At 66.5% G+C, this 112293-nt stretch carries 103 protein-coding genes (1 of these 103 only partly in view); 49 read left to right on the forward strand and 54 right to left on the reverse strand.

Annotated elements, in window-relative coordinates; all coding sequences use genetic code 11:
• Window positions 1–81: 81 nt before the first annotated feature.
• Window positions 82–1104 carry a YihY/virulence factor BrkB family protein gene (locus tag LQV39_RS15730; RefSeq protein WP_230027076.1) on the reverse strand — a complete coding sequence of 341 codons (1023 nt, stop codon included), beginning with the start codon at window positions 1102–1104 and terminating at the stop codon, window positions 82–84.
• Window positions 1105–1187: 83 nt separating this feature from the next.
• Complete coding sequence (locus LQV39_RS15735; protein ID WP_307727855.1) at window positions 1188–2219, reverse strand: OmpA family protein; 1032 nt, start codon at window positions 2217–2219, stop codon at window positions 1188–1190.
• A gap of 609 nt (window positions 2220–2828) precedes the next feature.
• Between LQV39_RS15735 and LQV39_RS15740 the strand changes: the two genes are divergently transcribed.
• From LQV39_RS15740 to phbB, 5 genes are all read left to right on the forward strand, one after another.
• A complete protein-coding gene (locus LQV39_RS15740) occupies window positions 2829–3434 on the forward strand; it encodes a winged helix-turn-helix domain-containing protein (RefSeq protein WP_230027078.1) in 606 nt (201 codons plus the stop codon).
• A 193-nt stretch (window positions 3435–3627) separates the two neighbouring features.
• Window positions 3628–4407, forward strand: coding sequence for a glutathione peroxidase (locus LQV39_RS15745; protein ID WP_230027079.1), 780 nt, complete (start codon window positions 3628–3630; stop codon window positions 4405–4407).
• Window positions 4407–5282, forward strand: coding sequence for a zinc-dependent peptidase (locus LQV39_RS15750; protein WP_230027080.1), 876 nt, complete (start codon window positions 4407–4409; stop codon window positions 5280–5282). The genes LQV39_RS15745 and LQV39_RS15750 overlap by 1 nt, the downstream gene beginning before the upstream one ends.
• Window positions 5283–5463: 181 nt before the next feature.
• Window positions 5464–6018, forward strand: coding sequence for a hypothetical protein (locus tag LQV39_RS15755; protein ID WP_230027081.1), 555 nt, complete (start codon window positions 5464–5466; stop codon window positions 6016–6018).
• Between the two features lie 106 nt (window positions 6019–6124).
• On the forward strand, window positions 6125–6883 hold the full coding sequence (gene phbB / locus LQV39_RS15760) for an acetoacetyl-CoA reductase (protein ID WP_230027082.1): 759 nt from the start codon (window positions 6125–6127) through the stop codon (window positions 6881–6883).
• Here phbB and LQV39_RS15765 read toward each other — a convergent pair.
• The 8 genes from LQV39_RS15765 to LQV39_RS15800 all read right to left on the reverse strand — a co-directional run bounded on the left by LQV39_RS15765 (window position 6880) and on the right by LQV39_RS15800 (window position 14288).
• Complete coding sequence (locus tag LQV39_RS15765) at window positions 6880–7269, reverse strand: TraR/DksA C4-type zinc finger protein (protein WP_230027083.1); 390 nt, start codon at window positions 7267–7269, stop codon at window positions 6880–6882. The genes phbB and LQV39_RS15765 overlap by 4 nt on opposite strands.
• A gap of 170 nt (window positions 7270–7439) precedes the next feature.
• Window positions 7440–7958 (reverse strand): hypothetical protein, encoded by a 519-nt coding sequence (locus tag LQV39_RS15770; RefSeq protein ID WP_230027084.1) that lies wholly within the window; start codon window positions 7956–7958, stop codon window positions 7440–7442.
• A 15-nt stretch (window positions 7959–7973) separates the two neighbouring features.
• Window positions 7974–8834 carry a hypothetical protein gene (locus LQV39_RS15775; protein ID WP_230027085.1) on the reverse strand — a complete coding sequence of 287 codons (861 nt, stop codon included), beginning with the start codon at window positions 8832–8834 and terminating at the stop codon, window positions 7974–7976.
• Between the two features lie 47 nt (window positions 8835–8881).
• Window positions 8882–9691 (reverse strand): hydroxypyruvate isomerase, encoded by an 810-nt coding sequence (gene otnI, locus LQV39_RS15780; protein WP_230027086.1) that lies wholly within the window; start codon window positions 9689–9691, stop codon window positions 8882–8884.
• 72 nt (window positions 9692–9763) lie between these two features.
• Window positions 9764–11077: an MFS transporter gene (locus LQV39_RS15785; protein WP_230027087.1), complete on the reverse strand. Its 1314-nt coding sequence runs from the start codon at window positions 11075–11077 to the stop codon at window positions 9764–9766.
• An 18-nt stretch (window positions 11078–11095) separates the two neighbouring features.
• Complete coding sequence (locus LQV39_RS15790; RefSeq protein ID WP_230027088.1) at window positions 11096–11530, reverse strand: MarR family winged helix-turn-helix transcriptional regulator; 435 nt, start codon at window positions 11528–11530, stop codon at window positions 11096–11098.
• A gap of 172 nt (window positions 11531–11702) precedes the next feature.
• Window positions 11703–13181, reverse strand: a complete 1479-nt coding sequence (locus LQV39_RS15795) for a DEAD/DEAH box helicase (RefSeq protein WP_230027089.1) — start codon at window positions 13179–13181, stop codon at window positions 11703–11705.
• 327 nt (window positions 13182–13508) lie between these two features.
• Entirely contained in the window at window positions 13509–14288 is a 780-nt protein-coding gene (locus tag LQV39_RS15800) for an inositol monophosphatase family protein (protein WP_230027278.1), read from the reverse strand.
• Between the two features lie 25 nt (window positions 14289–14313).
• Between LQV39_RS15800 and LQV39_RS15805 the strand changes: the two genes are divergently transcribed.
• From LQV39_RS15805 to LQV39_RS15840, 8 genes are all read left to right on the forward strand, one after another.
• Window positions 14314–14484, forward strand: a complete 171-nt coding sequence (locus LQV39_RS15805; RefSeq protein WP_230027090.1) for a hypothetical protein — start codon at window positions 14314–14316, stop codon at window positions 14482–14484.
• Entirely contained in the window at window positions 14481–15248 is a 768-nt protein-coding gene (locus LQV39_RS15810; RefSeq protein WP_230027091.1) for an RNA methyltransferase, read from the forward strand. Before LQV39_RS15805 ends, LQV39_RS15810 begins: the two co-directional genes overlap by 4 nt.
• 326 nt (window positions 15249–15574) lie before the next feature.
• A complete protein-coding gene (locus LQV39_RS15815) occupies window positions 15575–16096 on the forward strand; it encodes a twin-arginine translocation signal domain-containing protein (protein WP_230027092.1) in 522 nt (173 codons plus the stop codon).
• Entirely contained in the window at window positions 16093–17769 is a 1677-nt protein-coding gene (locus tag LQV39_RS15820) for a GMC family oxidoreductase (protein ID WP_230027093.1), read from the forward strand. The genes LQV39_RS15815 and LQV39_RS15820 overlap by 4 nt, the downstream gene beginning before the upstream one ends.
• Window positions 17770–17785: 16 nt before the next feature.
• The gene (locus tag LQV39_RS15825) at window positions 17786–18700 is read left to right on the forward strand and encodes an alpha/beta fold hydrolase (protein ID WP_230027094.1); all 915 of its coding nucleotides are present in this window, start codon (window positions 17786–17788) and stop codon (window positions 18698–18700) included.
• Between the two features lie 62 nt (window positions 18701–18762).
• Window positions 18763–19551, forward strand: coding sequence for a response regulator (locus LQV39_RS15830; RefSeq protein ID WP_230027095.1), 789 nt, complete (start codon window positions 18763–18765; stop codon window positions 19549–19551).
• Between the two features lie 79 nt (window positions 19552–19630).
• Window positions 19631–20311: a TetR/AcrR family transcriptional regulator gene (locus tag LQV39_RS15835; RefSeq protein WP_230027096.1), complete on the forward strand. Its 681-nt coding sequence runs from the start codon at window positions 19631–19633 to the stop codon at window positions 20309–20311.
• Window positions 20308–20874 carry a TIGR00730 family Rossman fold protein gene (locus LQV39_RS15840; RefSeq protein ID WP_230027097.1) on the forward strand — a complete coding sequence of 189 codons (567 nt, stop codon included), beginning with the start codon at window positions 20308–20310 and terminating at the stop codon, window positions 20872–20874. The genes LQV39_RS15835 and LQV39_RS15840 overlap by 4 nt, the downstream gene beginning before the upstream one ends.
• A gap of 10 nt (window positions 20875–20884) precedes the next feature.
• Here LQV39_RS15840 and LQV39_RS15845 read toward each other — a convergent pair whose 3' ends face one another.
• From LQV39_RS15845 to LQV39_RS15860, 4 genes are read right to left on the reverse strand one after another with little or no spacing between them, the layout of a single operon-like run.
• Window positions 20885–21997 carry a diguanylate cyclase gene (locus tag LQV39_RS15845; protein ID WP_230027098.1) on the reverse strand — a complete coding sequence of 371 codons (1113 nt, stop codon included), beginning with the start codon at window positions 21995–21997 and terminating at the stop codon, window positions 20885–20887.
• Complete coding sequence (locus tag LQV39_RS15850) at window positions 21994–24690, reverse strand: EAL domain-containing protein (RefSeq protein WP_230027099.1); 2697 nt, start codon at window positions 24688–24690, stop codon at window positions 21994–21996. The genes LQV39_RS15845 and LQV39_RS15850 overlap by 4 nt, the downstream gene beginning before the upstream one ends.
• Window positions 24687–25121 carry a phosphate ABC transporter substrate-binding protein gene (locus tag LQV39_RS15855; protein WP_230027100.1) on the reverse strand — a complete coding sequence of 145 codons (435 nt, stop codon included), beginning with the start codon at window positions 25119–25121 and terminating at the stop codon, window positions 24687–24689. The genes LQV39_RS15850 and LQV39_RS15855 overlap by 4 nt, the downstream gene beginning before the upstream one ends.
• Window position 25122: 1 nt before the next feature.
• Window positions 25123–26382, reverse strand: a complete 1260-nt coding sequence (locus tag LQV39_RS15860) for a hypothetical protein (protein ID WP_230027101.1) — start codon at window positions 26380–26382, stop codon at window positions 25123–25125.
• A 195-nt stretch (window positions 26383–26577) separates the two neighbouring features.
• Here LQV39_RS15860 and LQV39_RS15865 point away from each other — a divergent pair, with 195 nt between their 5' ends.
• From LQV39_RS15865 to LQV39_RS15875, 3 genes are all read left to right on the forward strand, one after another.
• Window positions 26578–26955 (forward strand): DUF2946 domain-containing protein, encoded by a 378-nt coding sequence (locus LQV39_RS15865; protein ID WP_230027102.1) that lies wholly within the window; start codon window positions 26578–26580, stop codon window positions 26953–26955.
• Window positions 26956–27069: 114 nt separating this feature from the next.
• Window positions 27070–29355, forward strand: coding sequence for a TonB-dependent receptor (locus tag LQV39_RS15870; RefSeq protein ID WP_374199438.1), 2286 nt, complete (start codon window positions 27070–27072; stop codon window positions 29353–29355).
• Entirely contained in the window at window positions 29343–30683 is a 1341-nt protein-coding gene (locus LQV39_RS15875; protein WP_230027103.1) for a PepSY domain-containing protein, read from the forward strand. Before LQV39_RS15870 ends, LQV39_RS15875 begins: the two co-directional genes overlap by 13 nt.
• Before the next feature lie 6 nt (window positions 30684–30689).
• On the opposite strand, the gene LQV39_RS15880 is transcribed toward LQV39_RS15875, so the two are convergent.
• The 4 genes from LQV39_RS15880 to LQV39_RS15895 form a co-directional block, all read right to left on the reverse strand.
• Window positions 30690–33383, reverse strand: coding sequence for a PAS domain-containing protein (locus LQV39_RS15880; protein WP_230027104.1), 2694 nt, complete (start codon window positions 33381–33383; stop codon window positions 30690–30692).
• Window positions 33384–33640: 257 nt separating this feature from the next.
• Window positions 33641–34150: a M48 family metallopeptidase gene (locus LQV39_RS15885; protein ID WP_230027105.1), complete on the reverse strand. Its 510-nt coding sequence runs from the start codon at window positions 34148–34150 to the stop codon at window positions 33641–33643.
• A 129-nt stretch (window positions 34151–34279) separates the two neighbouring features.
• Complete coding sequence (locus tag LQV39_RS15890) at window positions 34280–34612, reverse strand: KGG domain-containing protein (RefSeq protein WP_230027106.1); 333 nt, start codon at window positions 34610–34612, stop codon at window positions 34280–34282.
• A gap of 144 nt (window positions 34613–34756) precedes the next feature.
• Entirely contained in the window at window positions 34757–35782 is a 1026-nt protein-coding gene (locus LQV39_RS15895; protein ID WP_230027107.1) for an NADP-dependent oxidoreductase, read from the reverse strand.
• 234 nt (window positions 35783–36016) lie between these two features.
• On the opposite strand from LQV39_RS15895, the gene purU reads away from it, so the two are divergent.
• The 3 genes from purU to LQV39_RS15910 are packed head-to-tail and all read left to right on the forward strand — an operon-like array spanning window position 36017 to window position 37917.
• On the forward strand, window positions 36017–36886 hold the full coding sequence (purU, locus tag LQV39_RS15900) for a formyltetrahydrofolate deformylase (protein WP_230027108.1): 870 nt from the start codon (window positions 36017–36019) through the stop codon (window positions 36884–36886).
• Between the two features lie 19 nt (window positions 36887–36905).
• Window positions 36906–37454, forward strand: coding sequence for a YaeQ family protein (locus LQV39_RS15905; RefSeq protein WP_230027109.1), 549 nt, complete (start codon window positions 36906–36908; stop codon window positions 37452–37454).
• Between the two features lie 13 nt (window positions 37455–37467).
• Window positions 37468–37917 (forward strand): copper chaperone PCu(A)C, encoded by a 450-nt coding sequence (locus LQV39_RS15910; protein ID WP_230027110.1) that lies wholly within the window; start codon window positions 37468–37470, stop codon window positions 37915–37917.
• A gap of 50 nt (window positions 37918–37967) precedes the next feature.
• Here LQV39_RS15910 and LQV39_RS15915 read toward each other — a convergent pair whose 3' ends face one another.
• Window positions 37968–38744: a head GIN domain-containing protein gene (locus LQV39_RS15915; protein WP_230027111.1), complete on the reverse strand. Its 777-nt coding sequence runs from the start codon at window positions 38742–38744 to the stop codon at window positions 37968–37970.
• 52 nt (window positions 38745–38796) lie between these two features.
• Window positions 38797–39762: a hypothetical protein gene (locus LQV39_RS15920; RefSeq protein ID WP_230027112.1), complete on the reverse strand. Its 966-nt coding sequence runs from the start codon at window positions 39760–39762 to the stop codon at window positions 38797–38799.
• Between the two features lie 135 nt (window positions 39763–39897).
• Here LQV39_RS15920 and LQV39_RS15925 point away from each other — a divergent pair, with 135 nt between their 5' ends.
• On the forward strand, window positions 39898–40371 hold the full coding sequence (locus LQV39_RS15925; protein WP_230027113.1) for a DMT family transporter: 474 nt from the start codon (window positions 39898–39900) through the stop codon (window positions 40369–40371).
• Window positions 40372–40482: 111 nt separating this feature from the next.
• Window positions 40483–41604, forward strand: a complete 1122-nt coding sequence (locus tag LQV39_RS15930) for a type IV pilus twitching motility protein PilT (RefSeq protein ID WP_230027114.1) — start codon at window positions 40483–40485, stop codon at window positions 41602–41604.
• A gap of 220 nt (window positions 41605–41824) precedes the next feature.
• Here LQV39_RS15930 and LQV39_RS15935 read toward each other — a convergent pair whose 3' ends face one another.
• From LQV39_RS15935 to LQV39_RS15970, 8 genes are all read right to left on the reverse strand, one after another.
• Window positions 41825–42238 carry a hypothetical protein gene (locus LQV39_RS15935; RefSeq protein WP_230027115.1) on the reverse strand — a complete coding sequence of 138 codons (414 nt, stop codon included), beginning with the start codon at window positions 42236–42238 and terminating at the stop codon, window positions 41825–41827.
• 70 nt (window positions 42239–42308) lie between these two features.
• Window positions 42309–43499 carry a C1 family peptidase gene (locus LQV39_RS15940; RefSeq protein WP_230027116.1) on the reverse strand — a complete coding sequence of 397 codons (1191 nt, stop codon included), beginning with the start codon at window positions 43497–43499 and terminating at the stop codon, window positions 42309–42311.
• Window positions 43483–44673 carry a hypothetical protein gene (locus tag LQV39_RS15945; RefSeq protein WP_230027117.1) on the reverse strand — a complete coding sequence of 397 codons (1191 nt, stop codon included), beginning with the start codon at window positions 44671–44673 and terminating at the stop codon, window positions 43483–43485. Before LQV39_RS15945 ends, LQV39_RS15940 begins: the two co-directional genes overlap by 17 nt.
• A 555-nt stretch (window positions 44674–45228) precedes the next feature.
• Window positions 45229–46485 carry a cytochrome c gene (locus LQV39_RS15950; RefSeq protein ID WP_230027118.1) on the reverse strand — a complete coding sequence of 419 codons (1257 nt, stop codon included), beginning with the start codon at window positions 46483–46485 and terminating at the stop codon, window positions 45229–45231.
• Entirely contained in the window at window positions 46482–47225 is a 744-nt protein-coding gene (locus tag LQV39_RS15955) for a c-type cytochrome (protein WP_230027119.1), read from the reverse strand. Before LQV39_RS15955 ends, LQV39_RS15950 begins: the two co-directional genes overlap by 4 nt.
• Before the next feature lie 81 nt (window positions 47226–47306).
• The gene (locus LQV39_RS15960) at window positions 47307–47681 is read right to left on the reverse strand and encodes a cytochrome c family protein (protein ID WP_230027120.1); all 375 of its coding nucleotides are present in this window, start codon (window positions 47679–47681) and stop codon (window positions 47307–47309) included.
• A gap of 27 nt (window positions 47682–47708) precedes the next feature.
• Window positions 47709–48407, reverse strand: a complete 699-nt coding sequence (locus LQV39_RS15965) for a 3'-5' exonuclease (protein WP_230027121.1) — start codon at window positions 48405–48407, stop codon at window positions 47709–47711.
• A gap of 26 nt (window positions 48408–48433) precedes the next feature.
• Complete coding sequence (locus LQV39_RS15970) at window positions 48434–48961, reverse strand: ProQ/FINO family protein (RefSeq protein ID WP_230027122.1); 528 nt, start codon at window positions 48959–48961, stop codon at window positions 48434–48436.
• A 571-nt stretch (window positions 48962–49532) separates the two neighbouring features.
• Between LQV39_RS15970 and rpoD the strand changes: the two genes are divergently transcribed.
• Together rpoD and LQV39_RS15980 are read left to right on the forward strand one after the other, a co-directional pair.
• Window positions 49533–52250, forward strand: coding sequence for an RNA polymerase sigma factor RpoD (gene rpoD, locus LQV39_RS15975; RefSeq protein ID WP_230027123.1), 2718 nt, complete (start codon window positions 49533–49535; stop codon window positions 52248–52250).
• A gap of 171 nt (window positions 52251–52421) precedes the next feature.
• Window positions 52422–53237 carry a transporter gene (locus tag LQV39_RS15980; RefSeq protein ID WP_230027124.1) on the forward strand — a complete coding sequence of 272 codons (816 nt, stop codon included), beginning with the start codon at window positions 52422–52424 and terminating at the stop codon, window positions 53235–53237.
• A gap of 7 nt (window positions 53238–53244) precedes the next feature.
• Here the strand turns inward: LQV39_RS15980 and LQV39_RS15985 are convergent, their stop codons facing one another.
• Complete coding sequence (locus LQV39_RS15985; protein ID WP_230027125.1) at window positions 53245–53703, reverse strand: hypothetical protein; 459 nt, start codon at window positions 53701–53703, stop codon at window positions 53245–53247.
• A gap of 171 nt (window positions 53704–53874) precedes the next feature.
• On the opposite strand from LQV39_RS15985, the gene LQV39_RS15990 reads away from it, so the two are divergent.
• Window positions 53875–54603 (forward strand): hypothetical protein, encoded by a 729-nt coding sequence (locus LQV39_RS15990; protein WP_230027126.1) that lies wholly within the window; start codon window positions 53875–53877, stop codon window positions 54601–54603.
• Between the two features lie 18 nt (window positions 54604–54621).
• Here the strand turns inward: LQV39_RS15990 and LQV39_RS15995 are convergent, their stop codons facing one another.
• Window positions 54622–54894 (reverse strand): hypothetical protein, encoded by a 273-nt coding sequence (locus LQV39_RS15995; RefSeq protein ID WP_230027127.1) that lies wholly within the window; start codon window positions 54892–54894, stop codon window positions 54622–54624.
• A 224-nt stretch (window positions 54895–55118) separates the two neighbouring features.
• On the opposite strand from LQV39_RS15995, the gene LQV39_RS16000 reads away from it, so the two are divergent.
• On the forward strand, window positions 55119–57332 hold the full coding sequence (locus LQV39_RS16000; protein WP_230027128.1) for a family 10 glycosylhydrolase: 2214 nt from the start codon (window positions 55119–55121) through the stop codon (window positions 57330–57332).
• A gap of 101 nt (window positions 57333–57433) precedes the next feature.
• Here LQV39_RS16000 and ppc read toward each other — a convergent pair whose 3' ends face one another.
• Window positions 57434–60265, reverse strand: coding sequence for a phosphoenolpyruvate carboxylase (gene ppc / locus LQV39_RS16005; RefSeq protein ID WP_230027129.1), 2832 nt, complete (start codon window positions 60263–60265; stop codon window positions 57434–57436).
• 172 nt (window positions 60266–60437) lie between these two features.
• On the opposite strand from ppc, the gene hemC reads away from it, so the two are divergent.
• The 5 genes from hemC to ppa all read left to right on the forward strand — a co-directional run bounded on the left by hemC (window position 60438) and on the right by ppa (window position 65199).
• Window positions 60438–61427: a hydroxymethylbilane synthase gene (hemC, locus tag LQV39_RS16010; RefSeq protein ID WP_290368593.1), complete on the forward strand. Its 990-nt coding sequence runs from the start codon at window positions 60438–60440 to the stop codon at window positions 61425–61427.
• Window positions 61427–62194, forward strand: coding sequence for a uroporphyrinogen-III synthase (locus LQV39_RS16015; protein WP_230027131.1), 768 nt, complete (start codon window positions 61427–61429; stop codon window positions 62192–62194). Before hemC ends, LQV39_RS16015 begins: the two co-directional genes overlap by 1 nt.
• Window positions 62191–63351: a uroporphyrinogen-III C-methyltransferase gene (locus tag LQV39_RS16020; protein WP_230027132.1), complete on the forward strand. Its 1161-nt coding sequence runs from the start codon at window positions 62191–62193 to the stop codon at window positions 63349–63351. Before LQV39_RS16015 ends, LQV39_RS16020 begins: the two co-directional genes overlap by 4 nt.
• A gap of 10 nt (window positions 63352–63361) precedes the next feature.
• On the forward strand, window positions 63362–64558 hold the full coding sequence (locus LQV39_RS16025; RefSeq protein WP_290368594.1) for a heme biosynthesis protein HemY: 1197 nt from the start codon (window positions 63362–63364) through the stop codon (window positions 64556–64558).
• A gap of 104 nt (window positions 64559–64662) precedes the next feature.
• A complete protein-coding gene (gene ppa / locus LQV39_RS16030; protein WP_230027133.1) occupies window positions 64663–65199 on the forward strand; it encodes an inorganic diphosphatase in 537 nt (178 codons plus the stop codon).
• Window positions 65200–65321: 122 nt separating this feature from the next.
• Here ppa and LQV39_RS16035 read toward each other — a convergent pair whose 3' ends face one another.
• From LQV39_RS16035 to LQV39_RS16080, 10 genes are all read right to left on the reverse strand, one after another.
• Window positions 65322–66797 (reverse strand): PA domain-containing protein, encoded by a 1476-nt coding sequence (locus LQV39_RS16035; RefSeq protein ID WP_230027134.1) that lies wholly within the window; start codon window positions 66795–66797, stop codon window positions 65322–65324.
• The gene (locus tag LQV39_RS16040) at window positions 66784–67206 is read right to left on the reverse strand and encodes a post-PEP-CTERM-1 domain-containing protein (RefSeq protein ID WP_230027135.1); all 423 of its coding nucleotides are present in this window, start codon (window positions 67204–67206) and stop codon (window positions 66784–66786) included. The genes LQV39_RS16035 and LQV39_RS16040 overlap by 14 nt, the downstream gene beginning before the upstream one ends.
• Window positions 67207–67218: 12 nt before the next feature.
• Window positions 67219–67875: a choice-of-anchor J family PEP-CTERM protein gene (locus tag LQV39_RS16045; protein WP_230027136.1), complete on the reverse strand. Its 657-nt coding sequence runs from the start codon at window positions 67873–67875 to the stop codon at window positions 67219–67221.
• A 324-nt stretch (window positions 67876–68199) separates the two neighbouring features.
• On the reverse strand, window positions 68200–69264 hold the full coding sequence (locus LQV39_RS16050) for a branched-chain amino acid ABC transporter permease (RefSeq protein WP_230027137.1): 1065 nt from the start codon (window positions 69262–69264) through the stop codon (window positions 68200–68202).
• A 1-nt stretch (window position 69265) separates the two neighbouring features.
• A complete protein-coding gene (locus LQV39_RS16055; protein ID WP_230027138.1) occupies window positions 69266–70288 on the reverse strand; it encodes a branched-chain amino acid ABC transporter permease in 1023 nt (340 codons plus the stop codon).
• A complete protein-coding gene (locus LQV39_RS16060; protein WP_230027139.1) occupies window positions 70285–71010 on the reverse strand; it encodes an ABC transporter ATP-binding protein in 726 nt (241 codons plus the stop codon). The genes LQV39_RS16055 and LQV39_RS16060 overlap by 4 nt, the downstream gene beginning before the upstream one ends.
• Window positions 71003–71773, reverse strand: a complete 771-nt coding sequence (locus LQV39_RS16065; RefSeq protein WP_230027140.1) for an ABC transporter ATP-binding protein — start codon at window positions 71771–71773, stop codon at window positions 71003–71005. The genes LQV39_RS16060 and LQV39_RS16065 overlap by 8 nt, the downstream gene beginning before the upstream one ends.
• 1 nt (window position 71774) lies before the next feature.
• On the reverse strand, window positions 71775–72980 hold the full coding sequence (locus LQV39_RS16070) for a substrate-binding domain-containing protein (protein WP_230027141.1): 1206 nt from the start codon (window positions 72978–72980) through the stop codon (window positions 71775–71777).
• Window positions 72981–73012: 32 nt separating this feature from the next.
• Entirely contained in the window at window positions 73013–73885 is an 873-nt protein-coding gene (locus tag LQV39_RS16075; protein WP_230027142.1) for an alpha/beta fold hydrolase, read from the reverse strand.
• Between the two features lie 69 nt (window positions 73886–73954).
• Window positions 73955–76333, reverse strand: a complete 2379-nt coding sequence (locus tag LQV39_RS16080) for a TonB-dependent receptor (protein WP_230027143.1) — start codon at window positions 76331–76333, stop codon at window positions 73955–73957.
• Between the two features lie 272 nt (window positions 76334–76605).
• Here LQV39_RS16080 and LQV39_RS16085 point away from each other — a divergent pair, with 272 nt between their 5' ends.
• The 3 genes from LQV39_RS16085 to LQV39_RS16095 all read left to right on the forward strand — a co-directional run bounded on the left by LQV39_RS16085 (window position 76606) and on the right by LQV39_RS16095 (window position 80242).
• Complete coding sequence (locus tag LQV39_RS16085; RefSeq protein ID WP_230027144.1) at window positions 76606–77526, forward strand: LysR family transcriptional regulator; 921 nt, start codon at window positions 76606–76608, stop codon at window positions 77524–77526.
• Entirely contained in the window at window positions 77526–78038 is a 513-nt protein-coding gene (locus LQV39_RS16090; protein ID WP_230027145.1) for a GNAT family N-acetyltransferase, read from the forward strand. The genes LQV39_RS16085 and LQV39_RS16090 overlap by 1 nt, the downstream gene beginning before the upstream one ends.
• Before the next feature lie 74 nt (window positions 78039–78112).
• Window positions 78113–80242 carry a bifunctional diguanylate cyclase/phosphodiesterase gene (locus LQV39_RS16095; protein WP_230027281.1) on the forward strand — a complete coding sequence of 710 codons (2130 nt, stop codon included), beginning with the start codon at window positions 78113–78115 and terminating at the stop codon, window positions 80240–80242.
• Here LQV39_RS16095 and fliD read toward each other — a convergent pair.
• Window positions 80208–81536, reverse strand: coding sequence for a flagellar filament capping protein FliD (fliD, locus tag LQV39_RS16100; protein WP_230027146.1), 1329 nt, complete (start codon window positions 81534–81536; stop codon window positions 80208–80210). The genes LQV39_RS16095 and fliD overlap by 35 nt on opposite strands.
• A gap of 133 nt (window positions 81537–81669) precedes the next feature.
• Here fliD and mrdA point away from each other — a divergent pair, with 133 nt between their 5' ends.
• From mrdA to LQV39_RS16165, 13 genes are all read left to right on the forward strand, one after another.
• A complete protein-coding gene (gene mrdA / locus LQV39_RS16105) occupies window positions 81670–83526 on the forward strand; it encodes a penicillin-binding protein 2 (protein ID WP_230027147.1) in 1857 nt (618 codons plus the stop codon).
• Between the two features lie 106 nt (window positions 83527–83632).
• Window positions 83633–84283 carry a cytochrome c3 family protein gene (locus LQV39_RS16110; protein ID WP_230027148.1) on the forward strand — a complete coding sequence of 217 codons (651 nt, stop codon included), beginning with the start codon at window positions 83633–83635 and terminating at the stop codon, window positions 84281–84283.
• A complete protein-coding gene (locus LQV39_RS16115) occupies window positions 84280–87102 on the forward strand; it encodes a 4Fe-4S dicluster domain-containing protein (RefSeq protein ID WP_230027149.1) in 2823 nt (940 codons plus the stop codon). Before LQV39_RS16110 ends, LQV39_RS16115 begins: the two co-directional genes overlap by 4 nt.
• On the forward strand, window positions 87099–88502 hold the full coding sequence (gene nrfD / locus LQV39_RS16120; protein ID WP_230027150.1) for an NrfD/PsrC family molybdoenzyme membrane anchor subunit: 1404 nt from the start codon (window positions 87099–87101) through the stop codon (window positions 88500–88502). The genes LQV39_RS16115 and nrfD overlap by 4 nt, the downstream gene beginning before the upstream one ends.
• Window positions 88499–89032: a DUF3341 domain-containing protein gene (locus tag LQV39_RS16125; RefSeq protein ID WP_230027151.1), complete on the forward strand. Its 534-nt coding sequence runs from the start codon at window positions 88499–88501 to the stop codon at window positions 89030–89032. The genes nrfD and LQV39_RS16125 overlap by 4 nt, the downstream gene beginning before the upstream one ends.
• Window positions 89029–89643, forward strand: coding sequence for a cytochrome c (locus LQV39_RS16130; protein ID WP_230027152.1), 615 nt, complete (start codon window positions 89029–89031; stop codon window positions 89641–89643). Before LQV39_RS16125 ends, LQV39_RS16130 begins: the two co-directional genes overlap by 4 nt.
• A complete protein-coding gene (locus LQV39_RS16135) occupies window positions 89640–90581 on the forward strand; it encodes a hypothetical protein (protein WP_230027153.1) in 942 nt (313 codons plus the stop codon). Before LQV39_RS16130 ends, LQV39_RS16135 begins: the two co-directional genes overlap by 4 nt.
• Complete coding sequence (locus LQV39_RS16140) at window positions 90574–90909, forward strand: hypothetical protein (RefSeq protein ID WP_230027154.1); 336 nt, start codon at window positions 90574–90576, stop codon at window positions 90907–90909. The genes LQV39_RS16135 and LQV39_RS16140 overlap by 8 nt, the downstream gene beginning before the upstream one ends.
• Window positions 90906–91694: an SCO family protein gene (locus tag LQV39_RS16145; RefSeq protein WP_230027155.1), complete on the forward strand. Its 789-nt coding sequence runs from the start codon at window positions 90906–90908 to the stop codon at window positions 91692–91694. The genes LQV39_RS16140 and LQV39_RS16145 overlap by 4 nt, the downstream gene beginning before the upstream one ends.
• Window positions 91691–92641 carry a cytochrome c oxidase subunit II gene (gene coxB / locus LQV39_RS16150; protein ID WP_230027156.1) on the forward strand — a complete coding sequence of 317 codons (951 nt, stop codon included), beginning with the start codon at window positions 91691–91693 and terminating at the stop codon, window positions 92639–92641. Before LQV39_RS16145 ends, coxB begins: the two co-directional genes overlap by 4 nt.
• Window positions 92616–94244, forward strand: a complete 1629-nt coding sequence (gene ctaD, locus LQV39_RS16155; protein ID WP_230027157.1) for a cytochrome c oxidase subunit I — start codon at window positions 92616–92618, stop codon at window positions 94242–94244. The genes coxB and ctaD overlap by 26 nt, the downstream gene beginning before the upstream one ends.
• Window positions 94241–94924, forward strand: coding sequence for a cytochrome c oxidase subunit 3 family protein (locus LQV39_RS16160; RefSeq protein ID WP_230027158.1), 684 nt, complete (start codon window positions 94241–94243; stop codon window positions 94922–94924). The genes ctaD and LQV39_RS16160 overlap by 4 nt, the downstream gene beginning before the upstream one ends.
• A 1-nt stretch (window position 94925) precedes the next feature.
• Complete coding sequence (locus LQV39_RS16165) at window positions 94926–95255, forward strand: cytochrome C oxidase subunit IV family protein (RefSeq protein ID WP_230027159.1); 330 nt, start codon at window positions 94926–94928, stop codon at window positions 95253–95255.
• Here the strand turns inward: LQV39_RS16165 and LQV39_RS16170 are convergent, their stop codons facing one another.
• From LQV39_RS16170 to LQV39_RS16205, 8 genes are all read right to left on the reverse strand, one after another.
• Entirely contained in the window at window positions 95256–96431 is a 1176-nt protein-coding gene (locus LQV39_RS16170) for a family 1 glycosylhydrolase (protein ID WP_230027160.1), read from the reverse strand. It lies immediately after the preceding gene.
• A complete protein-coding gene (locus LQV39_RS16175) occupies window positions 96428–97588 on the reverse strand; it encodes an alpha-hydroxy acid oxidase (protein ID WP_230027161.1) in 1161 nt (386 codons plus the stop codon). The genes LQV39_RS16170 and LQV39_RS16175 overlap by 4 nt, the downstream gene beginning before the upstream one ends.
• Before the next feature lies 1 nt (window position 97589).
• Window positions 97590–99221 carry a GMC family oxidoreductase gene (locus LQV39_RS16180; RefSeq protein WP_230027162.1) on the reverse strand — a complete coding sequence of 544 codons (1632 nt, stop codon included), beginning with the start codon at window positions 99219–99221 and terminating at the stop codon, window positions 97590–97592.
• Window positions 99218–99829 carry a gluconate 2-dehydrogenase subunit 3 family protein gene (locus tag LQV39_RS16185; protein ID WP_230027163.1) on the reverse strand — a complete coding sequence of 204 codons (612 nt, stop codon included), beginning with the start codon at window positions 99827–99829 and terminating at the stop codon, window positions 99218–99220. Before LQV39_RS16185 ends, LQV39_RS16180 begins: the two co-directional genes overlap by 4 nt.
• Window positions 99826–100593 carry a hypothetical protein gene (locus tag LQV39_RS16190; RefSeq protein WP_230027282.1) on the reverse strand — a complete coding sequence of 256 codons (768 nt, stop codon included), beginning with the start codon at window positions 100591–100593 and terminating at the stop codon, window positions 99826–99828. The genes LQV39_RS16185 and LQV39_RS16190 overlap by 4 nt, the downstream gene beginning before the upstream one ends.
• A 185-nt stretch (window positions 100594–100778) precedes the next feature.
• Complete coding sequence (locus LQV39_RS16195; RefSeq protein WP_230027164.1) at window positions 100779–102563, reverse strand: thiamine pyrophosphate-requiring protein; 1785 nt, start codon at window positions 102561–102563, stop codon at window positions 100779–100781.
• Window positions 102560–103561: an SDR family oxidoreductase gene (locus LQV39_RS16200; protein ID WP_230027165.1), complete on the reverse strand. Its 1002-nt coding sequence runs from the start codon at window positions 103559–103561 to the stop codon at window positions 102560–102562. The genes LQV39_RS16195 and LQV39_RS16200 overlap by 4 nt, the downstream gene beginning before the upstream one ends.
• 65 nt (window positions 103562–103626) lie before the next feature.
• Window positions 103627–104778, reverse strand: coding sequence for a GNAT family N-acetyltransferase (locus tag LQV39_RS16205; protein ID WP_230027166.1), 1152 nt, complete (start codon window positions 104776–104778; stop codon window positions 103627–103629).
• A gap of 29 nt (window positions 104779–104807) precedes the next feature.
• On the opposite strand from LQV39_RS16205, the gene LQV39_RS16210 reads away from it, so the two are divergent.
• The 3 genes from LQV39_RS16210 to LQV39_RS16220 all read left to right on the forward strand — a co-directional run bounded on the left by LQV39_RS16210 (window position 104808) and on the right by LQV39_RS16220 (window position 107666).
• The gene (locus LQV39_RS16210; RefSeq protein WP_230027167.1) at window positions 104808–106871 is read left to right on the forward strand and encodes an NAD(+) synthase; all 2064 of its coding nucleotides are present in this window, start codon (window positions 104808–104810) and stop codon (window positions 106869–106871) included.
• A 20-nt stretch (window positions 106872–106891) separates the two neighbouring features.
• Entirely contained in the window at window positions 106892–107230 is a 339-nt protein-coding gene (locus LQV39_RS16215) for a P-II family nitrogen regulator (RefSeq protein ID WP_230027168.1), read from the forward strand.
• A 106-nt stretch (window positions 107231–107336) separates the two neighbouring features.
• Window positions 107337–107666: a response regulator gene (locus LQV39_RS16220; RefSeq protein WP_230027169.1), complete on the forward strand. Its 330-nt coding sequence runs from the start codon at window positions 107337–107339 to the stop codon at window positions 107664–107666.
• A gap of 3 nt (window positions 107667–107669) precedes the next feature.
• On the opposite strand, the gene LQV39_RS16225 is transcribed toward LQV39_RS16220, so the two are convergent.
• The 4 genes from LQV39_RS16225 to trxB form a co-directional block, all read right to left on the reverse strand.
• On the reverse strand, window positions 107670–108275 hold the full coding sequence (locus LQV39_RS16225; RefSeq protein ID WP_230027170.1) for a trimeric intracellular cation channel family protein: 606 nt from the start codon (window positions 108273–108275) through the stop codon (window positions 107670–107672).
• Between the two features lie 61 nt (window positions 108276–108336).
• A complete protein-coding gene (locus LQV39_RS16230) occupies window positions 108337–110556 on the reverse strand; it encodes an ATP-binding protein (protein ID WP_230027171.1) in 2220 nt (739 codons plus the stop codon).
• Window positions 110557–110709: 153 nt separating this feature from the next.
• Window positions 110710–111399: a Smr/MutS family protein gene (locus tag LQV39_RS16235; RefSeq protein WP_230027172.1), complete on the reverse strand. Its 690-nt coding sequence runs from the start codon at window positions 111397–111399 to the stop codon at window positions 110710–110712.
• A gap of 40 nt (window positions 111400–111439) precedes the next feature.
• A protein-coding gene (trxB, locus tag LQV39_RS16240; protein ID WP_230027173.1) for a thioredoxin-disulfide reductase crosses the window boundary here: on the reverse strand, window positions 111440–112293 show its 3' portion. Its footprint extends 100 nt past the window's final position; the window shows 854 of its 954 coding nt (coding positions 101–954); its start codon lies off the right edge, out of view; it ends in the stop codon at window positions 111440–111442.

Here is a 112293-nt window from a genome sequence, read left to right on the forward strand (position 1 = left end):
GGATGGAGGTGGTGGCGGAGTTGTTGGGCGAGTGACCCCCGCCTTCGCGGGGGGCATGCAGGGCAATGCCCGGAATGCCAATCAGGCGTTCTGGCCCACAGCCACGCCCAGCCGCCGATCCGGCGCCCCGGCCGTACGCCGGTCCCGCGACCCCGAAGTCCTGCGCTCGCGCATGCGCCGCTCCGGACGGCCATCCGGCAAATCGCCCAGCGGCGACACCTCATTCTCCTTGGCGTCCTTGCGCAAGCTGCCCATCTGGATCGCGTACTGGCGCGCGAATTCGGCGCCGAGGAAGAAGATCTGCGCCGAGTAATACACCCACAGCAGCAGCGCGATCAGTGAGCCGGCCGCGCCGAAGCTGTCGGTGGTGCCGCTGTTGCCGATGTACAGGCCGATCGCGAACTTCCCCAGCGTCCACATGAGGGCGGTGCCGAGCGCGCCGATGGTGACGTCGTGCCAGGACAGCTTGATGCGCGGCAGCAGCTTGTAGATGGCGCCGAACATGACGGCGATCACCAGGAAGCTGAAGAGCGAGGCGACCCAGCCCAGGACGATGGTGGCGTCATGCCACATGCCGCCGATGAAGTCTTCGACCACGTTGAGGCCGGCCGATATCACGAGCGAGGTCATCAGTAGCAGGGCCAAAGTCAAAATCAGGCCGAACGACAGCAGCCGGGTGCGCACCGTGTCCCACCAGCCGGCGTCCTTCGGCGGCGGCACGTCCCAGATCTCGTCCAGGCTGTCCTTCAGTTCGGAGAAGGCGCTGGTCGCGCCGACAATCAGCAGGACGCCGGCAACGATGGTCGCGAACAGGCCGCTGTCCTTGTTGCGGGCGCCGGCCACGATCGCCTGTATGGTCTCGGCGCCCTTCGGGCCGACCAGGTGGCGCAGCTGGCCCATCAGCTGCCCCTGGGCCGCTTCGGTACCGTAGAAAAAGCCGGCGACGGCAATCACCAGCACCAGGATGGGGGCAAGCGAGAACAGCGAGTAATAGGCGAGGGCCGCGCCCTTGCTCGCAGCGCGGTGTTCCATCCATTCCGTCACCGAGCAGCGCATCACGTGCATGAGCTTGCGGGGGGGCGGCAGCCATTTTTTTAGATCCATATCGCTTCCTCCAAAACAGGAACGCGCCCGAAGGCGCGTTGATTGCGGTCAGCAAGGGAGCGTGGAGACTCCCATGATGCCTGTTACTGCACGCGGCGTTCGATGGTGATCTGCTCGACCTCGACGCGGCGGTTCGGCGCCAGGCACTCGATCAGCTCCGACTTCTTCTTCTGGTTGCAGTCGGTGACAACCGGGTCTGCTTCGCCTTTGCCGCTGGCACGCAGGCGGTTGGCATCGATGCCCTTGCCGACCAGATAGTCCTTCACGGCGTTGGCGCGGCGCTCGGACAGCTTCTGGTTGTACTTGGTCGAACCCAGGCGATCGGTATAGCCGGTGATGTCGACATTGGTGATCGAGGTGTCGGCTTGCAGGGCAGCGGCGATCTCATCCAGCTTCGGCGCCGGCAGGATCACGGTAGCCTTGTCGAATTCGAAGGTCTTGCTGGCGTCCAGGGTCACCTTCTCGAAGCGGGCCGGCGGCGGCGGGGCCGGTGCCGGTTCCGGCGCCGGGGCCGGTGCCTGCGCGACCGGGGTCGGCTCGACCACCGGAGCCGGTGCCGGCGGCGCCGGCGGCGGGTTGAAGGCGTAGATCAGGCTGAAGCTGACGTACTTGGTCAGGGCCTTCGAGAAGCCGAACTTGTCGTCGTCGTTCAGGTTGCTCTTCATGGCGCGGCCGTCCAGCTGCACCGACCAGCGGTCGTTCAGGCTGGCCTGCACACCCAGGCCGGCGGTGTAGTAAGGCGACCAGCCGGAAGCCTTGAAGCCCGGACGGGTTGCGCGGTCACGCTCGCCACCCACACCGACCAGCAGGAACGGACGGATCTGCTTACGCGACAGCATCAGCAGTGCGTCGACGCCGACCACGGTCTGGCGGTACTTGGTGAGATTGTTGTCGGCACGCGCTTCGGTGGCGCCGATCTGGATGTCCCACAGCGGGTGCACCGGCTTACCGAATTTCAACCCGCCGCCCCAGTCCTTGTCGCCGACGCCGAAATCGTGGTCCGGCTTGATGCCGACGACGGTCGGTGCGATGTACCACGACGGGTTGATGACTTCTTGAGCCAGCGTCGAACCAGCCGAGCAGAGCAGGGCAGCAGCAAGAGCGATCTTCTTCATATTATTCACAGGTAACTCCCATAGGTTGTAAAAGTACTGACATCGCGTGCCTAGCAGTGATGTTGTGGTCAAGAATACAAGCCCGTGTGTCCAAGGGTCCGTGCGGTACCGCACCTAGCCACCCGTGTTTGTGACAATTACGCAACGCGGCAGTTCCCTTTTTGCCCTGCTCAGCCATTAAATTCGGTTTAAGATGCCCGATCGTCGCTCTTTGTCGGCCATTTATTTCCCCGACGGAAGATTGAACGGGCGGAAGCATTTCCGAAATGAATTGTTTCTATTTGTAATAATTGCAGGATCGGCAAGTCACATCCCTTCACCTGGTTCCGGAATGTCAGCGTTTCTACAGGCAGCCCTTGCCGGGCATGCCATAAAAACCGTCGGTTTTCCCCGTTTTACGCAATTATGCGCCTGTGCCGCGTCAATACGGCATTGGAAAAATAACTTTGAGAAATTTTCGGCAATGTTGGCTGGCGCACAGAAGCCCGGGTCTGATGCAGGCAATCTTGTATCCAGTTAAGCGGAACCGGCAAGTTGTCTCAGGGTCATACAGATAAACGCCGGTCCGGGCCATACCGAACACAGTCTCATAACATGGAGTAAACCAACATGCATGCAGCGACTCACCACAATGCGGTGCAAGGCGACACCAGCGCAGTGCACACGTCCAGCAACTCTGCACTGATCGAACGTGTCCCGCCCCAGCCGACCGAGCGCGCCCCGATTTCGCTGGCGCCGATCGAGCGCGTGCGGTCGACCTCGGCCACCCAGCGCCGTATCGAAAACATGCAGAAGCTGATTGGCGAGCTGCAAACGCATGAAATGCTTGCCGACGAGATCGCCTGGTTCCTGAAATTCTCGCCGTCGGGCGCCCGCAAATACATCCGCGACCTGCGTGAAGCCGGCGTGATCGAACTGGCCCGCTACATCGAGGGCACCGCCACCTACCTGGGCAAGGCGGTCTACCGCATCTCCCCGGATCCGGAGCGCGTCAAGGCCTTCCTGGCCGCGATCTGCCAGCCGAAGCGCGAAGGCGCCGCCCCGCGCAAGGAGCGCCCGGGCCTGCGCGAGCAGAGCATGGCCGGCACCGGCCGCCACTTCCACATTCTGGCCGACGACACCCACTACGCGATCCGCGTGAACCGCAGCCCGGTCACCCGCGATCCGCTGGTCGCAGCCCTGTTTGGCCCGGCCCCGAGCCAGGTTGCCAAATAAGGCAGTCCGATCCGGCCCAGCACCGAATCTGCCCTGACCCGTACGCGGCCTTGACGGCTGCCATGCGAGGAAACGGCACGATGCACGCCACCGCCCACGGGCGGTGGTTTTTTTTTGCAATTGAAAAACCGATAAGGGTTCCCATATGCGGCGGGAAGCGGCAAACCGCCGCGCTGCCAACACAGGAGAACCCATGTTACCGAGTGCCGAATCGCTGGAAGGAAAGCCCGTACCCCAAGTAACTTTCAAGGCCCGCCCGGGCGACGAGTGGCGCGACATCACGAGCGACGAGCTGTTCAAGGGCAAGACCGTGGTCGTGTTCGCCCTGCCGGGCGCCTATACGCCCACCTGTTCGAGTGCCCATCTGCCACGCTATAACGAACTGGCGCCGGTTCTGCGCGAAAATGGGGTCGACGACATCGTCTGCATCACCGTCAACGATCCTTTCGTCGTCAACGAATGGCAGCGCAGCCAGGAAGCGGACAACATCACCATGATCCCGGACGGCAACGGCGACTTCAGCGAAGGCATGGGCCTGCTGGTGGACAAGCGCGAGCTCGGCTTCGGCAAGCGCTCCTGGCGCTATTCGATGCTGGTGAAGGACGGCATCGTCGACAAGATCTTCATCGAGCCGGACAAGGAAGGCGACCCCCTCGAAGTGTCGGATGCCGACACCATGCTCCGCCACATCAATCCGGAGGCCAGGCCGCGCGAGCCGGTGGTCATGTTCTCCAAGCCCGGCTGCCCCTACTGCGCGCGCGCCAAGGCCGTGCTGAAGGCGAAGGGAATCACCTACACGGATATTTCCCAGGACCAGAAGATCAATACCAGCGTGCTTCGCGCCGTGTCTGGCGAAATGACCTGGCCGCAAGTCTTCATCGGCGGCACCCGGATTGGCGGCGCGGAGGCGGTCGAGGCGCACTTTGCGCCCCCGGCCGGCGGCGGCGCAGCCGACAGCGCGGCGACTGCGTGATGGACACCGGCGCCGCCCTCGTCTGTGCCGCCATCGCAAGCGGGCTGCTGCTGGCCTGGGGCATGCCGCGCTGGCGCCTGCGCCAGGCGCTGGCCCGTCCGCTGAGCAGCGCCCAGCTGGGCATCATCGAGCGCAACGTCGTGCAATACCGGGGCATGCCGGCGGCCATGCGCGAGCAGCTGCAGGGCCTGGTCAAGCGCTTCCTGCACGAGAAGACCTTCGTCGGCTGCGCCGGGCTGGAGCTGACCGAGGAGATGCGGGTGACGATCGCGGCCCAGGCCTGCCTGCTGCTGCTGAATCGCAGGACCGGGGTCTATCCCGGCCTGCATGCGGTGCTGGTGTATCCGGGCGCCTTCCTGGTGCCGCGCAAGCAGGTGGACGCCGGCGGCGTGGTCACCGAGACGCGCCAGGATCTGCTGGGCGAATCCTGGGGCGACGGCCGCGTGATCCTGTCCTGGGACCATGTGCGCCGCGCCGGCCACGACCCGGAAGGCGCGCAGAACGTGGTGCTGCACGAGTTCGCGCACCAGCTGGACAGCGAATCGGGCAGCACCAATGGCGCGCCCATCCTCGGCAGCGCCGAGCGTTATCAACGCTGGTCGGAAACCCTGGCGCGCGATTTCGCACAATTACAGCGGGATACCTGGTGGGGCTACCGCGACGTGCTCGACCCCTACGGCGCCAGCAGCCCGGCCGAATTCTTCGCGGTCGCCACCGAGAGTTTCTTCGAGCAGCCGCACGCGCTGGCGGCGCGCCATCCCGAGCTCTACGCCGAATTCGAACGCTATTTCCGCGTCGACCCGCGCGACTGGTTCCCGCAGCCGCAATGGCAGGAAACGGAGCCGCACGGGCTGGTCTACGGGCAGTGGCAATAATCGAGCGTTCAACAATGCCCCAGGGCAAGGCGCATTGTCGAAGACAGTACGATAGTACGGCGAGACGATGCAACGCCGCCATGGGGTATTGTTGGGCGCTCGACAGCGTGCGTTTGCGTACAGAGAGCAGGCCGCTACGCGCGCATGCTCTGCAGTACTGAAGAATCCAGGAGGATTACACATGTCCATGATCATTGCAGGGCACTTCCAGTTGCAGGAGGAGGTCGAGCGGGCCCGCCGCGCGCTCCTCGACGCCGGCTTCTCGAGCGAACGCATCAGCGGCTTCTATCTCAGCCAGCCGGGCCAGCACGACCAGACCCCGATCGGCGGCGATCATATCCAGTCGCCGGGCGCCAGGGAAACGCCGGAAGGCCTGGCCAAGGGCGCGAGCGCCGGCGCCGCGGTCGGCGCGGTGGCGGGCGCGGCGACGGCGCCGGTGACCGGGCCGCTGGGCCCCATCGTCGGCGGCCTGGTCGGCGCCCACGTGGGCTCGCTGTTCAGCTTCTCCAAGATGAAGGAAGCCGGCGAGAAGGAAGAGGGCGGCCGTGCGCCGATTGAAAACCGCCACGCCGGCATGCTGGTCGCGGTGGCTTTCGACGACACCGGCCTCGAAAGCCAGGCGGTCGACGTGCTGCGCGGCCTGGGCGCCACCCAGATCGAGCGTGCGCGCGGCAATATTGTCGACGGCGACTGGGCCGACTTCGACCCGGGCAGCGCACCGGACATCATCCGCTAGGCAAGATTTTTCGTTTGAGCTGCATCAAAGCTCAGCCTGATGGCAATCCTAGACTCGGTATTTCCCGCCGCGTATTCGCGGCCTTACCGACGACAGGACGACAGCCATGCACGATGATAAAGCGGCGACGAAAGTAGCCTTGGTAACGGGCGGAATGGGTGGACTGGGCACGGCGATCTGCCGGCGCCTGCACGACGAGGGCTTCCGGGTGGCGGCGACTCATTCGCCGTCCAATCCCACGCCGGAAGCCTGGCTGGCGGCCCAGCGCGACGACGGTTACCGCTTCAAGGCCTACAAGGTCGACGTCACCGACTATGGCGATTGCGAATGGATGATGCAGAAGCTGCTGGCCGAGATGGGACGGCTGGACGTGCTCGTCAACAATGCCGGCATCACCCGCGACCGCAGCCTGCGCAAGATGAGCCTGGATGACTGGCAGGCCGTGCTGCGGGCCGACCTCGACAGCGTCTTCAACCTGAGCAAGCAGGCGATAGAGCCGATGATGGCGCGGCGCTGGGGCCGGGTAGTGAACATCTCCTCCGTCAACGGCCAGCAGGGCGCCTTCGGCCAGGCCAACTACGCCGCCGCCAAGGCCGGCATGCACGGCTTCACCAAGGCGCTGGCGCTGGAAATGGCGCGCCATGGCGTCACCGTGAACACGGTCTCGCCCGGCTACCTGCGCACCAAGATGGCCGAGGCGGTCCCGGCCGACGTCATGAACGAGCGCATCCTGCCGCAGATCCCGATGGGCCGCCTGGGCGAGCCGGACGAGGTGGCGGGGCTGGTCGCCTATCTCGTGTCGGAAGAGGCCGCCTTCATGACCGGGGCGAACCTGGCCATCAATGGCGGGCAGCACATGTATTAAGCGCGCGGGTTGCGCTCCGAGCGCGTCTGGCAGGCGATGCACAGGCGCGCTTCGGGTCGGGCCAATAATCGCGAGGCGCCTATGGGCTGGCCGCAGACTTCGCACAGCCCATAGCTGCCGTCCTCGAACCTGGCCAGCGCATGGCGCAGCACCTGCAGTTCGGCCGCGTGATGGCCGGCGGCCTCGCGGCTGAGGTCGTTCAGCAGGCGCACGGTGGCGCGGTCGAGCGGGGAAGATTCCACTTCAGAGACCGGCAGCTCGCCCTCGACAGCGGGCGCCGCTTCCATGCTTTCCAGCGCGCGCAGGCGCTGTTCCAGCATGGCTTTCAGGAGGGGCAACTGTTCCGGATCCAGCGCCTGGGGCTGGACAATAGGATTGACGCTCATTGGAAGGTCCCCCGAAAAAGCCGACTCGCGGAGGACCAGTGTAGCGCAAACTTACAGCGTTCAACAAAGCCCTCAGGGCAAGGCGCACCGTCGAAGACAGTACTCTAGTACGGCGAGACGGTGCAACGCCGCCCTGGGGGCTTTGTTGGACGCTGCTGCCGTTGACGTGTTTAAGCCGGCGGTGCCTCGTGCACGGCCACCACATCCAGCTGGGTCTTGAGCTGGTCCACGGCGGCCAGGATGGGCACGACCTGGCCGGTGGCGGCCGCGGCGGCCAGCCCCAGCAGGCGGGCGACCAGGGTGATGCCGTCGCCGATGCGGGTGATCTTCTTGATCTTGTCGGCGGCGTCCGCGGTGAGCGCCACCAGGTGGGCTTGCGACTGGCCGAGGGGCGCGACGATGCAGGCCGCGGCGTCGGCATACAGGCGGTTGGCGCGCTGGCGCAGCTCGATCTCGGCGTCCAGCAGGGCGCGCGCCACCGATTGCTCCGCTTCCGGCACCTCGCCATGGTGCTGCTCCTGGCTGCGCCGGATGTCGCGCATGACCCGTTCGTGGATGCTGTCGGCGCAGGCGGACAGGCGGTCGGCCAGTTCCTCGACCTGCTTCGCGGTGGAGAGCGCCTGGGCCGGGGTCTGCGCTTCCGGCTTGCCGGGCGCCGCCGGCAGGTTCGCGGGTTTGTCGTTAGCCATGTGGTTTCCTCGAGGTTATTCGGAGATGGCGTCGCGCAGCGCGCGCAGGTCGCGGCCATAGGCGGCGATCATCTTGCGCGTCTCGTCGGCGCGCAGGTCGTGCAGGTGTTCGCGCAGCTTCTGGTGCGCGAGCGCGACCTTGGTGAGTCCCTGCAGCGCCAGGTCGTAGCGTTTGTCGATCAGCTTGTACTCGGTCGACTTGTTCAGGTAATGGACCTTGGCCAGGGTCACCAGCATGCGGTCCGAGTTCCTGGTCGAGAAGGGGATCTCGACGTCGAAGATGCCGAGGATGGTTTTCTTCTCGTTCTCGTTGGTCTTGGCGTACAGGCGGGTCAGGTTGATCATCGCTTCCAGCAGCACCTGCACGTCGGCGTCGCCGTCGCGCACCATGGTCTCGACGCTGCGGTTCTGGTAGCCGGAGGCGATCACCCGGGTCAGCAGCCGCGTCAGGCCGGTATAGGCGACGATGTGGCGCTGCTGCAGGCCGGATTCGCTGTTCGCCTTCAGGCCGTTGCCCAGATCGTCGAGCTGGGTCGACAGGTCGTAGCGGGCTTCGCCGGCCAGCAGGCTGAGGGTCTGCATGTAGAGCACCAGGCTCTTCTGGATGGCGATGAAGTCGTCGTAGACGGCCTTGCGGCGCGCGTCGTTTTCCCTGGCGATGCGGTCGGCGGCGGGCGACAGATAGGGCTGCTCGCGTTCGTAGGTGTCGCGGTAGCGCTTCGACAGCTCGGCATAGCCGCCCAGGCGGGCCGAGGCGTCGGCGAATTCCCGCACTTCCGCGAGGCTGACCGGTCCGCCGGTGCTGGCGCAGCCGCCCAGCAGCAGGCTGGCGACGAGAACAAGCAGCCAAGGGCGCCAAAACAGTTTGATGTTCATGGGTCCTTTCTAGGCGGCAAAAGGCCGAGCCCGAAAAGCCCATTCTTTCAAAGTTGCCTGCTGGCTACCTTGCCTCGTATCAAGTCAACCTGTGAAAGCCAGGCCAGGCCTTCGATGGTGTTGCCTTGCGGGATGTATTCGCAGCCGACCCAGCCGTCATAGCCGAGCTCGTCCAACAGCTTCAGCAGGAAGGGGAAATTGATTTCGCCGGTGCCGGGCTCGTGGCGGCCCGGCACGTCGGCCAGCTGGACGTGGCGGATGATGGGCAGGCGCTCGCGCAGGGTATGCGCCAGGTCGCCTTCCATGCGCTGCATGTGATAGAAGTCGTATTGCAGGAACAGGTTGTCCAGGCCGCATTCGGCGATGATCTCCGCGGCCTGGTTGCTGCGCGTCAGGAAATAGCCGGGGATGTCGCGGTCGTTGATCGGCTCGACCAGGACCTCGATGCCGTGCCGGGCGCAGGCCTCGGCGGCGAAGCGCAGGTTACTGACGAAGGTGGCATGGGCGCGCTCGGGCTCGACCTTGGGCGGCAGCTTGCCGGCCAGGCAGTGCAGGCGCGGCACCCCGAGTTCGGTCGCGTAATCGATGGCCAGCTCGACGCTGTCCTGGAATTCGGCGATGCGGCGCGGATCGCAGGCGAAGCCGCGTTCGCCCGCGGCCCAGTCGCCGGGCGGGAAGTTGTGCAGCACCAGCTGCAGGCCGTAGCGCTGCAGGCGGCCGGCGATCTGTTCCGGCTCGAAGGCATAGGGAAACAGGAACTCGACCGCGTCGAAACCGGCCGCACGGGCCGCGGCGAAGCGCTCGAGAAAGCCGAGTTCGTTGAACATCAGGCTCAGGTTGGCAGCAAATTTTGGCATGCCATAGTGTAGCCGAAATAGCAACGCGCCGTGGGGAGGCCACGGCGCGATTGCCTGTCGGACGCCGGCTTGTCAGCGTGTCGGCGTGGGCGTAGCCGCGTCGGATTTCTCCGGGGTGATGTCGGCCAGTCTTGCCATCGGCGTGAACAGCCAGGCCGCCAGCGCCGCCACGCTCAGGCCCAAACCGGCGCCGGTGAACAGGGTCGCCAGGCTGAGCACGCTGGCCATCCAGCCGGCCAGGGCCGCCGTCAACGGGGCCAGGCCCATGAAGACGAACATGAAGATGCTCATCATGCGGCCCAGCATGTTGGGCGCGACTCGCTGCTGGATCCAGGTGAACACGGCCACCTGGATATAGCCGCCCAGTACGCCGATGCCGCCGAGGAGCAGCATGCCCTGCCAGCTACTTGTCACGAGGCCCAGCGGCATCAGCAGGACGCCGGCCAGGCCGTCCACCAGCAGCAGGGTCAGGCCGAGATTGCCGAGCCGGCGGCCCTTCAGGATGCCGGACAGGGCCATGCCGGCCAGCGATCCGGCGCCATGCGCACCCATCAGCAGGCCGAGGGCGGCGGCGCCGTGCAGGCGTTCGCTGGCCAGCAGCGGCATCGCCACCTGCATCACGCCGCCGGTCACGCAAGCGCACAGCCCCCAGTACAGGAAGGCGGTGCGCAGGGTGAGGTCGCGCCACAGCGCGGCCAGGGCGGCGCCGACCGAACGCAGCACCGATGGCGCCGGCGCGGCTTGATTCGTGCGCGCGGCCGGATCGGGCAGGAGCGGCCTGACCTTGGCCAGGGTCCAGGCGGACAGCGCGAAGCTGAAGGCGTCGAAGGCGAAGGCCAGGCCCAGGCCCAGTGCGTGGCCTTCCTGCATGCCGCTGCTGCCGTCGCCGGCCAGCGCGAACAGCAGACCCGCCAGCAGCGGCCCGGCCAGCATGGTTACCTGGCGCACCGCCATCATCATCGCATTCGCTCCTGGCAATTGCTGGGGCTTCACGGCGTGCGGCAGCATCGAGGTGCCGGCCGGAATGCTGAAAGCCGAGGCCAGGCTGAGGACGATGGCCAGCACAGTCACCAGCGGCAGCGTCGCGCGGCCGCTCAGCACCAGGGCCGCCAGCAGACCCAGCAGGACCGTGTTCACGTGCTTGGTCAGCATCAGTACCCGCTTGGGCGAATGGCGGTCGACCAGGGCGCCGCCGAACAGGATCAGCACCGCGCGCGGCACGCCCAGCAGGGCGACCATGGCGCCGAGCGCCAGCGGATCGCGGGTCAGCTGCAGGACCAGCCAGGGCAGGGCGATCATGGTGAACTGGTCGCCGAGGGCGGAGATCACGCCGCCGCTCATCAGCCAGGCGAAATTCGGATCGCGAAGCAAGTTCTTGTTATTCATGTCTCTTCAGGATGTCGTTTATTGTCCGGTGCCCGCCAGCTGGGCCAGCAGGCTCGAGGTCGCTTCCAGCTGGGCCCGCGAGGGGGCGCCCAGCATGGCGCGGCTGATGTTGTCGACCACGGTGGTCGCGTTCGTGACCAGCTCGCTGCCGGTGGCGGTGATGATGGCGTAGCCGACGCGGGCGTCGCGCGGATCGCTCTGGCGGTCGACCAGGCCGATCTTTTCCAGCGGCAGCAGCGAGCGGGTGACGCCGGAGGCGGTCAGGCCCAGTTTCTCGGCCAGGTCGACCCGGCGCAGGCGGCCGCCGGGGGCGCGCTGCAGGTGCAGCAGCAACTGGTAGTCGGCAAAGCTGATGCCGTGGTGTCCACCCAAGGCGCTGTCCAGGCGGCGCGAGAGCGTGGCCCAGGCGCGTCCCATGCGCAGGCAGAATTCGGTGGTGAGGGTGTCGTCCATGAGGATCTCCTGATAATTGAAGAGTACTTGATTAATCAAGTATATCCCTCTTTTTCGACACTTTGCAAGTACTTGAGTAATCAAGTATCTAAAAAGGCGACAAAAAAGCCGCGCTACCCGTTTGCAGGTAGCGCGGCTCTATTCAGTGCACGTTGGAATCAGCGATCGGCGATCAGCGGTCGCCGCCGCTGCGTGCGCCTGCCGGACGCGGGCCGCGGCCCTGGCCGCCACGACCGCCGCCACCGTTGCCGCCACCGTTGCCACGGCCGCCGGCGTTGGCGCCGTTACGGTTGCCCGGCTGGCCGCCGCCGTTGCGCGCTGCGCCGCCTGCCGGGGCGCTGCTGCGCTGGCCGTTCGGGGCAGCGCTTCTGCCTGCGCCCGCGCCGGCGGCGCGCGGCTGTCCGCCACCGCCAGGACGACCGCCGCCCGGACGGCCGCCGCGGTTGCCATGGCCCGGCGCGCCGCTGCGCAGCTGGATCGGCTGGGCCTTGGCGTTCGGGTCCGGCTCGAAGCCCGGGATCACCGCGCGCGGCAGGGTCTGCTTGATCAGCTTCTCGATATCCTTGAGCATCTGGTGCTCGTCGACGCAGACCAGGGACACGGCTTCGCCGGTGGCGCCGGCGCGGCCGGTGCGGCCGATACGGTGCACATAGTCTTCCGGCACGTTCGGCAGGTCGTAGTTGACCACGTGCGGCAGCTGGTCGATGTCGATGCCGCGCGCCGCGATGTCGGTGGCGATCAGGGCGGTCAGGCTGCCGTCCTTGAACTCGGCCAGCGCCTTGGTGCGCGCCGACTGGCTCTTGTTGCCGTGGATCGCCATCGCGCCGATGCCGTCCTTGCCGAGCTGCTCGACCAGTTTATTGGCGCCGTGCTTGGTGCGGGTGAACACCAGCACCTGTTTCCAGTTGTTGGTCTTGATCAGGTGGGCCAGCATCGGGTGCTTCTTGTCGCGGTCGACCGGGTGGATCATCTGCTCGATGACTTCGACGGTCGAATTGCGGCGCGCCACTTCGATCAGTGCCGGGTTGTTCAGCAGCTTGTCGGCCAGGGCCTTGATCTCGTCCGAGAAAGTGGCCGAGAACAGCAGGTTCTGGCGCTTCGGCGGCAGCACCGCCAGCACCTTCTTGATGTCGTGGATGAAGCCCATGTCCAGCATGCGGTCGGCTTCGTCCAGCACCAGGATCTCGATCTTGTCGAGCTTGATGGTGCCCTGGCCGACGTGGTCGAGCAGGCGGCCCGGGGTGGCGACCAGGATGTCAACGCCGTTGGCCAGCAGCTTGATCTGCGGGTGGATGCCGACGCCGCCGAAGATCACGGCCGAATTCAGGTTGGTGTACTTGGCGTAGGTGCGGATGTTTTCCTCGACCTGGGCCGCGAGTTCGCGGGTCGGGGCCAGCACCAGGGCGCGGATCGCGCGCTTCGAGGATTTGTTGGTCAGCGCCATGCCGGCCTTGTCGGTCGACAGGCGGTGCAGCACGGGCAGCGTGAAGCCGGCGGTCTTGCCGGTGCCGGTCTGGGCGCCGGCCAGCAGGTCGCCGCCGCCGAGCACAGCCGGGATGGCCTGTGCCTGGATCGGGGTCGGCGAGGTATAGCCGGCTTCAGTTACGGCACGGACGAGGGCGTCGGTCAGACCGAGAGTATTGAATGACATAGATTTTCTGTAGGGATCGGCGCGTCGCTTTCGCTTCGAAGGCGCCAGTCAGGCCGATCGGATTACACAAGGCAGGGCGGCCGGTACTGGTGCCGGTACGCCGTGTCGCAGTCATCAACACAAAGGTTAAGGACCACGCGATTATAATTCAAAATGTTTCGCTGGGGAAATTTTAGCGCAGCCGTCGGGCTGATGAGGCAGGGAGACGCGGCGCAGTGCAACGACGGTGCAGAGCGCCGGAAGCAGACGGGTATTTTACGCGAAAGCGATCAAGCCCGCTGAACGGGCCAATATCGTCGGGGGCGACGGTTCCCGCCCCTCGATCAATCAGGCAAACGGCTTCAGGACCTGGACCATGCCGGCGAAGACCTTCGGGCCGGCGGCGATGATGTCACCCTTGTTCAGGTACTCGGATTCGCCGCTGAATTCGCCGACGATGCCGCCCGCTTCGGTCACCAGCAGGGAACCTGCGGCAATGTCCCAGATCTTCAGGCCCTTTTCGTAGTAACCGTCGACGCGGCCGGCGGCCACGTTGGCCAGTTCCAGCGCGGCCGAGCCGCTCGAGCGCACGCCGTGGCAGCGCGCCGCCACCACTTCGTACATGCGCAGGTATTCGGCCAGCGCGCGCGGGTCGGCGCCATGGCCGGAGCCGATCAGGGCCTTGTTGATGCGGTCGGGATTGCGGACGCGGATGCGCTTTTCGTTCAGGTAGGCGCCGGCGCCCTTGGTGGCGGTGAACAGGTCGTTGCGGACCGGATCGTAGACCACGGCCTGGGTGATCACGCCGCGCTGCTGCAGCGCGATCGAGATGCAGTAGTTCGGGTAGCCGTGCATGAAGTTGGTGGTGCCGTCGATCGGATCGATGATCCAGACGTATTCGCTATCGTCGTTCAGGTTGGCGGTCGGGCCGGACTCTTCGCCCAGGATGGCGTGGTCGGGGTAGGCCTTCAGCAGGGTCTCGACGATCGCCTGCTCCGATGCCTGGTCGATATCGGTGACGAAATCGTTGTGGTTTTTTTCGCTGATGGTGATACGGTCGAGATCGAACGAGGCGCGGTTGATGACCGTGGCGGCGCGGCGGGCGGCCTTGATGGCCGTATTGAGCATTGGGTGCATAAGAGCTTCCTGAAGAATGCTGACGCCCACCGCCGCAGTGGAATACCTGCGCGCCGTGAACGATCAAATAGCGATGAGAATGACAAAGAGCAAAGCGGTGCCGAAACCGTTAAAATCGCCGCCGGATCCTCGATCCTGGCCGCATTTCAACCGCTCGTCACCGCGCGATGGCGCTATTTTACAATGAACCCGACCGAAACTGACATCTCTCTTTTCAAACGGCTACGCTTTGTGCTAGTGGAAACCAGCCGCGCGGGCAATGTCGGCTCGGTTGCGCGCGCCATGAAGACCATGGGCTTTTCCGAACTGGTGCTGGTGGCGCCGCGCTGCGAGCAGCCGCTGACCGATCCGGAAGCGGTCGCCTTCGCCAGCGGCGCGATCGACGTGCTGGAAGGGGCGCGCATCGTCGGCAGCGTCGCCGAGGCGCTGGAAGGCTGCAATTTCGCCGCCGCCGTATCGGCCCGCCTGCGTGAATTTTCGCCGCCGGTGTGGACGCCGCGCGAATTTTCCGCGCACGTGGCCTTGAGCGCCGACCTGCGCCCGGCGCTCATCCTCGGCAACGAGCGCGTCGGCCTGCCAAACGACATCGTCGCCGGCTGCAACGTGCTGATCAACATCCCGGCGAATCCGGCCTACTCCTCGCTCAACCTGTCGCAGGCGGCCCAGGTGCTGGCCTACGAATGCCGCCTCGCCGCGGAAGGGGACGCATCACAAGCGAGCCGCACCCAGGCCGGCGTCGGCTTCCAGGGCGAAGCGGCCAGCATGGCCCAGATCGAAGGCATGTACGCCCACCTCGAAGAAGCCCTGGTCGCCATCGGCTTCCTGAATGCCGACAACCCCAAAAAACTGATGCCGCGCCTGAAACGCCTGTTCGCCCGCACCCAGCTCGAAACCGAAGAAGTCAACATCCTGCGCGGCATCGCCCGCCACATGCAAAAGCGCCGCGAATGAATTCGGGGTCAGTGAATTCGGGGTCAGAGCACTTTATTGCCAAAATTCGGGGTCAGAGCACTTTTTTTGGCAATGGCGCTCAGGAACGGATTGCACAGAAGCTTTGCCGATCCGCGCCGTGGTGCAAACGATATTCGGTTCTTTGCCTGCTGTTGCAAACGACGTTTGCCCGCCGCGCAAACGCATAAAGTGGTCTGACCCCTAATTTCAACAATAATGTGCTCTGACCCCGAATTTTGGTGGCTAGACGAAGGGCTCTAGTTTTCGGCGTTTTCCACATGAATCTTTCGCTTACACTAGGCAAAAAAGCAAGATAAAGGTTCGATATGGAGACTAGCCGCAGATCCTTCCTCAAGGCCGGCGCCCTGGCTGCGCTCGTGCTGGCCGCCGGCGGCGGCATTTACCGCTATGCCAATCCGCCGGCGCCCAAGGGCTTCGTGCTCGATGGCGAGGCGCGCGCGGCCATGCATGCCATCGTGCCGGCGATCCTGGCCGGGGTGCTGCCGACCGGGACCGGCGCGCGCGCGCGGGCGATTGCCAATACGGCCGAGCGCCTGAACCAGACCATCCTCGGCCTGCCGCTAGCCACCCAGCAGGAGGTGCAGGATCTGTTCGGCCTTCTCGCACTGGGGCCGGCGCGGCGCCTGCTGACCGGCATCCCGCACGGCTGGAGCGCAGCCACCGAGCCCGAGGTGGCAAACTGGCTGCAGGACTGGCGCACCCACCGGCTGGCGCTGCTGCGCACGGCCTACCAGGCCCTGCACGACCTGGTGCTGGGCAGCTGGTACAGCGATGCCGCCAACTGGGCGGCGATCGGCTATCCTGGACCGCTGAAGGAGCTGGCATGAGCAACCCGAACATCATTCCCGACCCGATCGCGGCCGGCCTGGCGCGCGGCTGGAAGGTCGTCGACGGCGCCCGCCTGGATGGCGACCGCAAGCTCGACGCCGACGTCGTCATCGTCGGCAGCGGCGCCGGCGGCGGCGTGACGGCCGAGATCCTCGCGCTCAGCGGCCTGTCCGTCATCATCGTGGAAGAGGGCGCGCTGCAATCCTCGCGCGACTTCCGCATGCGCGAAGCCGAGGCCTATCCCGCGCTCTACCAGGAGTCGGCCGCGCGCAAGACGAAAGACAAGGCGATCAACATCCTGCAGGGCCGCACGGTGGGCGGCTCGACCACGGTCAACTGGACCTCGAGCTTCCGCACCCCGCCCGACACGCTCAGGTTCTGGCAGCAGCGCTACGGCCTGAACACCTACTCGGAACAGGAACTCAAGCCCTGGTTCGAACTGATGGAAGCGCGCCTGCACGTCGGCGACTGGCAGGCGCCGCCCAACGAGAACAATGACCTGCTGCGGCGCGGCGCCGACAAGCTGGGCATTCCGACCGGCTTCATCCGCCGCAACGTCAACGGCTGCTGGAACCTCGGCTATTGCGGCATGGGCTGCCCGACCAATGCCAAGCAGTCGATGCTGGTCTCGACGATACCTTCGGCGCTCGACCATGGCGCCACCCTGGTCACGCGCGCCCGCGCCGAGCGCTTCCTGATCCAGGGCGAGAAGATCGAGGCGCTCGAATGCAGCGCGATCGACGCCGCCGGCATCCACGCGACCGGCCGCCGGCTGCGCCTGCGCGCCAGGCACTATGTGCTGGCCGGCGGCGCGATCAACTCGCCGGCGCTGCTGCTGCGCTCGAAGGCGCCGGATCCGAACCGGCTGCTGGGCAGGCGCACCTTCCTGCACCCGACCCTGATCTCGGCCGCGGTGTTCCCGCAGCGCGTCGAAGGCTATGCCGGCGCGCCGCAGACCGTCTACTCGGATCACTTCCTGCACACCCAGGCGATCGACGGTGCGCTCGGCTACAAGCTGGAAGCGCCGCCGCTGCATCCGGTGCTGCTGTCGACCACCATGACCGGTTTCGGTGTCCAGCACGCGGAGATGATGCGCCAGTTCCCGCACCTGCAGGGCATGCTGGCGCTGCTGCGCGACGGTTTTCATCCCGATTCGCAGGGCGGCACGGTGCAACTGGCCGGGCAGGGCGCGCCGGTGCTCGACTACCCGCTCACCGACCCGCTCTGGGACGGCGCCCGCCGCGCGCTGCTGACCATGGCCGAGATCCAGTTCGCGGCCGGCGCCAGCGCCGTGCAGGTGGCGCACGAGACCGCACCGCGCTACGCCTCCTGGCAGGAAGCAAAGCAGGGTATCGCCGCGCTGCCGTACAAGCCGCACCTGACCAAGGTGGCCTCGGCCCACGTGATGGGCGGCTGCATGATGGCCGGCGATCCTCGCGCCGGCGTCACCGGCCCGGATGGGCGCTACCATGGCCTGGCGAATCTCTCGGTGCACGACGGCTCGCTGTTCCCGACCTCGATCGGCGCCAATCCGCAGCTGTCGATCTACGGCATCACGGCGCGCCTGGCCAGCCAGCTGGCGCAGGCGCTGACCGGCCGCGCAGCTGCACGTCCGACAGCGGCGCCGGACGCCGGCATGCCGGCCGGCGTGGTGCCGATCAAGGCCGCATGAAAAGCCGCAGGAAACCATGAAAAGCGCCCGCCAGCTGTCGCGCACTTTGCTGCTGGTGCAACTGGGCGCGGCCATCCTGATCGCCTGGGCGGCAATGGCGCGCTTCGGGATGGCCGGCTGGCAGGCGGCGCTGACCGGCGTCGCCAGCGTGGTGCTGGTGCGCCTGCTCATCAACATGAACAACTTCGCGATGGCGGCGCGCTTCGCCAGCGCCACGCCGCCCGGCTTCCACCTCGGCCTGAAGGACCGCCTGCGCCTGCTGGCCGAAGAATTCAGGGCCAGCATGGTGGTCACCTCATGGCAGCTGCCGCGCGCCAGCGCCGCCACCCGCATCTACCCGGACAGCAAGCAGGTCCCCGTGCTGCTCCTGCACGGCTACGGCTGCAACAGCGGCTACTGGGCGCATCTGACGCCCTTGCTGGACGCCGCCCGCATCAGCCATGCGAGCGTCGACCTGGAACCGGTGGCCGGCGACATCGACGGCTACGTGCCGCTGGTCGAACGCGCGGCGCGCGAGCTTCAGGCAGCGACAGGCGCAAAACAGATCGCGATCGTCGCCCACAGCATGGGCGGCCTGGTCGCCCGCGCCTGGATGCGCGCGCATGGCACAGCCGGAGTGGCGCGCGTGATCACCCTCGGCTCGCCGCACCACGGCACCGCGCTGGCGCGCTTCGGCCTCGGGCAGAACGCCTTCCAGATGCGTGACGACAGCGCCTGGCTGCGCGCGCTGGCGGCCGGCGAGGATGCCGCCACAAGGGCGCTCGTCAGCTCGCTCTACACCCACCACGACAACATCGTCTCGCCGCAGGAATCGAGCCGCCTGGAAGGCGCGCGCAACCTGGAATTCGGCGGCGTCGGCCACGTCGCCCTCGGCAGCAATCCGCGCGTGCTGGCCGCCGTCATGCAGGAGCTTGCCGCACTGGTTTCCTGAGCGCCGCGGTGTTAGAGTAAATACAAAGGCAGTAAATACAATACCCACGGAGAGACACAGCCATGCCCGCGCGCATACTCATCGTCGAAGACGACCCTTCCACTCGTGAGCTGATGGCCTTGTTGCTGCAGGAAGCCGGGCACGAAATCAGCGATGCAGCCGACGGCGCGGCCGGCCTGCAGCTGGCGCTGGCCACCCGCCCGGACCTGCTGATCTGCGACCTGCGCCTGCCGTCGCTGGACGGCTGGTCGGTGGCGCGCGCGCTCAAGGCGGATGCCGATTGCGCGCACATCCCGCTGCTGGCCGTGAGCGCCCTGATCGAGGACGGCGACCGCGAGCGGGTCAGGCAGGCCGGCTTCGACGGCTACCTGTGCAAGCCGATCGAACCGGCCAGCTTCGTCGCCGAGGTCGAGGCCTTCCTGCCGGCCGCACCCGCCGAAGCAGCCGCGCCGGCGCCGCCGACCCTGCTGGTGGTCGACGACGACGCCTTCATGCGCGAGGTGCTGGTCGACGCCCTCGAGAGCGAACCCTGGCGCATCCTCAGCGCCGGTTCGGCCGAGGAAGCGCTGGCGCTGCTGGCGCGCCATCCCATCCAGGTGGTGCTGTCCGACCAGAGCATGCCGGGCATGCAGGGCAGCGAACTGATGGCCCGCGTCAGCCGCGACTACCCGCACACCGTGCGCCTGATTCTATCGGGGCTGTCGGGGCCCTCCGAGCTCGAAGCGATCGAACGCGCCTGCGCCGCCGGGCAGGCCGACCGCCACCTGGTCAAGCCCTGGGCTGCCGGCGCCCTGCGCGAAGACCTGCGCGCCGCCTTCCAGCTGCAGCGCCGCCGCGCGGCCACGCGTTGAGGCAAAGGCGATCGCTTGAAGTGGCCGCGGCGGACCGTCGGTGTTATCCTTGCGGGTGAGTTCAACCATGCCGTCTTCCATGCAACAGAAAGCTCCCCGCCGGACCCGCGAACGGATTCTCGAATTGTCGCTCAGGCTGTTCAACGAATTCGGCGAGCCGAACATCACGACCACCGTGATCGCCGAAGAGATGAACATCTCTCCGGGGAATCTGTATTACCACTTCCGTAACAAGGACGACATCGTCAATTCGATCTTCGTCCAGTTCGAGGCCGAGATCGGGCGCATGCTGACCGTGCCGGCCGGGCGCCGTTCGAACCTGGAAGACGTCTGGCTCTACCTGCGCATGATGTTCGAACTGATCTGGCGCTACCGCTTCTTCTACCGCGACCTGAACGACCTCCTGTCGCGCAACCGCAAGCTGGAGCTGCACTTCAAGGCCATCCTGGCGCACAAGATCAAGGTCGCGCGCCAGCTGTGCGAGGACCTGCGCAGCGAAGGCTCGCTGGAAGCGGGCGAGGCCCAGATCGGCGCCATGGCGACCAACATGGTGGTGGTGGCGACCTACTGGCTGTCCTACGAATACGTGCGCAACCCGCGCAAGTACAGCGAGCAGCAGGCGATCGCCGACGCCCTCGCGCGCGGCTGCTACCAGGTGCTTTCGATGGTCGGTCCCTACCTGCGCGGCGAGACCCGTGAGCTGTTCCAGCGCCTCTCGGAAGACTATTTGAAACAGCTGCCGCAGGAAGGGAAAGCATGAAAGCCATCGCCGTCTATTGCGGCGCCTCGCCGGGCCTTGACCCTGTGTATGCGGAAGCCGCGCGCGGCCTGGCGCGGGTGCTGGTCGAACGGAATATCGGCCTGGTCTACGGCGGCGGCAAGGTCGGCCTGATGGGCGTGATCGCCGACGAGGTCCTGCGCCTCGGCGGCGAAGCCACCGGCGTGATCCCGCGCGCGCTGCTCGAGCGCGAAGTCGGCCACACCGGCCTGACGCGCCAGTTCGTCGTGAAGGACATGCACGAACGGAAAGCGATGATGTCGAACCTGGCGGACGGCTTCATCGCCATGCCGGGCGGGATGGGCACGCTGGAAGAGCTGTTCGAGATGGTCACCTGGGCCCAGCTGGGCATCCACGCCAAGCCGATCGGCCTGCTGAACGCGCAGGGTTTCTACGATGGCCTGGCCGGCTTCGTGAACCACATGGTGGAGCAGGGCTTCGTGCGGCCGGCGCATGCGGGCTTGATGATGCTGGATGCGGATCCGGATGCGCTGGTGGCGCGCTTGCAGGCTGCGGCGGCGCCGCGCGCCGATACGCTCGTGTAGGGTGCCCACCCTACGCCACGATAACCCGGTCGCGTCCCGACGATTTCGCCTGGTACAGCGCCTTGTCGGCGCGGTTGACCGTATCGGCCAGCGCCTCGGCGCCGCGGCGCGCCGTCAGGCCCGCCGAGAAGCTGATGCCGCGTTCCTCCGTCACCCCGTCCACCAGCAGCCGGCCGACGCGCGCGCGGATGCGCTCGACCACCAGCTTCGCCGCCGCTTCGCCGGTATCCGGCAGCATCAGCAGGAATTCCTCGCCGCCCCAGCGCGCCAGCACGTCGTTTGCGCGCAGCTCGGCGCGCGCGGCGGCGGCAAAGCTGCGCAGTACCTCGTCGCCGGCGGCGTGGCCGTGGCGGTCGTTGATCTGCTTGAAGAAATCGATGTCGAGCAGGGCAATGCAGGTTTCCCGGTCCGGCGACCCGGCGCCGTGGACGTGACGGCGCTCTTCCTCGGCCAGCATTTCGTTCATGTGGCGCCGGTTCGATAGCGCCGTCAGTTCGTCCACGGTGGCCAGGATGCGGATCGTGTCCAGCGCCTTCACCAAGTCTTCCTTTTGCGCCTTCAGGCGCGCACGCAGCTTGCTGGCTTCGCCCGTCAGTACGGTCACGGCCAGCGAGCAGCCGGCCATGATGGCGAAGGTCACGGCTTCCACCAGCGGCGGATAGTGCGCCGGGTCGTGCAACTGGTGCCACCACATGGTCGTGCCCATGCCCACCAGGCCGACGGCGGTCAGCGCCAGGGTCTGGCGAGGACGCAGCGCGAAAGTGCAGAACACCACCACCACCATCAGGCCCATCAGCGTAGCGGCGCGAAAGGGACCGGTAATAACGTAGGCCCACATATTGCAGGTGATGCCGAAGACGGCCTGCAGCGCCGCGGCGCCGGTCGGCGCCAGTCCATGCCGGGCGCCCAGGCGCACCAGCAGATAGGACAGGACGATGCCGCCGCCGGCGTAGGCCGTCAGTCCGAGCGCATCGCCGCGGTCGATCAGGCCGCGTTGGCCGACCTCGACCAGCAGGCCCATGAACACGGTGTAGAGCGCGGCGGTGGCGCTCCAATAGAACATCATCCGGCGCAGCTTGGGGTCCGCGCCGAACAGGAGCCGGGACAGTCCCGATGCGCTCATGCGGGGCCCGCCGGCTGCAGCTGCGCCTGCAGCATTGCAGTGATGCCGTCGGCCGGCACCGGCGGCGAGAACAGGTAGCCCTGCATCTCGTCGCACTCGTTGGCGGCCAGGAATTCGCGCTGCTCCTCGGTCTCCACGCCTTCCGCGATCACGCGCAAGTGCAGGCGGTGGCCGAGCGAAATCACGGCCAGCGCGATCGCCTGGTCGTCCGCGCTGGTGGCCAGGTCGCGCACGAAGGACTTGTCGATCTTGAGGGTGCTGATCGGGAAGGACTTCAGCGCCGACAGGCTCGAATAGCCGGTGCCGAAGTCGTCGATCGACAGCGAGATGCCCATGTCCTTCAGTTCGCGCATGCGTTCGATGGCCTGGTTCTGGTCGCGCATCAGCAGCGATTCCGTCACTTCGAGCTCCAGCGCGCCAGGGGGCAGGCCGGTGTCGCGCAGGGCCACGGCGATGCGCTCGACCAGGTGCTTCTCTTCGAACTGGCGCGCCGACACGTTCACCGACACCGTCAGCGGACCGAGGCCGGCGTCAAGCCAGAGCCGGGCCTGGCGGCAGGCGGTGCGCAGCACCCATTCGCCGATCGCCACGATCAGGCCGGATTCCTCGGCCAGGCAGATGAAGCGCGGCGGCGGCACCATGCCGTGCTCGGGATGGCGCCAGCGGATCAGGGCTTCGACGCCGAAGATGCGGCCGGTGCGCAGGTCCACCTTGGGCTGGTACATCAGGAAGAAATGGCCGGCCGGCCCCGCTGCCGGCGCGCCCGACTGGGTCGCATCGAACGCCTTGCGCATCCCTTCCAGCAGCATCAGTTTTTCCTCCACGCTCGCGTTCATTTCACGCGTATAGAACTGGAAGTTGTTGCTGCCCAGGTCTTTGGCGCGGTACATCGCCGCATCCGCGTTCATCATCAGGGTCTTCGGATCCTCGCCGTCGCGCGGGTACATGACCACGCCCATGCTGCAGCTGACCTGCACCGCCTGGTCATCGATCAGCACCGGCTCCGTCACCGCCTGGCGGATCTTTTCCAGCACCGGCGTCAGCGCCAGCGCCTCGCCGGGCACGTCCGGCAGCAGGATCACGAATTCGTCGCCGCCCAGGCGGCCCAGGGTGTCGTTGCGGCGCAGGCAGGCGCCCATGCGGCGGCCGACCACCTTCAGCAGCTCGTCGCCGGCATTGTGGCCGAGGCCGTCGTTGACCAGCTTGAAGCCGTCCAGGTCGACGAAGGCCAGCGCCAGATGCTTGCCGTTGCGCTGGGCGTTCAGCACCGCCTGGTCGAGGCGGTCGCGGATCAGGCTGCGGTTCGGCAGGCCGGTCAGCTCGTCGTGGTGGGCCAGGTGGCGGATCCTTTCCTCGGCCAGCTTGCGCTCGGTGATGTCGCGCACGGTGGCCACCGCGCCGCCTTCGACCGGCACGATCTGGCGCTGCAGCCAGCGGCCGACGGCCGGCGAATTGGCGGCCTGCCATTCGGTCTCGACCGCCTGGCCATCGGTGACGACGCGCATCAGCTCATCGTACATGCCGTTCACGCGGTAGTAGGGCAGCAACTCGCCCAGCAGGCGGCCGCGAAGCTGCTCCTTGGGGACGCCGGTGACCTGCTCGGCGCGCGAATTGGTTTCCTCGACCAGGAAGTCGACCACCTTGCCGTCTGCATCGAACACGCTGCGCAGCACGAAGAAGGCGTCCAGGCTGGCCTCCGAGGCGGCGGCATAGGTTTCCTGGGCGCGCCGCTCGCGCCGCCTGGCCTTGGACAGCTGCCAGGACCAGGCGCTGACCAGTCCGACCACGACAATCAGCAGGACGCTGGCGGCGACCGCCGCGACGATGTAGTTGCCGCGGCGCCGGTGGTACTGCGCCATCTCCTCGCTCTCGGCCAGGCCGGTCACGGCGGTCAGCGGAAAGCCGTGCAGATGGCGCACGCTGGCATAGCGCGGCACGCCGTCGGGCGCGGTCGGGTAGGGCTCGATGGCGTCGTCGTGCATGCGCTCCAGCGCGACCCGCTGGCCCCAGCTCACCTTGTCGCCGACCCGCAGCGCGCGCGCCACGCCGTCATTGCCGATCAGGCCGATGAGGCCGTGCTCGCCCGCGCGCGAGCGCTCGTAGGCGCTGGTGAAATAGGCCGGGTCGACTTCGACGATGGCGACGCCGGCGAAGTTGCCGGCGGCGTCGTCGATGCGGCGCGTGAAATGCAGGTGGTGTTCGGGTTTGACGCGGTCGCCGATGGTCTCGCTGACGAAGGGCGCGCCGGTCTCGCCGTCGCGGTGCACCGTGAAATAGCGTTCGGCGCCGATGTCCTGCGGCGGCGAGGCCGGGTTGCTGGCCACGATATGGCCGTCGCGGTCGGCAATGGCGGCCACGAACACCAGCGATGGCGGCAACAGGCCCTGGCCGCGGAGCTTGTCGAGCGCCCCTGCGGGACCGTGCTGCTCGACCGCGTACTTGAGCACCTTGAGGGTCTGGTCGATGGCGGTCAGGCTGCGCACCATCTGCGCTTCGTAGGTGTCGACCTGCTCGCGGGCCTCGTCGCGCGCGGTGGCGATGGCGCCCTCGCGTTCGACGGCGATGAAGTGGAAGGTCGCGATCCAGATCGCGATCAGCGGCAGCAGCGCGAACAGCGGCAGCGCAATATAGGTTTCGAGCGCTCGGCCCAGTCGGCGGGAAAGCCGCCTGGCTTTAAGGGTGTTGTCCATCATCGCACCATCAGCACCGGGCGCACGCTCGGGTCCAGCGCCGCGCGGTCGATATAGCCGATCAGCTCAGGATCCTCGGCCACGCGGCGGCGCACGGCGGCGCTGTCGAGGAGTTCGGCGGGCGGCTGGCCGCGGCCGGTGAACACCATCTTCGACCAGTGGGCTTTCAGCAGGGCCGGGGTCTTGCTGGTCACGCGCAGGTAGAACTCGTTGCGCAGGGGCGAGCCGAGCGGCAGGTCGAGCGGCACCGCCTCCACGCCGTCCGGGAAGCGCGCGGTCTGGCCGAGGAAGATCGCGGCCACCTGGTCCGGGCGCAGCGCGCTCACCTGGCTCCTGGCCGACACGATCACCACCAGGTCGGCGGCGCCGGCGGCCGCGGCGGCAAGGACAAGAAGGGCGCCCGCGAACAGGCGCCGGATGCGAACGGTCGCCATCCTAGTACACGAAATCGAGGGCGACGCTGGTCACGTGGGCCGTCTGGCCGGAACGGAAGGCGGGCGTCAGGTTGATCAGCGTGCCGCGCGAGCCGAGGCGGGGCGTGACGCGGTCGTATTGCAGCTTGAGGGCGGCGTTGGCGGCGAGATCCCAGCGCACGCCGAGGGCTTGCGTGTCCTGCTGGGGGATGGTGGCCAGCAGCAGGTTCAGGCCGCCGTTCAGCTGCGCCAGCTGGGCTGCCGCGGCAGGCGGCAGGCCGGCGGTCGGCAGGCCGTCTTCATGCGTTGCGCTGACGGCGCGCGCCTGTGCGATGCTCAGGTAGGGCGTGAAGGACCGGATGCGCAGGCCGGCGCTGGCATACATGCTGCGGGTGGACCCGAGCAGCGATGCGGAGCGCGTGCGGCTGGCCTCGGCCATCAGGAACCAGCGGCCTGGGTCGTAGTTCATGCCGATGCTGGCGATGGTGGCGTGCTTGTGGTCGATCCTGTAGTTGCGCGCGATGGCAACGCCGGCCGGGCCGGCAGCCTCGTAGGCGTCGAACAGGGCGCTGCCGATGTCGGTCGTGATCTCGGCTCTGATCAGGTTGGCGCGCACGCTGAGCGCGCCCCAATCGCTGGTGTTGGAGATGCCGACGATGCCGCGCGCCGTGGCGCGCAACGGGTCGATCAGCCGGACGTCGTCGCGGCCGTAGAACAGCTGCGAGCTGTTCTGTACCGCGCCGGCGCTCCAGCGCAGGGTGGCGTCGACGCCGTCGCTGCTGGTGAAGGGCAGGGCGCCATAGCCCTCGACCGGCGGACGCACCCACGGATAGATGTAGCCGACCTTGCGGTAATCCGCGGTCAGGAACATGGGCAGGGCGATGCGGCCGAAACGCAGGGCCAGGTCGGGCGTGGCCTGGTATTTCAGGTTGGCCCATTCGACGCGCGGGCGGTAGCTGTTGTCCAGTCCCTGTTCGCTGACCACCTGCAGCACCGCCGACCAGGCTTTCGTAAAACGCAGGTCGAGCTGGGCGCCGAGGCGGCTGTCGACGTTCGCGCTCCAGCTGCGGGTGGCGCCGGCGCCGTTGGCCTTCAGCACATTGGCGGTGTAGTCGCCATTGCGCTCGCTGGAGTGCGCGGCGCCGATGGTGCCGAAGCCGGACAGGGTCCAGGCCGGTCCGGCGGCGCCGTCGTCCTGCGCGTGCGCGGCGGCGCCGAGCAGCATGCCGAGCGCGAACAGGGAAGGAGACAGAAGACGGCCAGGAGGGTGTTGCGGCATCATTAGGGCGGGCAAAGGGCTGAACGGGGACGCAAGTATCGCGAGATTGACTTTATATGGAGGGATACCGAAAGTCGATAGATAAGTTCTAACGCCGGCGAATGAAAGGCAATAATCGTTGTTCGGTGGCAACGCGGTGCAAGAGATGGAATCGTGGCCTATAATGCAAGCATGCATACCCTGACACGGCATCGCTTCATGCGCGCACGCATTGCCTGGATCGCCTGCCTGGCCATCCTGTTCAATGCGTTCGCGCCGCTGGTGTCGCATGCCATGGCAGCCCCCGCGTCCGCCGCCATGACGATGGAGGTCTGCACGGCGATGGGCATGACCACCATGCCGCTGGTGCTGGCCCCGGACGGCGACGATGCGTCATCGTCCGCCAGGCTGCACAAGGCCATGAACCACTGCGGCTATTGCGTGTCCCATGCGGCCAGCCACGGCCTGCCGCCGCCTGCCGCCATCGCCTTCGTCGCCCCCGCCGGGCGCGACGTCTATTCGCCCCTGTATTACCACGCCCCGCGCCCGCTGTTCCCGTGGTCGCTGGCGCAATCGCGCGCGCCCCCTCCCGCCTGAGCGCGGCCCTGCGCCGCTCCCGCATCGCAGCGCACCGTCATGCCATCCGGCCGCATCCGGATGGGCGTTGACGCGTGCCGATTGCCCCACCGGGCGAATAAACCAGGAACAAAAATGAAACATGCAAGCAGATCGCCGGCGGCCTTGTGGACGCTGACGGCGCTGGCCGCCGCCATGTCCAGCGCCTACGCGCAGGAAGGGCCGCGCCAGCAGCGCGAGATGGGCACCGTGATCGTCACCGGCAACCGGCCCACCTCGCTGCCGACCCGGATCCCGACCACGATCGAAACCGTCACCGGCGAGGACATCGCCCGCAGCATCAACGCCAGCGACGCCGAGGATGCGCTCAAATACCTGCCCAGCCTGCTGGTGAGGAAGCGCTACATCGGCGACTACAACCACGCGGTGCTGTCCACCCGCGCTTCCGGCACCGGCAACAGCGCGCGCTCGGCGGTGTACGCGGACGGCATCCTGCTGTCCAACTACCTCGGCAACGGCGCCAGCTTCGCGCCGCGCTGGGGCATGGTCAGCCCGGAAGAAATCGAGCGCGTCGACGTGCTGTACGGCCCCTTCTCGGCGGCCTACGGCGGCAATTCGGTGGGCGCCGTGGTCGACTACGTCACGCGCATGCCCTCGCGCTTCGAGGCGCACGCCAAGCTGGCGGCTTCGTACCAGCCCTTCAAGCTGTACGGCACCGACGATACGTATCACGGCCGCCAGGGCAGCGTCTCGCTCGGCAACCGCGCCGGCGCCTGGTCCTGGTATCTGGATGTCAGCCGCCTGGAAAGCGAGGGCCAGCCGCTGACCTTCCCGACCAGGTACCCGGCCGCGAGCACCTCGGCGGCGGGAACGGCGGTGACGGGCGCCGTGCCCGGCCAGGACCGCATGGGGCGCGACTGGCTGATCCTCGGCGCGGCAACGCAATACACCACCACGCAGGAACACTTGAAGGCCAAGCTGGCCTACGACTTTTCGCCCGGCCTGCGCGCGACTTATGTGTTCGGCCTGTGGGACAACGATGCGCAGGGCCGTCCGCGCAGCTATCTGCGCGACGCCGCCGGCCAGCCGGTGTACGGCGGCACGGTGAACATCGCCGGCCGCGCCTACACGCTGGCGCCGACCGACTTCAACCAGTCCAACGAGAGCCTGCGCCACCTGATGCACGGCCTCACGCTGAAGAGCAACACCCACGGCGCCTTCGACTGGGAGCTGGCCGCCAGCCTGTACGACTACGATCGCGATATCCTGCGCGCGCCCACGGTGGCCTTGCCGGCCGCCGCCGGCGGCGGGACGGGGCGCATCGTCGACCAGGGCGGCACCGGCTGGCATACCTTCGCGGCCAAGGGCGTGTGGCGCCCGGCACCCGCGCATGTGGCGGAATTCGGCTGGCAGCGCGAAGCCTACAAGCTGCGCAGCATCGAGAACGCAACGACGGACTGGATCGCCGGCAGTTCCGGCGCACGCAACCAGGCCTTTAGCGGCCGCACCGGCATCGACGCCTTGTATGCCCAGGACACCTGGAAGTTCGCGCCGCGCTGGAAGACGGTGCTGGGCCTGCGCTTCGAGCACTGGGAAGCGCGCGAAGGCCGGACCTCGAACGCCAGCACCACCGTCGCCCACGGCAGCCGCAGCGAAAACACCCTGTCGCCGAAGGCCGCGCTGGCGTTCCAGCTGAGCGACGACTGGCTGCTGAAGGCATCGCTGGGACGCGCGGTGCGCATGCCGACCGTGTCCGAGCTGTACCAGGGCGGCATCAACGCGGCCGGCACCCTGATCAACAACGATCCGAACCTGAAGCCGGAAAAATCCTGGACCGGCGAACTGACGGCCGAACGCAAGCTGGAGACGGGCCAGCTGCGCCTGACCGCCTTTGGCGAGCGCACCCGCGACGCCCTGTATTCGCAGACCAATGTGCTGGTCACGCCCAATGTCACCAATGTCCAGAACGTCGACCGCATCAATACCAAAGGTCTGGAAGCCGCCTGGGGCGCCAGCGACATTGGGACTCGCGGCCTGGACCTGAACGCCAGCCTGACCTGGACCGATTCGAAGATAGACCGCAACGACAAGTTCCCGGCCAGCGTCGGCAAGTGGCAGCCGCGCATACCCGAGTGGCGCGCGGCGGCCCAGGCGACCTGGCGCGCCAGCGACAGGCTGGCGGCGACGCTGGCGGCGCGCTACAGCGGCCGCCAGTACTCGACCCTGGACAATTCGGACCCCAATGGCTTCGCCTACCAGGGCGCCAGCAAGTACTTCACGACCGACCTGCGCATGGTCTACCGGATCGACAGTCACTGGGCGGTGGCTGTCGGCATCGACAACCTGAACAACTACAAGTACTGGAACTTCCACCCTTATCCCCAGCGCACCTGGGTGGCGGAGCTGAAATGGGACCTGTGACGACAGGCGCGCGGCGCCGCAGCCTGTTCTGGCGCATCCACTTCTGGGCGGCGCTGATCGCCTCGCCGTTCGCGCTGGTCGCGGTTTTGACCGGGACGCTCTACATCTTCACGCCGCAGATCGAAGCCGCCTTGTACGGGCAGCTGGAGCGGGTCGCGCCGCAAGGGGCGCGCCTGCCGCTCGACGCCGCCGTCGATGCCGCGCGCAAGGCGGCGCCGGCCGGCTTCGAGGTGCAGGCGGTGACGCCGCCGGCGCGTGCAGAGGACGCGGTGCGGGTCGGCTTCGGCCCGCCAAGAGCTGGCGCCGGCGCACACGCGGGCCATGGCGACGCCGCGGCCGCACCGGCGGCGGCCAACCCGCGGCCGGGGCAGGGCGGCGAGCGGCTCACCGTCTTCGTCGATCCCTATCGCGGGCAGGTGCTGGGCAGCCAGCGCGACCAGGACCGCTTCAGCGAATGGGCGCGGCGCCTGCATTCGCGCCTGCTGCAGGGCGAGTCGCTGCGCTGGATGATCGAGCTGGCGGCCAGCTGGATGCTGGTGATGCTGCTGACGGGGGTGGTCTTGTGGTGGCCGCAGCCCGGCCAGCCGGCGCTGCCGCGCACCGTGCGGGGGAGAGCGGGGTGGAAGCAGTGGCATGCCTTCCTGGGCGTGCTGCTCGGCGTGCTGAGCCTGGCCATGGTCCTGACCGGCATCACCTGGAGCAAATACGCGGGCGAGAACGTGCGCGCGCTGCGCGACTGGTCGGGACAGGCCTCGCCGCAGGCGCCGGCGCGGCTGCATTCGATGCCGCAAGGGGAGCAACTGACTTACCAGCAGGCCTGGGACCGCACCCGCGCGCTGGTGCCGGACACGCCGCCGCAACTGACGCCGCCGCGCGGCCCGCATGGGGTGTGGCGCGCCGGCTCGGCCGACCGCCGCCATCCAGCTGGTCGCTTCGACCTGGTGCTGAATGCCTACGACGGCCGGGTGCTGTACCAGGCGGGCTGGGAGAGCCAGACGGCCTTCGGCAAGGCCACCGCGGTCGGTATTCCCTTCCACCGCGGCGAGCTGGGCGTCTGGAACCAGCTGCTGCTGTTCGTGTTCGCGGCCGGGGTGCTGTTCTCGCTGGTGTCGGGCTGGGTGATGTTCTTCAAGCGCCGCCGCGCCGGTGCGCTCGGGCTGCCGAAGCTGCTGCCCGGCGCCTGGCGCGCGGCGCCGCCGGCGGCGGTGCTGGTGGCCGTCGGGATGTGCGCGCTGATGCCGCTGCTGGCCTGGAGCGCGGCCGTGGTGATCGCGATCGAAGCGGCGCTGCACTGGCGGCAGCGCGGCGCCGCCACCAGCGCCGCCTGACGCGGATCAGCCGTGGACCAGCGCCAGGCTGTGGCTGCGGCCGAGCCGCAGCATGGCCCAGGTATTGCGGCCGGCTTCCTTGGCCATGTACAGGGCGCGGTCGGCGGTGTCGAGCAGGCGCTCGGGCGGCGGCTCCGGCTGCTCGGCCAGCGCCGCGCCGATCGAGGTGCCGACCTGCAGCACCACCGCGTCCAGCTCGAAGGGCGGGCGCATCGCGGCCTGGATCTTGCGCACCACCGCTTCGACGTCGGCCTCGCCGGCCACGTCGTTCAGCAGCACCGTGAATTCGTCGCCGGCCAGGCGCGAGACCAGGTCCGAGCTGCGCACCGCGCTGCGCAGGCGGCGCGCGAATTCGACCAGCACGGCATCGCCGACAGCGTGCCCGTAGCGGTCGTTGATCTGCTTGAAGTGGTCGACGTCCAGGTAGAGCAGGGCGGTGCCGCGCTGCAGACGGGGCGTGCGCTTTACCGCGCCCTGCAGCGCGCTTTCGAAGTGGCGCCGGTTCGGCAGGCCGGTCAGGGTGTCGGTGTGCGCCAGCGCGTGCAGGCTGCGCTCATGCAGGCGCGAAGCGGTGGCGTCGAGGGTCAGCACGTAGACGCCGGCCACCTGGCCGTCGCGCAGCTGCGGCAGGAAGGTCGTGTGGGCGATGCGGGTGTGCTTCTTGCGCACGATCTCGTGTTCGCACTGCGAGGCCTGGCCGCTCCAGGCCTGGGCCAGGGCTTTGGCCTGGGGCTCGACATAGTCCGCGCCGAAGGCTTCCTCCATGGTCTTGCCGAGGATCTGCTCCGCGGGTTTGCCCAGCCAGGACTGGTGCACGGCATTCGCGAACACGTAGCGGCGCGCGCTGTCGAGGTGGGCGATCAGCACCGGCACGTTGTCGGTGATGGTGCGCAGCCTTTCTTCGCTTTCGGCCAGGCGCAGCTCCCCCAGCTTGCGCTCGGTGACGTCGATGGCCATCGCGTAATAGCCGTCCGGCGCGCCGGCGGCGGTGCGCTGCGGGACGAAACAGCACTGGTAGTGCAGCTCGCGTCCGGGCGCGCCGCCGACGTATTCGAAGGCGACATGCTCGCCGGCCGCCGCCCGTTCGAGGCAGGGCCGCAGGCGAACGTAGTCCTCGGGGCGGTAGGCGGCCGAGACGTCCTGGCCGAGCAGCTCGGCGGCGCTCTTGCCATAGGCCGCCAGCGCATGGCCGTTCAGGTACACGAAGCGGCCGTTTGCATCCACCTTGCCGATCATCGCCGGCAGGTTCTCGGTGATGGCGCGCAGGCGGCGCTCGCTGGCTTCGGTCTGCTCGCGCGCGGCGTTCAGTTCGGTAATGCACTTCATTGCCACCACCGCGCCGAGCGGCCGGCCGGAGGCGCTGCGCAGCGGGCGGCCGCTGGCCAGCAGGGTGTGCGGCGCGCCGCCGTCCGGCGCGATCACCATCGCCTCGTTGCGCACGGTCTCGCCCTTCAGCGCGCGCACCAGCGGAATCTCGTCCATTGCCAGCGGCGTGCGGCCGTCGACGTGGAAGAGCGAATAATGCTGCGACCACTCGGCCGGGACGATGGACTCGAGGTCGCGGCCGGCGACTGTGCGCGCGGCGCGGTTGAACAGCGACAGGTTGCCCACCGCGTCGCAGGCGACCACGCCGACGTCGATCGATTCCAGGATGGCATCCAGCATCTCCTGCTTCTCTTCCAGCTGCTGGCGGGTGCGAATCCGCTCCGAAATATCGTTCAGGAAGGCGCCGAAACAGCGCTTGCCCTTCCATTCATAGCTGCTGATGGTCATTTCGACCGTGATCTGGCGCCCGCTCGCAGTCAGCGCCGGCAGCTCGATCTTGCTGTTCAGGACCCTGCCGTGACCGGTTTCCAGGCAGCGCTTCATGCCCGCTTCGTGAGCGTGGCGCAAGGCATGCGGCACGATCAGCTCTGAAAGCTTGCGCCCCAGCGCCTGCGCGCGCGGCCAGCCGAAAATGCGCTCGGCCGAGGCATTCCATTCGATCACGCGGCCATCGGCATCGGCGCCGACGAAGCCGCTGTACGAGGAGGCGACGATGGTGCGATTCCAGTCCTCGCTGTGCTGCAGCGAGACCTCGATCTCCTTGCGCCGCGCGATTTCCTGCGACAGCTCGCCGAGCTTGCGCTCGAGCTCCGCCGTGCGCGCCGCGACCCGCTGTTCGAGTTCCTTGTTCAGCGACTTCAGGGCCTGCTCCGCCATCAGGCGCGCGGTGGCGACCTTCACGTGTTGCAACTCGTTCTCGACCAGCTCCGCAAGCTCGCGCAGGGCCTGGCGCTGCTCCGCATCGAAGCGGCGCGGCGCGCGGTCGATGATGCACAGGGTGCCGACCGGCTGGCCATCGCTGAACAGCGGCTGGCCGGCATAGAAGCGCACGTGCGGCGCACCCAGCACCAGCGGATTGGCGGCGAAGCGCGGATCCTGCTTCGCATCCTCGATCACCATCATTTCGCCCTGGGCCACGACGTGGCTGCAGAAGGCGATCGAACGCGGCGTCTCGGCCACGTCCAGGCCGCAGCGCGACTTGAACCATTGGCGCTCGCCGTCGACCAGCGACACCAGCGCGATCGGCACGCCGAAGGCGCGCGCGGCCAGGCGCGTGAAGCGGTCGAAACGTTGTTCCGTGGGCGTGTCGAGGACGTCCAGCGAGTCGAGTGCCTTGAGACGGTCTTGTTCGGAAGCGATGATGGGATGGTGCATGGCCACTCCAGTAATTCAGGCGGAGAACGGCAGGGTCGGGGCCGGTGGAGACGCGGCGCCGGGGACGTGGGCTACCGATGAGCACATCCTAGCATGCGTGCTGCATGGAAACTATTTCTGCGTGGATACTTTTGTGACTTTGTTGCGCGGGCGCCTTGACAGTTCGTTATGTGCCGGGCGGCTAGAGCTTTTCGATCTGGCAGTAAGCGAAAAGCTTGACCTTCCCATGCTTGCGTATCCGGTGCCGGCTATTCATCTCAGTCCCACAAGCGTTCGCCGCCCAGCTCCAGCTGGGTGAGATACAGCCGCAGGTCGAACTCGAACTGGTGATAATCCGGCTCCATCCAGCAGCACAGCTTGTAGAAAGCCTTGTCGTGCTGCTTTTCCTTCAGGTGCGCCAGTTCGTGCACGACGATCATGCGCAGGAATTCCGGCGGCGCGTCGCGGAACACGCTGCCGATGCGGATCTCGTGCTTGGCTTTCAGCTTGCCGCCTTGTACACGCGAGATGGCCGTGTGCAGGCCGAGCGCCTGCTGGACGATGCCGATCTTGCTGTCGTAGGCGACCTTGGCGACCGGCTCGGCGTTGCGCAGGTAGGCGTCCTTCAGGTCCTGCACGTAGCTGTACAGCGCCTTGTCGGTGCGGACGGCGTGGGCGTGCGGATAGCGGCCGCGCAGGTGGCCGGCCAGCTTGCCGTCGGCGATGAGGCGGCGGACCTGGTCGAGCAGGTGGGGGGGATAGGCGTTGAGGTATTTCAGGTCGGACATGGGTTGCGCACTCTAGCACAGAGTGCGCACCCGGTGAGGAAGCCGGCGCAGATCAACCGGTAAGGGGATGGCACCGCTCGATGCCATCCCTGGTCAGACAAGGAGCCCGGCGTTGCTGCTTACCTTATCTCACTCCGCCTTGCCGCCCTGGCGGTTACCCCCCTTGGCGGCGGCCGCGGCGCGGTTGGCCGATTGCCGGCTTTCCCCGCCTTTGCGGCCGATGTCGGCCATGTGGGCGCGGTTACGGCTGACCACTTCCCCGCCTTTCTGGCCTGCGCGGCGCGCTTCCTCCGAATCGAATTCGTGCGCCGTTCCCTTCTGGTGGGCGGCCTGGCCGCCCTTGCTGGCGATTTGACGCTGCTGGTTCTGGTCCATCGCAGCGAAACCGCGCTTGGCAGGCTGGCTTTTCTGCTCGCTGCCGCCCGAGCTCGCGCTCTTGCCGCCGTCCTTGCTTGTGGCCATATCGATCTCCTTGTGCCTGTCGGTGAACAATCAAACCCGAGAGCGTCACGGATGCGCTCGTGCGATTAGAGACACAGGAAATGCGATAGTTCCGGCTGACGTGAATCTCGATTGCGCTGGCCGCGCGCTCAGTGGCAAACCCTTTCAGGCGTCGGCGATCTTCAATACCAGTTTGCCGAAGTTTTTCCCTTCAAAGAGCATCAGCAGGGCGGAGGGGAAGTTCTCCAGGCCCTCGACCACGTGCTCGCGGTGCTTGAAGCTGCCCTCGCGCAGCCACCGGGCCAGTTTGGCCACGCCTTCCGGATAGCGCTGGGCGTAGTCGAACACCACCATGCCCTCCATGCGCGCCCGGTTCACCAGCAGCGACAGGTAGTTGGCCGGGCCGCGCACCGGCGTGGTGTTGTTGTACTGCGAGATCGCGCCGCAGATCACGATGCGCGCCTTCATGTTAATGCGCGTGAGGACGGCGTCCAGGATCTCGCCGCCGACGTTGTCGAAATAGACGTCGACGCCGTTCGGGCAGTGCTGCTTCAGGCCCGGGCCGATAGGGCCTTCCTTGTAGTCGATGCAGGCGTCGAAGCCGAGTTCCTCGACCACGAAGCGGCATTTGTCGGCGCCGCCGGCGATGCCCACCACGCGGCAGCCCAGGTGCTTCGCGACCTGGCCGACCGTCGCCCCGACCGCACCGGCGGCGGCCGATACCAGCACTGTCTCGCCGGCCTTGGGCTGGCCGATGTCCGTGAGCCCGAAATACGCCGTCATGCCCGGCATGCCCAGCACGTTCAGCCAGGCGGGCAGCGGCGCCAGCGCGGGATCGATCTTCACCAGCGGATTGGTTTTGTCATCGGCCGCGCCGGTCCAGTAGCGCTGCACGCCGAAGCCGCCGCTGACGTGCTCGCCGACCGTGAAGCGCGGGGAACGGGATTCGGCCACCACGCCCACCGCCCCGGCACGCATCACCTCGCCGATCGCCACCGGGCGGATATACGACTTCCCTTCGTTCATCCAGCCGCGCATCGCCGGGTCGAGCGACAGGTAGAGGACTTTCACGCGCACCTGGCCGTCTTCCAGCGGGGCCAGGGGCTCGTCCGTGAGCTGCCAGTTGGCGTCGGTGGGCAGGCCGACGGGGCGGGAGGCGAGGCGGAATTGCTGGTTGCTTGGCGTGGACATGGGATCTCCTTGTTTGGGATGTGGACTTGCCAACTATAGCGGAAAGATACGCACGTCGTTCCCGCGCAGGCGGGAATCCATACTGAGCTTGCCGAAGACGCTCAGCATGGGTTCCCGCTTTCGCGGGAACGACGGCGGGGCAAGAATGACGGCGCGGCTGTTGCGTACATGCCGCTTTTGCAACTCATGCGACAATATCCCACCGACCCCATCCAAACCTCAGCAGAGCGCCCCATGACGCACCCCGAATACATCCTGACCCTGTCCTGCCTGGACCAGCGCGGCATCGTCCTGCGCGTGTCCGGCTTCCTGGCCGAGCATGGCTGCAACATCATCGACTCCGACCAGTTCGGCGACCCGGAATCGAAGCTGTTCTTCATGCGCATTCACTTCGCGCTGGAAGAGCCGAATGTCTCGGATTCGACCCTGCGCGCCGGCTTCGATGCCTTGTGCGCGCACCTGGGTGCACAGGGCCAGTTGCACGATGCCGGCCGCAAGCCGCGGGTGCTGATCATGGTCTCGAAGATCGGCCACTGCCTCAATGACCTGCTGTTCCGCTACCGCAGCGGGCTGCTGCCGGTGGAGATTCCGGCCATCGTTTCGAACCACATGGAGTTCTACCAGCTCGCGGCCAGTTACAATATCCCCTTTCACCACTTGCCGCTCGAGGCTGGCGCCAGCGAAGCCGACAAGCTGGCGCAGGAAAGCCGCATCATCGAGCTGCTGGACCGGCACCAGGTCGACCTGGTCGTGCTGGCGCGCTACATGCAGATCCTGTCGCCGGGGCTGTGCGAGGCTTTGCGGGGGAGGGCGATCAATATTCACCACTCCTTCCTGCCCAGCTTCAAGGGCGCGCGCCCGTATGCCCAGGCGCACCGGCGCGGCGTCAAGCTGATCGGCGCCACCGCCCACTTCGTCACGGGCGACCTCGACGAAGGGCCGATCATCGAGCAGGACGTCGAGCGGGTCGACCACGCGATGAGTGTCGATGCGCTGACGGCGATCGGGCGCGACGTCGAAAGCGTGGTGCTGGCGCGCGCGGTCAAGTGGTTCGTGGAACACCGCATCCTGCTGAATGGCGACAAGACCGTCGTCTTCAGCTGAACAGAAAGATAAATAAAGCATGGCCCTGAAAGCAACGATCTACAAGGCAGAACTGAATATTGCGGACATGGACCGCAATTACTACCAGGAGCACGCGCTCACCATCGCGCGCCATCCTTCGGAAACCGAGGAGCGGGTGATGATCCGCCTGCTCGCCTTCGCCCTGCACGCGCACGAGGCGCTCGCCTACGGCAAGGACTTGTTCGACGTCGAGGAACCGGCGCTGTGGCTGAAGGACCTGACCGGCGCGATCGATACCTGGATCGAGGTCGGCCAGCCCGAGGAACGCCGCCTGATGAAGGCCAGCGGCCGCGCCGAGCACGTGGTCGTGTACAGCTACAGCGCCGTCAGCCACATCTGGTTCAAGCAGATCGCCAAGCAGATCGACCGCGCACGCAATATCACCATCGTGAACATCGCCGCCGAATCCAGCGCCGCGCTGGAGCGCATGGCCAAGCGCAACATGCAGTTGCAGTGCACGATCCAGGACGGCCAGGTATGGCTGACCGACGGCACGGACACCGTGCAGGTCGAGCGCGAAACCCTGCTTGCGGAACGCAAGTATTAACCGGACACCGAACATGAACCGACGTCTTCTCGCGCTGGCGCTGGCCAGCCTCGTTTCTCTTCCGGCCCTGGCCCAGGTCAGCGTCAGCGATCCGTGGATCCGCGCTACCGTGCCCCAGGCGAAGGTGGCCGGCGCCTTCATGCAGCTGAAGTCCGCCAGGACCGTGAAACTGGTGGAGGTGAAGAGCCCGGTCGCCGGCCGCGTCGAGCTGCACCAGATGGCGATGGAAGGCCAGACCATGCGCATGCGCGCGGTCGACGCCATCGAGCTGCCGGCCGGCCAGACCGTGAACCTGGCTTCGGGCGGCTACCACGTGATGCTGTTCGACCTGAAGCAGCAGATGAAGGAGGGCGAGCAGGTGCCGCTGACGCTGGTGGTGCAGGATGCGGCGGGCAAGCGCGAGAATGTTGCGGTGACGGTGTCGGTGAAGCCGTTGACCTATACCGCACCAGCAGCCCATTGAATTGTGACGCGGGCACGGGGGGGGACACCCGTGCCCGGGTGCCAAAAAAATCAACGCGGCGCTGCACCCAGACGGCGCGCGCTGCCCGACCCGACCGCGGTCTTGCTGACCTGCGGGTCGCCATAGTAGTTGACGTCGCCGGAGCCGGCGACCGTCATGTCCAGGGACTTGTTCACCCAGATCGTGGCGTCGCCCGAACCGGCGATGGTCACGTTGGCGGTGTCGAAGCGCACCCGCGCCATATCGATATTGCCGGAGCCGCCGATCGTCGCATTCAGCTCGCGCGCGGCGCCGTCGAGGACGCTCAGCTTACCGCTGCCGCCCAGGTTGATGTTGACCGATTGCCCCTCGGCCTTGCCGACCTTGATGCTGCCCGAGCCGCCGACGTCGAAGCGCAGGTCTGAACCCTGCACGCGGTCGGCGTCGATGTTGCCGGAACCGCCCAGCGACAGGCGGTCGACGCCGCGCGTCTGCACCACGATCTTCAGGTTGCGGGTATTGATGTTGTATTTCTTTTTGCTGCGGATTTTCAGGGTGCCGTCCTCGATCACGGTCTCGATCAGGGGCAGCAGGTTGTCGTCGGTCTCGATGGTGAGGCCTTCGCTGTTGCCGGTGCGGACCTCGACCTGGCCCGGCAGGGACAAGGCCACGCCCTTGAAGTTGGCGACCTGGCGCGCCTCGCGCTTGATCTTGCCGTTGCCCTTCACCTGTTCGCCCCTGCCGAAGCTCCAATCGAAGGCGAAGGCCGGCGGCGCGCTCATGGCGGCAGCGGCGGCGGCGAGGGTGCAGGCGGCCAGCAGGCGGCGGCGGGAAAGGCTGGTGGTCATGCTGTGTTCTCCTTGGTCTTGTTGTCGGTGATCGGTGATCGGTTAAGCCATCTTAAGCAAGCCCGCCCGGGGATGCCCCGGTTTTGCGACGAACTGCCTTATCGAGGCCGTAGGCCGCTGCGAACGGGATCAGGAAGGGGTACAGGCCCCAGACGATGCGGCCTTCGACGCGCACGCACAGGGCCGCGTACAGCGGCGGCAGGGCCATCAGGACCAGCAGGCTGCGCAGGGGCTTGAGCGCGGCCGGCGCGTGGCGCCAGCCCATGATGGCCGCGGGGACGACGGTCAGCGCGGCGCCGGCGATCGACAGCAGCGAGCGCACGTCGTGCAGCGCGTGATTGACGGTCCACCAGCTCGGCTCCCAGGTGTACGAGGGCAGGCCGGCGATCAGCCAGAACCGCACGGCCACCAGCCAGGCGCCGGCCGCGGCCAGCACCGCGAGGCCGCTGGCGAGGCCGATGCGGCGGGTGGCAAGCAGCCAGACGAGCAGCAGGATGTTTTCCTCGCGTACCGCCGTGCCGGCGAGGCCGGCCAGGGCCGCCAGCCAGGGCTGGCCGGACAGCACCGCCAGCACGAAGGCGCTGCGGGCCAGGATCGAGCCCGGGTCGACCAGCAGATAAGGCGCGTACCAGAAGGTCGGCAGCGCGAACAGCATGAGCACGCCGGCGCCGGTGGCGCGCTTGCCATCCATGCCGGCGCGCAGCGCCGTGGCCGTCATCAGGCAGGCGCTGGCCGTCATGAACAGCCAGTTCAGTCCGGCGAACACCTGGCGCAGGTCGCCGGGCAGGGCGGCGGCCAGCGCCGGCACCAGGGTGCGGTAGGGGAAGGGCGCACGCAGCGTCTCGATGCCGACTTCACCGCGGAACCAGCGGGCGGTGTCGAAATAGGCCTGCGAATCCTCGATCGTGCCGCCCCAGCGCCAAACCATCAGGGTCAGGGCCAGCAGGCTGAACATGAAGAACAGGACGGGCCAGCGGAGTGGCTGGTCGGGGACGGAGAGATCGCGGGGGCTTGTCATCGGGCCAAGGTAAATGAAAACAGCGTTCAGTATACGCGTTGACAATGTTGCCTGACCAGCATCCTCGGCGCCCGGCTTCGCAAGCCCGGCCGTTTTCGCTACAATCCTCGGCTTTTTTCCGTTCCTTCCCGACTCATGAATCTCCTGCTGTTCCTCGTCGCATTCGGCGCCGGCATCGCCGTCTCCTTCCAGGCCGCCATCAACAGCCAGATGGCCGCGGCCGTCGGCGCCAACTCGGTGGTGGCCGCCCTGATCTCCTTCCTGTGCGGCACCGCCGCGCTGGCCGTGGTCGCCTTTGCCCGCGGCGGCCTGCCCGACGCCCTGGCGGCCCTGCCGCAGCAGCCGCTGTGGAAATTCTCTGGCGGCTTCCTGGGCGCCGCCTTCATTTTCTGCACCGTGATGCTGGTGCCGCGCATCGGCCTGCTGAACCTGGTCGTGCTCGTCATCGCCGGCCAGCTGATCACTTCGATGGCGATCGACCACTTCGGCCTCGTCAACGTCGCCATGCGCAAGGTCTCGGCCCTGAGGCTGCTGGGCGCGGCGGTCATGATCGTCGGCGTGGCCCTGGCCCTGTTCGGCGACCGCATCGCGGCGGCTTTGGAGCGCTGACTTGTTGTAAGTTTTTCACAAGAAAATTTATCTTTCCAAGTGGAACTTTCAGACGCGGCTGGTTTTATAATTAATGCATCTTAAGTTTCCAGTTGAATCATCGACCGCCCGATGGAATACCACCAGTCCTCGCAGATCCCCACTCTTTCGTACATCGAAAACGAAGACCATCCGGTTTTCGGTACCCTGGTCGAGCAGATCCTGCACCTGCTGAACTCGAAGCTGGTGTTCTCGGACATCATCATTCACCAGAACAGCCCGCTGATGCTGCGCCAGCCGAAGGGCCTGGTGGCGGTGACGGATTCGCCGATCACGAAGGAGGAGCTGGAAGAGTTCTTCGACGTCATCGAGCCGAACTGGGCCGAGCGGATCCAGGAACGCGCCTTCGACAGGTCGATCGACCTGCACACGGCGCGCATCCGCGCCAACTGCTTCAGCTTCCAGGGCAAGAAGCGCCTCGGCTGCGTGATCCGCCGCTTCCCGAAGGAGCCTTTGCTGCTTGCCGAACTGGGCCTGCATCCGGACGAGCAGGAATTCGCGCGCATGACCAGCGGCCTGGTACTGATCATCGGCGACACCTGCCAGGGCAAGTCGACCACCATCGCCTCCATCCTCGACGAGATCAACCGCCAGCGCTCGGGCCACATCATCACCATCGAAGACCCGGTCGAGACCCTGATCCCGCAGCGCAAGTGCATCATCACCCAGCGCGAAGTGGGCGTGGACGGCGACGTCGACAGCTATTACCTCGGCGCCCTGGATGCGCTGCGCGAACGCCCTGACGTGATCGTCATCGGCGAGATCCGCGACGCCCAGACCGCCCAGGAAGCGCTGGCGCTGGCGGAGAGCGGCCCGCTGGTGCTGGCGACCCTGCACGCGCGCTCGACCGAGCTCGGCCTGCAGAAGATGCTGCGCCTGCTGGGCAATTCCGACGCCCAAGGCCAGGCCCTGGCCCACGCCCTGCGCGGCGTGCTATGCCAGGCGCTGCTGCCGTCCAAGCAGGGCAACCGCTACCACCTGGCCACCGAGTGCCTGAGCATCAGCCCGGCCGTTGCCGGCATGATCGAAGCCGGCGACCTGGGCGCGATCCGCGCGCACATGAACGCCGGGCGCGAGCCGGGCTGCCATACGATGAACAGCGTGCTGGAAGGCTTGCTGGCCTCGCACAAGGTGGATGTGAGCGATGCGCGGGCGGCGACGACCGACCGGATTGGTTTTGCCGAGATGGTCTAGGGTTGTATGTTAAAGTTTTCCAGTTGGAGTTCGGGTCGCACTTATGCACCGACCTGCCTTCTACCCCAATCTAAAGCGAAAAGCAAAGCAGACTTCCAGTGTTTAATGCAAAGAAGCTCCTTAAAGTCGAGCCATATAAAGATGTTCCATTATTGCATTTAGAAAAAATCCGTGGCACGAGCTTATATATCTTCGTTAGCAAATTGCGCATATTGCGTTATTAGGCTTTGAAGTACAGATAGGAATTTTGATGAGTCGTTGCATTCCATGGCGGAATGGCCACGGTTACCGATTGGGCGTAACGAATTAGTAACTCTCCTGAGGCTGCGGAATTCAGCACTCGAAGCTGGGGGCCATCCAAGGATGCTGTCCAATCTATCCTTCCCCAGCTAAATTTTAAGATTCGTGCAGCCGAGTTAACCGATAGCGAAAACGGGTTTTCGCCACCACGTTCTTCGACCATAACGCCAACAACTTCCCAGTCTTCAAGAATACGCAACACATTAAGGTCTTTAAAGCTGCGATATTGAGCGAACTGTGGCCGACCTCGCCCTGTAAAAGCGGTCGATAAGTCGATTTTGCCTATTCCTTGATCGATTATGAACGACTGGATGTCTTTTTCAATCTCTTCCATTTTTATCCTTATTCCTGGAATAAGATTTTTTAAACGCCTCGAATATTGTTGAGCTTCGCTAAAGAACTGATCAAAGCCAACCGTGCATGCCCTCCCGGGCGTATGCAGTGACATAGTCATAAGGGAGGGTGCCAAAACCTTGATCACCCCACCAATTGTGCCAGCTATTTTTGAATTCGAAACGTCCCGTCCGGTCATCGTATCCACACACGGCTACTGCATGCCATCCGGACACGTTCGGCGGGCTTGCGTTTTGTAGAAAGTTTTGAAGATGGACAGGTGTTGGCATTTGGATGTCAGGACCATCCTCCCATCCTGCACTGAAATGTCCATCACCTTCCCACCATACTGGTAATGAGATTGCTACAGGTGTTTTTGCATTTGCTAAGGTTGCCTTAAGAAGACGTACAAAGTTCTGTGGTTGTGGAAAAGCAGGGTCTGTAAATTTTTCAAGTGAATATTGCTCGACAGGATGCTCCCAAGAATTATGGATGCCGTTTCGGAGTTGTCCTTCCATCACAGCTAAAACCGCTTCAGCCGGGCGATAGAATACAAGGCGATTCGCATTGAACTTGTAGCGCGGTTTACCGGCTGTGTTAGGTGGGTTAGTCCAGCAAGTTTGTCTTGGGTCATTCTGCCAATCCGTTTGCGCTACAACACCTAATGCTGTTGCAGTTTCGAAGGCGTGGGCGAGCGCTAATCCCTCGTTGCAATCACCATGCCTGCGTTCGGCTTCATGTGTCAAAGAGGACTCGGATAAATCGATTTTTCCGTGAAGATAATCCAAGCAACCGATAACTGCGAAGCTTGTGCAATGGCCCGCAGGACCCTGATCCTTAGCATCCGACATTCCAGACCTTAAGCTGATCGCAGGCGGGACTGTTGCAACCCACTTCTCTTCCGCAAAAGGTGTCAGTTGTATCCCATGACTCTCAAAAAAATCAGGGGGAACCTCTTTGATCACCATATTACGGCGTGGGCGATGACTTAAGTAAAAGCTCATACTGTTATTTCCTTTCTTTTGAAGTTCTCGGCGGGCCCTTAATTCCTTTTCGACTTCAGAATAAGCTGCATGTATCACTTCAATTTCAAATGGCAATAGAGCTTGAGCTGTGTTTGGCGGTATTAGTTCTGATAAGATGCAATCGCCATACAGTTGCTGGAGTGCAGCCTCTTGGGATGGGGTCAGGCCTAGCTTAGCCACGATGCCGGCTCGTATCAGCGGATGTAACATTTCAGATATCCTACTCTGTTTTTGCATCGATTCGTTCTGCAAGCCACTTATATGTTAGTTTGTCAAATTGACATTCCAAAGGATCTTTTTTGGCTAACCAATAGTCATCCATCAAATTTGGCTCCATCTGATCTCGCAATTCAGGGTGAAATGTTTGCCACTCGGCTGGATAACCTATTTGAGATCTTACCGGATCTGAGCGGTATTTTTCGCCGTTATAGTTTCCAAAAAAAGCTGGGATCGGCCGTCCTTGCTTCTTATTAATTTTCATGCCGCGACTATTTATGTTGTCATTGTAAAGATCTATGATCTGCCCATTGGATAGTTCAGAGGCGGCATGCCCAAGCTCATGTAGAGGCGTATGCGAAATGTCGAAACTAAAATAGGAAATCGTTGCTGCGCCAGGAAGCTCGGTTGAGCTTTGGTGCCGGAAGGTTTTCCCGTCCAAGCGAAATGACGTGCTCCTTCCCTGTTTTCCATCAACGGTGAACTGCGCCGACGCGCGAGTATAGTCTAGCGAGCCATGCAATACGAGAACCACGTCCATCTGCAGTCCGAGCTTTAAACAATATTGTGAAATTTCGTGTTGTAGTGGCCGAGCTATGTTTGGCATTACTTCTTCAACGAGTGGTGTGCTGCTGTCCGTTTCGGACATTGCTGGAAAAATCGCAATTCTAAGTTTCTCCGACGACGCAGCATTCCTGAGAATGTCCTCTGTTGCAAACAGCAGGCTACGTAGAATATCGATAACACTAGTGGAATATTTTTCGTGGTCTAAAAATATTGGGTCTCGACGCGATAATCTGTCCGGCGAGCGCAGCGTAGGATTTGCTAAAATCAAAATTGAGAACGGTGATTTATATTTGTTCGACGTGATAACCGAAACCGGAGTTGGGCTCTCTTCAACCCTAATGACGCCGATCGGCTGAATTCCGTTGACGCTTTGAACTTCCGCGTAATATTCATCAGCAGTAGCTCTAGAGCCTATGGCAGCCGCCACAATTACCAAGTCGTTTGCAAATTCAATCGAAAGAACAATACGTCGTAACCCCAAAGACAGAATTAACGAGTTCGGCTGCCCTAGCTGAAAGCCGTGATTAGGCAAGCATGTTGGCAGGTGCGGGTGCACTTGCCACTTTGTCTGCTTTCCTTGCTCTACCGCTCGGCTGTCAAAAGTTTTTTTCCAAGACAGCTCGTTCATAATATCCTCAAACATGTGGTTGGGACGTGGGCTCCTCGCGATTTAATATTTTTTGCCGCTGAGAAGTTTAAAAACTTGTTCCGCTGGATTGGGTTCGGGGTGGAGTGATAGGCCCCTCCTGCTCAAACTCTAATCGCTAGTCAAATTTATATCTGGTGCACATCGATGTCAAGACAGGATCGGAGATTTTAGCTAATATTCACAGTGCATAATCGCCACACATAAAATTATTCAATGGCGTTGTGTATTGGAAACCTTCTCTGTACTTAGTCGCAGTGGATTATGGTTTTTGAGAAGAATACGAGTGGGATTTGGAAGGTTCGAACAGTCTTGCGAGGATCGCAATATGAACTTAATTGAAGGAATTTCGACAGTTTTGTTGGATATGTCGTTTCAAGTCGGCTCTTAAGTAGTTGTATTTTCTAGGCAAACCGACATGTTAAAACACTTACTGTTGTCCTTAGGTGTTTTGCGGAAACTTTACAACTGGGTTTGCAATAAACTCCTAAGCATATGCTTCCTTAAGGGCCGTGCTTGGGGCTACCCTCAATTTGCTTATTCAAGCGGCACCGATCGGTAGCCGTTGACCTCCGGCGCCGTCACCATCCGCGCCTCGTTACCCCAGCTGGCGCGCACATAGCTCACCACCGCCGCCACCTCGGTATCGTCCAGCACCTGGCTAAAGGGCGGCATGCCGTAGGGCCGCGGGTTGCCTTTCGTGGACGGCGCGAAGCCGCCGTTCAGTACGATGCGGATCGCGTTCACCGGCTCCCTTGCCGCCAGCGTGCGATTGCCGGCCAGCGGCGGATAGGCGGGCGCGCCGTCCGTGGTGAGGGCGCCGCGGCCATCCTTGCCGTGGCAGTCGACGCAATGCCGGTCGTAGATCTGCGCCCCCAGCTTCATCAGCGATTCCGACGGCAGCGGCGCCGGCCGCGCCGCTGCGCGCTCCGCCGGCAGCGTGTGCAGGTAGGCAGCCATCGCACCGGCATCCGATGCCGACAGGTGCTGCAGGCTCTGGCGCACCACTTCCGCCATCGGCCCATACACAGCGCCGTTCGGCGACACGCCCGTCTGCAGCAACTGCGCCAGGTGCGGGTCCTTCGAGGCCAGCGAAGGCGCATACCAGCCCAGCACCGGGATCAGGCCGCCGTGCAGGCCCTGGCCGCTCGCGCCCAGGTTATTGCGCGGGCTATGGCAGGCTGCGCAGTGTCCGAGGCCCTCGACCAGGTAGGCGCCGCGGTTCCAGTCCGCGCCCTTCGCCGGCTCGGCCTGGTAGACGCCCGGCTTGAAGTAGAGCAGGCGCCAGGCCGCCAGCGCCGCCTGGCTGTCGTAGGGGAAGCGCAGCGCGTGCGGCTGGTTTTGCTGGCGAGCCGGCGGCAGGCTGCGCAGGTAGGCGAACAGGGCGTCGGCGTCGTCGCGTGACACTTTCGTGTAATTCGGGTAGGGGAAGGCCGGGTAGAGCAGGCGGCCGTCTTTGGCTATGCCGTTGTGCAGGGCGTTCCAGAAATCGTCGGCGGTCCAGGCGCCGATGCCGGTGTCAACGTCGGGCGTGATGTTCGGCGCCATCACGCGGCCGAAGGGCGTGTCGACCGCGCGGCCGCCGGCATAGGCCTGGCCGCCGCGCGCCGTGTGGCAGGCGGCGCAGTCGCCGGCGCGGGCCAGGTAGGCGCCGCGGGCGATGTTGCCGGCGGTGGGCGCCCAGGCTTGCGGCGAGCTTGACGGGATGTGCTGGGCGCGCGGCCAGGCCAGCAGCAGGGCGGCAATGGCGATGAGTACGAAGGCGGCAAACGCCAGAGGGAGGCGGTACTTCATGGCTGCGGCTCCGGTGCGCCGCCGCAGGCCAGCGGCAAGGGACGCTTCAGGGATGGCGCCGGGCTCGGGTCGGCCGGCAGCGGCTCGCTGGCCAGCCAGGCCGAGATCGCCGACACGTCGGCCAGGCTCAGGCGCTGGGCGATGCTGCCCATGCAGTCGGGCGCCAGGGCGTGGCGGCTGCCGTTGCGCCAGGCGCCGAACTGGGCGTTGATGTAGTCGCGCGGCAGTCCAGTCAGGCCGGGGATGGCGGGCAGGGCGCCGGTCAGGCGCTCGCCGTGGCAGGCGATGCAGGCCGGGACCTTGAGCGCGGTGTCGCCGCGCGTGACCAGCTGCCGTCCGCGCTCCAGCTCGGCGGCCGGCAGGCTGGCGCGCTCGAGCACGGTCGCCGGCGCGTGCTGGGTCGAGAAATAGTCCGCGATCTCGTGCAGGTAATCGTCGGACAGGTGCTGCACCATCCAGGTCATCAGCGGGTACTGGCGGCGGCCGTCGCGGAAATTCGTCAGCTGGTTGTAGAGGTAGCCGGCCGGCTTGCCGGCGATGCGCGGGTAGTACTGGCGCGTGCCGCCGGAACCGATCGCGGCCGGTGGTGTGGTGGCGCTGCCGTGGCAGGAAATGCAGGCGGCCAGGCGCTGGCCAGGCGTGCCGGGCACCTCCTGCTGCTGGGCCGAAGCCGGCAGCGCTGCCGTGCACATGGCGATGGCGGCGGCCAGATAAGCGGATAATCGGGTAAAGCCTCGCATAGTCCAGTCCCGGTGCGTTGTTTGTCTACCACGCAATATTGTAATCGAATAAACGACCGGGATGCCTGCGGACATTGGGCGCTAGCGCGCGTCCTGGAAGGTTCGCAGATAGGCTTGCAGCGCCTTGATCTCGTTCTCGTCGGCTATGCCCCAGAAGCGCATCCTGGTGCCCGGCACCAGCCTGGCCGGATCGTGCAGGAAGGCGGTCAGGCTGCGCTCGTCCCACACGATGCCCGAGGTTTTCATGGCCTCGGAGTAGGCGAAGTCAGGCGTGGACCCGGCGCGGCGGCCGAACAGGCCGTTCAGCTGCGGGCCGAAGCCGCTGCGGGCGCTGGCGCCGACCTGGTGGCAGGAGGCGCACTGCTTGAAGGCGCGCTCGCCGGTGGCGGCGTCCGTGCCTGAGGGGGCGCAGGCTTGCAGTGCCGGGAGTAGTAAAAGAAGGGGAAGAAACTTCATGCCGCGATTATAGGCGGCGAGGCGGCTTCAAGCCTGGGCCTGGGCCTCGGCTTCGGCGCGTGCCTTGGCTGCATCGCGCGCGGCAAGGCGGGCGGCATTCGCGACGGCAGTCTCCGCGGCGGCCGCAAAATGCTGGCGCCAGTGGCGGTAGATGCGCAGGGCGACGTGGGCGTCGTCGGCGGCGTACTGGATCTGCTGCTCGGACAGGCGCGGCATGGCCCAGTTGGTAGTGGTGATGCGGCGCGATTTCTGCAGGCGCTGGCCGAAGAAACGCGCGACGGCCGTTTTCGCGCCCCAGGCGTTCTTCTCGCCACGGCGCAGGGCGGTGGCGAGGTCGACCACGTTGCGGGTCTCGATGCCGAGCTTGGCGCGCAGGCGGCGCAGGTCGTCGCCAAGACCGAACCCGACTTTCAGGACGTCCGGCGATTCCAGCACCGGGCGCAAGACCTCCACGCACAGGGCGACGGCCGGCGAGGACGGCGAACCGATCTGGAACAGCCAGGCGTTCGTGTCGTCCGCCAGCTGCACCAGGTGCGGCCCGGTCGACACTTCGCCTTTCTGGAAGGTCGGCTTCGACTCGGTGTCGAAACCGATGGCGTCACAGGCGAGCAAAGCGTCCAGGGCGGCTTGCACATCCTCCCTGGTCCGCACCAGGCGCACCTTGGACAGGGCGATGCCCGCGTAGGGCGGTAGCGTGTCCTCGGTGTCCGGTGCGTTTTCGCTCATCTGATCGGTTCCAGTCGCTCGAATGACTATTTTTTCGAGAACTTCGACGCCAGCTGCTGCAGTTTTTCCTGGCGCTTGCGTTCCGCTTCCTGCTGGACGGCGGCGTCGCGCTCGGCTTTCTTGCGCTCGGCTTCTTTCTTGAAGCGTTGCTGCAGCAGTTCCTTGGCGTGCAGGCGGTGGGTATCCGTCACCTCGGCGCCCGGCTTGCCGTCCAGGTCGTAGCGCACGGTGGCCTTTTCCATCGCGCGCAGGTAGCGCATCGAGCCGGTGTGGATGCCCAGCGCGGCGCGCATCAGCTTGCGGTTCAGGGTGGGCATGCGGGCCAGCAATTGCTTGTCGATGCCGATTTCGAGCGGCAGGCAGTTGCGGAAAGCCTCGAACTCCTGTTGCAGCTGCTTGAGCAGGGCGCGCGGGGAATCCGCGGCGGGCCCGGCAGCAGGGGCGGCAGCGGCCGGGGCCGCGCTGTCCACGGTTTCCACGGTCTCGGGCGTGGCGTTGGCGGCGGTGTTTTCGTTGGCCTCAGGGGTTTCGGCGACGTTACTAATCGTATTCATTGACTTCATGGTAAGAACAGGAAGCGGAAGGATAGCATGGCAAGGCGGTGGATGTACCGCTGAGCCGTGTAAGGGTTCGTCGTCGCTGCCGGCCGACCGTGATTTCCTTCGTGTGCGGCGGGCGCGTCAGCAAGAAATCGTGTATGATCCGCCCCTTTCCTTGCGTAGGGCTTGCGCCCACGCAGACGGTCAGGGGCCGGATTAAAGCCTGGGAGTATGTGAATTCGTTATATCCATTATCGGATATTTCAATTATCACTAAATCTTTCCCTGGTGCATAATATGCCTGTCTCCTCTATTTCTCTCTTGGGAAAATAGCTCAAGCCCGTTCCTTGACGGGCTTTTTTTCGTTCCGACATGCTAAACCGCGATCTCAACCACAATTCAGATGCTCCCTGCCACCGTCCACGCGTCCCCGACGCCCGGGCAGAGCTTTGATTGTGCTTGATATCTGGCCATCTGCCCTAAGTTAGGGCCATCCCGTAATTTCTCGCCAAAGGGTCCGCAAGCGGACCAGGTGGCTTATTGACTTCGCAGGCGCGCGTCTCGCCTCGACTGGAGAATGTGAATCATGAAAAACACCGCCAAGACCTTGACACTGACCGCCAAGAAGGCGCCGGCCAAGAGCACGGCCCAGCTGGCAGTGCCGAAAACCGCGACCTCCTACTTCCTGGAAACGGAAGTGGCGGACGGCGCGCCGGCGGCCAAGGTAACGGTGGTTAAAACGCGTTCGCGCCTGGCCTCGCTGAAAGCGGCCCAGGCCGAGCAAGCTGCCGAAGCACAGCAGGCAGCGCAACTCCAGCCGGAGCAGTTCGACAACGCCGTCGAGGCAGGCGTCGAAGCCGCCGAGGTCCTGGCCGAAACTGTCAACGATGCGGCGCCCGCAGCCGTCGCCCAAGTGGCCGCCGTCGCCGCCGACGAGGCCGATTTCATCCCGACCCCGGCCACCCCTGCAGCGCCGCCGGTCATCGTGCGCAAGCGCACCTCGAAGCTGGCGGCCCTGAAAGCCGCCGCTGCCGACACCGGCGTCGACAGCTCGTCGGCCGCCGCACCCGCAGTCGAAACCACCCCGGCCGCCGAAGAAGCCCCGGCACCGCGCGTGGTGCGCACCCGCACCCGCCGTATCGAGCCGGGCGCATCCGGCGCCACCGCGACGGCCACCCCGACCGGCACCGTCAGCACCACCACCGACGCCGCCACGCTGGCCGCGATCGACACCTCGGGCTATCTGCTGCCGCAGGTGAAGGTCCCGGGCCGCCGCGGCCGCAAGCCGAGCGAGTTCGTGCCGGAGAACGACGAGATCGCCGCGCTGAACGCGGTCGAGCGCGCCGAGATGAAGGCAGCCTCCAAGCTGCGCGAGCGCAAGGCCAAGGGCGTCCCTGGGATGCTGGGCGCCGAGCAGGGCTTTTCGAGCGAGGAACTGGAAAAGCGCCGCACCCAGCTGAAGAACCTGATCAACATGGGCAAGGAGCGCGGCTACCTGACCCATGCCGAGATCAACGACCAGCTGCCGGAAAACATCATCGATCCGGAACAGATCGAAGGCATCATCGCGACCTTCAACGACATGGGCATCGCCGTCTACGAGCGCGCCCCGGAAGCGGAAATGATGCTGCTGTCGGACGCCGTCGTGACCCCGACCAGCGAAGACGAAGTCGAGGCCGCGGCCGCGACCGCGCTGTCGACCGTCGACTCCGACTTCGGCCGCACCACCGACCCGGTCCGCATGTACATGCGCGAAATGGGCGCCGTGTCGCTGCTGACCCGCGAAGGCGAGATCGCGATCGCCAAGCGCATCGAGGAAGGCCTGAAGGACATGGTGCAGGCCATCTCCGCCTGCCCGGTGACGATCTCGGAAATCATCGCCCTGTCGCACAAGATCGCCAGCGACGAGCTGAAGATCGACGACGTGGTCGACGGCCTGATGTCGCCGGACGAAGGCAGCGCCGCGCCGGTCGCGGCGACGGCCGCCGGCTCCTCGGATGACGAGGAAGAGGAAGAGATCGAAGACGAGGAAGAGGAAGAAGGGGCTACCTCCGCCAGCGGCGCCGCCGGCTACTCGGCCGAACAGCTGGCCGCGCTGAAGAAGACCTCGATGGAGAAGTTCGCCACCATCGAAAAGCAGTTCGACAAGATGGGCCACGCCTTCAAGACCCAGGGCTACGGTTCGCTGCAGTACATCGCGGCCCAGGACGTGATCTCGACCGAGCTGCTGGGCATCCGCTTCACCGCCAAGATCGTCGAAAAGCTGTGCGACACCCTGCGCGGCCAGATGGACGAAGTGCGTGCTATCGAACGCGCCGTGCTGGACATCTGCGTGAACCGCTGCGGCATGCCGCGCGCCCACTTCATCAAGGTCTTCCCGGGCAACGAGACGGACCTCGAATGGGTGCAGCGCGAAGTCGATTGCGCCTACCCGTACAGCGCCGTGCTGTCGCGTAATGCGCCGGCCATCATGGAACTGCAGCGCCGCATGATCGACCTGCAGGCCCGCGTGGCGCTGCCGCTGGCCGATCTCCGCAAGATCAACAAGCAGATGGCGGCCGGCGAAAAGCGCGCCCGCACCGCGAAGCGCGAAATGACCGTGGCCAACCTGCGCCTGGTGATCTCCATTGCCAAGAAATATATTAACCGCGGCTTGCAGTTCCTCGACCTGATCCAGGAAGGGAATATCGGCCTGCTGAAGGCGGTCGACAAGTTCGAATACCGCCGCGGTTATAAATTCTCGACTTACGCGACCTGGTGGATCCGCCAGGCGATCACGCGCTCGATCGCCGACATGGCCCGCACCATCCGCGTGCCGGTGCACATGATCGAGACGATCAACAAGATGAACCGCATCTCGCGCCAAATCATGCAGGAAACCGGCAGCGAGCCGGACATGGCGACCCTGGCGGCCAAGATGGAGATGCCGGAATCGAAGGTCCGCGAGATCATGAAGATCGCAAAAGAGCCGATCTCCATGGAGACCCCGATGGGCGAAGACGGCGATTCGCAACTGGGCGACTTCATCGAGGACAACGCGACCCTGGCGCCGCTGGAAGCCGCGATGCACGCTTCGATGCGCGGCGTGATCAAGGAAGTGCTGGACTCGCTGACCCCGCGCGAAGCCAAGGTCCTGCGCATGCGCTACGGCGTCGAGATGTCGAACGACCACACGCTGGAAGAAGTGGGCAAGCAGTTCGACGTGACCCGCGAGCGTATCCGCCAGATCGAAGCCAAGGCGATGAGCAAGCTGCGCCAGCCTTCGCGCTCGGACAAGCTGAAGACCTTCCTGCAGAACCAGTAAAACAGTTAGTCGGGTCCGGCAATGCCGGACACGACTGCCCGGCATTGCCGGACCCAGCTCCCCGTGCCGCACAGGCCGGGGAGTTTTTTTTCGTCTCCGGACGTGCGGCACTGGACCCGCGCCGCGGCCTCACGGATACTTGGCCCGCCCCATTCACCACAACCCGCAACGATGACCCGCACAGCTTCCGCTTCCATCCTCCTCGCGGCGCTCTGCCTGCCGTTCTGCACGAGCGCCAGCGCCGCTGCCGGCGACGATACCATCAACCCCGACCGCCCCGGCATCGCCGAGACCAGCAAGGTCGTCGGCAAGGGCCGCGTCCAGCTCGAAACCAGCGTCGAGTGGGACCGCCGGCGCGACGACAGCAGCCACCAGCGCACGCTGGCATCGCCGACCCTGCTGCGCGTCGGCTTCGGCGAAAGCACCGAGCTGCGCTTCGAAACCGACGGCCGCAACATCGTCCACGCCAGCGATCCGGCCACCGGCCAGCACACGGTGACGGCCGGCTGGGCCGATACCGAGGTCGGCCTCAAGTGGCAGCTGCGGAACGCGCCGGACGAGCAGGAAGGCGCGCCCTCGCTCGGCGTGCTGCTGCATGCCGCGCTGCCGAGCGGCAGCCGCGCGCTGCGCGGTCATGGCCTGCGTCCTTCGCTGCGGCTGGTGGCGGAATGGGAGCTGCCGCAAGGCATGTCGCTCGGCGTGATGCCGGGCCTGGGCATCGACAGCGACGACGACGGCGCCCGCTACGGCTACGGCGTCCTGGCCGCATCGCTGGGCAAGGAGTTCAGCGAACGCCTGCACGGCTTCGTGGAGCTGGCCGCGCCGCAGATTGCGCGCGCGCCGCACGGCGGCACCCAGGCCAGTTTCGACACCGGCCTGACCTGGCTGCTGAACAAGGATTGCCAGCTCGATGTCCAGCTGATGCATGGGCTGAACCATCGCAGCCCGGATCTCAGCCTGGCGTTCGGCCTGTCGGTGCGGCGCTAGCCGTCGCTTACTCGAGCGAGTAAGCAGCCGGCCCCATTTTGCGCAGCAGCGCGATGTTGGCCTGCTGCTCCCTGGTGAACTTCCCCATCATCTCGGCGGCGGCTTTCTTGTCGACCGCCGTTTCCATTCCCAGGTACATCGCGCCATGCACCAGGGCGTAGGAAGTCAGGCCGAAATCCCTGGGCGTCAGGCCGTGCCTGGCCAGTTTTGCCTTGACCCCTGGCTTCGCTTCGATCGCGCGGATGTAGTACTCGACCGGCAGCATGCCGTCCTTGCGATGCTTGTCGCTTTCCTTTTTCTCGGCTTCGGTTTCCTCGATGTCGCCCAGTTCGCGGGTGGCGGCCTTGAGCTTCTGGACCAGCGCCGGCGTCAGCACGAAGTGTTCGTCCGGGCTGCCGGCCCAGGCAGGGGAGGCGCACAGGGAGATGGCGAGGATGGCGGCAGCGGCAATCGAAGTCGGTTTCATGTTCTTGTCCCTCGTGGTTGGAATGGGCGCGATTCTACGGCCTCGCGCATGCCTGCGGACGGCCGCCGCCGCGCTTCCCCCACGCGTGGTGTCCACCGGTGTCGGGAAATTGCAATATTGCAATCAGGCATGTTAGGATATTTTTAATTTAACATTCCCTGTGGGCAGGATATGGCAGAGCTGGAAGTCGCAAAACATGGCAAGAACGTCATCCATTTGATGGGCAAGAAGGAGCACAAGCTTGCGCACAAGCTGCGCGAAATCGCCCTCGAGATCGCCATCATCGTGTTTGCCGTCAGCATGAGCATCTGGCTGCATGGGCTCAGCGAGCATCACCACAAGCAGCAGGAAGTCCGCAGCTTCCTGATCGGCCTGAAGGGCGACCTGGAGGGCGACATCAAGCAGCTCACGGAGATCAAGGAAGGGTACAAGGGCTTCGACGCAAACTACGCCTACCTGGCCGGCATCGATCCCGCGCAGAAGCCTGACTGGGAGAAGTTCAAGGCGGCCTATGCGAGAAGCAATGCGAACTGGTACTTCATTCCGGTCAAGAGCCGCTACGAGGGCTTCCTGATGAGCGGGCGGCTGACGAACATCGAAAACGAGAAGCTGCTGACCGCCATCTTGTCCCTGTACCAGATGGATTTGCCGCAGATCCAGACCTCGGAAGGTGGCTGGTCCACCCGCCAGCGCAAGCTGCGCGACTACCGCGAGGAGCAGCTCGAAGGCGACGACGAGCAGTCGCTGTTCCGCGTAACGACCTCGCCCAAGGGCAAGCGCCTGCTGCGCGAGATGAGCACGACGCCACAGCTGTACGAGCGCTACCAGAGCTATATCGACCAGAGCCGGGAGATCATCAAGATGATTGCCGAGGCGTATCCGGCCGAGAAAGCGCACTGAACACGGCCGCGTACGGCCTCAGGCGCTCAGCATGAGGCCGGCGAAGAGCGCGAGCGCAGCCAGCACCCAGCATGCAGCATGGGTGGCGAGGCGGCGCTCCGAGCCGGCGTAGGCCTGCAAAAACACTTCGCTGCTGCGCCGCGTGACCAGGGCGATGGCGGTGACGAAGCCGACGCGCAGCACGAAGTCCAGGGTATTCCAGCCCTTGACGACCTGGTACAGCAGCGACACGGTGACGATCGTGCCCAGCAGGACGATGAGGTATTTCCGCTTCGGGGTGATGCCGTTCATGGATGGCCTCCGCTCAGGTCGGCGCCCTTGTGAGCGCATCCCGCTTAATTTCCACGTGTCTGTTGACTGCGTCCATGATCCGCGTCAGGCCCTCGTGCGGGTCATATGACTTAGTTATGGAAAAGGCAAGTAATTTCATTGGCAGCCGTAAATATCGCGACGTAATCTCTTGAACGGTTGGCAAGACCAGGGCCATCCGCATAACAATTCAAGAGGAGACGAGAATGAAAACAACCCGCCTTTATGCCGCACTCGCGGCAGCCCTGCTGGCGTCCGCAGCCCTCGCGCCAGCCGCAGTCCGGGCCCAGGACGTGCAGGCTTCCCCGAAACATGAACTGCGCGGCGTGTGGGTCAGCACCCACCTCAGCCTCGATTGGCCGAACCGCACCCAGGCCCCGGCCCAGCAGCGCGCCGCGCTCACCGCCATCCTCGACCACAACAAGGCGACCGGGATGAACGCCGTGTTCTTCCAGGTGCGCAGCCAGTCCGACGCCATGTACCCGAGCGAACTGGAACCCTGGTCCTACTATTTAACAAACAATCAGGGCAGCGCGCCGGCGCCGTTCTGGGATCCGCTGGCCTTCGCGATCGAGGAGACGCACAAGCGCGGCATGGAATTCCACGCCTGGATCAACCCCTACCGCGCGGTCGCCAACACGGCCACTGAATCGAACGCCGCGCAGTATGCAAGCACCCACGTTTCGCGCACCCATCCCGAGTGGATGCTGACGGTGGGCACGGTCAAAATCCTGAATCCGGGCCTGGCGCCGGTGCGCGATCATGTGAGCCGCGTGATCCAGGACATCGTCGGCCGCTACGACATCGACGGCCTGCACTTCGACGACTACTTCTACCCGAGCGGTACGATCGCGGACGATGCGGCCTACAACGCCGACCCGCGCGGCTTCGCGGCCACGACCGCCGGCCGCGCGGACTGGCGCCGCGATAACATCAACATGCTGATCGAGCGCGTCGGCGCGGAGATCCGCCTGGCCAAGCCCTGGGTCAAGTTCGGCGTTTCGCCCTCGGGCATCTACCGCAGCAGCCTTGACCCGGCAGTCGGTTCGCCGACCTCCGCCGGCGCCTCCCAGCATTACGTCACGAACTTCGCCGACACCCGCAAGTGGCTGCGCGAAGGCTGGGTCGACTACCTGGCGCCCCAGGTCTACTGGTACATCGGCCAGGCCGGCTCCGACTACAAGCTGCTGGTCCCGTGGTGGAACGAGAACGCCTTCGGCCGCCACATCTACATCGGCCTGGCCGACTACAAGATGAATACCGCGGGCTGGACCAGCCCGGCGCAGATCGCCGACCAGATCGGCATGAACCGCGCGAACGCGAACGTGTTCGGCCAGATTCACTTCCGCCACGCTTTCCTGCAGGCCGACGCGCTGGGTTACCGCACGGCGCTCAAGCAGAGCACCTACCATGCGCCGGCGCTGCCCCCAGGCATGGCCTGGAAGGGCAGCGGCACGCCTTTGCCGCCTTCCGCGCTGGCTGCGGCTGCGGCCCCGAACGACGCCGTGCAGCTGTCATGGACGGCGTCCCCGGATGCCAGCGACGAACTGGAGAAGGTGCGCCGCTACGCCGTCTACCGCTCCGACACGCGCGAATTCGACCTCGAAGCGCCGGGCAAGATGATCGCCCTGACCGATGGCGCCGCGCCCGGTTTCGTCGATGCGAACGCCGGCGCCGGCAAGTACTGGTACTACACCGTCACCGCCGTCAACCGATTGAGCAGCGAAAGCACGCCCGCCGCGCTGGCGACCAACGACCACGAGCCGCCGGTCGTCACCACCCGCGCGGTGAGCCGCACGCTCGCCAACGGCCAGGCTTCGATCTCGGCCCAGGACGTCGACGGCGGCAGCACGGACAACTGGGGCATCGAGTCGCTGAGCGTGAGCCGCTCGAGCTTCAGCTGCTCGGATATCGGCGCGGCCAGGGTGAGCTTGATGGCGGTTGACAAGGGCGGCAACGCGGCTTCCGCCGAAGCCGCGGTGAATGTCGAGGGCAGGGTGCCGCAGCCTTCCATTCAAGTCTCGCGCAGCGGGATCGAGACCGGGCTGCCGGTGGAGGCGATCGCACTGGGCTATGGCGCGCAGACCGTCAGCCTGAACGCTGTCGATGCGGGCGGTGCGGATGGTTTCGCGTGGACGCCTGCTGCGGGCTTGTCCGTCAACGGCGCCGGCGCCACCTTCGCGCCGAACGGTGCGGGCAGCTTTACTTTGAGCGTGCTGGCGACCAGCGAAAACGGCTGCGCGGCGAGTACCACCAAAACCGTGAACGTGATCGAGGCGCGCTGCGGGAACAAGGGGGACAAGGTCCTGGTGTGCAATGCGACCGGGTCGGCGAGCAATCCGGGCAGCCAGGTTTGTGTGAGTGAGAATGCGGTGCCGGCGATGTTGCGGAAGGGGGCGAAGCTGGGGGCCTGCGGCTAATGAACGTCGTCCCCGCGAAGGCGGGGACCCAAGTTTGTTCGCGTCTCGACTGCTCAGGCAGAACTTGGATCCCCGCCTGCGCGGGGACGACGTAACACTAATCAGCCGGTATTTCTCAAACCCGCGGCGACACCGTTAATCGACAAATGAATCCCCCGATGCACCCGCGAATCGATCTGCTCCGGATCCTTGGCCAGCGCCCGGTGCCGCTGGATCAGCTCCACCTGCAGGTGGTTCAGCGGATCCAGGTAGGCAAACCGGTTCTGGATCGAGCGCGCCAGCAGCGGGTTCGCAGCCAGACGCTCGGCATTGCCGGTCACCTGCTCCAGGCAGCGCAGGGTTTCGCCATATTCCGCCGCGATGCGCTTGAAGATGTTCTCGCGTAGCGCGCCATCCGGCACCAGCTCGGCGTAGCGGCGGGCGATCGGCAGGTCGGTCTTGGCCAGCACCATGTCCATGTTCGACAGCAGGGTGGCGAAGAAGGGCCATTGCTGGAACATCTCGCGCAGCAGCGCCAGGCGTTCTTCGCGCTCGCCGTCCGCCAGCCATCCGGAGATCGCCGCCCCGAAGCCGTACCAGCCCGGCAGCAGCAGGCGGCACTGGCCCCAGGAGAAGCCCCAGGGAATCGCGCGCAGGTCTTCGATGCGGCGGGTCGACTTGCGCGAGGCCGGGCGCGAACCGAGGTTCAGCTCCGCAATTTCGGCGATCGGCGTGGCGGCGAAGAAGTAGTCCGTAAAGCCCGGGGTCTCGTACACCAGGTTGCGGTAAGCCTTGTAGGCGCGCTCGGACAGCTCCGCCATCACCGCTTCATAGCGCGCCAGGCGCGCCACCTGCTCGCGGTCCGCGCCATGCGGCATCAGGCCCGCTTCCAGGGTCGCCGCCACCAGCAGTTCCAGGTTGCGGCGGCCGATCTCGGGGTTCGAGAACTTCGAGGAGATGATCTCGCCCTGTTCGGTCAGGCGGATCTGGCCGTTCACGGTGCCCGGCGGCTGTGCCAGGATGGCGTCGTAGCTCGGACCGCCGCCGCGGCCGACGGTGCCGCCGCGGCCGTGGAACAGGCGCAGCTTGACGCCGGCCTCTTCGAAGATCTTCACCAGCTTCAGCTCGGCCTGGTACAGCTCCCAGTTCGAGGTCAGGAAGCCGCCGTCCTTGTTCGAGTCCGAGTAGCCCAGCATGACTTCCTGCAGCTGGCCCTGGTGCTGGATCAGCTCCTTCACGATGGGCAGGGCCATCCACTCGCCCATGATCTCGCTGGCGCGCTGCAGGTCGGGGATGGTCTCGAACAGCGGAATCACCATCACGTCGCACTGCTTCTCGTATTCGCTCACGCGCAGCAGGCCGGTTTCCTTCTGCAGCAGGAGCACCTCGAGCAGGTCCGACACGGTTTCGGTGTGCGAGATGATGTAATTACGGATCGCGCGCGCGCCGTAGCGCTGGCGGATCTCGCGCGCCGCGCGCAGCACGCCCAGCTCGGACTGGGTCTCGTCCGAATACTCGGCATAGGGCGTGTAGAGCAGGCGCGGATGGGCGATCTCGGCCAGCAGCAGCTGCACCTTGGCGGCTTCGTCCAGCTGCGCGTAGCCGGCTTCGACGCCGGCATGCTTGAACAGCTCGGCCAGCACGCGCTCGTGGATGTCCGAGCTCTGGCGCATGTCCAGCGACGCCAGGTGGAAGCCGAAGATGGCGGCGGCGCGCAGCAGGCCCGCCAGGCGCGGCTTGATCAGGATGGTGCCGTGGTTGTTGGCCAGCGAATCGGCCAGCACCTGCAGCTCGGCCTGGAACTCGGCCGGGCCGCCGTAGGCATCGGCGTGGCCGACTTCCTTGCGCAGCGGATTGGTCGCGCCGAGCGCGCGCGCGGTGGCGGCCAGGCGCGCATAGATGCCGATCAGGGCGCGCCGGTAGGGTTCGTCGCTGCGGTGCGGCGAGGTGTCCGGCGAGGCCGCCGCCAGCGCCTCCAGGGCGGCGTCGGCCGGCACCAGCAGGGTCGAGGTCGACAGCTCGGCGCCCAGCGTGTGCACCTCGTCGAGGTAGAAGTCGAAGATGGTGGTGGCATGGCGCACCAGCGCGCGCTGCATGGTGGCGGCGTTGACGTTGGGGTTGCCGTCGCGGTCGCCGCCGATCCAGCTGCCCATCTGCAGGTAGGTGGCGCCTTTCGTCGACACCTGCAGTTCTTCCTCGATGTCGTCGTACAGGGCCGGCAGCTCGCGCAGGAAGGTGGTGCGGTAGTAGGACAGGGCGTTCTCGATCTCGTCGGCCACTGTCAGCTTTTCGTAGCGCAGCATGCGGGTCTGCCACAGCGTCGCCACGCGGGCCTGCAGCAGGGTCAGGTTGCGCGCGCGTTCCTTGGGCGTCAGCGGCAGGTCGCGCTCGGCCAGCAGGCGGGCGATGTCGTGTTCGGCGTCCAGGGTGGACTTGCGCTGCACCTCGGTCGGGTGGGCGGTCAGCACCGGCGAAATGAAGGCTTCGCGCAGGAAGCTTGCTGCCTGCTCGCGGTCGACGCCGGCATCTTCGAGGCGCGCCAGCGCGTAGGCCACGCTGGCCGGCTGGGCTTTCGAACCGGCCAGCTGGTGGGCGCGGCGGCGGCGCACGTGGTGCTGGTCCTCGGCGATGTTGGCCAGGTGCGAGAAGTAGGAAAACGCGCGGACCACCGAGTTGGTCTCTTCGCGTGTCAACTTCTTGAGCAGGCTGGTCAGTTCCTCGCCGGCCTGCGGATCGTCCTCGCGGCGGAAACGCACGGCGGTCTGGCGGATGGTTTCGACCACGTCGAACACGGCCTCGCCCTCCTGGTTGCGCAGCACGTCGCCCAGCAGGCGGCCGAGCAGGCGGATGTCTTCTTTCAGTGGCGCGTCCTTGTCGCTGGACGGGGTCGGGATCGATGCAGGGGCCTGGACTTGCGGGGCGGCCAGGGGATCAGGGTTTGCAGCTTTGTTCATAATCGAGCACAGGTTGAATGTTCGGGGGTCCCAGAAGGGGCTCTCGTGTACAACGTTGCCGTGGTGGATGCCACGGTTTCTGCAAGGGACCGCATGCTAGAATTTGTGGTTACAGGCATGCCGCCAACCGGCGTCGGCCGATCCAGGCACAACGACAGTGAAAGAAATTGTTTTGAAGACTAAGGACACGACGCAGCGCGTACCCTCTCGCCTCATTATCGCATCGCGCGAAAGCCGGCTGGCCATGTGGCAGGCCACGCACGTGCGCGACCGCCTCGCTGCATTATATCCGGATTGCCAAATCGACATTCTCGGCATGACCACCCGCGGCGACCAGATCCTCGACCGCACCCTGTCCAAGGTCGGCGGCAAGGGCCTGTTCGTGAAGGAACTCGAGGTGGCCATGCATGAAGGCCGCGCCGACCTGGCCGTGCACTCGCTGAAGGACGTGCCGATGGAATTGCCGGACGGCTTCGAGCTGGCCGCCATCCTCGAACGCGAGGATGCCCGCGACGCTTTCGTATCGAACGACTTCGACAGCCTGGCCGGTCTGCCGGCCGGCAGCGTGGTCGGCACCAGCAGCCTGCGCCGCCAGGCCCTGATTGCCGCGCGCTACCCGCAGCTGGTCATCAAGCCGCTGCGCGGCAATCTCGACACCCGCCTGGGCAAGCTGGACCGCGGCGACTATGCCGCCATCATCCTCGCCGCCGCCGGTCTCAAGCGCCTGGGCCTGGAGCGCCGCATCCGCGCCTACCTGGAAACCGGGGAGAGCCTGCCCGCCGCCGGCCAGGGCGCGATGGCGATCGAGATCGTCGCCGCCGCTGGGGCCAACAAGCGAAATGACGGCGTCGACCTCCGCGCGCTGCTGGCGCCGCTGAACCACGAAGACACCGCGCGCGCCGTCGCCGCCGAGCGCAAGGTCTCGCGCGTGTTCGGCGCCAGCTGCCAGATCCCGCTGGCTGCCCACGCCATCGTCGAGGGCGGCGAACTGCAGCTGCGCGCCATGGTCGCGACGCCGGACGGCCGCCGCAGCGCTTTCGCCGAAGGCAGCGGCCCGGCCAATCTGCCGGAACAGCTGGGCGAGCAAATTTCTGCACTTCTGCGCCAACAGGACGCCGACGCCATCCTGGCCGAGTGCAAGGCCGAGGCGGCCGCACCCTGATGACCGGGGCGGTCGTCATCACCCGACCCCGCCAGCAGGCCGAGCCGCTGGCGCGCGCCGTGGCCGCCCTCGGCCGCGAGACCGTGCTGCTGCCGTTGCTGGAGATCTCGCCGCTGGCGGACGATGCTCACCTGCGGCGGGTGCTGGGCGACCTGGCGTCGTATGCGCTGGTGGCCTTCGTCTCGCCGAACGCGATCGATGCCGCCTTCGCCCACATCGACGCCTGGCCGGGGGGCGTCGATATTGCCGTGGTCGGCGAGGGCAGCCGCGCGGCTTTGGCCAAACACGGTGTCAAGAGCGAAGTCCGCATCCATTGCCCCAAAGACCCCGCCTTCAGCGATTCCGAGCACCTGCTGCAGGCGCTCGACCTGGCCCTGCTGGCCGGCCGCCGCGTGCTGGTGGTGCGCGGGGAGGGCGGGCGCGAGCTGCTGCCCGATGCGCTGCGCCGGGCCGGCGCCACGGTCGAGACGGTCGCGAGCTACCGCCGCGCGGTGCCGGCCCCGAGTCCGGATCTGGCGGCACGGCTGCGAGGCTTGCTGGCCGGGCCGAACGACTGGATAATCACGAGCTCGGAAGCCTTGCGCGGGCTGGTGTCCCTGGTGGACGGGCTGGCATCGAGCGAATTGACGACGCAACTGCGGCAGCAGCGCCTGATCGTTCCGCATGCCCGCATCCATGAAACAGCCCTCGCGCTCGGCTTCGGCCGCCTGGTCCTGACCGGTTCCGGCGACGAACGCCTCCTTGCCGCGTTACAATCACAAGCATGAACGAATTGCCCAATAATCCAGAATCGAGCAAGGGCGGCCAGATGGTCCCGCCGGAGGCGTATGTGACGCCTGCGCCGGCCGAGCCGCGCGTGCCGGAAACGACCCGCGTCGGCGGCCTGCTGAACAAGCCGCAGAACGTGGCCATCATCGTGCTGGCCGTCCTGCTGGGGCTGCAGACCTGGTCCACCCACAGCCGCTTCAACCGCCTGCGCGAAGACGTCGCCAGGACCCTGCAGAAGGACAACGCCTCGAACGCCGAGACCGCCCAGCTGGTCCGCGAGACCCAGGAGACGGCCAAGGAGCTGCAGGTCAAGGTCGGCGTGCTGGAAAGCCGCCAGTCCGAGTCGCAGAGCCAGCAGGCCGCGCTCGAGCAGATGTACCAGGATATCTCGAAGAACCGCGACGAATGGGCGCTGTCCGAGATCGAGCAGGTGCTGTCGACCGCCAGCCAGCAGCTGCAACTGGCCGGCAACGTGCAGGGCGCCCTGATCGCGCTGCAGAACGCCGACCGCTCGCTGTCGCGCTCCGACAAGCCGCAATTCATCACGATCCGCCGCGCCATCGCGCGCGACATCGACAAGCTGAAGGCGCTGCCCCAGGTCGACCAGGCCGGCATCGCGCTGCGCCTCGATAACGTCATCTCCCAGATCGACAACTTGCCGCTGCTGGCCGACGAAAAGCCGGCCGAGCCGATCGCGCCGAGCCGCGTGAATCCGTCGGCCAAAGTCGCCAGGACTGCGAAAGGCGCCGCGCCGGCGCCGGCCGAGGAGCTCTCGCTGGGCCGCCGCATGGTGGACACCTGGCGCAACTGGAGCCACGAGATGTGGGACGACATGCGCCAGCTGATCCGGGTCCGCACCGTGGACCAGCCGGAAGCGCTGATGCTGTCTCCGAGCGAGGCCTATTTCGTGCGCGAGAACCTGAAGCTGCGCCTGCTGAATGCGCGCCTTGCCCTGCTGTCACGCAACGAAGGCACCTTCCGCGACGACATCGGCAGCGCCCAGCAGACCCTGGGCCGCTACTTCGACACCAAGGCGCGCTCGACCCAGTCGGTGCAAAGCCTGCTGCGCCAGGTCCAGGCCAACAACGTCACCATCGAGGTGCCGGATCTGTCGGAAAGCCTGAACGCCGTGCGCAACTACAAATCGAAACCGTGAGGAGCTGACCATGCGCCTGCTCCTCTGGTTAGTCGCCCTGATGGCCGCGGCGATCGGCATCGCCGTGACCGCCCGCTTCAACCCCGGCAACGTGGTGTTCTTCTACCCGCCGCACCGGATCGACCTGTCGCTGAACCTGTTCGTGGTGCTGGCGGCGCTGCTGTTCCTGGTGCTCTACGTGCTGGCCCGGGCGGTGCGGGCCACCCTCGGCATGCCGGCGCGGGTGGCCGAGTACCGCCTGCGCAAGCGCGAGCGCGAAGCCAACCGCGGCTTGCGCGAGGCCCTGAAAGCCCTGTTCGAGGGCCGCTTCGGCCACGCCGAAAAGGCCGCCAAGCGCGCCGCCGAACTGCCGGACAACGCCGGCCTGGCCGCCCTGATCGGCGCCCGCGCCGCCCACCGCATGCGCGAACCGGCCCGCCGCGACGCCTGGCTGGCCGGCGTCCTGCACGACCCGTCGCTGAAGACCGCGCGTCTGATGACGGTGACCGAACTGCTGGTCGACGAGCACAAGCCGGAAGCCGCGCTGGAAGCGGTGCAGGAGCTGAACGCCAGCGGCCAGCGCCACATCCACGCCCTGCAGTGGGCAATGAAGGCCAACCAGCAGGCGCGCAACTGGCCCGAGGTGCTGCGCCTGGTGCGCACCCTGGACAAGCGCAACGCCCTGCATCCAGCCCTGTCCAGCCGCCTGCGTGAGATGGCCTATGAATCCCTGCTGGGCGAAGGCGGCCACGATGCCGAAAGCCTGAAACGCATGTGGGCGACGGTGCCGAACGCGGACCGCTGCAAGCCCTACATCGCAGCGCGCGCGGCAAGCGCCTTCAATGCCCGCGGCCTGCACGATGAAGCCCGCGTGATCGTCGAAGATGCGCTGAAGGCGGAGTGGGACGAGCGCGTGGTGCGCGCCTACCGCGAAGCCGCCGGACCGGAAGGTTCAGGCACGCTGCTGGCCCAGATCGAGAAGTGCGAAGGCTGGCTGCGCGCGCATCCGGGCGACGCCGAGCTGGCCCTGACCCTGGGCGCCCTGTGCCTGCGCCAGAAGCTGTGGGGCAAGGCCCAGCGCTACCTGGAACAGGCCCTGATCGATGCGGTCGGTCCGGACCAGGTGCGCGAAGCCCACCTGAAGCTGGCCCAGTTGCACGAAGCCCTGGGCCAGCAGGAAGAGGCGAGCCGCCACTTCCGCCTGTGCGCGCTGGCGACCGTACTCTGATTCCGAATTGAAAGGGGGCGAACTTGTGCGGCGCACAAGCTTATGCCAATTCGCTATAATGGCCCCCTTTATTATTCCTAAAGCAAGCCAATCAAGGACCAACCATGAGCCTGAACAACGTCAACGCCGGCCGCGATGTGCCGAACGATTTCAACGTCGTCATCGAGATCCCGATGAATGGCGACCCGGTCAAATATGAAGTGGACAAGGAATCCGGTGCGATCTTCGTCGACCGCTTCATGGGCACCGCGATGCACTACCCGTGCAACTACGGCTACGTTCCGAACACCATCGCCGACGACGGCGACCCGTGCGACGTGCTGGTGATCACCCCGTTCCCGCTGATCCCGGGCGTGGTCGTGCGCTGCCGCGCACTGGGCGTGCTGCAGATGACCGACGAAGCCGGCGGCGATGCGAAGATCCTGGCCGTGCCGGTCGAGAAGCTGGCGCCGCAGTATGCCAACATCAAGACCCATGAAGACGTCTCGGAACTGACCCTGCGCCAGATCCAGCACTTCTTCGAGCACTACAAGGACCTGGAAAAGGGCAAGTGGGTCAAGGTCGAAGGCTGGGCCGGCCCGGACGCCGCCAAGGCAGAGATCGTCAACGGCGTGAAGAGCTACGAAGGCCAGGCGAAGTAATCGTCTGCCGCCTGCGAAGACAGGAGGGCCGGCACCCGCGAGGGGCCGGCCCTTTTCCTTTTCAGATTACCAGCCGATCATCACCAGCCGATCATCACCAGCCGATCATCACCAGCCGATCATCACCAGCCTATATCCTGCAGCAGCGGGAAGGTGAGGTCGCGCGGCGGCGTCACCTCGTGGGTCAGGTCGTCGTTGATGGCCGGTTCCATCAGCTGGTTCGGCTTGGCCTCGGTGGTGTAGTGCGACACCGTCGAACCCGGCGAGTAGATGGTCGGCGTGTACATCAGGATCCGGCCTTGGGCGTCGGCGCCGGCCAGGCGGGCCGTGTTCAGGCCCAGGCTGGCGACCACGCCGGACTGGGTGCGCGAGCGCCGCTGCAGGCTGGCCTTGAGCGTGGCGCCGTCGGCCTGGGTCACGCGCACCGAGGGGATGGCGATGGTCGGATCGTTGCCGCTCATGCCGGCGACGTCGCCCGGGGCATTGTCCGCCACCACCATGCCGATCGCGCCGGCGGCCTGCACGTTCTTCGCCTTGGTGACGAAGTCGCAGGTGCCGCGGTCGACCAGGGCGATGTTGCCGCGGACCGCCAGCGCGTTCAGGGCGTTCAGCGGATCGCAGGCCAGGCCGGCGCCGTTGGCCTGGTCGACCACCGGCATCAGCTGGCCCTGCACCGGCGGGTTGGCCAGCGGCGGACCGAAGGAAGCGTCGCCGACTTCGTAGTTGCCGGCGGCCGAGCCGGCCGCGGCGCCCGTGATCGCCAGGTTCGACATCGGGTCCAGCACCTGCGGCACGGCGGCGGTCACGCGCGGGCCGTTCCAGGACAGGCCGCGCCAGGTCACGGCCGAGGCGGCGCGCTCGGCGGCGGTGCTCTCGACCCAGGTGCGATTGGTGCGGTTGTTCAGCAGGTAGTAGTCCCAGATCGAGGGGATGTCGAGGATTTCCTCGCCGGTCTCGTCGTCGGTGAAGGTCTGGAAGCCCAGGCCGTGCGCGAATTCGTGCAGCAGCACGGTGACGAGGTCGATCTGGTCGCCGAAGTTGCGGTCCAGGCCGAGGTAGAAGCCATTGCCAGGCAGGCAGTCCTGGAACAGGCCCAGGCGCGAGTTGAAGCGCGCGATGATGTGCGGCTCGCCCGGGGTGGCGACGTCCTCGCCGGCCAGCTTGCTGGCCAGGGCGGCCGGGTACCAGGTGTTGGCGCGCGGCGCGTTGGTGAAGTCGCTCCAGATCTCGTTCGCGCCGGCCGAGCCCAGTACGGCGCTGGTGGCCGTGCAGGACAGCGGCACGAAGGACGCGCCGATGCGGATCGGCACGCTGCTGGTGAGCGTGGCGCCCCAGATGTCGGCGGCGCGCTGGAAGGCGTACAGGCGCTGCTGGCCGAGCGTGGTGCCGGGATTGCCGCCCACCGGTACGGCCGGGGTCGGGTCGTTGAAACCTTCGCCGGCAGCGTTCTGGTTGACGATCACGATGGTGGCGGCGGCGTGCGCGGTGGTCATCGCGCCGACCGCCAGGGCCAGGGCGCAGGCGAGGGTGGCGACGATGCCGGCGGCCGCCTGCTGCAGGCGCGGATGGCCGGGCTTTTCAGAATCAGCGGGCTTCATGGCGATGCTCCTTGTGCTCGGCGTTGGTGGGATGCTGCATGGCTTCCTGGGCGGCGGCTTCGCCCTGCACGCACTGCTCGGACAGCTTGCCGTCGGCGCCGCGCGTGACGACGTCGTAGACCAGGGTCTTCTCGCCCAGGCGCACGCCGCGCGCGCCGTCGCGCCGCGACAGCTGCTTGCCCTCCTGCGGCGCGCCGGCGATAGCGGCGGCGGACGGCGGCGCCTTGGCGCGCAGCTGGCGCAGTTCTTCCGGGGTCGGGGCGCGCATCTTGCCGGTCTGCGGGTCGCGCACCACCACCATGCCTTCCCGCGCTTCCTTCCTTTCCTGCGCCTTGGCATGCATGCTCAGCGAGGCCAGCACGCACAGGGCGGCCAGCATGCTCAGGGTCATCATCTTCTGCTTGGACATGGCGATCTCCGATCAGGCGTGAAATTTGCGGCGGCGCAGGCCGAACAGGCCGAGGCCGGCGGCCAGCATCGCCCAGGTGGTCGGTTCGGGCACGGCCGTTACCACGCTGACCGTGTCCAGGCCCACATAGTTCAAGGTATCGGCGGGGCCGTAGTAGCGGAAGGCGAAGCGGCCTTCGCCGCTGGCGTCGACCGTGGCGCTGTACTGTGACCAGTCGGCCGGATAATCGCCGGCGCCGATGATGCCGAGGCTGGTGAAGCCGGAAAGGTCGGTGCCCGAGCCGGACGAGTACAGCACTTCCAGCCGGTCGCTGAAGCCGGGGTCGCCCGTCTGGCGGGTGTAGAAGCTCAGCACCGACTCGCCGGTCAGGTTCAGGACCGGGGTGATCAGCCAGTTGTCGACCGTGCCGATGCCGTTGGCGGCGCCGAGGTAGTTGGCAGCGGCATAGGAATCGGCCGCGCCGGCCTGGGCCGTGAACAGGCCGGCATTGCCCTGGAACCAGGCGGAGCCCGGCGGAACGCTGTTGTTGACCTGGACCCAGCCACTCAGGCCGCTGACATTGCCGAATCCTTCGTTCAGTACCTCGGTGCTCTGGGCCTGCGCGGCCGGGGCGCCGAGTGCGGCCAGCGAGAACGCGGCTGCCGCAAACAAACTATTGACGGGTTTCATGAAAAGCCCTTTCTTGGAAGCCAGTAGGATGGAGAAATCACTCGCGCTGGCTAGTCGACGAGGCCATGCTGAGTTCATCATATGGTTGAGATGACAACAGGCATTGATCTTTAGCTAAGTCGCGGACTGGACTTCATGCGTGATGCAAGGTACTGCCGTGCGGGCCGGCCGGGGGCGTGGAGTGGGACTGGGGAGGAGAAACCGTCGTCCCCGCGAAGGCGGGGACCCAAGTTCGTAGACCAGTACGAACATCTGTTCCTGGTCACGCACCAACTTGGGCCCCCGCCTGCGCGGGGGCGACGGGGGAGGTGCGGGGGCGACTTTCTATTTGCGGCGGAAGCGCAGCTTGCCGACGATGCCGACCGGGAAGAAGTAAATCGAGAGGATGAACAGCACGCCCAGCCACAGCATCCAGCGGTCCGGGTGCAGGGCGGCGGCCAGTACCGGGATGCCGGATAGCGCCTCCGAGGCTTGCCCCATCAGGGTCTTCAGGTAGTTCTGCGCCAGGATGAAGAGGGCGGCGCCGATCACCGCGCCGTACATCGTGCCCATGCCGCCGATCACGACGATCAGGAGGATGTCGGTCATCACCTCGAAGCCGAGCGAAGTCTTGGGCCCGACATAGCGCAGCCACAGGGCCATCAGGGCGCCGGCCAAGGCGGCGACCACGGCCGCCAGCACGTTGGCCCAGATGCGGTAGACCACGGTGCGGTAGCCCAGGGCTTCGGCGCGGAACTCGTTCTCGCGGATCGCCTGCAGCACGCGGCCGAAGGGCGAATTCACCAGGCGCAGCAGGAACAGGAACAGCGCCAGGGCCCCGAAGAACACCAGGTAATAAGTGATCAGCTTGCCGTCGATGGAACGCCCGAAGACCTCGTTCTCCATCAGCGTGTAGCCCGGCGACAGGATCTCCGGCACGCTGAAGGTGCGGCCGTCCTCGCCGCCCGTGAAGTCGGACAGCTGCGAGGCCAGCACCGCGAACGAGGACGCCACGGCGAGCGTGATCATGGCGTAGAAGATGGCGCGCACGCGCAGCGCGAACAGGCCGATCACGAAGGCCAGCGCGACGGTCAGCAGCAGGGCCAGGCCCAGGCCGGTGAAGACGATGCCCCAGCTCGGCTCCTCGACGCTGGCCAGGGCGATGCCGATGCCGTAGGCGCCGATCCCGTAGAACATCGTGTGGGCGAAGGAGACGATGCCGGTATAGCCCAGCAGCAGGTCGTAGGAAGCCACCAGCACGATGTAGACGCAGATGGTGGCCGCGGTGTTCAGCGGGCGCGCGCCCGAGAACAGGAAGGGCGCCAGCAGCAGCCCGCACAGGACCACCAGCAGGAGGGCGCTCAGGGCGCGGCTGCGCGGCAGGTCGCCGGAAAGAAGTTTGATCAGCATGTCAGCCTCGCGACTTCGAATACAGGCCGGCCGGACGCCACAGCAGGATGGCGATCATCAGCACGATATTGGACACCAGCGCCAGCTTGGGCGCCAGGAAGCCGGCGTAGTTGGCCAGCAGGGCCATCAGGAGGGCGCCGATGAAGCAGCCGCCCACCGAGCCCAGGCCGCCGATGATGACGACGATGAAGACCATCACCATGATCTCGCTGCCCATGCTGGCCACCAGGGTTTCCTTGTACAGGCCCCACATCACGCCGCCCAGGCCGGCCAGCGCGGAACCGGCCGCGAATACGCCGACGAACAGGCGGCGGATGCGGTAGCCCATGGCTTCGACCATCTCGCCGTTCTCGACGCCGGCGCGGATCAGGAGGCCGATCTTGGTGCGGTTCAGGGTAAGGAACATCGCGGCAAAGACGACCAGCCCGACAACGACCGCCAGCAGGCGGTATTTCTCGATCGCGGCTTCGCCGATGAAGATGGCGCCGCGCAGCGTGGCCGGCAGCGGCAGCGGGATCTGCTCGGCGCCCCAGATCACGTTGATCAGCTGCTCGGACACGATCATGCCGCCCATGGTGATCAGGATTTGCTTCAAATGCTGGCCGTACACCGGCATGATGACGATGCGCTCGAAGGCCCAGCCGATCAGGGCGGTGACGAGCATCGCCACCAGCACGGCCAACCCGAGCACGCCGAGGTTGGCCAGCAGCGAATCCGCTTCCAGCCAGCCGCGCATGGGCAGCAGCACCAGCGTCGCACTGAAGGCGCCGACCGAGACGAAGGCGCCATGGCCGAAATTCAGCACGCTCATCAGGCCGAAGACCAGGGTCAGGCCGCTAGCCATGATGAAGATCATCATGCCCATGGCGAGGCCGGCGACGGTCAGCGTGACCCAGGTCGGCAGGGAGACGAAGGGCAGCACGGCCAGCGCCAGCGCCGGCACCAGCAGCAGCGGCGCGAGGTCGCGCTTTGCCGCCGGCAGCGGGGCGTCGGCCTGCTTCGCGAGGGGAAGGCTTGCGCTCATTGGTGAGAGTCCAGTGAAAGGCCGAGCAGGCGCTGCTGCAGCGCGTCGTCGCTGGCCAGGTCGTGCATCAGGCCGGCGTGGGCGACGCGGCCGTCGTCCATCACGCTGACCGTATCGCCGAGCGTGCGCACGAAGTTGAAGTTCTGCTCGACCAGCAGGATGGTGGTATTCGTGTCCTTCAGCTCGCGGAAAGCCATCATCAGGCTTTGCACGATGCTTGGGGCCAGGCCCTTGGTCGGCTCGTCCACCAGCAAGAGCCGGCGAGGTTCGACGATCGCGCGGGCGATCGCCACCATCTGCTTCTGGCCGCCGGAGAGGTTGCCGGCCGGGTAGTTCCAGAATTTCTTCAGGGCCGGGAAGAAGCCGCAGATCCAGTCGACGCGCGCTTCGTCCAGTGGGCCGTTGCGCGCGGCCAGGTACAGGTTCTCGCGCACCGTCAGCTCCGAAAACACGGCCATGCTTTCCGGGACGTAGGCGATGCCGGCGCGCGCGATGTCGGGCGTGGACAGTTTCGTGATGTCGCGGCCGTCGAACACGATGCTGCCGGCGCTGGCCTTCCACAGGCCCATGATGGTGCGCAGGGTAGTGGTCTTGCCGGCGCCGTTGCGGCCCAGCAGGACCGCGAGGCCGCCGCGCGGCACCATCAGGTCGATGCCCTGCAGGATGTGGTACTGGCCGATGTGGGTGTGCACGCCCGACAGCGTCAATATCGGTTCAGGCATGTTCAGGTGTTCCAAGATAGGCTTCCTGTACGATTTTCGATTGCATGACTTCGCGCGGCTCGCCGTCCGCCACCAGGGTGCCGTTGTGCAGCACGATGATGCGGTCGGCCAGCGAGCGCACCACGTCCATCTTGTGCTCCACCAGCAGCACGGTCTTGTTGCGCTCCGCCTTGACCTGGTGGATCAGGTCGAGCACGACCGGGACTTCGTCCACGCTCATGCCGGCGGTGGGTTCGTCGAACATCAGGATCTCCGGCTCGAGGGCCAGCAGGATCGCCACTTCGAGCTTGCGCTGGTCGCCGTGGGGCAGGGTGCCGACCGGCAGGTCGCGCCTGGCGGCCATCGACACCCGCTCCAGGTAATGCTCGGCGCGTTCGATGATCGCCTTGTGGCCGAACCACACCGAGAACATGTTCAGGCCAATGCCGGCGCGGCTCTGCACCGCCAGGCGCACGTTTTCCAGCACCGTCAGGTGCGGGAACAGGTTCGTCAGCTGGAACGCGCGGCCCACGCCCAGGCGGGTGCGGGCCGCGGGGCCGAGCCTGGTCACGTCCTTGCCTGCCAGGTGCACGCTGCCGGAAGTCGCCGCCAGCTGGCCCGAGACCAGGTTGAAGTAGGTGGTCTTGCCGGCGCCGTTGGGACCGACGATCACGGTCAGGGTGCCGGGATAAAACTCGGCCGTCACCCCGTTCACCGCGACGTGGCCGCCGAAGCGGATCGTCAGGTCGCGGGTGGAAAGGGATGGCTGTGGTGCGGCAGCCATGTCAGCGCTTGTTCCGCACCGGCAGCGGCAGTTCGGAGGCCGGGATCTCGCGCACCAGTTCCAGGATGTCCCACTCGTTCTTCTGGTCTTTCTTGATGCGGAAGTGGTACATCGGCTGCAGCGCCTGGTGGTCCTCCTTCCGGAACGTCATGGTGCCCTTCGGGGTCTCGAAGGACATGCCTTCCATCGCCGCCGCCAGCTGGTCGCCGTTCGCGTTCGGCACCTTGGCCAAAGCCGCGACCACCGCGCCGGCCGCCGCCATGCCGCCCGCCGTGAACATGTCGGGCGGGGCCTTGAAGCGCCTGGTGTGCTCCGCGACCAGCCAGTCGTTCATCTTGTTCTTCGGGAAGCCGTAGTAATAGAAGATGGTGCCTTCGGTGCCGGCGTAGGCCTTCCAGGTCTTCATCACCGGCAGGATGTTGCCGCCCGGGGCCAGCGCGATGCCGTAGCGCTCGGGCTTCATGTCGGCGATCTTGTTCAGCGGGTTCGGGCCGGCCCAGACGATGGCCAGCACGCGCGGCTGCGGCTTGTCCTTCAGGGCGTCGAAGATGCGCTGGGTCGGCGCGGTGAAGTCGGTGGAGGTGGCCGGCGCGTATTCCTCGTGCACGACCCTGGCCTTGCTCCCGGTGGCGGCCAGGGCTTCCTTGCCGGCCTTGACGGCGTCGCGGCCGAAGGCGTAGTCCTGGGCGAGGAAGGCCACGCTGCCGCTCTTCAGCGTCGATGCCGCCGCCAGCGCGTCCTGCATCGAGCTGCGCGCGGTGCGGAAAATGTACTTGTTCCACTTGGCGCCGGTGATCTCGTCGGCCACCGCCGGCTCCACGATCAGCACCTTCTTGTATTCCTTCGCCACCGGCAGCATCGCCAGCGCCGAGCCGGACGAGGTCGTGCCGACCGCGATGTCGACCTTGTCGTCGCCATAGGCCTCGGCCAGCAGGGTGCGCCCGAGGTCCGGCTTGCCCTGGTCGTCCTTGACGATCACCTTGATCTTGCGGCCGTTGATTTCCATCTTCCCGCCGGTCAGGTATTCGAGGCCCATCATGAAGCCGGTCTCGGTTTCCTTGGCATAGGCTTCCAGGGCGCCGGTCTTGCCGGCGATGAGGGCGACCTTCAGGTCCGGGGCGGCGAGGGCGCTGGAACCCGCGGTGGCGATGAAGGCTGCCAGCAGGGCGGTGCTCATTGGCTTGATCATGGGCTTGATGCGTTTCATGTGGTCTCCTCGTTTCTCTTGCTGTGTTCTGTTCAGGGCACGGTCGCCAGGAACTCGGCGATCGCCTTCAGCGCCGCCGGCTCGGTCAGCATCGGCGCGTGGCCGACCTGCGGCACCTCGACGTACTGCATGTTCGGCGCCGCGCGGCGCATCCAGTCGGCCTGGCGCGCTTCCACCAGGTCGGACAGTTCGCCGCGCACCAGCATCACGGGACGCTTGCGCGCCAGCCGGCGGAAGGCCATCCGCGCCGCCAGGGACGTCGGACGCAGTTTACCGGTTTGTAGTGCAATGGCAATGTTCGGATCGTAGCGCGGGCTCAGGCTGCCGGTTTCGTCCTGTTCGAAGGCGCGGCGCGCCCACTTGCCCCATTCCTCCTCGGAGTTGTCGGGGAAGGCGCACAGGTTGATGTCCTTGATGAAACCGGCGGCGTCGTCCCAATTGCCGAGTGCCACTGCCTTGCCGGCATAGCCCGCGATGCGCGCCAGGCCCTTCTCGGACAGTACCGGGCCGATGTCGTTGAGGATGGCCGCCGCCACCAGGTCGATGTGCTGCGCGGCCAGGGTCATGGTGATCAGGCCGCCCATCGAGGTGCCGATGAAGACGGCGCGCGCGATGCCGAGTTCGTGCATCAGCCTGGCCACGTCGCCGGCGTAGACCACCGGGTTGTAGTTGTCGTGCCGGGGGTCGCGCTGCGAGTGTCCGCGTCCACGCACGTCGACCGCGATCACGCGCCGCGACAAGGCCGCGATCAGGGGCGCCAGTTCGTCGAAGTCGGCCGAGTTGCGGGTCAGGCCGTGGATGCAGATCACGGGCAGGCGCGCCGGCCCGCTGCTTCCGGCGTAATCGCGCGCGTACAGGCGCAAGCCGTCATCGCTCGTGAAGCTGAGTTCAGTGTAGTTGGACATTGGACCCCGTTATGTCTTGAAAAGAGGGCGTCCCGCAGGACGCCCCTGTGGCCGTCTTACGGGGGCGGATCAGAACTTCACGTTGACGGTGGCGCGCACGGTGCGCGGGTCGCCGTAGAACGCGGTGACGGTGTTGAAGAAACCGGAGAAGTTGTAGCCGGCGGTCTTGTAGCGCTTGTCGGTCAGGTTGCGGCCGTGCAGGCCGACCTGGATCTTGCGGTCGCTGCTGGTCCAGACCAGGCCCGCGTCCCACAGCGCATAGCCATCCTGGGCCAGCATCAGGTTACCGGGGATGGTGGCGTCCAGGCTGGCCACGCCGGTGCTGCGCGCGATCTCGGTCTGGTACACCTTGCCCTTGTAGGACAGGCTGTTCGACAGGCTGAAGGAACCGGAACGGCCCATCACCGCCATCGGCCATTCATAGTTGACGGCGATGTTGGCCGAGTTCTTCGGCGTGTTCTGGAATTCGGTGCTGCCGGCGATGTTCACCAGGGACGCGCCGTTCGCCACCATCCACTCGTTGTACTTGGCATCGATGTAGCTGTACATCGCGTTGACGCTGAGCTGGTTGGTCACGTAGGCGACGGCTTCCAGTTCCAGGCCCTTGATCTTGGCCTTGCCGGCGTTGGTCAGCGAGCCGGCGAAGCCGTTCACGTTGCCGGCGGCGTCGAAGGTCGGGATCGAGCCCGGGATCTGCACGTTCTTGTAGTCGGTGTAGAAGACCGCGGCGTTGGTCTGCAGGCGCCCGCCGTTCATCGAGGACTTCACGCCCAGCTCGATGCTGCTGACTTCCTCGGGCGCCACGCCGGCGCGCTTGGCCAGCGACACCGTGGAGGTCGGGCCGCCAGTGGCCGCCAGGTCCATGCGCGGGTCGAACATGCCGCCCTTGAAGCCCTTCGACCAGGTGGTGTACAGATTGTGCTCCGGGGTCAGCTTGTAGCCGAAGCCCAGCTTGGGCGTGAACTTCTTGTCGGTGCGGTGCAGCGCATCCTTGCCGAGGTTGGTGTTCGGGGCGCCGAAGGCGACGGCGCCGGCATTGCCCAGGCGCGGCGAGCTGTTCAGGCCCAGGTAGGTTTGCTTGAAGATCTCGGCGCGGCGCTCGTCCTCCGTATAGCGGCCGCCCACCGTGACGCTGAAGGCATCCGTCACGTTGTAGCTGGCGTCGGCGTAGGCGGCCCAGGTTTTCGAATCGATGTCGTCGTGGGTCAGCAGCGACAGGCCGCCGGCGGCGTTGTACAGCACGTCGAAGTCGTTGTAGGCGTTGGTCTTCATGTAGAACAGGCCGGCCACGCCCTGCACCTTCTGGCCGGTGTAGGTCAGCTGGAATTCCTGGCTGGTCTGGTTGTCCTTGTAGAAGGACGGTGCTTCCCACAGCGGCACTTCGAGCGAATCGAAATCGATCGGCGCATAGGACTTCGATTTGCGGTAGGCGGTGATCGACTTCACCGACAGGGTCGGGTCGATCGTGTATTCGGCCAGCAGCGAGCTGCCTTCGGTGGTCACCTGCTGCTCGTGGCCCAGCACTGTGTACAGGTTGGAGCGGGTGTCGTAGGTGCCGGAAGCCGGCTGGATGTTGCCCGGCGCCGGGCCCAGGGTCAGGCGCTGACCCTGGCGCGCTTCCGAATCGTCGACGGTCTTGTCGGTGGCCAGGCGGATGAACAGGTCGGGGGTCGGGGTCAGCTCGAGGCTGACGCGGCCGGCCATTACGTCCTTGTTGTAGTTCTGGCGGCCGTTGAGGATGTTGTGGCCGAAGCCGTCTCGGTTGAAGGTGCCGACGGTCGCGCCGATGCGCAGGATGTCCGAGATCGGCATGCTGCCCTTGAGAACCAGGTCCTTCTCGCCGTAGTTGCCGAAGGTGACTTTGGCGTCCAGCGTCGGCTTCGGCGCCAGCTTGCGGGTCACGTACTTGACCGCGCCGCCGATGGTGTTGCGGCCGTACAGGGTGCCCTGCGGACCGCGCAGCACTTCGATGCGTTCGAGGTCGTAGATGTCGGTCAGCGCGCCTTGCGGGCGGGCCAGGTAGATGTCGTCGAGGTAGATGCCGACGCCCTGTTCGAAGCCGGCCACCGGATCCTGCTGGCCGATGCCGCGGATGAAGGCGGTCAGGGTGGTGTTGGTGCCGCGCGAGGCCTTCAGAGTCGTGTTCGGGACGGTGTCGGTGAGGGCGGTGATGTCGGGGATCGCGCTCTTTTCCAGCTCGGCGCCCGAGATCGCGGTGACGGCGCCCGGCACGTCCTGGATCAGCTCGGCGCGGCGGCGCGCGGTGACGACCACCTGGTTGATGTTGTCGTTGGCCGCGGCAGGGGTTGCGGCGGCGGTGGTGGTGGCGGTGTCAGCGCCTTCCTGGGCATGAGCTGCCCCGAACGAACCGCCATAGAGCGCCAGCAGGACGGCGGTGGAGATGGCGGAACGGTTCAGTAACATCAGTTTCTTTTCGGTACGACGCATCGTATGTCTCCTAGTATTTTTGATAGCAGCATGCGTTCAGGTTTTTCGCACGGTTGAAGTTTGCCGCGCACAAGACTGGTTGAATAGATAACAACGCGCTCAGCAGGTGTGCAAAAATGCACAGGCAGGCTTTGAGACCGTGCATACACGAGCCGGGGAAGCGCCTGTTTCACTCTGGCGAAGTGCTGCTTTGAAGCTGCACCGAGGAAATTCTTGGCGTCGAAATGTGCACTGGTGCACAATAACTGTTGCTGATATCAGACAATCATCACATGCATACCTTGCCCGAATGGACTGATCTGCGTTTTTTCCTCGAACTCGCGCGCGCCGGCACGCTGTCGGGCGCCTCGCGCCGGCTGGAAGTCGAGCACACGACCGTGGCGCGGCGCATCGACCGCCTCGAAAGCCAGCTCGGCACGACCCTGTTCGACCGCTCGCGCGAAGGCTATGAACTGACCGAGATGGGCCACGCCCTGCTGCCGCACGCGGAAGCGATGGAAGGCGCCTCGCTGGCCGCGCTCGAGCAGCTGGGCGGGACCGAGCTCGGCGCCCAGGGCGTGGTGCGCCTCGGCGTGCCCGACGTGTTCGGGATCAGGGTGGTGGCGCCGCTGCTGGTCAAGCTGCTCGACACCCATCCGGACCTGGCTATCGAGATGCTGTCGCTGGCGCGCTTCGCCAACCTGGCCAACCGCGAGGCCGACCTGGGCGTGATGCTGGACCCGCCCGCCACCGGCCGCTACGTGGTCACGCGCCTGGCCTCCTTCCGCTTCTACCTGTACGGCTCGCCCGAATACCTGGACCGGCATCCGCCCATCCGCACCCAGGCCGACCTCGAACGCCACGACTTCGTCGACTACGTGCAGGACCGCCTGGCCAGCCGCGAACTGTCCTACCTGAACGAACTCGGTTTCACGCCGCGCCGGCGCTTCTGCTCGCTGGGCATGGGCGCCCAGGTGGAGGCCGCGGCGCTGGGCATGGGCCTGATGATGGCGCCGCCCTATGCGATTCCGGACGACGGCCGCCTGGTGCCGGTGCTGCCCGGCTTCTACGCCGAGCGCTCGTTCTGGCTGGCCGCACCGGCCGACCTGTACCGCCTGCGCCGCGTGAAAGTGGTGTGGGATTTGCTGCGCGACCTGGCCGACAACAATCCTTCGCTGTGGTGGGTGAAGGGCGATATCGGGCGCGCGGCCTGATGCGGGTCCGTGCTTACACGGAAGCGGACCATGAAGCCGTGAATGCGGTGGCGCGGGCGGCATTCGCGCAGTATTCGCGGGATTACGAAGACTGGCCCAGCTTCATCGAGGGCATCGGAAGGATGGCGGACCTGTCCGCGAACGCCGACCTGCTGGTGGCCGAGCAGGATGGCGAAATCGTCGGCGCGGTGGCCCACGTGGCGCCGGGCAAGCCGCGCGCCGATTTCTTCCCGGACGAGTGGTCGGTGATCCGCATGCTGGTGGTCGATCCGGCGCGGCGAGGGCAGGGCGCCGGGCGTGCGCTGGTGGCGGGCTGCCTGCGGCTGGCCCGCGAAGCCGGCGCCCCCTTCATCGGCCTGCATACGAGCCCGGTCATGGCCTCGGCCCAGCGCATGTACGAGGCGATCGGCTTCGTGCGCGACCGGGACCTGGCGCCTATCCGCGGCGTGCCTTATGGGCGCTACGTGCTGGCGGCCGCGGATATTCCGTCGGCATTCGAGCTGCCGGCATAGCGCGGCCGGCCGACGTGGCGCGGCTGCCGGCGGCCCACGTTATACTGTGCACGGACCACAGTGTATTGACGACCATGCCGGAAAGCCCGCCCACGCCCCTGTCCGAAACTCATCGCGTCCCGCGCGCGCTCGCCGTGGCGGGGCTGCTGATCGTCGCCATCACCATGGCGCTCACCGGCCTGCTGGTCTCGAGCTACCGCAGCACGATAGAACGCGAAGAGACCAACCTGCGCAACCTGGCCGAGGCCTATGCCGCGCAGACCCATTACGCGATGCTGGCGCTGGACACGCGGCTGGCGCGGTCCATCGACAGCGACAGCGCCGCGCCGGACAGCGTACCGCAGGTCGCCCTCGGCGCGCCGGACAGGGCCGGCCGCCGCACGACAATCACGCTGGTCCGCAGCCTGCCGGCCGCGGACGGCGGCGCCGCCAGGCGGGTCGCCATCGACACCGACGTATCCTACATCCAGCGCATCTTCGCATCGAGCGACCTTGGCAGCGGCGGCTCGGTGACCCTGCTGCGGCGCGACGGTGTCATGCTGGTGCGCAGTCCCACCTTGCCGGATGCGATCGGTCGCTCCTTCCTGAACACGCCGCTGTTCCAGGTCCACCTGCCGCGCATGCCGGCCGGCGCCTTCGAGGCCACCAGCCCCACCGACGGCAAGCGCCGCCTGTACGGCTACGGCGCGGTCGCCGGCTATCCGCTGGTGATCATCACCGGGCGCGACAAGGCCGACACGCTGGCGGTATGGCGCGGCTGGCTGTGGGTGGGCGTGCTGGCCTGGCTGCTGCTGTCCTCGACGCTGGCGCTGCTGGCCTGGCGCATCGGGCGCGAAGCCGAGCGCCAGGCGGCCCTGATCGGACGCTTGAAGACCAGCGAGAACCGGCTGACTTACCTGGCCGATTTCGATCCGCTGACCGGCCTGTCCAACCAGAACCGGCTGCGCCGCGCGCTCGGCGAGGCGACGGACGCCGCGGCCCGCGAGGGCGGACAGGTGGTGCTGGTGCTGGTGGCGCTCGAACGCCTGCACGAAGTGGGCGACCTGCTGGGCCACGAAGCCGGCGACGAGGCGGTGCGCGAGGCCGCCGCGCGCCTGCGCCGCCTGGCGCCCGAGGCGATGTGCCCGGCGCGCGTCAGGACCAACGAATTCGGCCTGCTGGTGCGGACCGCGCAGGCAGGGGAGGCGGTCGACGGCCTTGCCTTCGAACTGCACGCGCGGCTGTCCGAACCGGTGCGCGTGCGCGAGCGCGAGTTCCACCTGGAGCCGGTGATCGGGGTCGCCGCCTATCCGCAGGACGCCGGCTCGGTCAACGAATTGATGCGCCTGGCCGACATCGCCAAGCACCGCGCGCGCGGCGACGGCGGCGAGCCCGTGCACTTCCATTCCGACGCCAGTCATTCCCATCTCGACGAGCGCCTGCTGGTCGAGGAGCAGCTGCGCCGCGCGCTGGAGCGCGGGGAATTCAGCCTGGTCTACCAGCCCAAGATCGCCATCGCCAGCGGGTACATTACCGGCTTCGAGGTGCTGCTGCGCTGGCACAATCCGCTGCTCGGCCAGGTCTCGCCGGCGCGCTTCATCCCGATCGCCGAACAGACCGGCCTGATCGTCGGCATCGGCAACTGGGTCCTGCGCAGCGCCTGCGAACAGGCCAGCGCCTGGCGCCGCGAATACGGCTTCCAGCCCAGGGTGGCGGTCAACCTCTCGATCCGCCAGTTCTACCAGAAGGATTTGCTGGACACGATCGCCTCCGCGCTGGCCGACGCCGAGCTGGCGCCGGATGCGCTGGCGCTGGAGATCACGGAGAGCATCGCCATGAGCCGCATCGACGTCGTCGAGCGCCTGCTGGCGGGCATCCGCGCGCTCGGGGTCGAGCTGGCCATCGACGATTTCGGCACCGGCTATTCGAGCCTCGCCTATCTGAAGCGCTTCCCGGTGCAATGCCTGAAAGTCGACCGCGCTTTCGTCCACGACCTCGGGCGCGATGACGACAGCACGGCGATCGTGCGCGCCATCGTGGCGCTGGGCCATGGCCTGAAGATGCGTATCGTTGCCGAAGGCGTGGAAACGGAGATGCAGCTGGCGCTATTGCGCGAGCTGGGTTGCGACGAAGCGCAAGGCTATCTGTTCGCGCGCCCGGTCGACGCGGCGGCAGTGCCGGCGCTGCTGCTCACGCGAGATAGTCAAACACCGACATCGGCTTGACCTGGCCATTGCCGAACAGCGTGCTGCCGCCGTAGCCGGCGCCGGCCAGCGCGTACTGCTGCGCCAGCATGGCCGCCTGGCGGCTCACGGCCTCCGTGATCTTGTCCTTCTTGTCGCTCAGCTTGTCGACTTCCTGCTGCACCGCGGCCGCCTGATTCGCCACCGCGCCGCCGCTGCCGATCTGCTGGCCGGCACGCCTGGCCATCTGCTCGGCCAGGCCGCCGCCGGATTTCACGAACACGCCCATGACCCGCTCGGGGTCGTCGGCGATGGCCGCCTTCAGCTTCGCTTCGTCCAGCACCAGACCGCCGTTCCTGCGCGTGATGCCCATCGCGGCCAGGGCCTTGCCGTCGGCGCCGTCGATCAGCTGACCCATTTGCGCCGTCACCTGATTCAAGGCCGAGTCGGACGCCGCATCGCCGCTGCGCAGGGCGGCCAGCTTGCCGCTCATGCTGTTGAAGGCGGATACGAACTCCTTGACGTTGGCGCCGATCGCGCCTGGGTCGCGCGCCACTTTGATCTCGCTCTTGCCGATAGCGCCGAGGGTCAGCGAGACGCCGGCGATGGCGGTATCGAGCTTGTTGGTGCTTGCGCTGACGGCCTTGCCGTCGACGCTCAGTTGGGCGTCCTGGGCCGCGGTCTTCTGCGTCATCGCGCTGTTGATGCCGGGACCGTAGGCGAACAAGCCCTGCAGCACCGGATCGCCGCTGACGCCGATGCGCATGCCGTTCGCAGCGCCGCTCCTGCCGTTCAGGCTCAGCGCATAGCCCTTGCCGTCCTGGACCACCTGGGCATCGAGGCCGGCCTCGCGCATGGCCTTGGCAATGCCGTCCAGGGTGTTATTGCTGCTGTCGATCTTCACGGTGGTGGAACTCGATCCGCTCTCGACCTTGATCGTGGCGACCGCGCCCGTGCCCAGGGCCGCGGCGCGGTCGGGCAGGGCTTTACTCATCAGCTGCTGGGCCTGGGCCAGTTGCCTGACCTCGACCGTATGCGTGCCGGCCACGGCGCCGGCGCCGCTCAGCTTCGCATCGACACCCTTGGCGCTGCTGCTGGCCGCCATGTCGAGGCCGGCCGCGGACAAGCCGCCGAGCGCGCTGCGGAAGCCGTCCAGGGCCAGGGCCATCTTGCCGAGGCTGGACAGGCGCGCGTCGTCGCGGCGCAGTTGGGCGGCTATGGTCTTGATGCCCGGATTCTGGGCCAGCAGGGACTTGGTGGCGCTGGTGTAGAGGTCGGACAGGTGGCCGCTCGTGCCGCCCAGGCCCAGTGCCAAGTTCGTGGTCGAGATAGTCATGGATAGATTATGCGCCAGGAAGCAATTCTCTAATGTAATTAATTGCATCACTTAATGGCACCAATTCTGCCATTCGTCCCACAGCAGGATTTTGCGCATTTCCCAATTGCATGATCTGCTATGCTCCCGCGCCATGACCGAACTGAGAGACAGCGATCGCGAGATCCACCATTTCCGCATGCGCCTGAGCTTGCTGGGCCTGTTCGTATTGATCTGCTTCAGCCTGCTGGTGGCCCGTTTCGTCTGGCTGCAGGTGGTCAAGCACGGCAAGTACATGGCCCAGGCAGAGGACAACCGCATCTCGCTGCTGCCCATCGTCCCCAACCGCGGCCTGATCCTGGACCGCAAGGGCGTGGTCCTGGCCAGCAACTACTCGGCCTACACGCTCGAGATCACGCCCTCGAAACTCGAGGCCAATCTCGACTCCGTGATCGACGAGCTGGCCAAGCTGGTCGCCATCGAGCCCAGGGACCGCAAGCGCTTCAGGCATCTGCTCGAAGAATCGAAGAACTTTGCCGGCGTGCCGATCCGCACCCGCCTGAGCGACGAGGAGGTGGCCCGCTTTACCGCCGAGCGCTTCCGCTTCCCCGGCGTCGAGGTGCAGGCGCGCCTGTTCCGCCAGTACCCGCTGGGCGAGGTGGCCTCGCACGTGCTGGGCTACATCGGCCGCATCAACCAGAACGAAGCGAAGGCGATCGAAGCGGGCGAGGACGCGGCCAACTACAAGGGCACCGACCACATCGGCAAGGAAGGCATCGAGAAGAGCTATGAGCGCCAGCTGCATGGCGTCACCGGCTACGAGGAAGTCGAGCGCTCGGCCGGCGGGCGTGCGATCCGTACCTTGTCGCGCACGCCCCCCAGGCCGGGCGCGAACCTGATCCTGTCCATCGACATCGAGCTGCAGAAGGTCGTCGAGCAGGCCTTCGGCGACAGGCGCGGCGCCCTGGTCGCGATCGAACCGGGAACCGGCGACGTGCTGGCCTGGGTGTCGCGGCCCGGCTTCGACCCCAACCTGTTCGTCGACGGCATCGATCCGCAAAGCTGGAACGCACTGAATACTTCGCTCGACAAGCCGCTGATGAATCGCCCCTTGTCCGGCACCTATCCGCCCGGCTCGACCTTCAAGCCCTTCATGGCCCTGGCCGCGCTGGAACTCGGCAAGCGCCGTCCCGAGCAGGGCGTCCAGGACCCGGCCTATTTCATGCTGGGCGGGCACCGCTTCAACGACGATGTCGCCGGCGGCCACGGTTACGTCGACATGTACCGCTCGATCGTCGTCTCTTGCGATACCTATTACTACCAGCTCGGCAACGAGATGGGCATCGACCTGATCAGCACCTTCATGAAGCAGTTCGGCTTCGGTTCCCCGACCGGCATCGACCTCGACCACGAGAAGGGCGGCGTGCTGCCTTCGCAGGAATGGAAGCGGGCGCGGTTCAAAAACAATCGCGCCGCCCAGAAATGGGTGGGCGGGGACACGATCTCGATCAGCATCGGCAACGGCTACAACAACTACACCATGCTGCAGCTGGCGCATGCGGTGGCGACCCTGGCCAACGACGGCGTGATCATGAAGCCGCACCTGGTCAGGATGCTCGAGGATGCGGCCAGCCATGCGCGCACGCCGACGGTGCCGCGGGCCGCCGGGCGTATCCCGCTGAAGCAGGAGAACGTCGACTTCATCCGGCGCGCGATGGTCGGGGTGACGACCGAACAGGCCGGATCCGGCTACAAGGCCTTCCATGGCGCCGGCTATGTTGCCGGCGGCAAGACCGGCACCGCCCAGGTGGTCGGGCTGAAGGGCGCCAAATACAATCGCGGCATGACCCCGGAGCGCCTGCGCGACAACGGCCTGTTCATCGCCTTCGCGCCGGCCGACAAGCCGAGGATCGTGCTGGCGCTGGTGGTCGAGAACGGCGAGTGGGGCGCCGCATCGGCCGCGCCGATCGCGCGCAAGGCGCTCGATTACTACCTGCTGGGCAAGCGCTAATCCAAGCGTGCGGGCCCCTTGCCGGCGGAGGTCTATACTTATCGAGGTGGTGAAAAACACAACTGCAATTATACAAATCCATTATCCGACCTGAGTCGCCTTCGCAATGGCCGCGCCATTCTCCAAGCCCGCCGTCCTCGCCGTCAAACTGACGCTGCTGGCCATCCTCGGCCTGCTGGTGGCGGCGGTCGCGGCGGCGCACTGGCGCATGCGGCCGGCCTATGGCGTGCTGGAGCCGATCGCGCAGCCGATTCCCTTCAGCCACAAGCACCATGTCGGCGACGACGGCATCGATTGCCGCTACTGTCATACCTCGGTCGAGAAATCGGGCTTTGCCGGCATGCCATCGACCTCGATCTGCCTCAGCTGCCATTCCCAGCTCTTCCTCGATTCGCCCCTGCTCGCGCCGCTGCATGAAAGCGCGCGCACCGGTCGCCCGGTCCAGTGGGTGCGCGTGCACGACCTGCCGGACTTCGTCTATTTCGAGCACGACATCCACGTGAACAAGGGCGTGGCCTGCGTCGAGTGCCACGGCCGCGTCGACCAGATGCCGCTGACCTGGCGCACCGCCTCGCTCGAGATGCAATGGTGCCTGGGCTGCCACCGCAACGCGCCGCAGCACATCCGGCCGCTCAGCAAAGTATTGTCGATGGCGCCGCAGCGGCCCCTGACCCCGGAAGAGGTGCGCCAGCTGGACCGCCTGTACCGCCTGCGCAGCGCGAATGCGCTGACCAACTGCTCGACCTGCCACCGATGACGCACCATCACCATCCCGTCATCCCCATCCACGGCCCGCATCACGGTGAAGACGAGCCGGCGCGGCGCCGCTTCCTGAAGCTGATGGCGGCCTCCGCGGCCCTGGCTGGCGCCGGCTGCAGCGGGCCGCCGGCCGAGACCATCGTGCCCTATGTGCGGATGCCGGAGCAGGACGTGCCCGGGCTGCCGTTGTTCTACGCCAGCGCCTTCGTGCGGCGCGGTTTTGCGCATGGGGTGCTGGTCGAGACCAACATGGGCCGTCCGACCAAGGTCGAGGGCAATCCCGAGCACCCGGTTTCGCTGGGGACCACCGACGTCTTCACCCAGGCTTCGATCCTGCAGATGTGGGACCCGGACCGCTCGCAGACGGTGCAACGGGGCACGGAACTGTCGACCTGGGCGGCCTTCGAGGCGGCCTGGGAAGCGCGCCGTCCACACTTGGCGCGCGACGGCGGGGCGGGTCTGCGCATCCTGAGCGGCCCGGCGACCTCGCCGACCCTTGCCCTGCAACTGGCGGCGCTGCAAAAGCGCTACCCGGCCATGCGCTGGCATGCGTGGGACCCGCTACATGACGACGGCGCCGCGGCGGCCTCCACGCTGGCCTTCGGGCGCCCGCTCGATCCGGTCTACCGGCTCGAGCACGTGGCGGTGCTGCTGACCCTGGACGCCGACCTGTTCGGCGCCGAAGGCTCGCATGGCGGCGCGCTGGCGCATGCGCGCGCCTTCACGGCGCCGCGCCGGCTCGGCCTCGACCCCGCCGCCAGGCGCCTGTATGCGATCGAATCCACGCCGACCCTGACCGGCGCCTATGCCGACCAGCGCCTGGCGCGGGCGCCGCACGAGATCGAGGCGGCGCTGTGGCGCATCGCCGGCCTGCTGGGCGCGGCACCCGGCGGCGGCACGGCGCCCGACGGCGCGGCAGGCCGCTGGGAGGCCGCGGTGGCCAAGGCGCTGCGCGAGGCGAAAGGACGGGCGCTGGTCGTGGCCGGCCCGACCCTGAGCCCGGCCAGCCGCGCGCTGGCGCACCTGCTGAACCAGCGCCTCGGCGCGGAGGACGGCGCCGTGAGCTATATCGAGCCGGTAGCGCTGGGCGCGCCGGCGCATGCCGATGGCCTGGCCGAACTGGCAGCCGACATGCGAGAAGGCCGGGTCGACAGCCTGCTGATGCTGGACACGAATCCGGTCTACACCGCGCCGCCCGCGCTCGATTTCGCCACGGCCTTGCGCCGGGTGCCGCTGAGCGCCCACCTGGGCCTGTACCGCGACGAGACCGCGCGCGAATCGAACTGGCACCTGCCGCTGGCGCACTGCTACGAAGCCTGGAGCGACGCCCGTTCCCACGAAGGCACGGCCAGCATCGTGCAGCCGCTGATCGCGCCTTTGTACGGCGGACGCTCGGTCCACGAAGTGCTGGCGCTGGCATTGGGGGAGGTCAGCCGCGACGGCCGCGCGCTGGTGCGTTCGACCTGGCGGACGGGCGAGGACTTCGAGCAAGCCTGGCGCGAAAGCCTGCGCCGCGGCCTGGTGCCGGACAGCGCCGCCGCCACGGTGAAGGTGCGCACGGCGCCGCCGATGACGCAGCCCGCGTTGCAGGCACCGCCGCTGGTGGCGGTGTTTGCGCCCGATCCGGCAGTCGATGGCGGGGAGTTCGCCAACAACGCCTGGCTGCAGGAACTGCCGCGGCCCCTGACTTCGCTCACCTGGGACAACGCGGCCCTGGTCGGCCCCGGCACGGCGGAACGCGCCGGCCTGCACGACGGCGAGGTCCTGCGCCTGGAAGTGGACGGCCGCAGCCTGACGGCGCCGGTGCTGGTGCTGCCCGAGCAGGCCGAGGGCGTGGTGACGCTGCCGCTCGGCTACGGCCGCAGCGGCGCCGGTTCGGTCGGCAACGCGGTAGGCTTCGACGCCTACCGCCTGCGCCCGCAAAAGGCGATGCGGGCGCCGGTCGCGGTTCGCATGGCGCGTACCGATGCCGGCCACGTGTTCGCGCTGCGCCAGCGCGAGGTCGACATGCACGGGCGCGATCCGGTGCACGTGAAGGAGCTCGGGCGGCCCGTAGCCGCGCGGCGCAAGGAGGAAGAGGGCGGCAAGACCTCGCTGTATCCGGAGCGCCAATATGAGGAGTACAAGTGGGGCATGGCGATCGACCTGAACGCCTGCATCGGCTGCGCCGCCTGTACCGTCGCCTGCCAGGCCGAGAACAACATCCCGGTGGTCGGCAAGGACGAGGTGATACGCGGGCGCAGCATGCACTGGATCCGCGTCGACCGCTACCGTCAACATGGGCGCAGCCTGTTCCAGCCGGTGCCCTGCATGCATTGCGAGCACGCGCCCTGCGAAGAAGTCTGCCCGGTCGGCGCCACCGTACACGACGACGAAGGCCTGAACGTGCAGGTATATAACCGCTGCATCGGCACCCGCTTCTGCTCGAACAACTGCCCGTACAAAGTCCGGCGCTTCAACTTCCTGCAGTATTCGAACGAGAAGCTGGAGAGCCTGAAAGCCTTGCAGAACCCGGAAGTCACGGTGCGCAAGCGCGGCGTGATGGAGAAGTGCAGCTACTGCCTGCAGCGCATCACGCGCGCCCGCATCGACGCCGAAAAGCAGGGCCGCCGCATCGCCGACGGCGAAGTGATAACCGCCTGCCAGGCGGCCTGTCCGACTTCGGCGATCCACTTCGGCGACCTGAACGATCCGAACAGCGCCGTGGTGGCGGCCAAGGCCTCCAGGCTCGACTACGTGCTGCTCGAGGAACTGAACACCCGCCCGCGCACCAGCTATATCACGCGCGTGATCAACCCCGACCCGGAGCTGGGATGAGCGCGCCGCCTTCCTCCCTTGAACCCGGCGGCGACCAGCCGCGCTCGCGCGACAGCGCCGTGCTGCGCGCCGGCTGGGGCTACGCCGACGTCAGCGACAAGATCGCCGGCATCGTGCTGTCCGGGCGCTTCGGCTGGAAGTGGTGGAGCGCCTTCCTGGCAGCCAGCGCGGGCGTGCTGGCGCTGCTGGCGGCGGTCAGCTGGCTGCTGGTGAAGGGCATCGGCATCTGGGGCGTCGACATCCCGGTGGCCTGGGGTTTCGCGATCGGAAATTTCGTCTGGTGGATCGGGATCGGCCACGCCGGCACCTTCATCTCGGCCGTGCTGCTCCTGCTGCGCCAGAAATGGCGCACCTCGATCAACCGCTTTGCCGAGGCCATGACCCTGTTCGCGGCCAGCATCGCCGGCATCTTCCCCATCCTGCACCTGGGCCGTCCCTGGTTCTTCTACTGGCTGGTGCCCTACCCGAACGTGATGAACGTCTGGCCGCAGTGGCGCAGCCCGCTGGTGTGGGACTTCTTCGCCATCGCCACCTATCTGGCGGTGTCGCTGCTGTTCTGGTATGTCGGCTTGATCCCGGACCTTGCCACCTTGCGCGACCGCGCCGGAACACGCGGCCGTCGCGGCGCGCAGATCGCCTACGGCCTGCTGGCGCTGGGCTGGCGCGGCGAGGCGCGGCACTGGGCGCGCTTCCAGAACGCGTATTTGCTGCTGGCGGGATTGGCGACGCCGCTGGTGGTGTCGGTGCACACCATCGTCTCGCTCGACTTCGCTGTGGGGAACACGCCGGGCTACCACTCGACCATCTTCCCGCCTTACTTCGTGGCCGGCGCGCTGTTTTCCGGCTTCGCGATGGTGCTGACCCTGGCGATCCCGCTGCGCGCAGCCTTTGGGCTGCAGGATTTCATTACCGGCCGCCACCTGGCGAATGCGGCCAAGGTGCTGCTGGCGACCAGCTGGATGGTCGCCTACGGCTACCTGTCCGAGATCTTCACGGCCTTCTACAGCGGCGAGAAGTACGAGATTTACATGACCATCAACCGCTGGACCGGGCCTTACGCGCCGGTGTACTGGTCCATGTTGGCCTGTAATATCCTGCTGCCGCAGCTGCTGTGGAGCCGCCGCGTGCGCCACAGCGTGCCGGCGCTGTTCATGCTCAGCCTCGCGATCAATGCCGGCATGTGGATGGAGCGCTTCCTGATCGTGGTGTCCTCGCTGCACCGCGACTATCTGCCGTCCGCCTGGGGCATGTTCTACCCGACCATCTGGGACTGGATCACGCTTTTTGGCTCGATCGCGCTGTTCGTCTGGCTGTTCCTGCTGTTCGTGCGCTTCCTGCCGCTGATTTCGATGGCCGAGATGCGTGAGCTGGTGCGCGAGAGCGCCAAGGGTAAAGTATGAGCGCGCGAACCTGGGGCCTGCTGGCCGAATTCCCCAGCGCCGAGGCCTTGTGCGCGGCGGCGCGCCAGGCGCGCGACAACGGCTACACGCGGGCCGAGGCCTACAGCCCTTTCCCGATCGAGGGCCTGGACGCGGCGCTCGGCAACAACACCGACCGCACCGCGCCGGCGGCGCTGATCGGCGGCCTGCTGGGAGGAGTGGGGACGTATTTTTTGCAGTGGTATGCGGCGGTGGTCAACTACCCGATCAATGTTGGCGGGCGGCCGCTGCACAGCTGGCCGGCCTTCATTCCGGCCACCTTCGAGATCACGATCCTCGGCGCGGCGGTGGCGGCGGTGCTGGTCATGCTCGTCCAGAACGGCCTGCCCAGGCTCCATCATCCGCTGTTCGAGGTCGAGGAATTCGAACTGGCCAGCCGCAACCGATTCTTCCTCTGCCTGCCCGCGCACGACCCGGTGTTCGCACCGGGGCCGGCGCGCACGCTGCTCGAAGGATTGCAGCCCATGCTGCTGCGCGAGGTGCCGGCATGAGGGCGGCGCTTGGCATCCTGCTGTGCTGCTGCGGCGCGCTGGCGGGTTGCGAGCGCGCGAAACAGGACATGTACGACCAGCCGCGCTACAAGACCTTCGCCGGCAGCACCCTGTTCCCGGACGGCGCCACGGCGCGCATGCCGCCCGCGGGCACCCAGCCGCGCGCCCGCGGCGCCTTCGCCGACAGTTCGGGCGGACGGGTAGGGGCTGCGGCCGTGAACACCGATATCGCGGCCGAACAGGCGCAGAGCAATCCGTATCCTGTCGACCTGCGCCTGCTGGAGCGGGGCCGCGACCGCTACATGATCTACTGCCTGCCTTGCCACAGCCCGGTGGGCGACGGCGACGGCATGATCGTGCGGCGCGGCTTCCCGGCGCCGCCCAGCTTCCACCAGGACCGCCTGCGCGATGCGCCCGACCGCCACATCTACGAGGTGATCACCCAGGGCTACGGCGTGATGCTGCCCTATGCCGACCGCGTCGAGCCGGCCGACCGCTGGGCCATCGCCGCCTTCATCCGCGCCCTGCAGCTGAGCCAGCACGCACCCGCGGACAGCCTGCCGGCGGCCTTGAAAGCGCAACTGGAAGCGCAGCCGGGAGCCGCGCCATGAAGCGCATGCCGATGCCCGTCGCCGCCGGCGCGCTGCTGATCCTGGCCGTGGCCGGCATGGCCTGGCGCCCGGACCTGCGCGCGCTGCTGGCCGGCTATCTGGCGCTGTGGTGGTTCGGCATCGGCGTGCTGCTGGGCGGACTGGCGAACGTCTGGCTGCACCAGCTGACCGGCGGCGCCTGGGGCGAGACGATAAGGCCGCCGCTGCTGCGCGCCGCGCGCTGGCTGCCGCTGGCCTGCCTGCTGTTCCTGCCGGTGCTGCTGGGGATGCGCTTGCTGTATCCCTGGGCCGGCGGGCAGGTGCCGGAACCGGCGACGGACTTCCGCCGGTGGTGGTTCGATCCCGTCTTCTTCATCGTCCGCAGCGTGTTGTACCTGGCCATATGGAGCCTGCTCGCCTGGATCGAGACCCGCGCCCGCAGCCGCTCGGCGGCGCGCGCCGCCGCTTGCCTGCTGGCCTATGGCTTTTCGGTCAGCCTGGCCGCCGCCGACTGGATCATGTCGCTGCAGCCGGAATGGTATTCGAGCGTGTTCGGCTGGCTGGCCGCCACCGGCCAGATGCTGGCCGGGCTGGCGCTGGCGGTCCTGCTGATCGACAGGGAAGCCGCGCGCCAGCGCCTGCCGGACCTGGGCAACCTCTTGATGATGTACGTGCTGACCTGGGCCTACCTGGCCTATGTGCAGTTCCTGATCATCTGGGCCGCCGACCTGCCGCGCGAGATCGCCTGGTACCTGCGGCGCGACACGCCCGCCTGGCACGCCGTTGCCTGGGGCCTGCTGGCCCTGCACGGCGCAGGGCCGTTGATCATCCTGCTGTCGCGCCACGCCAAGCAGGCGCCGCGGGTGCTGGGCGCGCTGGCGGTGGTGCTGCTGGCGGCCCATGTGCTGGATTGCTGGTGGCTGGTGCTGCCTTCAGTGGGGAGGGCTGTTCATGGCTGACAACAGCGAAGACGAAGGCATCCACTTCCGCGCGATCCGGCGCGGGGCGCTGGCGATAGTCGGCGGCATCGTGTTCGCCGTGGGCGGTTCCTGGTGGCTGCTGCACATCCTGGGACCGGCCGCGAACACGGCGCAGCCACCGGCGGCCATCCCCGCGCCGCGCCTGCAGCCGGCGCCGCAGCAGGACAGCGCCGCCTACTTCGCCGAGAAGCAGAAGCGCCTGGACAGCACCGGCTGGGTCGACCGCGGCGCCGGCATCGCCCACATTCCGCTGGACGAGGCAATGCGGCTGGAAGCAGCGCGCCAACAAAAGGAGGCGAAGCCATGAGGCGCGTGCTGCAAGGCCTGCTTTTCCTGTTCGTGTGCTGGTCCCAGGCCGCCGGCGCCCAGGCCCTGCGCCTGCCGCCACAGCCGGAAGCCGGCTTCGCGCCCACGCTCGGCACGCAACTGCCGCTTGGCGCCATGCTGCGCGATGAAGCAGGCGCGCCGATCCGCCTGGGCAGACTGTTCGGCAAGGCGCCGGTGGTGCTGGTGCCCGGCTACTACAGCTGCCGAAACCTGTGCAGCACCCTGTTCGAAGGCGTGCTGCAGGCGCTGGCGCTGAGCGGGATGGCGCCCGGCAGCTACCGCCTGGCCGGCTTTTCGATCGATCCGCGCGACGGCGCGCAGGCCGCGGCCGGCAAGCGTGCCGCCTATGCATCGCTGCTGCCGGGCGGCGCGGCCGACCTGCGCATGTTGACTGGCGATGCGGCCACGCTGGCGCGGCTGGAGCAGGCGCTGGGCTACCGCGCCACCCAGGATGCGGAAAGCGGCGAATTCGCCCATGCCGCCGGCTTCGTGGTGGCCGACAGGGAAGGGCGCATCGTCCGCTATTTCCCGGGCGTGCGCTTCGAGCCGGCCGCACTGCGCACGGCTTTGCAGGCGGCGCAGGATGGGCAGCCCGCCGCCGCGAGTTCGCTCGGCCAGCGCCTGCTGCTGCTCTGTTCCCATTACGACCCCGCCACTGGTGCGCACAGCGCGGCGGCGATGGCGGCGGTACGCACGGTGGCGCTGCTGGCGGCGCTGAGCCTGGGCGGCTGGATATGGTATCGCCGCGCAGGGAGACGGTCATGACCGTCCCCTTCCACCTGCTGCCTGCCGACGGCGCCCAGTCGGCCACCCGCCTGGACAGCCTGGCCCTGTGCCTGCTGCTGCTGACCGGCGCGGTGGTCCTGATCCTGCTGGTGATGATGATCGCGTTCTGCATCCGCTACCGCGCGGCCTCGCACGCCAACCGTGCCGGCGCGCGCGAGAAGGATCTGGGTCTCGAAGTGGCCTGGACCCTGATCCCGCTGCTGCTTTTCCTCGGTCTGTACGCCTGGGGCGCGGTCGATTACGCCGCCCTGTACAGGCCCGACCCGGCCGCCACGCCGGTCTTCGTGGTCGCCAAGCAGTGGATGTGGAAGGCCGAGCACCGCAACGGCCGGCGCGAGGTCGGCGAGCTGCACCTGCCACTGGGACGCCCGGTGCGCCTGGTGCTCACCTCCCAGGACGTGATCCACAGCTTCTTCGTGCCCGACTTCCGCATCAAGCAGGACGCGGTGCCGGGGCGCTACACCTCGATCGGCTTCACGCCCAGCAAGGCCGGCGAGTACCGCCTGTTTTGCGCCGAGTTCTGCGGCACCGAGCACGCCATGATGACGGGGAAGATCGTGGTCCAGCCGCCAGCGGAATTCGCGCGCTGGCTGGCCGAGGGGCCGCGCCAGCCCGGCATGGCGCAGCGCGGCTTCGCGCTGTTCCGCAGCTACGGCTGCAGCGGCTGCCACGCGGCGGGGTCGAACGTGCATGCGCCGGATCTCACCAATCTGCTGGGACGGCGCGTGCACCTGCAGGACGGCCGCGAGCTGGTCGCCGACGAAGCCTATGTGCGCGACTCCATCCTGGTGCCGCGCAAGGACGTGGTGGCCGGCTACGAACCCATCATGCCTTCCTTCGCCGGCCAGATCGGCGAGGAAGACCTGCTGGCGATCATCGAATACATCAGGGAGAGCGGACATGACGAGCGCGCAGAGCGACCTTGAGCTCGAAGAGAAGGGCGAGAAGGCCGGCGCCAGCTACCTGAAGGAGGGCTACACGCTGTGGTCCTGGCTCGGTACGAAGGACCACAAGCGCATCGCGATCCTGTATGCGGTGTCGATCACGCTGTTCTTCTTCCTCGGCGGCGTGGCGGCGGCGCTGATCCGCCTGGAGCTGGCCACGCCCCAGGGCGACCTGGTGAGCGCGGATACCTACAACAAGCTGTTCACCGCCCACGGCGTGATCATGGTCTGGCTGTTCCTGATTCCTTCGATCCCGTCCGTGCTGGGGAATTTCCTGATGCCGCTGATGATCGGCGCGCGCGACCTGGCCTTCCCGCGCCTGAACCTGGCCAGCTGGTACCTGTACATGGCGGGTGGCGCCATCGTCCTGTGGGCGCTGCTGGCCGGCGGCGTCGACACCGGCTGGACTTTCTATACCCCGTTCTCGACCATGTTCTCGAACTCGCACGTGGTGCTGTGCCTGGTGGGGGTGCTGGTGGTCGGCTTCTCCTCGATCCTGACGGGCCTGAACTTCATCGTCACCGTGCACACCATGCGCGCGCCCGGCATGGGCTGGTTCCGGTTGCCGCTGTTCGTGTGGGCGAATTACGCGACCTCACTGATCCTGGTGCTGGCCACGCCGGTGCTGGCGATGACCCTGATCCTGGTGGCGATCGAGCGCCTGTTCCAGGTCGGGATCTTCGACCCCGCGCTGGGCGGCGACCCGCTGCTGTTCCAGCACCTGTTCTGGTTCTACTCGCATCCGGCCGTCTACATCATGGTGCTGCCGGCAATGGGCGTGGCCAGCGAGATCATCCCCTGCTACGCGCGCCGTCCGGTGTTCGGCTACCGCTTCATGGCCTACGCGATCCTGGCCATCGGCGTGATCGGCTTCCTGGTCTGGGGCCACCACATGTTCGTCAGCGGCCAGTCGGTGTATGCGGGCATGGTGTTCTCGCTGCTGTCCTTCATGGTCGCGGTGCCCTCGGCCATCAAGGTCTTCAACTGGACCGCCACCCTGTACAAGGGCCGGATCACCTTTGGTGCGCCGATGCTGTACGCGCTCGGCTTCGTCGGCCTGTTCACGGTCGGCGGCCTGACCGGCCTGTTCCTGGCCGCGCTGGCGCTCGACGTGCACCTGTCCGACACTTATTTTGTGGTGGCCCACTTCCACTACATCATGGTCGGCGGCTCGGTGATGGCCTACCTGGGCGGCATCCACTTCTGGTGGCCGAAGATCACCGGCCGCATGTACTCGGAAGCCTGGGGCAGGGTGGCGGCGCTGGTGATTTTCGCCGGCTTCAACCTCACCTTTTTCCCGCAATACCTGCTGGGCTATGCCGGCATGCCGCGCCGCTACCACAGCTATCCGGAAGAATTCCAGATGCTGCACGTGCTGTCCTCGGCCGGCGCGGTGCTGCTCGCGGTCGGCTACCTGCTGCCCCTCGGCTACCTGGGCTGGTCGCTGCGCTACGGCCGCAAGGCGCCATCGAATCCATGGCAGGCCACCGGCCTCGAATGGCAGACGGCCTCCCCGCCGCCCGAGCACAACTTCGCCCAGCAGCCGGTGGTGGTGCGCGAGCCTTACGCATACGCTAGCAAATGAGCGAGCAAATGAGCGCCATGGACACGGTCAAGCAGCCCCACGCCGAGCAGTTCAGCAGCCGCGCGCAGCAGGACTTCGCGTCCACCTTCGGCATGTGGGTCTTCATCGCCAGCGAGCTGCTGTTTTTCGGCCCGCTGCTGTTCGGCTACCTCTACCTGCGCGTGCACTACCCGGCAGCCAGCGCGGCGGCCAGCCGCCATACCGATTTCCTGCTCGGCACCGTCAACACCGCCGTGCTCCTGACCAGCAGCTTCCTGATAGCGCTGGCCGGTCATGCGGCCAAGGGCGGACGGCGGCCGCAGGCTTCAAAACTGCTGCTGGCGGTGGCGGCGCTGGGCATCGCCTTCCTTGTCATCAAGGGCTTCGAATACCGCAGCGAATTCCAGGAACAGCTGTTCCCGGGCGTGGATTTCCATCCTCAACATGGTGGACATCCGCAGGAGCAGCCCGGCATGGAGCTGTTCTTCATCCTCTACTTCGCGCTGACTGGATTGCACGCCCTGCACCTGACGATCGGCATCATGGTCTGCATCGTGCTGGCCTTTCTGCTGCGCCGTCCCGCGCCGGCGGCGCCGTCCGGCGAAGCGGTCGAAATCGCCGGCCTGTACTGGCATTTCGTCGACCTGGTGTGGATCTTCCTGTATCCGCTGCTCTACCTGGTCGGCAGGGCGGGGGGCTAGCATGGAACGCGGCACTCGCCCCATCGTACTGACCTGGCTGGCGCTGCTGGCCCTGCTGGCGCTGAGCGCGGGCACGGCCTGGATCCCGCTGGGCTGGATCAATACCGCGATCGGCCTGGCGGTGGCGACCGTGAAGGCGCTGCTGGTGGCCGTCGTCTTCATGCGCCTGCGCGCCGGCCATCCGCTGCTGCGCATGACGGCGCTGGCTGGCCTGCTGACCATGGCGCTGCTGTTCCTGCTGTCGGGCGCCGACTATGCCACCCGCACCGAAGCGCCGGCGCCGTGGCAGCAGCCGTCGACGGTGGCGCCGCGCCTCGGCGCGCATGAGTAATTAGACGGCGCCGAGCTTGCCGTTCCAGTCCGCGATCAGCTTTGCGTAGGCTTCCCCGACCGGCCGTATCCTGCGCTCCAGGTCGAACAGGCCGCGCGGATTGACCACGCCGCGCTGTTCGCGCAGCTCGATGTTCCAGTCCACCTGGTCGGTGAGCGAGTACCAGGTGAAACCGGTGACGGCAACGCCGGCCCGCTTCAGGCCCCGCACCAGCGCCCATTGCTTCGCCAGCCAGGCGCAGGCTTCGCCGTCCGGACCGTCGTCGCGGTTGGTTTCGGTGTGCATCAGCGGCAGGCGGTAGCGCTCCGCGTATTCCCTGGCGATAAGGGCATAGCCCAGCAGCTCGTCCACCGGCCGCATGCTGCCGTCCGTATCCACGTGGTGTTCGTTGGAGCGGTAGTAGTCGGTGCCGAGGATGCAGTGCTCGTGCAGGGCATGCGTTTCGAAGAAGCGCAGCTCGTCCTCCAGCATCCCGTTGTCCAGCACAAAGCTGCGCAAGTCAGGTTCCAGCGTGCGTCCGTAATTCAGGTCGAGCGAAAGGAAGCGCCGCAGGTTGCGCGTTTCGGCGATGGTCTCCGCCTCGGGGGCGGTGGCGTGGAAGTATTCGCTGGATTCGCTCTGGATGAAGACCGCATCGGCTTGCCGGCCGCGGATCGCGTGCATGGCCAGCAGGTTGGCCTTGACCAGGTGTTTCAAGGCCGTGACATAGGCGCGCTCGCCGGACAGCTGTTCGTTCCACAAGCCGTAGAGGGCCGAAAAGCGTGCGCACACGTACATCTCGTTGACCGGCGTGTACAGGCGCACCCATGGATAACGGCGTGCAAAATCGGCCGCATAAACCGCGAACAGCGCCGGGAAATCCGGATTCTGGAAATTGCCGACCCAGTCCGGCACGCCGAAGTGGCACAGGTCGGTGATCGGCTCGATACCGAGCCGCCGCAGCTCACCGAAGGCCCGGTCGGCAAAGTCCCAGTCGTAGCGCCCGGGACCCAGCCAGCTGCGGTGCAGCGGCACGCCGTAGCGCAAGAAGCGGATGCCGAGCCGGCGGGCCAGTTCGAAGTCGCGCTGCCAGTGGTCGTAGTGGCCGCATTCGGCCATCTGGTCGCGGCGGATGCGGCCATGGGCAATGGTCGGATTGCTGTTCTCGACCCCGCTGGCGAACATGAATGGGATCATCGGCGGCCCCCGAGCGGTGGCTGTGCGGTGACCACGCCGGGCGGCACTTCGGCCACGCTGGACAGGCCGGTCAGCATCATGCAGTCCTGCAGCTCCTGCTCGAACAGGGTCAGGGCGCAATGCACGCCGTCGCGGCCCTTCGCCGCCAGTCCGTACAGGCAGGCGCGCCCGCTCAGGCATGCTGAAGCGCCCAGGCCCAGCGCCTTGACGATGTCGCCGCCGGTGCGGATACCGCCGTCGAACAGGATCTCGATGCGGCCGCCGACCGCCTCGGCAATCTGCGGCAGCACCGAGATCGAAGACGGTGCGCTGTCCAGCTGGCGGCCGCCATGGTTGGAAACGATGATGGCGTCGGCGCCGATATCGAGGGCACTGCGCGCGTCGTCCGGATGCATCACGCCTTTCAGGATCAGCTTGCGCGGCCACTGCCTGCGCACCCAGCGCACGGTGTCGAGGTCGAAGGTCGGGTCGAACTGGGCCTCGATCCATTTCGACAGCGAGCCCACCGAACCGCCTTCCTCGATCTCGTGTTCGAGGTTGCCGAAGGTGTGGCGCTTGCTGCCCGTCATGCCGGCCAGCCAGCGCGGGTGGGTCAGCATGTCCAGCACGTTCTTCGGCGTGAGCCGCGGCGGCACCCCCAGTCCTTCCTTCTCGTCGGCCCAGCGCTTGCCCTGGGTGTGCAGGTCGATGGTCAGCACCAGCGCCGAACAGCCGGCCTGCTCGGCGCGGCGGATCAGGCTCTCGTTGACCTTCTTGTCCTTCATGAGATAGAGCTGGAACCAGAAGGGTTTTCCTGTGGCCTCGGCCACGTCCTCGATCGAGTTGATCGAGCAGGTCGACAGGCAGTAGGGCACGCCGTAGTCGGCCGCCGCACGCGCCGCCTCGCACTCGCCGTTCGGCCACATCAGGCCGGCCAGGCCGGTCGGCCCGATGGCCAGCGGGATGCGAGCCGGGTCGCCGGCCATGCTGACGACAGTGTCGCGGCTGGCCACGTTGCGCAGGCTGTGCTGGCGCAGCGCGAGGGCGCGCATGTCGTCGAGGTTGCGCTGCACCGTCAGCTGCTGCTCGCTGCCGCCGTGGATGTAGTCGAAAAGCACCGCTGGCAGGCGTTCACGGGCCAGGGTCTCGAGGTCGAAGATGCTGGCGATTTTGCTCATTTCATAGTTCTCCGCGTGCGGCCAGGGTCCGGATACGGTCGCCGATGCGGCAGGCCAGGGCCTGGATCGTGAGGGAAGGATTGACGCCGCCGCAGGTCGGGAACAGCGAGCCGTCGCAGATCCACAGGTTGCGCACGTCCCAGCTGCGGCCGTCGGCGTCGACCACGCTGTTATCAGGACGATTGCCCATGCGGCAGCTGCCGAGGATGTGGCTGGTGTCCTCGCTGGTCCACAGGTCCTTGCCGCCGGCCGCTTCCAGCATGCGGCCCATGAAGTCCAGCGCGTGCTGCTGCATGCGGCGGTCGTTGCTTGAATAGCCGAAAGCGACGTGGGCGATTGGCAGGCCGTGGCGGTCGCGTTCTTCGGCCAGCATGACGCGGTTGCAGGCGCGCGGCTCGGTCTCGGCCACCGCCACCAGGCCGCTCATGTGGTTGTAGTCGCGCATGGCTTCGCGCAGCGGCATGCCCCACAGCCCGCGCGAGGTGGCGACCAGCTGGGCCCAGGCGCGCGGCAGCGGGCCCTGGCTCATGAAGGCATAGCCGCCGTCGAAATCCTTGCCGGCGTCGGCGTAGTTCCAGTGCTCGCAGACGGCCATGTTGGGCGGCCCCTTGTTCCAGCGGATTTCCTCGTCGAAGCGCGCCCACACGCCGGGGCCGGCGTGGGTGGTCAGATGGGTGCCGACCAGGCCGGAACTGTTGGCCAGGCCTTGCGGGAAGCGCGGACAGGCGGAGTTCAGCAGCAGCCGCGGGGTCTCGATCGCATAGCCGGCCACCACCACGTTGCGGGCGCGCTGGAAGCGCCAGCGCTCGTCGCGGACGTAATGCACGCCGCTGGCCAGGCCATCCTCGCCCAGTTCGATACGGCCGGCCATGGCGAGGTCGCGCACCTCGGCGCCGGCGCGCAGGGCGCGCGGAATCCACACCACCAGCGCGCTCTGCTTGGCATTCGTCGAGCAGCCGAAATTGCAGAAGCCGCGGTAGACGCAGGGCGGCGATTTGCCGCGCGGCGCGGAGACGGTGGCCAGCGGCACCGGCGCCCATTTCACGCCCATGCGTTCCGCGCCGCGCGCCAGCACCAGGCCGGCGGCGTTCATCTCGTGCTCGTGGTAGGGATAGCGGCGGTGCGGCGGGCCCCAGGGATAGCGCAGCGGACCGGCAATCGCCAGCGCGCGCTCGGCCTCTTCGTAATAGGGCGCCAGCTCCTCGTAGCTGAGCGGCCAGTCGACGCCGTAGCCCAGCAGGCTGCGCGAGCGGAACCACTCGGGACGGAAGCGCAAGGAGATCATGCTGAAGTGGACCGTCGAGCCGCCCACGCCCCAGCCGGAGTTGTTGCCGCCGAGGGCGATCGGGTCGTCGCCGCTGGTGAGGCGCTCGTCCAGCCAGTACAGCTGCTGCTGGGATTCCTCGTCGGAGGCGAAGTCCTCCAATGGGCGCCAGAACGGCCCGGCTTCGAGCACGACCACCGAGAAACCGGCTTCGGCCAGCTTGCAGGCCAGGGTGGCGCCGCCGGCGCCGGCGCCGACGATGGCGAAGTCGACCGCTTCATCGTCGCCGTATTCGCGCATGGGCGTCCAGCCGCCGCGTGCGAACACGTCGGGTGCGCGTCCTTGTCCGGTGCGTGGCTGGCGGTTCATCGGCGGGCTTCCTTTGCCTCCCACGGATCGCGGCTGTCGAAGCCGAGGCGCACGTAGCCGCGCGGGCTGGCCGGGCCGCCGAAGCCGATCTCGTTCCAGGCCAAGGGATGCGCGTAGTAGATGCCGGCGGCGGCTTTCAGCAGCCAGTGGGTAAAAAAGCGCTCGGCGTGCACGGCTTGCCATTGCGGTGAGCGCGCCTCGTTCGCGGCCAGCGCCTGCAGCAGCGCGTCCTGTTCCGCGCCGTCGAGCGTGGTGAAGCCGCGACCATGGCGGACCTGCGCTTCATCGGCGAGGGCGGCCAGGCCCAGGCGCCAGCATTCGCGCAAGGGCGGCATGTCCGGATGGCGGTAGCCTTCGCCGCGATTCTCGTGCAGCATGGCGTCGATCCAGGGCGTGATCGGGATCGGTTCCGCGCGGTCGGGTTGGGGCAGAAGGCGGCGGTTGACGGCTTCGAGCAAATCCCACTCGGCTTCGCTGAGGAAGCGGCGCGGCGGAACCCGATGCAGACGCTGGGCCAGGACGCTGCGGGTGGTGTCGTCGAAGGAGGGGCTGTCCCATTTCGCCAGCACCTCGTAGCCCGGATAACGCGCGGGATGATGGGACTTCATGCGGCCTCCCGTGCGCGCCGTGGCGACGGACCGAGGTCCAGTGCGGCGCGCCCGGCCAGGGCCAGCGCGGAAAAGCTGGGCGGCGCCGGCAGCGGCGGGCCGCTCAGCAGGTTCTGGCTCCAGTTGCGCCAGCCGCCCATCTGGCGTGCGACGCCGCGCGCGTGCAGGGCAGTGCCGCCCACGCCCAGCAGGGCGGTGGCCGCCAGCCAGGCCCGCGTGAGTCGCGAGGGCGCGGCGCGCGGACCTACGGTCTCCGCTGCCAGCAGGGCGGCGCCAACGGGCGGCAGGCTCACCGGCAGCCACATCGCCGGGTTGTGGAAGGCGCCGCGGAAGTGCAGCAGGGCCGCTTCCATGCTGGTGCCGGCCAGGCCGGCGGCCGTCAGCAGGCCCAGCGCGCGGCGGCGCGGCAGATGCGCCAGGGTCGGCGCGCCGCGTCCGACCTCGCGCGCGGCCAGGCCCAGCAGGCCGGCCAGGGACAGCGCCGCCGGCGCGCCCAGCGGCGCCGCATAGAACAGGTTGCCCCAGGAGAGGCCGCCGGGCCGGCGCAGCACGTTATAGATGTGGAAGCCGAAGCCTGCCACGCCCACCGCGCAGGCAGCGCCAAAGGGTAGCGGGGAGGTTGCGCGCGCGGGCCGGCGCGCTGCCTGCGCGGCGCCGGCCAATGCGAGCGCGGCACTGGCCAGCGGCGCGAACATGCCGGGATTCTCGAAGCCGCCGCGGTAGTGTTCGAGCGCGCTGTCGCTCAGCACCGAGGCGGCCAGCATGGCGGAGGACAGGTAGAGCTGGCCGGCGGCGCGGTTATCTGCATCCTCGCGCTGGAATGGCGCAGGCAGCGGCGGCGCCGGGCGCGGACGTGATCGCGTGGCCAGCACCGCCGCCAGGCTCAGTCCAAGCGCGGCGGCGCCCAGCGCCAGCGCCGCCGGACTGGGCCCCGCTTCGGGCGCGGGGTTCACGATTTATCCTTGGGCAGGATCCCGCTCAAGACCTGGCGCGCCACGCCGGCCAGCATCGAGCCTTCCTTCGGATCGCCTTTTACGATCGTGCTCATGAAGGACTTGGCCTGCTCCAGCGTGATGTGCGAGGGCAGCGGCGGCACTTCCGGATCGGTCTTGAATTCCAGGACCACCGGGCGGTCCGCCGCGAACGCCTCGCGCCAGGCGGTCGCCACTTCTTCCGGGTTATCGCAGTAGATGCCCTTCAGGCCGATCAGCTCCGCAAAGCGGTGATAAGGCACGTCGGGGATCTGCTGGGTGGCGTCGAATTTCGGGTCGCCTTCCATCACGCGCTGTTCCCATGTCACCTGGTTCAGGTCCTGGTTGTTGAAGACGCAGACGATCCACCTTGGGTCCTTCCACAGGCGCCAGTACTTCGACACCGTGATCAGCTCGGCCATGTTATTCATCTGCATGGCGCCGTCGCCGACCAGGGCGATCACGGGCCGGCCCGAATGCGCGAACTTGGCGGCGATCGCATACGGCACCGCCGCGCCCATCGAAGCGAGGCCGCCGGACAGCGAATACATCTGGCCGCGCCGCACCCGCAAATCGCGCGCAAACCAGTTGGCGCAGGAGCCCGAGTCGCTGGTGACGATGGCGTCCGCCGGCAGCTGCGGCGACAGCTCCCAGGCCACGCGTTGGGGATTGAGCGGATTGGCCGGCTGCAGCGCGCGGTTCTCGAGCAGCTGCCAGGAATCCTTGACCTGCTCCTCGACGTGGCGGCGCCAGTCGCCGTCCTTCTGCTGCAGCAGCGGCAGCAGCAGGCGCAGGGTCTCGGCGCTGTCGCCGTGCAGGTTGACCTCGGCCGGATAGCGGATGCTGAGCATGGTCGGGTCGATGTCGATCTGCACCGCGCGCGCCTTGCCTTCTTCGGGCAGGAACTCCGCGTAGGGGAAGCCGGTGCCGATCATCAGCAGGGTGTCGCAGTGGGTCATCAGGTCCCAGCTGGCCTTGGTGCCGAGAATGCCGATCGAACCGGTCACCCAGGGCAGGTCGTCGGGCAGGGCAGCCTTGCCCAGCAAAGCCTTGGCGGCGCCGGCATTCAGGCGGTCGGCCACGGCGATCACTTCGTCGGTGGCCTGAAGGGCGCCGGCGCCGACCAGGATCGCCACCTTCTTGCCGGCGTTCAGGACCTCGGCCGCGCGTCGCAGATCGACCTCCTGCGGCACCACGCGCGGCTTGCTGTAGCCGATGCCGGACAGGATGGAGCCGTGCTTGCGCGGCGGGTCCTCATTCGGGAGGTCCTGCAGGTCGTTGGGCAGCACCAGCACGCCGATGCCGTTGCGGGCGATGACCGTGCGCATCGCGCGATCCAGCAGGTGCCGCACCTGCGAGGGCACCGCGGCTTCGTGCACGTAGTCGGCCACGTCCTGGAACAGGCGCTCCAGGTTCAGCTCCTGCTGGTAGTGGGCGCCGCGCGCCGTGCGCGGGGCCTGGCCGCAGATCGCCAGCACCGGCACGTGGTCCATCTTCGCGTCGTACAGGCCGGTCACCAGGTGGGCCGCACCGGGGCCGCCGGTCGACAGGCAGACCCCGGGCTCGCCGGTGACCTTGGCGTGGGCCGAAGCCATGAAAGCCGCCATCTCCTCGTGCCGCACCTGGATGAATTCGATCTTGTGTTTGGCCCGCTGCAGGGCGCCCAGCACGCCGTTGATGCCGTCGCCAGGGTAGCCGAAGATGGTGCGCACGCCCCAGTCGTACAGGCGTTCGACGAAAAAGTCACCGACGGTTTTGCTCATGCACTTCTCCTTTTCGATAAGCCATACAGGCCGGCGCCCAGGGCGGCCGCCGCCCACAGCCAGCCGCGGTGCTTCGCGGCCCAGAATTCCGGGCTGACGGTCCAGGCGTCGCGGTCGAAGCTGCCGTGGGCCGCGTAGGGGCCGGGCACTGGCGTCCACAGGTTGTTGGGCCGGTCGGCCGGGATGGGGTCAAGGCTCTGCTGGCCGGCGATGCCGGTGCGCGCCAGGTAACGGTCGAGCAGGCGCGGGACGAATTTCTCGGCCAGCACCGCGCCCAGGGTCGGGTAGCCGACGCAGATCTCGGCGCGCTTCGAATGCGCGGCCCACCAGATGGCGCGGCCGGCGACTTCCGGCTGGTAGCAGGTGCCGGTCGGCTTCGGGTGATGCGTCAGCGTGGTCTTGCACCAGTCGAACTGCGGCGTGTTCACCCCCGGCATGTCGACGATCACCAGGTGGACCTTGCTGTGCTCGTGTTCGAGCTCGGTGCGCAGCGACTGCGTGAAGCCTTTGATGGCATGCTTGGCGCCGCAATAGGGCGACTGCAGCGGAATCGAGCGGTAGGCGAGGGCGGAGCCGACCTGCAGGATGGTGCCGCGGCCGCGCGGCCGCATGCGCTTCAGCGCCGCCATCGTGCCCCACACGAAGCCGTGGTAGGTGACGTCGGTGACGCGGCGGTAGTCCTCGGGAGAGATGTCGGCGAAGGGCGCGAACATAGTGACCATCGCATTGTTGACCCAGATGTCGATGGGCCCCAGCTCGGCCTCGGCGCGCTGCGCGGCGGCTTCGACCTGGGCGTGGTCGGCGGTATCGGCGACGATGGCGATGGCTTGCGGCGAGCCGAGGCGCTCGGCTTCGGCCCGCGCCGCCTCCAGGCGATCGGGCTCGCGCGCGATCAGCGCAATTCTTGCGTGATGCTGGGCGAATTCGCGCACCGCGGCGCGGCCGATGCCCGCGCTGGCGCCGGTGATCACCACCACTTCCTGTGCCGGGTCCCTCATGGCTGCTCCTTGCGTTTGCCAGGAGTAGTGAAGCTTAGCACCAGGCGGCCAGGAGCCGCGCCACGTTATGTTTGTGCAAATGTATTTGGCTTGAATGGATTACGATCGTTCAACTCATCGATATACTCGTCGATCCCGCCGCTTTCCCGCTCCAGGAAGCGCTCCACCGCATCCGCAAAGCTCGGGTGCTTCAGCCAGTGCGCCGACCAGGTCCGGGTCGGCAGGAAGCCGCGCGCCATCTTGTGCTCGCCCTGGGCGCCGCCCTCGAACACCTGGATCTTTTGCTCGATGCAGAATTCCAGCGGCTGGTAGTAGGCGGTCTCGAAGTGCAGGCAGGGCACGTGCTCGAGCGCGCCCCAGTAGCGGCCGTAGAGCGTGGTCTCGTCGTGCACGACCAGCGAGGCGGCGATCGGCTCGCCGTCCCGCTCCGCCAGCACCAGCAGGAGGTTTCGCGGCATCTCGCGTCCGATGCGCCGGAAGAATTCCAGGTTCAGGTAGGGCTTCGAAAAATGCTCTGCATAGGTGTGGCGGTAGCAGCGCGTGAAGAAGCGCCAGTCCTCGTCAAGGGCATCGACGCCGCGCACCCGGCGCATGGTGATGCCGGCCTCGAGCACCTTGCGCCGCTCGGCGCGGATGTTCTTGCGCTTCTTCTGTTCCAGCGTGGCGAGGAAGGCCTCGAACGAGGCGTAGCCGGCGTTCATCCAATGGAACTGCACGCCGCTCCGCAGCAGATAGCCCGCCTCGGCCAGCTGCCTGGCCTCTTCTTCGGGCGGGAACAGGAGATGGGTCGAGGACACGTCGGACGCCTGCTGGACGCTCTGCAGGACTTCGATCAGGGCGGCGCGCGCGGCAGCGTCGACCGCCATCAGGCGCGGACCCGTTACCGGCGTGAAGGGGATTGCGCTCAGCAGCTTCGGATAGTACTCGAGGCCGTTGCGCTGGTAGGCGTCGGCCCAGGCCCAGTCGAACACGTATTCGCCGTAGGAATGCCCCTTTACGTAGAGCGGCAGGGCGGCAGCGAGCTGGTCGCCCTCATACAGGACGATGAACTGCGGCTGCCAGCCGGTCTCCGGGCTGGCGCTGCCGGATTCGTGCAGGGCGTGCAGGAAGGCGTAGGAGAGGAAAGGGTTGGCGTTGGACTGCCGGGCTACCAGGGCGTTCCAGGCCGTTTGGCCGATCTCGGACAAGGAGGAAGCGATATGCGTGCGATAATTCAAGATGACTTCCGAATAATGAAAAGCTGAACATGGACAAGCGATTCTTCAATCTGTACTCGCACGACTTTGCGCGCGTTGCAGTGGCCAGCCCGCGCTGCCGCGTCGCCGACCCCGCTTTCAACGTCCAGGAGACGCTGCGCCTGGCGAAGGAAGCGGCCGATCAGGGCGCCGTGCTGGTCGCCTTTCCGGAACTGGGCCTGTCCGCCTACAGCTGCGACGACCTGTTCCACCAGCGCGCGCTGCTCGAAGCCGTCGTCGACGCCCTGGGCAAAGTCGTCGAGGCCTCGAAAACCCTGCCGCTGGCCATGGTCGTCGGCGCGCCGCTGCGCGTGAACCATGTGCTGTTCAATTGCGCGGTGGTGGTGGCCGGCGGCCGCATCCTGGGCGTGGTGCCGAAGTGCTACCTGCCCAATTATGGCGAATTTTACGAAAGCCGGCAGTTCAGTGCGGCGGACAACGCAGCGGTGGACCGTATTACGCTGCTCGGCCAGGACGTGCCCTTCGGCCCGGAGCAGCTGTTCGAATTAGAAAATAACCCCCTATTCCGCTTCCACGTCGAGATCTGCGAAGACGTCTGGGTGCCGGTGCCGCCGTCCTCCTTCGCGGCCCTGGCCGGCGCCACGGTGCTGGTCAACCTGTCGGCCTCGAACGTGGTGGTGGGCAAGAGCGGCTACCGGCACCAGCTGGTGAGCCAGCAGTCGGCGCGCTGCCTGGCGGCCTACCTGTACACCTCGGCCGGCCTGGGCGAATCGAGCACCGACATGTCCTGGGACGGGCAGTCGCTGATCTACGAAAAGGGCGACCTGCTGGCCCAGTCCGAGCGCTTCCTGCAGGAGTCGCACCTGATCTTCGCCGACGTCGACCTGGAGCGCCTCTCGCTCGACCGCATGCACACGACCACCTTTGCGCAGTCGGTGCGCCGCCATGCCGGCGAGGTCGAGAAATTCCGCACGACGCGCTTCGCCCTCGAACTGCCGCTGCACAAGGACCTGCCGCTGGATCGCACCATCGAGCGCTTCCCCTACGTGCCGGCGGACGGCAAACGTCGCGACGAGCGCTGCACCGAGGTCTACAACATCCAGGTCCAGGCCCTGCTGCAGCGCCTGCAATCGTCCGGCCACCAGAGGGTCGTGATCGGCATCTCGGGCGGGCTGGACTCGACCCATGCGCTGCTGGTCTGCGCCAAGGCCATGGACCGCCTCGGCCTGCCGCGCACCAACATCCTCGCCTATACGATGCCGGGCTTTGCCACCAGCGAACGCACGCTCAGGCAGGCGCGCGAGCTGATGGAAGTGGTCGGCGCCACCGCCCACGAAATCGACATCCGCCCCAGCTGCATCCAGATGCTGAAGGACCTCGGCCACCCTTACGCCGAGGGCAAGGAAGAGTACGACGTCACCTTCGAGAACGTGCAGGCGGGCGAGCGCACCTCCCACCTGTTCCGGCTGGCGAACCACCATCACGCGATCGTAATCGGCACCGGCGACCTGTCCGAGCTGGCGCTGGGCTGGTGCACCTATGGCGTGGGCGACCACATGTCGCACTACAACGTGAACGCCAGCGTGCCCAAGACCCTGATCTCGCACCTGGTGCGCTGGGTGGCCGATACCCACCAGATCGGGGATACGGGCTCCGATGTGCTGATCAAGGTGCTGGAGACGGAGATCAGCCCGGAACTGGTGCCCGGTAAAGCCAGCGACGAGGGCAGCAAGCCATCGCAGGTGACCGAAGACTTCATCGGCCCCTACGAGCTGCAAGACTTCAATCTCTACTACACGCTGCGCTACGGCTTCGCGCCGACCAAGGTTGCCTTCCTCTCGTACAGCGCGTGGCGTGACCGCAGCGTGGGTCCGTGGCCGGAAGGCGGCAGCCCGGCGCGCAACGAATACGGCCTCGCGGCCATCAAGAAAAACCTGGGCATCTTCTTGTGGCGCTTCTTCAAGACCAGCCAGTTCAAGCGTTCCTGCGTGCCGAACGGACCGAAGGTCGGCAACGGCGGCTCCCTCTCGCCGCGCGGCGACTGGCGTGCGCCCAGCGATTCGGAAGCCACGGTGTGGATGGAACAGCTGGCGAAGATCCCGGACCAGGCATAACCAACGACTAGGAGAAAACCATGAAACAGATCACCTGCGTAATCAAACCCTTCAAGCTGGACGAAGTGCGCGAGGCCCTGGCCGAAGTGAACGTCACCGGCCTGACCGTGACCGAAGTAAAAGGCTTCGGCCGCCAGAAGGGTCACACCGAGCTGTATCGCGGCGCCGAGTACGTGGTCGATTTTTTGCCGAAGGTAAAAATCGAGGTCGTGGTCGACGACAATATGACGGAACAGGTGGTGGACGCCATCATCAAGGCCGCGCGCACCGGCAAGATCGGCGACGGCAAGATCTTCGTGCAGGAAGTCGAGCAGGTGATCCGTATCCGTACCGGGGAAACCGGTCCCGACGCTGTCTAGAACACGCTTGGCGTTTCTATCGGCCTCATGTTACATTTCTTGTTTAAATGTTACACGAGGCCATAGGCCGGGCAGATGCGTGGATGAGTTGACGGGAAAACACATATTGGTAGTCGACGACGAAGAGGCGGTCGGCTACGTTTTCGAGCGCTACCTGGCGATCAAGGGCTACCGCGTGTCGGTGGCCCATAGCGGGGAACAGGCGCTGGAAAGCTTCCAGGCGGACCTGCCCGATCTGGTCATCAGCGACTACAAGATGCCGGGCATGAACGGCGACGAATTGCTGCGCCGCCTGCGCGCAATGCAGCCGGGCCTGCCGGCTGTGATGATCTCGGCCAATCCGATCGACGTCGGGCCGATGCTGGATGGCGTCGCGTTCTTCCCCAAGCCGGTCTCGCTCGACACCCTGGTCGAGCATCTCGAAACCGTGCTCTGAAAATCAGCGTCCCACCTGCACATTGAAGCGCCAGGTCAGCAGGCGCAGGCCGCTGATGAAGAAGGCGCTCGACCACAGGGCGAACTCCCTGGGAATGCCATACATCCCCATCAGCAGGAACAGCCAGCATCCGAGGAAGGCGCAGATCGCATAGGGTTTGCCGTCGCGGAACACCATCGGCACTTCATTGCAGACGATGTCGCGCAGGACCCCGCCGAAGATCCCGGTGATCACGCCCATCATTGAGGCAATGAAGATCGGCATGTGGGCCTCCAGTGCCGAGGACACGCCGGCGACGGAAAACAGGCCGAGACCCAGGGCATCGGCGATCACGATCAGGCGTTCGGAGACGATGTGGCGCAAGGTCTTCATCAAGGGCGAGGCCACCAGCGCCAGCACGAAGATCAGGATCGCGTATTCCTGGTGCTGGACCCAGAACAGCGGCCGCCTGTCGAGCAGGATGTCGCGCAGGGTGCCGCCGCCGAATGCGGCGATGAAGGCGACGGTGAACACGCCCACCAGGTCCATGCGCTTGCGGCGCGCTTCGATGAAGCCCGAGAACGCGCCGACCAGGACGGCGGTGATTTCAATGACGGTGACCAGTCTCATGCAATGTGGGCGAGTGGCGATGTTGCTAGACTAACATGCCGAGCCCGACAGTGTAAGCGCGCTATGCCGGCTGGGCCAAAGGAAGCCTGACGGTGAACAGCACGCGGCCGCCGGCGCCGGCGCCGGCATCGTGGCTGTAAGCGATCTCGCCCTGGTGCTCGCGCACGATCTGCTGGGCGATATAGAGGCCCAGGCCCATGCCGGTGCGGTTGCGCGGGTTGTTCAGCGAGCTGCGCTTGAAGGGATTGAACAGGCTGGACTCGATCTCGTTCGGGATCGGCGCGGCGGCGTTGGCGACCGAGACCAGCGCTTCGCCGCCTTCCTGCCACAGGCGGATCCCGATCGGCTGGTTCGGCTCGCCGTGGTGGCGCGCATTGCTCAGCAGGTTGGACAGCACCTGGCTCAGGCGGCCGCTGTCGGCCATCACGGTGGCCGGGCAGTCGACCTGCAGCTCGTAGACGATGGTCGGGTAGGCCAGCCGCGCCTCTTCCACCATGTCCTCGACCAGCGCCGCCAGGTCCACCGGCTCCAGGGTCACGCCCAGCGCCAGGCCGCGGTCGATGCGGCTCATGTCCAGCACCTGGCCGATCATGCGCTGCATGCGGTTGCTGGACGACTGGATGCGCTTGCCCAGGGTGGTGCTCTTGTCGCTGCTGCCGGCGTCGGTCTTCTCCAGCACCATGCCGGCCATGTTAATCGAGTGCAGCGGGTCGCGCAGGTCGTGGCCCAGCATCGCCAGCAGCTGGGCGCGCGTGGCTTCGGTTTGCGCGCGGCGCGCGTTCGAGACCCGGGCCAGTTCGCCCAGGGTCATGCGCGCATGCGTGATGACCCCGTCTTCCCACGCATGGGCGCAGCCGCGCACGGTCTCGATCCAGGCGTCGAAGGAGCCGCGCGGGGTCAGGCGCTCGCCCATCGGCCCGAATTGGTCGCTCTTGTCCGGGCGGCCGCCCCAGGCCACCTGCTCGACCTGCTCCGGGCGCAGCAGCAGGCACCAGCCCTGGCTGGGCGGGTCGAAGGGCAGGCCGAGCATGCCGGCCCACTTTCCCAGGCCCTTACGCGCCTCCACGGGCCAGTCGTCGACGCATCCGCGCGCCAGCAGTTCGTGCACGTCGTCCGGCAGCGCGGCGACGATGGTCTCGCCGCAGGACTGGTCGATGCCGCGGCAGACGATGCGGCCGAACTGGGTGGCGATCATGGCCTGCGCGCTGGCCGCTTCCATCATGCCGTCGGCGTGCTCGATCAGGGCTTCCAGCGGATCTTCTTCCAGCAGCAGCGATTCGACCAGGCTGGTGCGCACCTTGGCGGCGCGTTCGACCAGGCTCGACTCCTCGCGCGATTCCAGGCTCTGCACGGTCGAGGCGATCACCTGGGCCAGCACGTCGGCCGCCATCCGGATCGAGTAGGGCACGCGCTTGGCCGACATGTGGTGGCAGGCGATCAGGCCCCAGAGGCGGCCGTTGATGACGATCGACACGCTCATCGAGGCGCCGACGCCCATGTTCTGCAGGTATTCGATGTGGATCGGCGAGACGCTGCGCAGCACCGCGAAGCTCAGGTCCAGCGGTGCACCGCCCGGCGCGCCGAGCAGGGGCACGGCGTGGTAGCCGACGTCGGCGATCATGCGCAGGGTGTTCAGCACGTACAGGCGGCGCGCCTGGGGCGGGATGTCGCCGGCCGGATAGCGCTGGCCGAGGAAGGGCGTGAGGTCCTCGCGGCGCGCCTCGGCCACCACGTCGCCGCTGTCGTCGCTGCGGAAGCGGTAGGCCATCACGCGGTCGAAGCCGGTGAACTCGCGCACCTGGCGCACGGCGGTCTCGAGCAGGGTGTCGACGGATTTCTGGCGGCGCAGGCGGTCGATCGAGCTGTGCGCCTTGATGGCGAACTGGGCGACGGTATCGGTGGCGACTTCGCGCGCCTCGAACTCGGCGATGACGCGGCCGCCATAGCCATGCACCACGCAATCGTAGTCGGCGCCTTCGATCACGATGGCCGTGAACATCGGCGCGGTCTCGCCTTCGCTCATATTGTCCAGGCACTCCTGGATCAGCTCGGTGACTTCGCCGGCTAGGCCGAGCGCGCCAAAGGGGCGGCCGGCGTCGAGCGGCAGGGCGAGCATGGCGGCGGCGTTGGCGCTCCAGCCTTCGAGTTCGCCGGCCGTGGTGAAGAAGATCAGCGTTCCATGCGGCTGGATCGAACCCGGTACGTGGATCGGTTCATCTGCACAGTTGAGCAGGTCGACACGCGCCGGGTTGCCCATCGGCACTGGAGTACTGGACTTCAATTCGCATCATCCCCTTCTCGTGCAAGAACCAACACGGTTTTGCTTAGTGTGCATATTACAGGTTTCGCACTGCGCACGTCCGGTGCTTTTCAACAAAACACGACAGTGAGAGGAATTTCGCGTTGATTAGGCGAAAAATTTGAACAAATGCGTTCATTCGTCCTGTTCGAGGGCAGGGCGCAGGAGGACGATCAAGGCGCCGTTGCCGCCGTCGGCGCGGTTCGCCACGCAGAAGGCGACCGTCTCCGCGGTCTGCACCAGCCAGCTGTGGACCATGCCGCGCAGGACCGGCTCGCCGCCCGCCGAGCCGTAGCCGACGCCGTGGATGATGCGCACGCAGCGCACACCGTTTTTGGTCGAACGGCGCAGGAAGGCATCGACCATGCGCCGCGCCAGGTCGCGCGTGTAGCCGTGCAGGTCGAGTTCGTCCTCCACTTGCCAGTGGCGCTTGCGCAGGCGCTTGACGACGTCCGGGCCGACACCGGGCGCGGCCCAGCTGAGGGTCGGGTCTTCGTCGAGCAGGCCCTCGACGTCGAACTGGTCGGACAGCATCGATTCCTTCAGCACCGCCGCGATTTCTTCCTCGTCGGTGCGGAACTGCGGGGCACGCTGGCCGGCGCTTAGGGCGCGCAGTTCGGCTTCCTGGGCCGGGCGCCAGACGTAGCGGTCCGACTCCGGCATCGGCGTGACATCTTTCACGGCCGCGCGGAACTCGACCGCGCGTTCGCGTTCGATGCGTTCGCGCCGCTCGCGCACGGCCTTTTCGATGGCGCGCTGGCGCTGATCGTCCTTGAGCTGGTCGCGCAGGGATTTGAGATCGGAGAAGTCTTTCAAGCCCGCCATTGTGTCCGTCGTCCCCGCGAAGGCGGGGACCCAAGTTGGTTTACTCTAAAGCTTCCAGGTAGCGCTGCGCATCCAGGGCCGCCATGCAACCCGTGCCCGACGAGGTAATCGCCTGGCGGTAGACATGGTCCTGCACGTCGCCGGCCGCGAACACGCCTTCGACGCTGGTCGCGGTGGCCATGCCTTCGGTGCCGCTGCGGGTCTTGATGTAGCCGTTGTGCATTTCCAGCTGGCCGTCGAAGATGCCGGTGTTCGGCTTGTGGCCGATCGCCACGAACAGGCCGTGCACGGTCAGGTCCTTGGTGGCGTCGCCGCTGGTCGACTTCAGGCGCAGGCCGGTCACGCCGCTGGCGTCGCCCAGCACCTCGTCCAGGGTCTGGTTCAGTTCCAGCGCGATCTTGCCTTCCTCGACCTTGTGCATCAGGCGGTCGACCAGGATGGGCTCGGCGCGGAACTTGTCGCGGCGGTGGATCAGGGTGACCTTGCTGGCGATGTTGGACAGGTACAGGGCTTCCTCGACCGCGGTATTGCCGCCGCCGATCACCGCGACTTCCTGGTTACGGTAGAAGAAGCCGTCGCAGGTGGCGCAGGCGGAGACGCCCTTGCCCATGAACTCCTGCTCGCTCGGCAGGCCCAGGTACTGCGCCGAGGCGCCGGTGGCGATGATCAGGGCGTCGCAGGTGAATTCGTGCGAATCGCCCACCAGGCGGATCGGCTTCTCGTTCAAGAAGGTCGTGTGGATATGGTCGAACACGATCTCCGTATTGAAACGCTCGGCGTGCTGCAGCAGGCGCTGCATCAGTTCCGGGCCCTGGACGCCCAGCGGATCGCCCGGCCAGTTCTCGACGTCGGTCGTGGTCATCAGCTGGCCACCCTGTTCGACGCCGGTCACCA

It is taken from the genome of Massilia sp. Bi118 (genome assembly GCF_918697865.1).
In the GTDB taxonomy this organism is placed as follows: Bacteria; Pseudomonadota; Gammaproteobacteria; order Burkholderiales; family Burkholderiaceae_D; genus Telluria.

What these genes read in the sequence shown, in the direction of transcription:
- LQV39_RS16200 (WP_230027165.1), bottom strand. Translation starts at nt 103,561, where the DNA reads ATGAGGGACCCGGCACAGGAAGTGGTGGTGATCACCGGCGCCAGCGCG.
- LQV39_RS15910 (WP_230027110.1), top strand. Translation starts at nt 37,468, where the DNA reads ATGAACCGACGTCTTCTCGCGCTGGCGCTGGCCAGCCTCGTTTCTCTT.
- LQV39_RS16180 (WP_230027162.1), bottom strand. Translation starts at nt 99,221, where the DNA reads ATGAACCGCCAGCCACGCACCGGACAAGGACGCGCACCCGACGTGTTC.
- LQV39_RS16160 (WP_230027158.1), top strand. Translation starts at nt 94,241, where the DNA reads ATGAGCGAGCAAATGAGCGCCATGGACACGGTCAAGCAGCCCCACGCC.
- LQV39_RS15815 (WP_230027092.1), top strand. Translation starts at nt 15,575, where the DNA reads ATGGAGACTAGCCGCAGATCCTTCCTCAAGGCCGGCGCCCTGGCTGCG.
- LQV39_RS15825 (WP_230027094.1), top strand. Translation starts at nt 17,786, where the DNA reads ATGAAAAGCGCCCGCCAGCTGTCGCGCACTTTGCTGCTGGTGCAACTG.
- LQV39_RS15790 (WP_230027088.1), bottom strand. Translation starts at nt 11,530, where the DNA reads ATGGACGACACCCTCACCACCGAATTCTGCCTGCGCATGGGACGCGCC.
- LQV39_RS16135 (WP_230027153.1), top strand. Translation starts at nt 89,640, where the DNA reads ATGAAGCGCATGCCGATGCCCGTCGCCGCCGGCGCGCTGCTGATCCTG.
- LQV39_RS16190 (WP_230027282.1), bottom strand. Translation starts at nt 100,593, where the DNA reads ATGCTGGCCGCCTCGGTGCTGAGCGACAGCGCGCTCGAACACTACCGC.
- LQV39_RS15730 (WP_230027076.1), bottom strand. Translation starts at nt 1,104, where the DNA reads ATGGATCTAAAAAAATGGCTGCCGCCCCCCCGCAAGCTCATGCACGTG.
- LQV39_RS16020 (WP_230027132.1), top strand. Translation starts at nt 62,191, where the DNA reads ATGAACGAATTGCCCAATAATCCAGAATCGAGCAAGGGCGGCCAGATG.
- LQV39_RS16170 (WP_230027160.1), bottom strand. Translation starts at nt 96,431, where the DNA reads ATGATCCCATTCATGTTCGCCAGCGGGGTCGAGAACAGCAATCCGACC.
- LQV39_RS15855 (WP_230027100.1), bottom strand. Translation starts at nt 25,121, where the DNA reads ATGGCGACCGTTCGCATCCGGCGCCTGTTCGCGGGCGCCCTTCTTGTC.
- LQV39_RS15875 (WP_230027103.1), top strand. Translation starts at nt 29,343, where the DNA reads ATGGGACCTGTGACGACAGGCGCGCGGCGCCGCAGCCTGTTCTGGCGC.
- fliD (WP_230027146.1), bottom strand. Translation starts at nt 81,536, where the DNA reads ATGACTATCTCGACCACGAACTTGGCACTGGGCCTGGGCGGCACGAGC.
- LQV39_RS16140 (WP_230027154.1), top strand. Translation starts at nt 90,574, where the DNA reads ATGGCTGACAACAGCGAAGACGAAGGCATCCACTTCCGCGCGATCCGG.
- LQV39_RS15765 (WP_230027083.1), bottom strand. Translation starts at nt 7,269, where the DNA reads ATGAGCGTCAATCCTATTGTCCAGCCCCAGGCGCTGGATCCGGAACAG.
- LQV39_RS15755 (WP_230027081.1), top strand. Translation starts at nt 5,464, where the DNA reads ATGTCCATGATCATTGCAGGGCACTTCCAGTTGCAGGAGGAGGTCGAG.
- LQV39_RS15830 (WP_230027095.1), top strand. Translation starts at nt 18,763, where the DNA reads ATGCCCGCGCGCATACTCATCGTCGAAGACGACCCTTCCACTCGTGAG.
- LQV39_RS15915 (WP_230027111.1), bottom strand. Translation starts at nt 38,744, where the DNA reads ATGACCACCAGCCTTTCCCGCCGCCGCCTGCTGGCCGCCTGCACCCTC.
- LQV39_RS15920 (WP_230027112.1), bottom strand. Translation starts at nt 39,762, where the DNA reads ATGACAAGCCCCCGCGATCTCTCCGTCCCCGACCAGCCACTCCGCTGG.
- LQV39_RS15930 (WP_230027114.1), top strand. Translation starts at nt 40,483, where the DNA reads ATGGAATACCACCAGTCCTCGCAGATCCCCACTCTTTCGTACATCGAA.
- LQV39_RS15880 (WP_230027104.1), bottom strand. Translation starts at nt 33,383, where the DNA reads ATGCACCATCCCATCATCGCTTCCGAACAAGACCGTCTCAAGGCACTC.
- LQV39_RS15985 (WP_230027125.1), bottom strand. Translation starts at nt 53,703, where the DNA reads ATGAAACCGACTTCGATTGCCGCTGCCGCCATCCTCGCCATCTCCCTG.
- LQV39_RS15810 (WP_230027091.1), top strand. Translation starts at nt 14,481, where the DNA reads ATGAACCCGACCGAAACTGACATCTCTCTTTTCAAACGGCTACGCTTT.
- LQV39_RS15785 (WP_230027087.1), bottom strand. Translation starts at nt 11,077, where the DNA reads ATGAATAACAAGAACTTGCTTCGCGATCCGAATTTCGCCTGGCTGATG.
- LQV39_RS15980 (WP_230027124.1), top strand. Translation starts at nt 52,422, where the DNA reads ATGACCCGCACAGCTTCCGCTTCCATCCTCCTCGCGGCGCTCTGCCTG.
- LQV39_RS16055 (WP_230027138.1), bottom strand. Translation starts at nt 70,288, where the DNA reads ATGAGCGCAAGCCTTCCCCTCGCGAAGCAGGCCGACGCCCCGCTGCCG.
- LQV39_RS16215 (WP_230027168.1), top strand. Translation starts at nt 106,892, where the DNA reads ATGAAACAGATCACCTGCGTAATCAAACCCTTCAAGCTGGACGAAGTG.
- LQV39_RS15890 (WP_230027106.1), bottom strand. Translation starts at nt 34,612, where the DNA reads ATGGCCACAAGCAAGGACGGCGGCAAGAGCGCGAGCTCGGGCGGCAGC.
- LQV39_RS15965 (WP_230027121.1), bottom strand. Translation starts at nt 48,407, where the DNA reads ATGAGCGAAAACGCACCGGACACCGAGGACACGCTACCGCCCTACGCG.
- LQV39_RS15775 (WP_230027085.1), bottom strand. Translation starts at nt 8,834, where the DNA reads ATGAACATCAAACTGTTTTGGCGCCCTTGGCTGCTTGTTCTCGTCGCC.
- LQV39_RS15805 (WP_230027090.1), top strand. Translation starts at nt 14,314, where the DNA reads ATGCTGACGCCCACCGCCGCAGTGGAATACCTGCGCGCCGTGAACGAT.
- LQV39_RS16065 (WP_230027140.1), bottom strand. Translation starts at nt 71,773, where the DNA reads ATGGCTGCCGCACCACAGCCATCCCTTTCCACCCGCGACCTGACGATC.
- LQV39_RS16195 (WP_230027164.1), bottom strand. Translation starts at nt 102,563, where the DNA reads ATGAGCAAAACCGTCGGTGACTTTTTCGTCGAACGCCTGTACGACTGG.
- ppc (WP_230027129.1), bottom strand. Translation starts at nt 60,265, where the DNA reads ATGAACAAAGCTGCAAACCCTGATCCCCTGGCCGCCCCGCAAGTCCAG.
- LQV39_RS15835 (WP_230027096.1), top strand. Translation starts at nt 19,631, where the DNA reads ATGCAACAGAAAGCTCCCCGCCGGACCCGCGAACGGATTCTCGAATTG.
- nrfD (WP_230027150.1), top strand. Translation starts at nt 87,099, where the DNA reads ATGAGCGCGCCGCCTTCCTCCCTTGAACCCGGCGGCGACCAGCCGCGC.
- LQV39_RS15935 (WP_230027115.1), bottom strand. Translation starts at nt 42,238, where the DNA reads ATGGAAGAGATTGAAAAAGACATCCAGTCGTTCATAATCGATCAAGGA.
- LQV39_RS15945 (WP_230027117.1), bottom strand. Translation starts at nt 44,673, where the DNA reads ATGAACGAGCTGTCTTGGAAAAAAACTTTTGACAGCCGAGCGGTAGAG.
- LQV39_RS16050 (WP_230027137.1), bottom strand. Translation starts at nt 69,264, where the DNA reads ATGCTGATCAAACTTCTTTCCGGCGACCTGCCGCGCAGCCGCGCCCTG.
- LQV39_RS16175 (WP_230027161.1), bottom strand. Translation starts at nt 97,588, where the DNA reads ATGAGCAAAATCGCCAGCATCTTCGACCTCGAGACCCTGGCCCGTGAA.
- LQV39_RS16090 (WP_230027145.1), top strand. Translation starts at nt 77,526, where the DNA reads ATGCGGGTCCGTGCTTACACGGAAGCGGACCATGAAGCCGTGAATGCG.
- LQV39_RS15745 (WP_230027079.1), top strand. Translation starts at nt 3,628, where the DNA reads ATGTTACCGAGTGCCGAATCGCTGGAAGGAAAGCCCGTACCCCAAGTA.
- LQV39_RS15800 (WP_230027278.1), bottom strand. Translation starts at nt 14,288, where the DNA reads ATGCTCAATACGGCCATCAAGGCCGCCCGCCGCGCCGCCACGGTCATC.
- LQV39_RS16185 (WP_230027163.1), bottom strand. Translation starts at nt 99,829, where the DNA reads ATGAAGTCCCATCATCCCGCGCGTTATCCGGGCTACGAGGTGCTGGCG.
- LQV39_RS15885 (WP_230027105.1), bottom strand. Translation starts at nt 34,150, where the DNA reads ATGTCCGACCTGAAATACCTCAACGCCTATCCCCCCCACCTGCTCGAC.
- LQV39_RS15905 (WP_230027109.1), top strand. Translation starts at nt 36,906, where the DNA reads ATGGCCCTGAAAGCAACGATCTACAAGGCAGAACTGAATATTGCGGAC.
- LQV39_RS15955 (WP_230027119.1), bottom strand. Translation starts at nt 47,225, where the DNA reads ATGCGAGGCTTTACCCGATTATCCGCTTATCTGGCCGCCGCCATCGCC.
- LQV39_RS16070 (WP_230027141.1), bottom strand. Translation starts at nt 72,980, where the DNA reads ATGAAACGCATCAAGCCCATGATCAAGCCAATGAGCACCGCCCTGCTG.
- LQV39_RS16110 (WP_230027148.1), top strand. Translation starts at nt 83,633, where the DNA reads ATGGCCGCGCCATTCTCCAAGCCCGCCGTCCTCGCCGTCAAACTGACG.
- LQV39_RS16145 (WP_230027155.1), top strand. Translation starts at nt 90,906, where the DNA reads ATGAGGCGCGTGCTGCAAGGCCTGCTTTTCCTGTTCGTGTGCTGGTCC.
- mrdA (WP_230027147.1), top strand. Translation starts at nt 81,670, where the DNA reads ATGACCGAACTGAGAGACAGCGATCGCGAGATCCACCATTTCCGCATG.
- LQV39_RS16130 (WP_230027152.1), top strand. Translation starts at nt 89,029, where the DNA reads ATGAGGGCGGCGCTTGGCATCCTGCTGTGCTGCTGCGGCGCGCTGGCG.
- LQV39_RS16025 (WP_290368594.1), top strand. Translation starts at nt 63,362, where the DNA reads ATGCGCCTGCTCCTCTGGTTAGTCGCCCTGATGGCCGCGGCGATCGGC.
- LQV39_RS15865 (WP_230027102.1), top strand. Translation starts at nt 26,578, where the DNA reads ATGCGCGCACGCATTGCCTGGATCGCCTGCCTGGCCATCCTGTTCAAT.
- ctaD (WP_230027157.1), top strand. Translation starts at nt 92,616, where the DNA reads ATGACGAGCGCGCAGAGCGACCTTGAGCTCGAAGAGAAGGGCGAGAAG.
- rpoD (WP_230027123.1), top strand. Translation starts at nt 49,533, where the DNA reads ATGAAAAACACCGCCAAGACCTTGACACTGACCGCCAAGAAGGCGCCG.
- LQV39_RS15750 (WP_230027080.1), top strand. Translation starts at nt 4,407, where the DNA reads ATGGACACCGGCGCCGCCCTCGTCTGTGCCGCCATCGCAAGCGGGCTG.
- LQV39_RS16045 (WP_230027136.1), bottom strand. Translation starts at nt 67,875, where the DNA reads ATGAAACCCGTCAATAGTTTGTTTGCGGCAGCCGCGTTCTCGCTGGCC.
- coxB (WP_230027156.1), top strand. Translation starts at nt 91,691, where the DNA reads ATGACCGTCCCCTTCCACCTGCTGCCTGCCGACGGCGCCCAGTCGGCC.
- LQV39_RS15940 (WP_230027116.1), bottom strand. Translation starts at nt 43,499, where the DNA reads ATGCAAAAACAGAGTAGGATATCTGAAATGTTACATCCGCTGATACGA.
- LQV39_RS16075 (WP_230027142.1), bottom strand. Translation starts at nt 73,885, where the DNA reads ATGTCCAACTACACTGAACTCAGCTTCACGAGCGATGACGGCTTGCGC.
- purU (WP_230027108.1), top strand. Translation starts at nt 36,017, where the DNA reads ATGACGCACCCCGAATACATCCTGACCCTGTCCTGCCTGGACCAGCGC.
- LQV39_RS15845 (WP_230027098.1), bottom strand. Translation starts at nt 21,997, where the DNA reads ATGAGCGCATCGGGACTGTCCCGGCTCCTGTTCGGCGCGGACCCCAAG.
- LQV39_RS16235 (WP_230027172.1), bottom strand. Translation starts at nt 111,399, where the DNA reads ATGGCGGGCTTGAAAGACTTCTCCGATCTCAAATCCCTGCGCGACCAG.
- ppa (WP_230027133.1), top strand. Translation starts at nt 64,663, where the DNA reads ATGAGCCTGAACAACGTCAACGCCGGCCGCGATGTGCCGAACGATTTC.
- LQV39_RS15735 (WP_307727855.1), bottom strand. Translation starts at nt 2,219, where the DNA reads ATGAAGAAGATCGCTCTTGCTGCTGCCCTGCTCTGCTCGGCTGGTTCG.
- phbB (WP_230027082.1), top strand. Translation starts at nt 6,125, where the DNA reads ATGCACGATGATAAAGCGGCGACGAAAGTAGCCTTGGTAACGGGCGGA.
- LQV39_RS16210 (WP_230027167.1), top strand. Translation starts at nt 104,808, where the DNA reads ATGGACAAGCGATTCTTCAATCTGTACTCGCACGACTTTGCGCGCGTT.
- LQV39_RS16060 (WP_230027139.1), bottom strand. Translation starts at nt 71,010, where the DNA reads ATGCCTGAACCGATATTGACGCTGTCGGGCGTGCACACCCACATCGGC.
- LQV39_RS15990 (WP_230027126.1), top strand. Translation starts at nt 53,875, where the DNA reads ATGGCAGAGCTGGAAGTCGCAAAACATGGCAAGAACGTCATCCATTTG.
- LQV39_RS16115 (WP_230027149.1), top strand. Translation starts at nt 84,280, where the DNA reads ATGACGCACCATCACCATCCCGTCATCCCCATCCACGGCCCGCATCAC.
- LQV39_RS16035 (WP_230027134.1), bottom strand. Translation starts at nt 66,797, where the DNA reads ATGAAGCCCGCTGATTCTGAAAAGCCCGGCCATCCGCGCCTGCAGCAG.
- LQV39_RS15895 (WP_230027107.1), bottom strand. Translation starts at nt 35,782, where the DNA reads ATGTCCACGCCAAGCAACCAGCAATTCCGCCTCGCCTCCCGCCCCGTC.
- LQV39_RS15925 (WP_230027113.1), top strand. Translation starts at nt 39,898, where the DNA reads ATGAATCTCCTGCTGTTCCTCGTCGCATTCGGCGCCGGCATCGCCGTC.
- LQV39_RS16225 (WP_230027170.1), bottom strand. Translation starts at nt 108,275, where the DNA reads ATGAGACTGGTCACCGTCATTGAAATCACCGCCGTCCTGGTCGGCGCG.
- LQV39_RS15770 (WP_230027084.1), bottom strand. Translation starts at nt 7,958, where the DNA reads ATGGCTAACGACAAACCCGCGAACCTGCCGGCGGCGCCCGGCAAGCCG.
- LQV39_RS15860 (WP_230027101.1), bottom strand. Translation starts at nt 26,382, where the DNA reads ATGATGCCGCAACACCCTCCTGGCCGTCTTCTGTCTCCTTCCCTGTTC.
- LQV39_RS15850 (WP_230027099.1), bottom strand. Translation starts at nt 24,690, where the DNA reads ATGATGGACAACACCCTTAAAGCCAGGCGGCTTTCCCGCCGACTGGGC.
- LQV39_RS15870 (WP_374199438.1), top strand. Translation starts at nt 27,070, where the DNA reads ATGAAACATGCAAGCAGATCGCCGGCGGCCTTGTGGACGCTGACGGCG.
- LQV39_RS16000 (WP_230027128.1), top strand. Translation starts at nt 55,119, where the DNA reads ATGAAAACAACCCGCCTTTATGCCGCACTCGCGGCAGCCCTGCTGGCG.
- LQV39_RS16015 (WP_230027131.1), top strand. Translation starts at nt 61,427, where the DNA reads ATGACCGGGGCGGTCGTCATCACCCGACCCCGCCAGCAGGCCGAGCCG.
- LQV39_RS15970 (WP_230027122.1), bottom strand. Translation starts at nt 48,961, where the DNA reads ATGAATACGATTAGTAACGTCGCCGAAACCCCTGAGGCCAACGAAAAC.
- LQV39_RS15995 (WP_230027127.1), bottom strand. Translation starts at nt 54,894, where the DNA reads ATGAACGGCATCACCCCGAAGCGGAAATACCTCATCGTCCTGCTGGGC.
- LQV39_RS15950 (WP_230027118.1), bottom strand. Translation starts at nt 46,485, where the DNA reads ATGAAGTACCGCCTCCCTCTGGCGTTTGCCGCCTTCGTACTCATCGCC.
- LQV39_RS15740 (WP_230027078.1), top strand. Translation starts at nt 2,829, where the DNA reads ATGCATGCAGCGACTCACCACAATGCGGTGCAAGGCGACACCAGCGCA.
- LQV39_RS16095 (WP_230027281.1), top strand. Translation starts at nt 78,113, where the DNA reads ATGCCGGAAAGCCCGCCCACGCCCCTGTCCGAAACTCATCGCGTCCCG.
- LQV39_RS16165 (WP_230027159.1), top strand. Translation starts at nt 94,926, where the DNA reads ATGGAACGCGGCACTCGCCCCATCGTACTGACCTGGCTGGCGCTGCTG.
- LQV39_RS15960 (WP_230027120.1), bottom strand. Translation starts at nt 47,681, where the DNA reads ATGAAGTTTCTTCCCCTTCTTTTACTACTCCCGGCACTGCAAGCCTGC.
- LQV39_RS15795 (WP_230027089.1), bottom strand. Translation starts at nt 13,181, where the DNA reads ATGTCATTCAATACTCTCGGTCTGACCGACGCCCTCGTCCGTGCCGTA.
- LQV39_RS16125 (WP_230027151.1), top strand. Translation starts at nt 88,499, where the DNA reads ATGAGCGCGCGAACCTGGGGCCTGCTGGCCGAATTCCCCAGCGCCGAG.
- LQV39_RS15820 (WP_230027093.1), top strand. Translation starts at nt 16,093, where the DNA reads ATGAGCAACCCGAACATCATTCCCGACCCGATCGCGGCCGGCCTGGCG.
- LQV39_RS15840 (WP_230027097.1), top strand. Translation starts at nt 20,308, where the DNA reads ATGAAAGCCATCGCCGTCTATTGCGGCGCCTCGCCGGGCCTTGACCCT.
- LQV39_RS16080 (WP_230027143.1), bottom strand. Translation starts at nt 76,333, where the DNA reads ATGCGTCGTACCGAAAAGAAACTGATGTTACTGAACCGTTCCGCCATC.
- otnI (WP_230027086.1), bottom strand. Translation starts at nt 9,691, where the DNA reads ATGCCAAAATTTGCTGCCAACCTGAGCCTGATGTTCAACGAACTCGGC.
- LQV39_RS16040 (WP_230027135.1), bottom strand. Translation starts at nt 67,206, where the DNA reads ATGTCCAAGCAGAAGATGATGACCCTGAGCATGCTGGCCGCCCTGTGC.
- LQV39_RS16085 (WP_230027144.1), top strand. Translation starts at nt 76,606, where the DNA reads ATGCATACCTTGCCCGAATGGACTGATCTGCGTTTTTTCCTCGAACTC.